The 82,095-nt window shown below is 71.0% G+C and carries 66 protein-coding genes, 1 tRNA gene and 1 pseudogene; 37 read left to right on the top strand and 31 right to left on the bottom strand.

Features of this window, described 5'->3' with window-relative positions:
* Positions 1–208: 208 nt before the first annotated feature.
* The 4 genes from IT355_20170 to ppk1 all read left to right on the top strand — a co-directional run bounded on the left by IT355_20170 (position 209) and on the right by ppk1 (position 4,971).
* Entirely contained in the window at positions 209–973 is a 765-nt protein-coding gene (locus IT355_20170) for a rhomboid family intramembrane serine protease (GenBank protein ID MCC7055598.1), read from the top strand.
* A gap of 110 nt (positions 974–1,083) precedes the next feature.
* On the top strand, positions 1,084–1,695 hold the full coding sequence (locus IT355_20165; protein ID MCC7055597.1) for a DUF47 family protein: 612 nt from the start codon (positions 1,084–1,086) through the stop codon (positions 1,693–1,695).
* 6 nt (positions 1,696–1,701) lie between these two features.
* Positions 1,702–2,760 carry an inorganic phosphate transporter gene (locus IT355_20160; GenBank protein ID MCC7055596.1) on the top strand — a complete coding sequence of 353 codons (1,059 nt, stop codon included), beginning with the start codon at positions 1,702–1,704 and terminating at the stop codon, positions 2,758–2,760.
* 114 nt (positions 2,761–2,874) lie between these two features.
* Positions 2,875–4,971 (top strand): polyphosphate kinase 1, encoded by a 2,097-nt coding sequence (gene ppk1, locus IT355_20155; GenBank protein ID MCC7055595.1) that lies wholly within the window; start codon positions 2,875–2,877, stop codon positions 4,969–4,971.
* A gap of 32 nt (positions 4,972–5,003) precedes the next feature.
* Here the strand turns inward: ppk1 and IT355_20150 are convergent, their stop codons facing one another.
* From IT355_20150 to udk, 8 genes are all read right to left on the bottom strand, one after another.
* Positions 5,004–6,701 carry a Ppx/GppA family phosphatase gene (locus IT355_20150; protein ID MCC7055594.1) on the bottom strand — a complete coding sequence of 566 codons (1,698 nt, stop codon included), beginning with the start codon at positions 6,699–6,701 and terminating at the stop codon, positions 5,004–5,006.
* An 82-nt stretch (positions 6,702–6,783) separates the two neighbouring features.
* Positions 6,784–7,854, bottom strand: a complete 1,071-nt coding sequence (pstS, locus tag IT355_20145) for a phosphate ABC transporter substrate-binding protein PstS (GenBank protein ID MCC7055593.1) — start codon at positions 7,852–7,854, stop codon at positions 6,784–6,786.
* Positions 7,854–8,528, bottom strand: a complete 675-nt coding sequence (locus tag IT355_20140; GenBank protein MCC7055592.1) for a hypothetical protein — start codon at positions 8,526–8,528, stop codon at positions 7,854–7,856. Before IT355_20140 ends, pstS begins: the two co-directional genes overlap by 1 nt.
* A 77-nt stretch (positions 8,529–8,605) precedes the next feature.
* On the bottom strand, positions 8,606–10,324 hold the full coding sequence (locus tag IT355_20135; protein MCC7055591.1) for a fibronectin type III domain-containing protein: 1,719 nt from the start codon (positions 10,322–10,324) through the stop codon (positions 8,606–8,608).
* Between the two features lie 210 nt (positions 10,325–10,534).
* Positions 10,535–13,294 carry a TonB-dependent receptor gene (locus IT355_20130; protein MCC7055590.1) on the bottom strand — a complete coding sequence of 920 codons (2,760 nt, stop codon included), beginning with the start codon at positions 13,292–13,294 and terminating at the stop codon, positions 10,535–10,537.
* Between the two features lie 155 nt (positions 13,295–13,449).
* Positions 13,450–15,183, bottom strand: coding sequence for a HAMP domain-containing protein (locus tag IT355_20125; GenBank protein MCC7055589.1), 1,734 nt, complete (start codon positions 15,181–15,183; stop codon positions 13,450–13,452).
* 33 nt (positions 15,184–15,216) lie between these two features.
* Positions 15,217–15,936 carry a response regulator transcription factor gene (locus IT355_20120; GenBank protein MCC7055588.1) on the bottom strand — a complete coding sequence of 240 codons (720 nt, stop codon included), beginning with the start codon at positions 15,934–15,936 and terminating at the stop codon, positions 15,217–15,219.
* A complete protein-coding gene (gene udk, locus IT355_20115) occupies positions 15,933–16,637 on the bottom strand; it encodes a uridine kinase (GenBank protein MCC7055587.1) in 705 nt (234 codons plus the stop codon). Before udk ends, IT355_20120 begins: the two co-directional genes overlap by 4 nt.
* Positions 16,638–16,858: 221 nt before the next feature.
* Here udk and IT355_20110 point away from each other — a divergent pair, with 221 nt between their 5' ends.
* From IT355_20110 to IT355_20070, 9 genes are all read left to right on the top strand, one after another.
* Positions 16,859–20,029: a 5'-nucleotidase C-terminal domain-containing protein gene (locus tag IT355_20110; protein MCC7055586.1), complete on the top strand. Its 3,171-nt coding sequence runs from the start codon at positions 16,859–16,861 to the stop codon at positions 20,027–20,029.
* Positions 20,030–20,031: 2 nt separating this feature from the next.
* Positions 20,032–20,265, top strand: coding sequence for a hypothetical protein (locus IT355_20105; GenBank protein ID MCC7055585.1), 234 nt, complete (start codon positions 20,032–20,034; stop codon positions 20,263–20,265).
* Entirely contained in the window at positions 20,262–21,323 is a 1,062-nt protein-coding gene (add, locus tag IT355_20100; protein MCC7055584.1) for an adenosine deaminase, read from the top strand. The genes IT355_20105 and add overlap by 4 nt, the downstream gene beginning before the upstream one ends.
* 2 nt (positions 21,324–21,325) lie before the next feature.
* On the top strand, positions 21,326–22,198 hold the full coding sequence (locus IT355_20095; GenBank protein ID MCC7055583.1) for a purine-nucleoside phosphorylase: 873 nt from the start codon (positions 21,326–21,328) through the stop codon (positions 22,196–22,198).
* Between the two features lie 22 nt (positions 22,199–22,220).
* A complete protein-coding gene (locus IT355_20090; GenBank protein MCC7055582.1) occupies positions 22,221–22,973 on the top strand; it encodes an RNA methyltransferase in 753 nt (250 codons plus the stop codon).
* 4 nt (positions 22,974–22,977) lie between these two features.
* Positions 22,978–23,817, top strand: a complete 840-nt coding sequence (locus IT355_20085) for a prepilin peptidase (GenBank protein ID MCC7055581.1) — start codon at positions 22,978–22,980, stop codon at positions 23,815–23,817.
* 27 nt (positions 23,818–23,844) lie between these two features.
* Positions 23,845–25,074 (top strand): hypothetical protein, encoded by a 1,230-nt coding sequence (locus IT355_20080; protein ID MCC7055580.1) that lies wholly within the window; start codon positions 23,845–23,847, stop codon positions 25,072–25,074.
* Between the two features lie 203 nt (positions 25,075–25,277).
* Positions 25,278–26,246, top strand: a complete 969-nt coding sequence (locus IT355_20075; GenBank protein MCC7055579.1) for an acyl-ACP desaturase — start codon at positions 25,278–25,280, stop codon at positions 26,244–26,246.
* Between the two features lie 77 nt (positions 26,247–26,323).
* Positions 26,324–26,797, top strand: a complete 474-nt coding sequence (locus tag IT355_20070; GenBank protein ID MCC7055578.1) for a hypothetical protein — start codon at positions 26,324–26,326, stop codon at positions 26,795–26,797.
* A gap of 24 nt (positions 26,798–26,821) precedes the next feature.
* Here IT355_20070 and IT355_20065 read toward each other — a convergent pair whose 3' ends face one another.
* Positions 26,822–28,381, bottom strand: coding sequence for a DUF445 family protein (locus tag IT355_20065; GenBank protein MCC7055577.1), 1,560 nt, complete (start codon positions 28,379–28,381; stop codon positions 26,822–26,824).
* A 73-nt stretch (positions 28,382–28,454) separates the two neighbouring features.
* On the bottom strand, positions 28,455–30,920 hold the full coding sequence (lon, locus tag IT355_20060; protein MCC7055576.1) for an endopeptidase La: 2,466 nt from the start codon (positions 30,918–30,920) through the stop codon (positions 28,455–28,457).
* Positions 30,921–31,438: 518 nt separating this feature from the next.
* Here lon and ffh point away from each other — a divergent pair.
* The 11 genes from ffh to IT355_20005 all read left to right on the top strand — a co-directional run bounded on the left by ffh (position 31,439) and on the right by IT355_20005 (position 41,974).
* Positions 31,439–32,758: a signal recognition particle protein gene (ffh, locus tag IT355_20055; GenBank protein MCC7055575.1), complete on the top strand. Its 1,320-nt coding sequence runs from the start codon at positions 31,439–31,441 to the stop codon at positions 32,756–32,758.
* Between the two features lie 231 nt (positions 32,759–32,989).
* On the top strand, positions 32,990–33,307 hold the full coding sequence (gene rpsP, locus IT355_20050; GenBank protein MCC7055574.1) for a 30S ribosomal protein S16: 318 nt from the start codon (positions 32,990–32,992) through the stop codon (positions 33,305–33,307).
* Positions 33,308–33,309: 2 nt separating this feature from the next.
* Positions 33,310–33,891 (top strand): 16S rRNA processing protein RimM, encoded by a 582-nt coding sequence (gene rimM / locus IT355_20045; protein MCC7055573.1) that lies wholly within the window; start codon positions 33,310–33,312, stop codon positions 33,889–33,891.
* Between the two features lie 2 nt (positions 33,892–33,893).
* Positions 33,894–34,637: a tRNA (guanosine(37)-N1)-methyltransferase TrmD gene (gene trmD, locus IT355_20040; protein MCC7055572.1), complete on the top strand. Its 744-nt coding sequence runs from the start codon at positions 33,894–33,896 to the stop codon at positions 34,635–34,637.
* On the top strand, positions 34,630–35,445 hold the full coding sequence (locus IT355_20035; protein MCC7055571.1) for a hypothetical protein: 816 nt from the start codon (positions 34,630–34,632) through the stop codon (positions 35,443–35,445). The genes trmD and IT355_20035 overlap by 8 nt, the downstream gene beginning before the upstream one ends.
* A gap of 136 nt (positions 35,446–35,581) precedes the next feature.
* Entirely contained in the window at positions 35,582–35,947 is a 366-nt protein-coding gene (gene rplS / locus IT355_20030; protein MCC7055570.1) for a 50S ribosomal protein L19, read from the top strand.
* An 18-nt stretch (positions 35,948–35,965) separates the two neighbouring features.
* Positions 35,966–36,616 carry a ribonuclease HII gene (locus IT355_20025; protein ID MCC7055569.1) on the top strand — a complete coding sequence of 217 codons (651 nt, stop codon included), beginning with the start codon at positions 35,966–35,968 and terminating at the stop codon, positions 36,614–36,616.
* Complete coding sequence (locus IT355_20020) at positions 36,613–37,446, top strand: SDR family oxidoreductase (protein ID MCC7055568.1); 834 nt, start codon at positions 36,613–36,615, stop codon at positions 37,444–37,446. Before IT355_20025 ends, IT355_20020 begins: the two co-directional genes overlap by 4 nt.
* Before the next feature lie 89 nt (positions 37,447–37,535).
* The gene (locus IT355_20015) at positions 37,536–38,180 is read left to right on the top strand and encodes an OmpA family protein (protein ID MCC7055567.1); all 645 of its coding nucleotides are present in this window, start codon (positions 37,536–37,538) and stop codon (positions 38,178–38,180) included.
* Between the two features lie 359 nt (positions 38,181–38,539).
* Positions 38,540–40,738: a hypothetical protein gene (locus IT355_20010; GenBank protein MCC7055566.1), complete on the top strand. Its 2,199-nt coding sequence runs from the start codon at positions 38,540–38,542 to the stop codon at positions 40,736–40,738.
* 18 nt (positions 40,739–40,756) lie between these two features.
* Positions 40,757–41,974, top strand: a complete 1,218-nt coding sequence (locus IT355_20005; protein ID MCC7055565.1) for an MFS transporter — start codon at positions 40,757–40,759, stop codon at positions 41,972–41,974.
* 88 nt (positions 41,975–42,062) lie between these two features.
* Here the strand turns inward: IT355_20005 and IT355_20000 are convergent, their stop codons facing one another.
* The gene (locus IT355_20000; GenBank protein ID MCC7055564.1) at positions 42,063–42,395 is read right to left on the bottom strand and encodes a hypothetical protein; all 333 of its coding nucleotides are present in this window, start codon (positions 42,393–42,395) and stop codon (positions 42,063–42,065) included.
* A 254-nt stretch (positions 42,396–42,649) separates the two neighbouring features.
* Complete coding sequence (locus IT355_19995) at positions 42,650–43,063, bottom strand: hypothetical protein (GenBank protein ID MCC7055563.1); 414 nt, start codon at positions 43,061–43,063, stop codon at positions 42,650–42,652.
* 132 nt (positions 43,064–43,195) lie between these two features.
* Between IT355_19995 and IT355_19990 the strand changes: the two are divergent.
* Positions 43,196–44,074 (top strand): annotated as a pseudogene (locus tag IT355_19990) (hypothetical protein).
* A 124-nt stretch (positions 44,075–44,198) separates the two neighbouring features.
* Here IT355_19990 and IT355_19985 read toward each other — a convergent pair.
* From IT355_19985 to IT355_19970, 4 genes are all read right to left on the bottom strand, one after another.
* Positions 44,199–44,271: transfer RNA gene (locus IT355_19985), tRNA-Lys, on the bottom strand.
* Between the two features lie 73 nt (positions 44,272–44,344).
* Positions 44,345–45,157, bottom strand: coding sequence for a YdcF family protein (locus tag IT355_19980; GenBank protein ID MCC7055562.1), 813 nt, complete (start codon positions 45,155–45,157; stop codon positions 44,345–44,347).
* Between the two features lie 39 nt (positions 45,158–45,196).
* On the bottom strand, positions 45,197–46,348 hold the full coding sequence (locus IT355_19975; GenBank protein MCC7055561.1) for a hypothetical protein: 1,152 nt from the start codon (positions 46,346–46,348) through the stop codon (positions 45,197–45,199).
* 73 nt (positions 46,349–46,421) lie between these two features.
* Entirely contained in the window at positions 46,422–48,857 is a 2,436-nt protein-coding gene (locus tag IT355_19970) for an NAD(P)-binding protein (GenBank protein MCC7055560.1), read from the bottom strand.
* 127 nt (positions 48,858–48,984) lie between these two features.
* Between IT355_19970 and IT355_19965 the strand changes: the two genes are divergently transcribed.
* On the top strand, positions 48,985–49,431 hold the full coding sequence (locus tag IT355_19965; GenBank protein ID MCC7055559.1) for a pyridoxamine 5'-phosphate oxidase family protein: 447 nt from the start codon (positions 48,985–48,987) through the stop codon (positions 49,429–49,431).
* A 212-nt stretch (positions 49,432–49,643) separates the two neighbouring features.
* A complete protein-coding gene (locus tag IT355_19960) occupies positions 49,644–50,162 on the top strand; it encodes a phosphatase PAP2 family protein (GenBank protein MCC7055558.1) in 519 nt (172 codons plus the stop codon).
* Positions 50,163–50,174: 12 nt separating this feature from the next.
* Here IT355_19960 and IT355_19955 read toward each other — a convergent pair whose 3' ends face one another.
* Positions 50,175–51,113 carry a serine hydrolase gene (locus tag IT355_19955; GenBank protein ID MCC7055557.1) on the bottom strand — a complete coding sequence of 313 codons (939 nt, stop codon included), beginning with the start codon at positions 51,111–51,113 and terminating at the stop codon, positions 50,175–50,177.
* A 203-nt stretch (positions 51,114–51,316) separates the two neighbouring features.
* On the opposite strand from IT355_19955, the gene IT355_19950 reads away from it, so the two are divergent.
* Entirely contained in the window at positions 51,317–53,158 is a 1,842-nt protein-coding gene (locus IT355_19950; protein MCC7055556.1) for a transglycosylase SLT domain-containing protein, read from the top strand.
* A 243-nt stretch (positions 53,159–53,401) separates the two neighbouring features.
* On the opposite strand, the gene IT355_19945 is transcribed toward IT355_19950, so the two are convergent.
* The 5 genes from IT355_19945 to purE all read right to left on the bottom strand — a co-directional run bounded on the left by IT355_19945 (position 53,402) and on the right by purE (position 57,650).
* Entirely contained in the window at positions 53,402–54,241 is an 840-nt protein-coding gene (locus tag IT355_19945; protein ID MCC7055555.1) for a lytic transglycosylase domain-containing protein, read from the bottom strand.
* Positions 54,242–54,273: 32 nt separating this feature from the next.
* Positions 54,274–54,780, bottom strand: a complete 507-nt coding sequence (gene moaC / locus IT355_19940) for a cyclic pyranopterin monophosphate synthase MoaC (GenBank protein MCC7055554.1) — start codon at positions 54,778–54,780, stop codon at positions 54,274–54,276.
* The gene (locus tag IT355_19935) at positions 54,777–55,835 is read right to left on the bottom strand and encodes a hypothetical protein (GenBank protein MCC7055553.1); all 1,059 of its coding nucleotides are present in this window, start codon (positions 55,833–55,835) and stop codon (positions 54,777–54,779) included. Before IT355_19935 ends, moaC begins: the two co-directional genes overlap by 4 nt.
* A 112-nt stretch (positions 55,836–55,947) precedes the next feature.
* Positions 55,948–57,087: a 5-(carboxyamino)imidazole ribonucleotide synthase gene (gene purK / locus IT355_19930; protein ID MCC7055552.1), complete on the bottom strand. Its 1,140-nt coding sequence runs from the start codon at positions 57,085–57,087 to the stop codon at positions 55,948–55,950.
* A complete protein-coding gene (gene purE / locus IT355_19925) occupies positions 57,084–57,650 on the bottom strand; it encodes a 5-(carboxyamino)imidazole ribonucleotide mutase (GenBank protein MCC7055551.1) in 567 nt (188 codons plus the stop codon). Before purE ends, purK begins: the two co-directional genes overlap by 4 nt.
* Before the next feature lie 67 nt (positions 57,651–57,717).
* Here purE and IT355_19920 point away from each other — a divergent pair, with 67 nt between their 5' ends.
* Positions 57,718–58,287, top strand: a complete 570-nt coding sequence (locus IT355_19920; GenBank protein MCC7055550.1) for a DUF4126 domain-containing protein — start codon at positions 57,718–57,720, stop codon at positions 58,285–58,287.
* Positions 58,284–59,033, top strand: coding sequence for a DUF481 domain-containing protein (locus IT355_19915; protein ID MCC7055549.1), 750 nt, complete (start codon positions 58,284–58,286; stop codon positions 59,031–59,033). Before IT355_19920 ends, IT355_19915 begins: the two co-directional genes overlap by 4 nt.
* A gap of 63 nt (positions 59,034–59,096) precedes the next feature.
* Here the strand turns inward: IT355_19915 and IT355_19910 are convergent, their stop codons facing one another.
* Entirely contained in the window at positions 59,097–59,624 is a 528-nt protein-coding gene (locus tag IT355_19910) for a DUF1572 family protein (protein MCC7055548.1), read from the bottom strand.
* A gap of 36 nt (positions 59,625–59,660) precedes the next feature.
* On the bottom strand, positions 59,661–60,911 hold the full coding sequence (locus IT355_19905; GenBank protein ID MCC7055547.1) for a dicarboxylate/amino acid:cation symporter: 1,251 nt from the start codon (positions 60,909–60,911) through the stop codon (positions 59,661–59,663).
* A 70-nt stretch (positions 60,912–60,981) separates the two neighbouring features.
* Here IT355_19905 and IT355_19900 point away from each other — a divergent pair, with 70 nt between their 5' ends.
* Positions 60,982–61,776: a sulfite exporter TauE/SafE family protein gene (locus IT355_19900; protein ID MCC7055546.1), complete on the top strand. Its 795-nt coding sequence runs from the start codon at positions 60,982–60,984 to the stop codon at positions 61,774–61,776.
* Positions 61,777–62,054: 278 nt separating this feature from the next.
* Here IT355_19900 and IT355_19895 read toward each other — a convergent pair whose 3' ends face one another.
* On the bottom strand, positions 62,055–62,933 hold the full coding sequence (locus IT355_19895; GenBank protein ID MCC7055545.1) for an alpha/beta hydrolase: 879 nt from the start codon (positions 62,931–62,933) through the stop codon (positions 62,055–62,057).
* Between the two features lie 294 nt (positions 62,934–63,227).
* On the opposite strand from IT355_19895, the gene gnd reads away from it, so the two are divergent.
* From gnd to pgl, 3 genes are read left to right on the top strand one after another with little or no spacing between them, the layout of a single operon-like run.
* Complete coding sequence (gene gnd / locus IT355_19890; protein ID MCC7055544.1) at positions 63,228–64,142, top strand: decarboxylating 6-phosphogluconate dehydrogenase; 915 nt, start codon at positions 63,228–63,230, stop codon at positions 64,140–64,142.
* The gene (zwf, locus tag IT355_19885; protein ID MCC7055543.1) at positions 64,139–65,572 is read left to right on the top strand and encodes a glucose-6-phosphate dehydrogenase; all 1,434 of its coding nucleotides are present in this window, start codon (positions 64,139–64,141) and stop codon (positions 65,570–65,572) included. The genes gnd and zwf overlap by 4 nt, the downstream gene beginning before the upstream one ends.
* Complete coding sequence (gene pgl / locus IT355_19880; protein MCC7055542.1) at positions 65,569–66,279, top strand: 6-phosphogluconolactonase; 711 nt, start codon at positions 65,569–65,571, stop codon at positions 66,277–66,279. Before zwf ends, pgl begins: the two co-directional genes overlap by 4 nt.
* Positions 66,280–66,282: 3 nt before the next feature.
* Here the strand turns inward: pgl and IT355_19875 are convergent, their stop codons facing one another.
* Genes IT355_19875 through pxpB form a run of 6 tightly spaced genes read right to left on the bottom strand, consistent with a single transcriptional unit; the run spans position 66,283 to position 71,387 of the window.
* A complete protein-coding gene (locus IT355_19875; protein MCC7055541.1) occupies positions 66,283–67,293 on the bottom strand; it encodes a DUF2891 domain-containing protein in 1,011 nt (336 codons plus the stop codon).
* A 5-nt stretch (positions 67,294–67,298) separates the two neighbouring features.
* On the bottom strand, positions 67,299–68,255 hold the full coding sequence (locus tag IT355_19870) for a DUF979 domain-containing protein (protein ID MCC7055540.1): 957 nt from the start codon (positions 68,253–68,255) through the stop codon (positions 67,299–67,301).
* Entirely contained in the window at positions 68,252–68,926 is a 675-nt protein-coding gene (locus IT355_19865; GenBank protein MCC7055539.1) for a DUF969 domain-containing protein, read from the bottom strand. Before IT355_19865 ends, IT355_19870 begins: the two co-directional genes overlap by 4 nt.
* Before the next feature lie 10 nt (positions 68,927–68,936).
* The gene (locus IT355_19860; GenBank protein ID MCC7055538.1) at positions 68,937–69,710 is read right to left on the bottom strand and encodes a LamB/YcsF family protein; all 774 of its coding nucleotides are present in this window, start codon (positions 69,708–69,710) and stop codon (positions 68,937–68,939) included.
* 1 nt (position 69,711) lies between these two features.
* Positions 69,712–70,701: a biotin-dependent carboxyltransferase gene (locus tag IT355_19855; GenBank protein ID MCC7055537.1), complete on the bottom strand. Its 990-nt coding sequence runs from the start codon at positions 70,699–70,701 to the stop codon at positions 69,712–69,714.
* Positions 70,698–71,387, bottom strand: coding sequence for a 5-oxoprolinase subunit PxpB (pxpB, locus tag IT355_19850; GenBank protein MCC7055536.1), 690 nt, complete (start codon positions 71,385–71,387; stop codon positions 70,698–70,700). Before pxpB ends, IT355_19855 begins: the two co-directional genes overlap by 4 nt.
* A 304-nt stretch (positions 71,388–71,691) precedes the next feature.
* Here pxpB and IT355_19845 point away from each other — a divergent pair, with 304 nt between their 5' ends.
* The 3 genes from IT355_19845 (at position 71,692) to tesB (ending at position 81,954) form a co-directional block, all read left to right on the top strand.
* Positions 71,692–77,223, top strand: coding sequence for an AMP-binding protein (locus IT355_19845; protein ID MCC7055535.1), 5,532 nt, complete (start codon positions 71,692–71,694; stop codon positions 77,221–77,223).
* Complete coding sequence (locus IT355_19840; GenBank protein MCC7055534.1) at positions 77,220–80,924, top strand: SDR family oxidoreductase; 3,705 nt, start codon at positions 77,220–77,222, stop codon at positions 80,922–80,924. The genes IT355_19845 and IT355_19840 overlap by 4 nt, the downstream gene beginning before the upstream one ends.
* A 166-nt stretch (positions 80,925–81,090) precedes the next feature.
* Positions 81,091–81,954, top strand: coding sequence for an acyl-CoA thioesterase II (gene tesB / locus IT355_19835; protein ID MCC7055533.1), 864 nt, complete (start codon positions 81,091–81,093; stop codon positions 81,952–81,954).
* The last annotated feature ends 141 nt before the right edge of the window (positions 81,955–82,095 follow it).

Here is an 82,095-nt window from a genome sequence, read left to right as displayed (position 1 = left end):
GAGTCTTGGGTGGGGCGCCTGGTCGCGGGGGCCGGCCCCTCGCGCCGCAGCGCCCGGGACTCTGTCCCTCGCCCGCGGAAACGACTCTGAGTCGTTCGGACGCAAGATCCCCGTGAACGTGCTCCCCCCGAACGCCCCCCGGAGGGCACCGGGCCAGTGCCCGGGATCGGTTAGGTTCCACCGACCTGCGACTCCCCACCTGCGAGCCATGTTCCCGATCGGCGACGAAAATCCGACAGACAACCGCCCGGTCATGACGTGGGTGATTCTCGGCCTGATGGCGGCGACCTGGTTCCTCGTGCAGGGGGCCGGCGCCGACGGCACGGCGCTGATCCGGAGCGTCTGCGAGCTGGGACTGGTGCCCGGCGAGGTGACCCGGACGGCGCCGGTGGGACTGGCGGTGCCGATGGGCGCGGGCTGGGCCTGCCTCGTCGACCGCTCCGCGCTCAACTGGCTCACCCCGCTGACCTCGATGTTCCTCCACGGCGGCTGGGGACACCTGCTCGGCAATGCGCTCTTCCTCTGGGTGTTCGGTGACAATGTCGAGGACCTGATGGGCCCCCGGCGCTTCCTCGCCTTCTACCTCATCTGCGGCCTCGCCGCGGCGCTGCTGCACGTCGCCCTGCAGCCCGCGTCACCGATCCCGACCGTCGGGGCGTCCGGCGCGATCTCGGGCGTGATGGGTGGCTACCTCGTGCTCTTCCCGCGCGCCCGCGTCCGGATGTTCTTCCCGCCGCTCTTCTTCTTCCACTTCCCGGCGTGGCTGGTGCTGCTCTGGTGGTTCGGCCTGCAGGTCCTGGCCGGCCTGCCACAGCTCACCATGCTCCATGCGGACCCGTCCGGTGGCGTGGCCGTCTGGGCGCATGTCGGCGGCTTCGTCGCGGGCGTGCTCCTGGTGCGACACTTCGCCCTCCCGGACCGGCTCGCAGGACGCCTCGCCCGGCAGGATCCCGCGCGCCGCGCATTCTTGTAACAGTCAGATATCGATTCCGGGACACCCGGCCCCGGTCTCCTAACTTTGCCCAGCTGTCCGGACCGGCGGCGTGATGCCGGTGCCACTTTCCCCATTGGAGCTCCTCCTCCGTGCGTCTGATCCCCCGCGATGATCGATTCTTCGATCTCTTCGCTGAAATGGCCGGCATTCTCGTCCAGTCGGCCAATACGCTGCAGCAGCTCTTCGCCGAACCCGCCCGGATCGACGAATTCCAGACCAACATCAAGAACCTCGAGCACCAGGCTGACCGGCTCACGGCCGAGGCGAACCGCAAGGTCGACACGACCTTCGTGACGCCGCTCGACCGCGAGGACATCCACGCCCTGGTCACCCGCCTCGACAACGTGGTCGACCTGATCGACGGCTGCGCCCGCCGCGCCCAGATCTACCGCATCACCGAGGCCCGCGACCCGGCGATCCGCATGTGCTCCGTCCTCGGCGAGGCCTGCGTGCAGATCCGCGAGGCGGTGGCGGCGATGAAGAAGCCGCAGATGGTCTACGAGCATGGCGTGCGCATCAAGCGCCTCGAGGAACAGGCGGACGCCATCTACCACGAGACGCTCGGCAACCTCTTCGCCGGTGCGCCGGATCCCCTCACGGTGATGAAGTGGAAGGACCTGTACGACTGCCTGGAGACGGCCATCGACGAGTGTCACTACGTGTCGCTGGCACTCGAGAGCATCTCGCTCAAGAACAGCTGAGCTGCCGTGATAGCGTACGTCATCGGCATCGTCGTCGTCGCACTGATCTTCGACTTCATCAACGGCTTCCACGATTCCGCAAACTCGATCGCCACGATCGTCGGCACCCGCGTGCTGACGCCGTTCAAGGCGGTCCTCTGGGCGGCGACCTTCAACTTCGCCGCCCTGTTCACCGTCGGCACAGCGGTCGCGAAGGCCATCAGCTCCGGCTACGTGGACCAGTCCGCGATCTCGGCGAACGTGATCGCGGCGGCCCTCCTCGGCGCCATCATCTGGAACCTGATCACCTGGTGGTTCGGCATCCCGTCCAGCTCGTCGCACGCACTGATCGGCGGCTTCGCCGGTGCGGCGGTGGCCAGCAAGGGCTTCGAGGCGCTGAACTGGGGGCACAAGTGGGTCGAGACGCTGTCGGCCATTGCGCTGTCACCGGCCCTTGGCGCGATGCTCGGCATGGGGCTCATGGTGCTCGTGTTCCGCGTCTTCCAGCGTGCCTCGCCGGGCAAGGTGGACCAGCTCTTCAAGCCGGCCCAGTTGCTCAGCTCGGCACTGCTGTCGCTGGCACACGGCGGCAATGATGCCCAGAAGACGATGGGCATCATCGTCGGCCTGCTGGCCGCCCCGTCGGTGCGGAAGCTCTTCGAGCCGCACACCACCGGCTGGCTGAGCCACATGTACGTGCCGAACACGAACACGATCCCGATCTGGGTCGAGATCGCCGCCTACTTCGCGATCTCGCTCGGCACGCTGTTCGGCGGCTGGCGCATCGTGCACACGATGGGCACGCGCATCACCAAGCTGCGCCCGGTGGGCGGCTTCTGCGCCGAGACGGGCGGGGCGATCGTGATCCTCGCGGCGTCGAAGTTCGGCATCCCGGTGAGCACCACCCACACCATCACCGGCGCGATCGTCGGGGTGGGGGCGGCGAACCGGGTCCGGGCGGTACGCTGGGGGCTGGCCGGCAACATCGTGTGGGCCTGGATCGTCACGATTCCGGCGGCGGGGCTGATTGCGGCGCTCTCTGCGCTCATCTTGAATGCGATCGTGGTGGTGGGCCGTCCGGCCTGACCGGCCCGACGCGGGGGGCGTCCCGGCACCGGGGCGCCGCCGATCCTGCAGGGAGTGGGCATGGCAACGAGACGAAAACAGCCGCGGGCCGGTGGCGACGCCGATGCGGACGCGATGGGGTCGGTGGGCGCGGCCGGCGCGGCGCACCTGTTCTTCAGTCGCGAGCTGAGCTGGCTGGAGTTCAATGCCCGGGTGCTGAACGAGGCCCGCGACCCGCGCACGCCGCTGCTCGAGCGGCTGAAGTTCCTGGCCATCTTCAGCTCGAACCTGGACGAGTTCTACATGGTCCGGGTGGGCGGCCTGCGCCGGAAGGTCAAGAACGGGCAGGGGGGCTATCCGCAGGAACGGCTCTCGCCGGCGGAGCTGCTGCAGGCGATCGGCGCGCGCGTCACCGAGTTGCTGACCCTGCAGCGCGCCTGCCTCATCGACGACCTGCTCCCGGCGCTCGCGCGGCACGACGTGCGCCTGGTGACGATGAACGACCTCACCCCCGCCGAGTGGCTGGTGGTGGACTCGTTCTTCGAGGCGCAGGTCTTCCCGGTGCTCACGCCGCTGGCCGTCGACCCGGGCCACCCGTTCCCCTACATCTCGAACCTCTCGCTCTCGCTCGCGGTGCGCGTGCGCGACCCGCAGAACGGCGACGAGCACTTCGCGCGCGTGAAGGTGCCGAAGTCGCTCTCGCGCTGGGTGCCGGCGGGCCGGCCGGGACACTTCGTGCCGATCGAGGACGTGATCGGCGTGAACCTCGGCGCGCTCTTCCCGGGCATGGAGGTGCTGAGCTGGCATGCCTTCCGCATCACGCGCTTCAGCGACTTCGAGCTCACCGGCGTGGAGGAGGACGACGACCTGCTGAGCGTGGTCGAGCGCCAGGTCTTCGAGCGCAAGTTCGGCGAGGTGGTGCGCCTCGAGGTGCAGCAGGGGATGCCGCAGGAACTCCGCACGCTGCTGATGGAGGAGCTGGCGGACGAGGAGGATGCGCTGGTGGTGGCGCTGCCGCTCACCGACCATGACGTGGACGAGCCGGGGACGCTCCTCGACCTCGGCGACCTGATGTCGCTGGCGGCGGCGATCGACCTGCCCGAGCATCGCCATCCGCCATTCACGGCCGCCGTTCCCCCCGAGCTGGCGGACTCGCGCTCGATCTTCGAGGCGATCCGCGAGCGCGACATCCTGGTGCACCACCCGTTCGAGAGCTTCCGCGACACGGTGGAGCACTTCATCGAGCGCGCGGCGACGGACGAGCAGGTGCTGGCCATCAAGCTCACCCTCTACCGCACCTCGGGGGAGACGGCCATCGTGCGGTCGCTGATCGAGGCCGCCGAGCGGGGCAAGCAGGTGGTGGTGCTGATCGAGCTGCAGGCGCGCTTCGACGAGGCGAACAACATCGCGTGGGCGCGCACGCTGGAGAACTACGGCGTGCACGTGGTCTATGGCGTGCCGGGCCTGAAGACGCACACCAAGACGACGCTGGTGGTGCGGCGCGAGGCGGACGGCATCCGCCGCTACGTGCACATCGGCACCGGCAACTACCACTCGCGCACGGCGCGCCTCTACACCGACATCGGCCTGTTCACCTGCAGCCCGAGCATCGGCGCCGACGTGAGCGACCTGTTCAACGCCCTCACGGGCTTCAGCCGCCAGCAGCTCTACCGCAAGCTGCTGGTGGCGCCGGCCAACATGCGCACGCGGTTCGTGGAGCTGATCGACCGCGAGACGGCGCACGCCCGGGCGGGCCGCGGGGGCCGGATCATCGCCAAGATGAACGCCCTCGTCGACCCGGACACGATCCTCTCGCTCTACCGCGCCTCGGCCGCCGGCGTGGAGGTGGACCTGATCGTCCGCGGCGTGTGCTGCCTCCGCGAGGGGGTGCCGGGCGTGAGTGAGACCATCCGCGTGCGCAGCATCATCGGCCGCTTCCTCGAGCACTCCCGCATCTTCCACTTCGGCAACGCCGGCGCGCCGGAGTACTACCTCGGCTCGGCCGACTGGATGCCGCGCAACTTCGACCGGCGGGTCGAGACGGTGGCGCCGATCGAGGATCCGGCGCTGCACGCGCGGCTGGAGTCGCTGCTGCAGACCTGCCTCGCCGACAACCGGCAGGCGTGGATGCTGCAGCCCGACGGGACGTACGTCCAGCGGCGCCCGGAGGCCGGCGAGCCGGAGCGCGGCACGCACGCGATCCTGCTCCGCGACACCTGGGGACGGGTGTAGGCCGCATCGGGCCGGGCGCCGGCGTGCGGCGCTCAGTCCACGGAGTCGGTGCTGTCCCACTCCACGGGCTTGCCATCCGGCCCGATCACGTGCACGGGGAAGTCCAGCACCTCCTCCAGCAGGTCGCTCTTGCGGCTCGCACCCCAGAGCTCGAGGCGTGTCGAGCGGGCGCGCGGGTCGGGCACGGGGGTGATCCGCAGTGCGCGCTCGGTCCAGCGCACCTTCACCGACTGCACGGCCCCGATGTGGCCGCGGTCGAAGCCGTCGGCCACGCGCAGCAGGGCCGCGAGGCGGCGCACCTGCTGCTGCTGCTCCTTCGTGAGCTGGGCGAACATCGGGTGCTTCTGCTTCGGCGCCGCACCGCGATGGTACCGCGCGACGTTCGCCATCACCACCTGCTCCTCCGGCGGCACGCCGAGCAGCTCCGCATGCACGATGAGGTGATAGGCGTGCTTGTGGTGGTCGTTGTAGCTGATGTGGTAGCCGGTGTCGTGCAGCAGCGCGGCATCGCGCAGCGTGGCGCGCTCGCCGGGCTCACACCCCAGGCGCGGGCCGATGGCGTCGAAGAGCTGCAGCGCGAGCTTCTGCACGTGCCGGGCATGCGGCTCCTCGTAGTGCGTGCGCTCGGCGAACTGCGCCACGCTGCGCAGGCGGCCCTCGCCGGGATCGGTGACGCGCGGCGCCACCTCGGCGGCCTCGAGCAACAGCCCCTCCCGGATGCCGTACGCCGACACCATCACCTCGCGGATGTCCAGCACCGCCATCACCTCGGCGGCCACGGCCATGCCGGCGACGATGATGTCGGCCCGGGCGGGATTCAGGCCCGGCACCGAGAGGCGCTCGGTGGGTGACAGCTCCAGGAGCTGGTCCAGCAGGTGCTCGAACTCGCCGCGGGTGACGGTCTTGCCGTGCACGGTGCGCGCGGTGGCGAGGCCCTGCCGGTGCAGCAGCATGCCGGCCACGTTGGTGAACGAGCCGCCGGAGCCGATCATCCGCGCCCCGCGCCACTCCTTCACGGCAAAGCTGTCGCGCAGCTCGCGCCGGAACACCTTGCGCAGCGCACGCACGGTGCCGCGACGGATGCCCTTGTGGAGGTAGCCCTCCGTCGCGCGGATCGCGCCGAACGGGAGCGAGAGGAGGCGCTCCACCAGCCCGTCGGCCGAGAGCGCGAGTTCCACCGACCCGCCCCCGATGTCGCAGGTCACCACGCGCCCGTGGCCGACGTCGAAGTGCGCCTGTGCGCTGCGGAACGAGAGCCGGGCCTCGTCCACGCCCGAGATGACCTTCACGGTGAGCCCCGCCGACTTCTTCACCTGCCGGACGAACGCCGCGCCGTTGGCGGCGTCACGCACGGCGCTCGTCGCGACGCACTCGATGCGCTCGGCACCGAGCTGTGTCGCGAGCGTCGTCATGCGCTGCAGCGCCTCGATGGCGGCCAGCGCACTCTCGACCGAGAGGTTGCCCGTCTCGTCCACGCCGGTGCTCAGCCGCGGGGCGGCCTTCATCTCGTCCACCGTGCGGATCTGCCCCGTGCTGCTCACGTCGGCGACGATGGCGCGGATGGAGTTGGACCCGATGTCGATGGCGGCGATCCGTCGCGTGCGGATCGCGCCAGCGTCGCCGGTGACAGCGGCACCATCCGGGCGGGGCGCCACGGGCCGTCCCGGGCGCGAGGAGGGCGTGGCCGGGACGGAGGCGGGCGTGGCGCGGCGCGGGGAGCGTGCAGGCATGGGGGGCTCGGCTCGGTTCGTGGCGGGTCACCGCAACTTACCGGCAGTGCCCCCCGCGACCAGCCGAGGCCGGCGCCGGCCGTCAGCGGCGTGCGGTCACCGCGGCCGCAGGGAGCGCGCGGAGCAGCCGGGTGCGCATCGCGTCGGGCAGCGGTGCATAGCCGAGGGCCAGCGCGTCATCGTCGCCCTGTTCCAGCGCCCAGCGCACGAAGCGCTCGACGGCGGCCAGCTTCGCAGCGTCGCCGCCGCGCGAGGGCACGATCAGCCACGAGAGCGAGGCGATCGGGTAGCTGGACGCCCCCGGCGGGTCGCTGATGCTGGTCGCGAACTCCAGCGTGTCGTCGATGGAGCCGAGCATCGCCTCCGCCGCCGACCGCAGTGCGCCCGTCTGCGGCGTGACCCAGGCACCGGCGTGATTGCGCATGCGGGCCACCGGCAGGCGGTTGTGCATCGCATACACCGCCTCGACGACACCGATCGAGAACTCGGTGGCCTTGAGCTCTCCCGCCACGCCCTCGTTGCCGCGCGCCGGGCTCCCCACCGGCCACGCCGGGTACCGGCTGCGGCCCACGCGGGACGCCCAGGTGGTGCTGGTGCGCGTGAGATAGTCGGTCAGGATCCAGCTCGTGCCGCTGCTGTCTGCCCGTGTGATCACGCGCAGCGGCTGTGCGGGGAGCGCCGCGTCCGGATTCAGCGACACGATGCGCGGGTCGTCCCAGCGGCGGATCTCGCCGAGGAAGATCGCCGCGAGTGTCGGTGCATCGAGCCGGAGCTGCCGGGTGAGGGACGGGACGTTGTACGTGACCGCCGCACCGCCGACCACCAGCGGCACCTGCCGCACGCCGCGGGTGGTGAGCTGGCGGCGCTGCGTGGAGTCGAGCGGCGCGTCACTGGCCGCGAAGTCCGCACTGTCCGCCAGCAACGCAGACACGCCGGCACCGGAGCCGATCGAGCGGTAGTTGATCCGTGCGTCACCCCCCTCGGCGAAGTGCGAGAACCAGCGGGTGTACAGCGGATACGGGAACGTCGCACCGGCGCCTTCCACCGCGAGGTCGGGGCGTCGGTCCACGCGCGTCGAGTCCTCTGGCGTCCCGGTGCACCCGGCCGTGGTGAGGAGGGCGACCCCGGTGAGCCATCGTGCGGAGTGGTGCATCACATGTCGTTGGAGTAGCCCACGAACTTGAAGCGGCCGTCGATTTCGACGATGGTGCCGAAGAGCCGGCCGGTGAAGCGCCCGCCGTCGGCGAGGGAGAGCCGGAGGGTGCAGCCCTCGTGCAGTCGCATCGTCCCCACGGCACGCGCGGGGGCCGGGCAGTCCAGCGACTGGAGCGTGAGTGCCTGGCCACCGACGCGTGTGAGGGCGCGCGTGATCCCGGTCTCGCTGTTGCGGGTGACCGCATCCCATCGCAGGGTGGGCGGCATGCCGGTGTCCTGCTCCGCGTCCGGGGTGGCCGGGAAGTAGAGCCACGCGAACTCGGCGCGGGAGAGCGCGAGCTGCCCCAGTGCGGTGCGGTCACGCGCCGACAGGGCGGCGATGAAGCGGCGCACGAGGGCCTCGGGCGATCCGGCACCTCCGGTCAGCGCACGGGTTTCCGGGAGCCCGGAGCGGAAGCGCCGCAGCATCTCCGGCATCGGGAAGACCGAGTCGACGATCGTGCCCGGCGCCCGCGTGGTGTCGAGGGGGCGACGCTCGTAGGCGTACGTCACCCCGCTGGCCGGCGCGGCGCTCTCGGCGACCGTGGCCTGCCCGTCGCGACCGCGCGCGCAGGCGGCGGCGAGCAGTAGCGCCGCCATGCAGGCGGCGGGGGTGGCAGGGCGGACGGGCATTGGCAACGACGGGGCGGAAAGGCACACGGGCCGGTGCGTGCAACCGCGCGCACCGGCCCGTGAAACGTAGGGGAAGGTCAGTTCAGCACGTACGTCGTCCAGCCCTGCCACCACTTCGCACCGGCGGGATCCGCTGCGCCACGGTAGGCCGTGCCAGTCACCGCCGTGCCGGCCTTCGTCAGCAGGGTGCCGGTGAAGGTCGCCAGGCCGCCGGTCGCCGCGGCACCGGTGGTGGGCGGCGCCCAGTCGAACGTGGCACCGCTTGCCGGCTGTGCCGCCGGCACGCTCGTGAAGAGCGCCGAGGCCGTGCCGGCGACGGTGCTGAGCTTGTTCGCGGTGGTGTCGGCGGTGTACTGGCGCGTGCTGGTCGGCACGCCGCCGGAGAGGACCTGGGGATCGAACAGGTTGCCGTTCTCCGCGAACAGGATGTTCGACAGCCCGAAGTTGCCTTCCGTCTGCCGGATGAACGTGGTGGTGTCGCGGAAGGAGATGGCGGCCGACGGCCAGCGCGCGATGATGCCGTTGACGTAGAACCCGCCCGTGCCGCGTCGCAGCATGGCGCCGCGTCCGCCGGCGGCAGGCAGCGTCACGCCGTTCGTCGTGCCGGTGCCGATGAGCGTGAAGTTCGCGATCACGGGAATCGTCAGCGGCGTGGAGTTCTGGCCCTGGTCGCAGCCGGCGCCGTTGCAGCCGTCGTTCTCGATGCCCTGCGGATCGCTGGACGGCGAGCCGGCGGCCGAGCGCGGCGGGATGATGCGCGTCTGCATCGCGATGAGGTACTGCAGGCGCCCGACGTAGCCCTCCGAGATGTCGAAGTGGTCATCGCCGGCCTCGTAGCTCACGAGGTGCTTCGCGTCCACGGCGCCGCCGAAGAACTCGAAGCTGTCGTCCAGGCCCCCCATCGACTGCAGGTACTCGAGCGTGGTGCCGCTGCCGAGCGCCGCGAGGGTGAAGGTGTTCAGTTCCTGGTCGGTGGCGGTGGCGTAGCCGGCGAACTCCACCCGCACGTAGCGCAGGATGCCGCTGTTGTCGGCGTTGTTGGTGCCGCCGCTGTACGTCTGCGCCGGGTTGTTGGCGCCGTTGCCGGTGCCCTCGATGGTGATGCTGCCGGTGCGGTTGATCACGCCGTTGCCGATGATGATCAGGCCACCCCAGTCACCCGGCTGGCGTGCGCCCGGGGCGCGCGACGAGGTGAAGACGATCGGGTTCGCCGCGGTGCCCTGCGCGTCGAGCTTCGCGCCACGGGTCACGAACAGCGACGAGCCGGTGGCGGCGAAGTCGCCGAGGATCTTCGTGCCGGGCTGGATCGTGAGGGTGGCGCCATTGGCCACCTGGATGAAGCCCTGCAGCGTGTAGGTCGTGTCGGCGAACAGCGTGCGGTTCGCGGTGATGTTGGTGCTGATGGTGGCCGACGCCGTGCCAGGGGCCTTGGTCGTGACGCTGACCTCGGCCGAGTACTGCGACGGGCCCGAGGCCCGGATCGCCTGCACGCGGTAGCGGTAGGCGGCCGACGGCTCGAGGCCGGTGTCGAGGTAGGTGGTGTCAGTGAGGCCGGCCGCCGAGATGGTGGCGAACGTGCCGCCGGAGGCGCCGGTCACGCGCTGCACGACATAGCTGGTTGCGTCGGAGACCTTGCCCCAGGTGATGCGGGCGGTCGTGGCCGACGGCGCTGCAACGGATGCATTCGCCGGCGGCAGGTCGGTGGGGCCGGTGGGGTCGTCGCTGCCACAGCCGGACAGCGTGAGCACTGCACCAGCCATGATGCCGGCAGAGAGCGAACGCCAGGTGAACGCCATGAGTGTCTCGATGGAGTGATTGGGATGAGATCAGCCCGTGCGATGAGCTGTTGCAAAGATCCGCGGGTCGTGTGACCGCCAGCCGACACACCGGTCACGGTCGGGTCACGGGCGGATCAACGTGTGGTTGCGATGCACGAAGGGCCCGGGTCACCATCGCCCGGGCCCTCCACGCGCCTGCGCGGCGCCGTCACCGGCGCGCCGGCTGCCTCACGGCTGCCAGTTGAACCCGAGCGTCACGGTGCGGCCGGCGTAGTACGACTCGCGCGTCACCGGGCCCTGCGTGATGCGATACGGCGCATCGAGCAGGTTCTTCGCGTCGAAGCGGCCGTTCACGCCGCCGGCGACAGGGAAGCGGAGCGAGAAGTCGAGCACGTTGCGCGGCAGTTCCTTCACGTCCGGGAGCGGGCGCTCACCGGCATCGATGATGCGGGCACCGACGGTGTTGTAGAGGAGCGTGGCGCTGGTGGAGCCGCTGGTGGTGTTCCACGTGATGCCGGTGTTGACCATGTACGGCGCCTGGCCCACCATCGCGCGGTCGGAGCTGGTGACGCTGGCCAGGCCCTGTCGCAGCACGATCTGCGAGCGCATCAGCGTCGCGTTCGTGAACACCGACACGTTCTCGAGCGCCGTGGCGACCTTCCCGAGCCCGGTGCGGGCCTCGAGCTCCACGCCGACGTTGTTCGCACGCTTCGCGTTCTGGTACGACACGATGCGGGTGCCCGAGGTGCCGAGGTAGATGCGCTCGATCGGGTTCTCGAACTGCTTCCCGAACAGCGACACGCTGAAGACCTCGGTGCGGGTGGGGAACCACTCCCAGCGGATGTCGGCGTTGCGGATCAGCGAGCGCACGAGGTCCTTGTTGCCGAGGTAGTTGTCGCCGCCGAGCACGTCCCGGAACTGGAGCGGGGCGAGCTCGCGGTACTCGGGGCGGGCCAGCGTCTGCGAGACCGAGAGGCGCACGTTCTGGTTGTCCGACGCCCGGAGGGTGACGGCCAGCGACGGGAGGATGTCGCTGAACGAGGGCGACGTCACCACCGCCGGCCCGATCGTCGGCGACGCCACCACCTCGACCTCGGAGTGCTCATAGCGGGCGCCCGTCACCAGGCTCACCCGCGGGCGGAGCTGCCAGCTCAGCATCACGTACGCCGCGCCGAGGCGGTCCTTCGCGGTGTAGCTGCCGCCCTGCGCCAGCGGCACCAGCCGCATCGCGCTGCTGCCGGGCTGCGTGAAGCGGCCGTCGAAGATCTCCTCCGGCGACAGCTGGCGCTGGGCGTTGTCGAGGCCGAAGCCCTGCATGCTGTACACGTTGTTCGTCGCCGTGCGGTCGGTGGCGCGCACCAGGCCGCCGAACTTCACCCGCAACTCGTTCGACGGGTCGAGGAAGTTCATCCGGTAGTTCACCTGGCCCTCGTAGTTCCGCTCGTCGAGGGCACCGAACGTGCGCACCGCACCCTCGTTGCCGATCGCGAACCACTCCGGCGCCGCGCTGCCGCTCACGGTGTACACGATCTCCGAGCGATCCGGCTCGTCGCGCGTCACGCCCGACGCCGTCGCCGACCAGTCGAGCTGGTGGCGCCCGTCGAACAGGGAGTGCTCCACCGCCAGCTGCGAGCTGCGGATCATGCGCTCCACGAGCTGCAGGCGGGTGATGTTGAGCTGCTGGCCGAGGTTCTCGCTGGTGCCGGATTCCACGCGCGCATCGTTGTCGCTGGTGCGGTTGTAGGTGTTGTTCAGCGACACCTTGGTGTTGCGGCCGAGGAAGGTGCTGAAGTTCGCGAGCCCGCCCCAGAGCACGCCGGTGCCGGCCGTCGTGCCGGTGAACCGGTCGACTTCCTCGACCCCGTTGCGCGCCAGCGCGTAGGCGCGCACCTGCCGCTCCTTCACGTTCTGCGTGACGTTGTAGTTCGCGCTCACGAGGTAGCCGATCCGCTGGCCGAACACGGGATCACTGCCGCCCACCGACATCCCCATGCTGCCATTCGGCGCGCCGGTGGCCGGCAGCGCGCTCCAGCGATTGCGGAAGGTGCCGATCAGGCTGTTCAGCTCACCCTGGCCCGGCTGGGGGTCGAAGGTGCCGTAGCTGCTCACGATGCCCGGGAGCGCGCGGCGCGTGGAACCGAAGGCGACGTAGTCCCGGCCGGCCGTGCCGGCGGAGATCGTGGACTTGCCGGTGATGGCGGCGTTGTAGCCGGTGCTGGTGGACACCACCACCGTCCGCCGTGCCGGGAATTCCTTCGTCTGGATGTTCACCGCCGCACCGGCGAAGTCACCCGGCTGGTCCGGGGTGAACGTCTTCGACGTCGTGACACTCTGGATCAGGCCGGCCGGGAAGAGGTCCAGCGGCACCACCTTCCGTTCCGGCTCGGGGCTCGGCAGGCGGGCGCCGTTCAGCGAGGCGGTGGTGTAGCGGTCACCCAGCCCGCGCACGAACACGTACTTGCCATCCTGCACGTTCACGCCGCTCACCCGGCCCACGGCGGCGGCGGCATCGCTGTCCGGGCTCTTCGCGATCTGCTCGCTGGTGACGCTGTTGATCATCGCCGTGGCGTTGCGCTGGCGGTCGAGCGCGGCGCTGACGGAGCCACGTTCCTGCGTGGCGGTCACGGTCGTGGCGGCGAGCTGCATCGCGGCGGGTGCCATCGCGATGTTCTGCTCCGTCGCCTGGCCGGCCCGCACCACGATGCCGGTCACGGTCTTCGAGGCGAAGCCGATGCGCCGGGCGAGCAGGGTCGCGGTGCCGGCCGGCACGCCGCTGATCGTGAAGCGGCCATCCACGCCGCTCAGCACGCCGGTGGTGGTCCCGACGAGCTGGATGCCGACGTCCGACATCCCGTTGCCCTGCGGATCGAGCACGCGGCCGGTGATGCGCCCGCGGGCCGCGGCCGGCGCCTGCGCGGTGGCGAGACTGGAAAGGCTGGCGGCCGTGAGCAGGGCGACGGCCAGCGTGCGAACGTATGAAAGCGACATGTTGAATGCGCGAATTCGGGGAATCCGGGTGGGCCCGTGCCATCGCCCACCGCGCGCGGAGGCGCGCACCAGCACATTCACGTTTCCGTGTGACGTCGCCCTTTCGATTGCGCCACGGACAGGTAACGGACACGCCCGCACCGGCGCGCACTTCGTTACACAGGCGTGACCGCCTCCTCCGTGTCGACCGGCATCGGCCAGGTCGTGGCGATCGTCGTCCCGGTGCCTTCGAGGCTGTCGGCCGTGACCGTCCCGCCATGGGCCTCGACGAGGTGCCGCACGATCGCCAGGCCGAGGCCGGTGCCACCCTGTTCGCGCGACCGGGCCGGGTCCACCCGGTAGAACCGCTCGAAGATGCGCGGCAGGTGACCGGCGGGGATCCCGCTCCCGGTGTCGGTCACCGACAGCGTGACCGTTGCCCCGTCCCGACGCGACACCACGCGCACCGTTCCTTCCGCGGTGTGGCGCACCGCGTTCTCCACGAGGTTGCCCAGGACCTGGCGCAGGGCGGTTGGGTCGGCGTGCACCCGCTCGGCGCCGGACGCGATGTCGGCGCGCACCACGATGCCCTTCGCGTCCGCGGCCGGCTTCACCGCCAGCATCACGTCGGCCACCACGTCCGGCAGGCGCAGCAACGCGGGGTTGGGACGCCACCCGCCCGACTCGATGCGGCTGAGGTCCAGCAGGTCGTCCACGATCCGCTGCATCCGCCGCGTGTTCGACAGGATGGTGTCGAGGAAGGCATGCCGGTTCGCCACCGGCATCTCGTCGTCGTCCACCAGCGTCTCGGCGTACCCGCCCACGATCGTCAGCGGCGTGCGCAGCTCGTGGCTCACGTTGGCCACGAAATCGCGCCGTACCTGCTCGATGCGCCGCACCGGTGTCAGGTCGTAGAGGGCCAGCACGGCGCCCCCGTCGGTGAGCGGGCGCGCCACCAGCGACAGCGCGCGGTCGAAGAGCGCGATCTCGCACGGCTCGACCACCTGCCCCGAGAGGGCGCGCTCCAGCGCGTCGCGCAGCTCGGGTTGCGCCGGCAGGCGCTCGATGGGAAAGGGCACCACCCCCTCGACGTTCGCGAGCTGTCGCCCGACGTCGTTGATCCGCATCACCTGGCGGCCCGCGTCCACCGCGATCGCCCCCTCGGTGAGCGAGTCGAAGAGCTCCGTCAGCAACGACTCCTCGGCCTCCAGCGTTGCCAGCCGCGCGCCGAGTTGTTCCGCCAGGCGGTGCACGGCCCGGGCCAGGTCACCCACCTCGCCGGGCGCCGAGAGGGCCGGTCGCCGCGAGAGGTCGCCGGCGGCCAGCGACTGGGCCACGTCGCGGAGCGCGATGATCGGGCGTGTGATCGAGCGCGAGAAGAACCAGCCGAACACGGTGACCGCGAAGATCGCGCCGACGCCGACGAGCAGGATGTCCACCCGCGACCGGGTGAAGATCTGGTCCACCGCCCGGGTGCGCACCGACACGCGCGAGATGCCCAGCGGCATGCGCACCGCGACGTACAGCTCTTCGTCGCCGGCGGACGCCGACATGCGGCGCGACTGCCCGGTGCCGCGGGCGAGGGCGTCACGGACCTCGGGACGGGTGCTGTGGTTCTCGAGTGCGGCGAGCCGCGGCGGGTCGAAGTCCGAGTCGCCGAGCACCACTCCCGCCGTGTCGATCAGCGTGACCCGATGCCCGGTGGCCACGCCGGCCGCGTCGGCGATGGCATCGGCCGCGTCGCGATCGCGCCACTGGCTGGCCAGCAGCCGGGCCTCGCGCTGGAGCTGGCTGACCTGTTCCTCGCCGATGCGCGCGTACAGCCGTCGATCGAGCACGCCGATGACCGCGGCGAGCAGCAGCGACACGCCCAGCACGAGGCCGAGCAGCAGTCGGGAGGTGAGCCGCATGCCCGGTACCGTACGCGAGGGGTGCCGCCGGGGCTAGCGGGTGGTGGTGCTGCTCCGCATCCGGTAGCCGAACCCGCGCACGGTCTCGATCAGGTCGCCGGCGTCACCGAGCTTGGTGCGGAGGCGCTGGATGTGCATGTCCACGGTGCGGGTCTGGATGTCCGGTGCCGCTTCCCAGACTGTCTCGAGCAGGTGGCCACGCGCCTGCACGCGGCCACGCCGCTCGGCCAGCGTCAGCAGGAGCTTGTATTCGGTGGGCGTGAGCTCAACCTCGTCGGTGCCGATCGCCACCCGGTGTTCGGCGCGATCGATGCGGATGGAGCCGATCTGCAGCAGGTCGGAGGGGGTGTCGGCGGCGGCGGCGGTGCGGCGGAGGATCGCACCGACGCGGAGCACCAGTTCCTGCGGGCTGAACGGCTTGGTGAGGTAGTCGTCGGCGCCGAGGGAGAGGCCGCGGATGCGGTCCTGCTCCTCCTTGCGCGCGGTGAGCATCAGCACCGCGATGTGCTTCGTGGATTCGCCGGCACGGATGTGCTGGAGCACGTCGAAGCCGCTCATCCCCGGGAGCATCAGGTCCAGCACCAGCAGCGACGGGCGCTCCTGGCGCGCGATGGCGAGGGCGTCGGTGCCGTTGGAGGCGGTCGAGACGCGGTAGTTCGACTTCGCGAGGTGGTAGGCCACCAGCGCGACGATGTCCGGCTCGTCGTCGACGACGAGGATGCGCTCCTGCACGTGCGGCGCCGGGCCCGTCATGCGGACAACCCCCCGGCGATCGCGCGGTTGCCGAGCGGGGTGCCGCCCTCGACATGCCGGCGCTCGTCGGACACCATCGGAATGCTCGGCGCGCCGCTGGTCATGAGGCGCTGCCGGATCTTTGCCAGGATCATCTCGATCGCCACCGTGTTATGGCCTCCGCGCGGGACGATGACGTCCGCCCAGCGCTTGCTCGGCTCGATGAACTGCAGGTGCATCGGTCGCACCGTGTTGACGTACTGCTCGAGGATCTCGTCCAGCGGCCGGCCGCGCGACGCCATGTCCCGCTTGATACGCCGCACCAGCCGGATGTCCGCATCCGCGTCCACGAAGACCTTCACGTCCAGCCGCTGCCGCACCCGCTCGTCCGTGAACAGCAGGATGCCGTCCACCACCACCACGTCCACCTTCGCCACCCGCACCGTCTCGGCGCTCCGGGCGTGGATGGTGTAGTCATACACCGGCTTCTCGATCGGTTCACCGCGCGACATCGCGTCGAGGTGGTCCACGAAGAGGTCGAGGTCGAAGGCGTCGGGATGGTCCCAGTTGATGTGCGTGAGCTCCGTGACGGAGAGCCCGGTGTGGTTCCGGTAATACGAGTCCATCTCCACGAACGCGACCGACGAGTCGGCCAGCGCCGCTGCCACGCGCCGCGCCACGGTGGTCTTGCCGGACCCGGTGCCCCCGGCAATTCCGATCATCAGCGGGCGGTTCGGCACGGCTCCTCCATCGTCACGGCGGAAGACTGGGCCGTGACTGTGTGATTGTTCGTGATCGTCCGGTCACGATTCGGTATCGGCCCGCAGGCGGGCGCGGCGGCGGCTGGGCAGGAATCTAGACAGGGCTGCCGCCGTGCCGGCGTGGCCCCCGGCACCGGGGCGCCACCCTCTGAATTCGGCTGCGGCCCCGCTAGCTTCCCTCCATGAAACACTCGACATCGCACCGTCGGCGCGTCGTGACGCTGGCGGCGTCATTTCTCGTGGCGGGGCCGGTGACGGCCCAGGTCCGTGCCGCAGCCCGCGACCTGGTGGTGCTGGCCACCACCGACGTGCACGGCCGGCTCCGGGCCTGGGACTACTACGACAGCCGGCCCGATTCCGCCCACAGCCTCGCCGCCGCCGCGACCATCGTCGACTCGGTCCGGGCGGCGCACCCGGGGAACGTGCTCCTCCTCGACGCCGGTGACCTGCTGCAGGGCAACCCGCTGACGACGGTCGCCGCGCGGGCCGGCAGCGGTGGGCCGCACCCGGTGATCGCCGCCATGAATGCCATGGGCTACGACGCGGCCACGGTCGGGAACCACGAATTCAACTACGGCCTGCCCCTCCTGCGCCGGGCCATGGCCCAGGCGCGGTTTCCCTTCCTGTCTGCCAACGCACAGGCCACGCGCCGGCCGGATGCGTTCGCCTCGTTCACGCTCGTGCGGCGTGGTGACCTCACCGTCGGCGTCGTGGGGGCCACCACGCCGGGCGTGATGGTCTGGGACCGCGACCACGTGCGTGGCCGCCTCCAGTACCGCGACATCATCCCGAGCCTGCGCCGGGCGACCGCGGCGGCCCGCCGCGCCGGCGCCGACATCGTGGTCGCCGTGGTCCATGCCGGCCTGGATGGCGCCGCGAGCTACGACACGGTGCAGACCGGCCTCCCCTCGGAGAACGTGGTCGGGCGCATCCCGCGCGAGGTGCCGGGGGTGGACCTCGTGGTCTACGGTCACTCGCACCGCGAGATGGTCGACACGGTGGTGGCCGGTGTGCGTCTCATGCAGCCGCGCAACTACGCCGGCAGCGTGGGGGTCGCGACGCTGCACCTCGAGCGCGGCGCGCGGAACGCCTGGGTGGTGCGTTCCTCCACCGGACGCGCGATCGCCACCCGCCGGCACGCGGAATCGCCGGCCGTGCTGGCGGCCACCGACGACGCGCACCGTCGCGCGCTGGCGTATGTGGCCGAGTCCATCGGTACCACACGCGTGGCCTGGCGCGCCGACCAGGCGCGGGCCGTGGACATGCCGCTCACGGACCTCGTCGGCGAGGTGATGCGTCGCGTCTCGGGCGCGCAGCTCGCGGCCAGCCCGGTGTTCACCACCGATGCGCGGCTCGACAGCGGCACCATCACGGTGTCGTCCATCGCGAAGCTGTATCCGTTCGAGAACACGCTGCGGGCGGTGCGCATCTCCGGCGCGCAACTGCGCGCATACCTCGAGCACAGCGCGCGATACTTCCAGACGTGGTCGCCGGGCATGACCGGGCCGCTGGTGAATCCGGCCGTGCCGGGCTTCAACTTCGACCTCGTGGTCGGTGCCCAGTACGAGATGGACCTGTCGAAGCCGGTCGGCCAGCGGGTGGTGGGCCTGGCCGTGAACGGCAGGGCGGTGCAGGACGGCGACGCATACACGATCGCGCTCAGCAACTACCGCCAGACGGGTGGTGGCGGGTATGCGATGATTGCCGGTGCGCCGCTCGTGTACGAGTCGAAGGGGGACATCCGCGAGATGATCGTGGACGCCGTGCGCACGGCGGGGCGGCTGGACCCGGCCGAGTGGTCGTCGGTGAACTGGCGCATCACCCCCGCGGCCGCCGCCACCGCGGCGCAGGCGTCGTTCCGCGACGGGGGGCGTGTCGCGCGGCTGCGCGTGATCGGGCTGAACGACTTCCACGGCGCGTTCGAGTCGCGCGTCGGCGCGCGGAACCAGCCCTTCGGCGGCGCCGGTGCGCTCGTGGCGGCGATCCGGCGCGCCCAGGCCGGCTGCACGCCGCCGTCGTGTCATTCGGTGATCGTGGATGCCGGTGACGAGTTCCAGGGCACGCCGGCCTCGAACCTCGCCTACGGCCGCACCGTGGTCACGCTCTTCGACTCCCTCGGCATCACGGCCAGTGCACTCGGCAACCACGAGTTCGACTACGGACAGGACACGCTGCGTGCGCGCATCCGCCAGGCCTCGTACCCGATCCTCAGCGCCAACCTGCGCGACACGCTCGGCAACATCCCGCCGTGGATCCGGCAGGACATGCTGGTGCAGCGCGGGCCGTTCCGCGTCGGCATCATCGGCATCAGTACCATCGAGACGCCGAAGACCACGCGCGCGATCAACGTCACCGACCTGCGCTTCATCGACCCCGCGCCGGTGGTGAGCGAGCGGGCGCGCGCCCTGCGGGCGCATGGCGCGGACGTGATCGTCGTCACCGGGCACCTCGGCGGGTTCTGCAACGCGGGCACGCCGTGCCAGGGCGAGATCTTCGACCTCGTCAACCGCCTCACCGAGCGCGTGGACGTCGTCGTGTCGGGGCACTCGCACAGCTACCTGAACCAGCGCCTGCGCGGGGTGCCGATCGTGCAGGCCCGCTCGCGCGGCGAGGCGATCGACATCGTCGACATCGCCGTCGGCGACACCAGCGGGCGCGCCGCCGGCGACATCGCCGGCTCACGCGTGATCCAGGCCAGTGTGCTGGACGTGATGAGCGACACCATCCCCCCCGACCCGCAGGCGGCGCGGATCGCGCGCGCGGCCGTGGACGCCGTGGCGCCGATCATCGCCCGCCCGGTCGGCCGGATCCTCACCACCATGCGCCGCGACGGCCAGCAGTACGCCCTCGGCAACCTCATCGCCGACGCCATGCGTGCCGCCGCCGGGAGCGACATCGCCGTGATGAACAACGGCGGCATCCGCGCCAACCTGCCGGAGGGCGAGGCGAACTACGGCACCCTGTACGAGGTCCAGCCGTTCGGCAACACGCTCTACACGCTCACGGTGCGCGGCAGCGACCTGCGCGCCTACCTCGGCCGGCTGGTGGCCGGCTCGTCGGTGCGTGCACACATCAGCGGTGTGGTGCTGCGATACGATGTGTCCCGCCCCGCCGACGACCGTATCGTCGGGGTGACGGTGGGCGGCGCGCCCATCGACCCGACCCGCATCTACACGATCACGCTCAACGACTTCATGGTCACCGGTGGTGATGGCCTCGGCCTCGCCGGCGTGGCGCTGGAGACGCGGGCGAACGACATCGTGGACCTGGATGCGCTGGTGAACTATGTCCGTGCACGACCCGCCGGCGTTGCGGCGCCGGCCGTCGATCGCATTGTGCCCGTCACTCCATGACCATGTCCACCGTCCGTGTGTTCGTGAACGCCCGCGGGTACGACGTCCCCGCCGGAGCCACCGCCCTCGATGCCATCCGCGCGGCCGACGCCGCCGAGGCCGACGCCGTGGCGGCCGGCACGCGCCTCATCGCCGACAGCCGCGGCCTGCCCGTCCCGCCCGGCACCGCGGCCTACGGCGGCGTGATCTACCGCACCGTCGCCAATCGCGAGCGTGGCACGGAGGCCGCGTCGTGAGCCCGGTGCCGGTGGCCTCCGACCGGTCGCTCCTGCGTCGACTGCCCAAGGCGGAGCTGCATTGCCACCTCGACGGCTCGGTGCGTCCGGAGACGATGCTCGAGCTGGCGCGGGAGTACCGCGTGGCGATGCCGCGCGACGACGCCGAGGCGCTGCGCGACTACATGCGCGTGGACGACGCCCGGAACCTCGAGGACTACCTCATGCGCTTCGACACCACGCTCTCGGTGATGCAGACCGCCGAGGCACTGGAACGGATCGCATACGAGCTGGCGATCGACGTCGCGGCGGAGGGGGTGAAGTACATCGAGATGCGCTTCGCGCCGCCGCTCAACACGCTGGAGGGGCTGTCGCTCGCCGAGGCGATCGAGGCCCCGCTGCGCGGCATCCGGAAGGCGGAGGCGGAGGCGGACGTCACCGCGCGACTGATCGTGTGCAGCCTGCGCCACTACGACCCGGTGCTCTCACTCGACCTGGCGCGCCTGGCGGTGGGCTACCAGGCGCGCGGCGTGGTGGGGTTCGACCTCGCCGGCGGCGAGTTCGGCAACCCGGCCTCGCGTCATGCGGCGGCGTTCGAGTACTGCAAGGAGCACGGCCTCGCCTGCACCTGCCATGCCGGGGAGGGAGACGGCGCCGATTCCATCCGCCAGGCGGTGCACGACTGCCATGCCCACCGCATCGGGCACGCCACCCGCCTGCTCGAGGATCCCGCGCTGGTGGAGGAGGTGCATGAACGTGGCATCGCGCTGGAGCTCTGCCTCACCAGCAATGTCCAGACCCGCGTGACCGACCGATACGAGACGCACCCGCTGAAGCAGTTCCTCGCGCGGGGCATGAACGTGTGCCTCAACACCGACAACCGGCTGATGTCGGGCACGACGCTGGTGGACGAGTACCACCACGCGGCGACGAGCTGTGACTGCACCATCGAGGAGATCGCCGGCATGGCGCTGGACGGCTTCCGCAGCAGCTTCCTCCCCGTGGCGGAGAAGCAGGTGCTCGTGGCGCGCATGGAGTCGGAGATCGCGGCGCTGTTGCGCGGCGGGGCACCGGCATGACCATGCATCCGGCGGCGGTGCCTGTCATCACGGACGCGACGCTGCAGGCGCGATACGGCAGCGCGGCGGCCGCCGAAGCCGCGGCGGTCGTGCGTCGGCTCGTGCCGCGACCGATCCCCGACCCGGTGGCGGCGATCATCCTCGGCTCCGGCCTGGGTGGGCTCGCCGACCGCATCAGCGACGCAGTGCGCATTCCGTTCCACGACGTGCCGGGTTTTCCCCCTGCCACGGTGGAGGGGCACGCCGGCGCCCTGATCACCGGGACGCTGGCGGGACGTCCCGTCATCTGCCTGGCCGGGCGGTTTCATCTCTACGAGGCGCACCCGGCCGCCGTCGCCGTCTTCCCGGTGCGGGTGATGCACGCCCTTGGCGCGCGCACCCTCATCGTGTCGAACGCGGCGGGGGGCATCCGGCGCACCTTCGCGCCAGGCACGCTGATGCGCATCGACGATCACATCAACCTGATGAACCGGCATCCGTTGTGCGGCCCGGTGCAGCCGGGTGAGCCGCGGTTCCCGGACATGTCGGCCCCCTACGACGCGCCGCTCGCCGCACAGCTCGACGCGGCGGCGCGTGGGCTGGGCATCCGGCTCGACGTGGGCGTGTACTGCGGCCTGCTCGGGCCCACCTACGAGACGCCGGCGGAGGTGCGCATGCTGGAGAAGCTGGGCGCCGATGCCGTCGGCATGAGCACGGTGCCCGAGGTGATCACGGCGCGGTCACTTGGCATGCGCTGTGCCGGCGTGAGCCTCATCACGAATGCCGCCGCGGGCTACACCGCGCAGCCGCTCAGCCACGACGAGGTGCTGCACGAGTCGAGGGAGGCCGCGGGACGGTTCCAGGATCTCGTCACGGCCGTCGTCGCCGGACTCTGACCACCCGCACCAGGATGCCGTCGTGAGCCTGCTCACCGTTGCCCGGGACCTGCAGCGCCGCAAGGCGCGCGAACGCAGCGGCCGCTTCGTGGCCGAGGGACTGCGCACGGTCGAGGAACTGCTGCAGAGCGGCCTGGCGGTGGAGGGTGTGCTGGCTGCGGACGTCGCCGCCCAGGTGCCGCGCGCTGCGGCGCTCCTCGACCGGGCCGCGAATGCCGGGATCCCGGTGGCCTACGTCTCGGAGCGCGATTTCGACTCCGCCGCCGGCACGGACGCGCCGCAGGGGGTGCTGGCCGTCGCGTCCGTCCCGCGCTGGTCCCTCGACGCCCTCACGGCGTCCCCCCTGCACCTGCTGGTCCTCGACGGCGTCCAGGACCCCGGCAACGTCGGCACGATCCTGCGCAGCGCCGCCGCCTTCGGGGTGACCGCCACCGTCGCCCTGCCGGGAACAGTTGACCTTTGGAACGCGAAGGTCGTCAGGAGCGCGATGGGCAGTCACTTCGTGCATCCCACCCTGACCTGCACTGCGGAAGAGCTTGGTTCGTTCCTCGGGGGGCGCGGCGTCCCGTTGTGGGGCGCCGATGCTGCCGGAACTCCGCTCCAGGACGTGCCGGTGCCCGCGCAGTGGGCGCTGGCGGTGGGGAACGAGGGGGCGGGCCTGTCTCCTGCGGTGCAATCGCTCGTCGCGACGACCGTGGCGCTTCCCATCAGCGCCGCCGTCGAGTCACTGAACGTGGCCGTCGCGACCGGCATCTTCCTGTTCGCCCTTCGCTGACTCCGTGGACGCCACCTTCGTCATCCTCGCCAGCGCGGCCCTCTTCGGCGCGTGCTTCGGCTCGTTCCTGAACGTCTGCGTCTCGCGCTGGCCTGCCGGCCTCTCGGTCGTGCGGCCCGCCAGCCGTTGCCCCAAGTGCGAGCGCGAGATCCGCTGGCACGAGAACGTGCCCGTGCTCGGGTGGCTGCGGCTCCGCGGCCGCTGCGCCGGCTGCGCGCTGCCGATTTCCATCGAGTATCCGCTGGTCGAACTCGCGGTCGCCGGCATCTGGGCGGCCTCGGCGGCGCTCGGCGGCTGGAGCCTCGACGGCCTTCGCCTGGCGACCTTCGCCACGATCATGTTCGGCATCACCCTCACCGATGCCAAGCACTACGTGATTCCCGACGGCTTCACGGTGTTCGGCTTCCTGTTCGTGCTCGCCACCAGCGTCGTGGCGTTCTTCAACAGCGGCGGCGAGCAGTGGTTCGCACCGCCGGTGGAGGCGATCTACGGCGCGTGCGCCGGTGCCGGCTTCATCGCCATCATCGGCTGGCTGGGCGAGGTTGCGCTGAAGAAGGAGGCGATGGGGTTCGGCGATGCCACGCTGATGGCCGTCGTGGGCGCCGCCGTCGGCCCGACGCGCGCGATCATCACGGTGTTCGTGGCCGCGGCACTGGGTGCGGCGGCGTTCCTCTGCCTCGTCTACCCGATCGCGTGGCTGCGGGCACGCCGCGAGGGCCGCGAGTTCGAGCCGCCGCTGGTGCCGTTCGGCGTCTTCCTCGCGCCCGCTGCGGTGGTGATGCTGGTGGGCGGCAGCCGGTTGCTGGAGTGGGGCAGTACGTTCCTCGGTGTCCCGCTCCACTGACCTTCCGCCGTCCCGCTCAACCGCTCCGTGCGCCGACCACTCCGCCTGACCCTGCTCGCCCTGGCCGCGCTCGCGGCCTGTGACCGCAAGCCGATGCCGAAGGCCGGCGACCTGCAGGGTGAGGTCACCGCCTTGCTGCCGAAGGTCGAGGAAGCGGCGGGGATGACGTTCAAGCAGCCGCCGAAGGTGGCCGCGCAGACGCAGGCGCAGGTGCAGGCGTTCCTCATCGCGCAGTTCGCGCGCCCCGAGGTCCGTCGCGACCTGGACGCGAAGGTCCGCGTCTGGAAGCGCCTCGGCGTGGTGGCCGACTCGGTGGACGTGATCGGGATGCTGACGACGCTGCTCACCGAGCAGGTGGTCGGGTACTACGACCCGAAGACCAAGACCCTCTACGTCGTCGAGGGCCGTGCCGGCGTCGAGCGCGAGACCGTGATCCGCCACGAACTCACGCACGCACTGCAGGACCAGTACGTGAACCTGGACTCGATCCAGAACCTGCCGGGTGACGATGACCTGGTCGAGGCGGCGCAGGCCGTGTTCGAGGGGCACGCGACGCTCATCATGGTCGGCAATGCCGCGCGCACGATCGCGTGGGACAAGGCGCGCGAGAGCATCCGTGAGGCACGTGCGGCGAACCCCGCGTTCAGCGCGGCGCCGGCATTCATCGCCGAGGGCTTGCTCTTTCCCTACATCGGTGGCGCCGAGTTCGTGCGGACGGTCCTGAACGACGGCACGACCGGCGCCGCGCTGCTGGCCGCGCTGCCGACGAGCACCTCGCAGGTGCTGCACCGGGAACGGTGGGGCGCGCAGGGCAACCCGGCCGAGAAGGTGCGCTTCACCCTCGCCGGTGCAACGGAGGCCTACGCGAACAGCTTCGGTGAGTTCGAGACGCGGCTGGCGCTGGCCGAGCTGCTCGGTGATGTCGGGCGGGCCTCGGCGGCCGCACGCGGGCAGGACGGGGATCGCTACGCCGCCGTGACGATGCCGGGTGGTGATGGCCTGGTGTGGGTGAGCACGTGGGACACCGCGCTCGATGCGGAGGAGTTTGCCGAGGCGATGGCGGCCGCGATGGCGAAGCGCTACGGCGCCGAGGTGGTGTCGCGCGAGGGGCGTCGCGAGGTCCTGGGTGGTGGCCGGCGCGTGACGGTCCGCACCGAGAAGTCCGGCGCGCGTGACATCACGATCCTCGAGGATGTGCCTGCGTCTGTCACGAAGCTGCTGGTGGCCGCCTCGGCCGTGAGCATCACGCCGCGCTGAGTGCTGCAGGCGCGTCCGCATTGGCGGACGCTGCGCGACGGGGCTCGTGCCGCATGGCGCGGGGCATGTGGCGGGCCCGGAGTGGCGCGCGTGCGGGCAGGAGACAGATTCGGTGGACAGCTCCGTCACCACGGCGCAGGTGCTCGCGTGGCCGGGGCTGGCACCCCCGACGGCATGGCAGCCCTTCCTCCATATTCCGCCGCATGACTGCTCCCTCGAACGACCTGCTGGCGAAGGTCGAGGTTCTCTCGGATCTCGAGCCGCTCGTGGATGAACTGATGGTCGCGCACGAAGCGAAGCGTGTGCTCTGGTTCCCGAGTGAACTGCTCGCGCCGGCGCCGGACACCGATCCCGACGCGTACCTGCGGGCATTGCGCGAGCGCAGCGCCGGCATCTCCACGCCGGCGCGCGTCGCGCTCGCGCTCAACCTCCTCACCGAGGAGGGGCTGCCGCACTTCCACCGCCTGCTGGCGGTGTACCTCGGCAACGAGTCGTTCTGGCACAAGTGGACGAACCTCTGGACGGCCGAGGAGGACCGGCACGGTGCCGTGCTGCACGACTACATGCACGACAGCCGGATCCTCGACAATCCCGTGCTCGAGCGGATGCAGTTCGAGTACCTGAAGGCCGGGTTCGCACCGGCATGGGACCGTGATCCGTACCGCGTGTTCGTGTACACGTCGCTGCAGGAACGTGCGACGCAGGTGAGCCACGCCAACACCGGCAAGCTCGCCGGCAGCTTCGAGCCGCTGATCGGCGAGGTGCTGTCGAACGTCGCGAAGGAGGAGGCCCGGCACTACACCTTCTACCGTGCGATCTTCAAGGCGGTGCTCGAGCGCGACCCGAATCGCGCGATGCTCTCCGCGGCCGAGATCATGCCGTCGATCGAGATGCCGGGGGTGAGCATGCCGCACTTCCGCGACATGGCCGACGTGGTGCGGCGCGCCGGCATCTACGGCCCGCGCGACTACCTCCGGATCGTCGAGGAGCTGATCCGCTTCTGGGCGATCGGCGCCGTGACGGGGCTGGACGACCTGGGCCGGAAGGCACAGGAGAAGATCATGGCCGTTCCGGCCCGCCTGCTGCGGGTGGCCGACATGATGGAGACCCGCAGCCGCGCCAAGACGTTCTCCTTCGACGTGGCCTTCGCCCGCGAATTCGCGATGGATTAATCCCCTCGCGCGGGGTACGTTTCCGCGCGTGACGCCTGTGGCCGCTGGTCGTCGCACACCGACACACGGAGGCGCGGATGCAGCAGTCCAGGAGGCGGTTCCTTGCGCTCGCGGCGCTGCTGCTGGCGGGCGGTGCGGGATGCGGTGGCAGCACGATCACGGACCCGCCGCAGGCCGACCCCGGCGTGACGGTGGGCGGGTTGAACTTCGTGGTGTTCGGGTCGGGGTACTCCACCGGCGCCGGTGCGCTCCCCACCCCCGATCCGACCGTCGCCCCCCCGGTCGTCACGCTCACCGGATCGCTCGTCAACTTCGCGAGTGCGCAGCTCGCCGTGAGCGCCGCCGAGCCATTCCAGACGGTGCTGATCCTCCCGGTCGGCGCGCCGTCCTACGCCCGGGTCGCCATGCCGGGTGACGCCACGCTGATCGGCATCACGACCAAGCGTGAGGTGCTCAGCTCCTTCATCGCGCAGCAGGTGCTGGTGGCCATCGTCCGGGGCGGCAAGGTGTCGGCGCCGGTCACGATCAGCCTGTCCACGCCGGTCAACTGACACCGCGGCGGCCGCGCGACTCCGTCAGGGAAGCGCGCGGATCGCCTGCGAGATGAAGAAGGTGCCCACGCCGATCACGGCGCCGAGGGCGAAGCCGAACTTGATGATCAGGTTGAGCTCGCGCTGCGTGACGCCGCGCACGATCTCCTCCACGCGCTCGGTGCTGAACTCGTTCACCTTGCGCTCGATCAGCGCCGGCACGTCGAACTTCTGCACCAGCCCGGGCAGCGCCTCCACGATCCAGTCCCAGATCGCCGGCGCCAGCATGCCGGCCAGCCGTTCGTTGCTGTGCTCGGGGAGCCATCGGGCGGGGCGGCCGATCGGCGCGTCGAGAGCCTTCTGCACCACGCCGGCCGCCGTGTCCCGCACGAACTGCTGCGTGGCATCGCCGCGCATCGCCTCGAGAATCCAGCCGGCGATCGTCTCGTTGCTCACCCCGGAGAGCAGGTCGTCCAGGCGCCGGTGCGCCACGCCTTCCAGCGCCGACTCGATGCGATCGGCCACGAACGCCTGCGTGGACTCGGCCCGCAGCAGGCGGAGCGCGCCGTTCGACAGGCTGTCGGCGAGTGCGCTCACCTTCGCCGGATCGCGCGTGCCGACGATGTCGCGCAGCGGCTTGCGCAGCAGCGACTCGACGCCGTCGCGCACCGCGCGCGTGACCTGCTCCCGGATCGCCGGCTCCCGCAGCAGTGACGACAGCTCGTCCACGCCGTCGCCGCCGAGGGCGTCGAGCGCCTTCTCCAGCGCACGCTCGGTGACGAGGAAGCGCGCCAGCACGCGCTCGTGGAAGCGCAGCTCGGTCACGAACTTCGACATCACGCCCTGCAGCGTGCGCTTCACCGTCTCGCGGCTCTCGGCCTGCGACAGCCACGCGCCGAGGCGGTCCACCACCACCGGGATGTAGGCGTGCACCGCCTTATCGAGCATCACGCTCAGCTCGGGCGGCATGGTCGTGAGCATCGGCTCGTCGCGCGAGAGCAGCGCAGCCGCCTGCGCCCGCACGCTGCCAGCCACCGCCGTCGCCACCGAGTCGCTGTGCGCCAGCGTGAGGGCCAGCGCCCGCCCCTGGTCCACGAGGGCGGCGCGCCGCGCGGCCGGGAGGACATCCGAGAGCGTCTGGTCGCCGATCGCATCCCGCAGGCGCGCCACGAACGCGATCACCACCGGCCGCGCCTCGTCGCTCTCCACCCACAGCTCCACCCGTTCCGCCACCGTGGTGCCGATGCCCTGCAGCGCATGCTCGAGCTCCGCGCTCATCGACGGCGGCACGAGGCTCCGCAGCGAGCCCCGCTCGGTCTCGAGGAGGCCCTGCACCACCGTCGCCACCCGCGTGTTGAACGCATCGCGGATGCCGCCATGCGTCAGCTCCGCGAGCATGTCCTGCGGCGTCAGCAACTTCTCGCCGACCACCTTCCCGATGCTGGCCGCGAGGCGCGCCTTGTTCTTCGGGATGGCTCCCTGCACGCCCAGGAAGGGCTTGTGCGGGTTGAACAGCATCCAGACTGCCACCGTGTCGGTGAGGCCGCCGGCCAGGCTGTGCAGGACGACGTTGAGCGCGAACTCGCGCCAGAGGTGTGATGCCATGTCAGTGCATTCTACGCACGACGCGCCGCGTGTGTGTCACGCGGCGCGTCGATGGTGATGTGGCACTGCGGGGCTACGGCGCCCCGTGTGCCGCCGCGGCCCGCTCGGGGAAGGGCAGCACCACCTGCCCGCCGTCCCCCTCCTCCTCGTCGGGGTCCCGCGCGTCCACCGGGGCCTCGAGCGGGAGCATGGCACGGTCCAGCACCTCGTCCATCCCGGTGACGAAGGTGAAGGTCATGCGCTCGCGCACCTCGGCCGGGATGTCCCGGATGTCCTTCGCATTGCCGCGCGGCACGATCACCTCGCGGAGGCCGGCCCGGTAGGCGGCGAGCACCTTCTCCTTCAACCCGCCGATCTCCAGCGCCTTGCCACGCAGCGTGACCTCCCCGGTCATCGCCAGGTCGCGGCGCACGCGGCGGCCGCTCAGCACGCTCGCAATGGCCAGCGTCACCGCCAGGCCGGCGCTCGGGCCGTCCTTCGGGATCGCGCCGGCGGGGAAGTGGATGTGCAGGTCGGTGTCGCGGAACTCCTCGTCGGGTATCCGCAGCAGCCCGCTGCGCGAGCGGACGTACGAGTACGCCGCATCGACCGACTCGCGCATCACCTCGCCGAGCTGCCCCGTGACCGTGAGGCGGCCGGTGCCCGACATCTTCAGCGCCTCGATCAGCATCAGTTCACCGCCGTTCGGCGTCCAGGCCAGGCCGGTCACGACCCCCACCTCCGGTTCCTGCTCCGTCTCCTCGGCGGCGAACTGCGGAACGCCGAGCAGCTCCTCGGCCTTCTGCGGCGTGATCGTCCAGGGCTCCATCTCGCCCTCGGCCTTGCGGCGGGCGCGCTTGCGCAGCACCGCCGCCACCTGGCGCTCGAAGTTGCGCAGGCCGGCCTCACGACTGTAGCGCGCCGCGATGAACTGCAACGCCTCGTCGGTGAACACCGCGTCCTCTTCCGTCAGCCCGTGCTCGGCACAGAGCTTCGGGATCAGGTAGCGCCACGCGATCTGCACCTTCTCCTCCGACGTGTAGCCGGCGATGCGGATCACCTCGAGGCGGTCCCGCAGCGCGGCAGGGATGTCGTAGAGGTTGTTCGCGGTGCAGATGAACAACACCGAGCTGAGGTCGAACGGCTGGTTCAGGTAGTGGTCGACGAACGTCTTGTTCTGCGACGGGTCGAGCACCTCCAGCATGGCGGCGGTCGGGTCGCCGGTGGCGCCGCCGGTGCCCATCTTGTCGATCTCGTCGATCATCACGACCGGGTCGCGCACGCCGGTGCGGCGCAGCGCCTGGATCAGCAGGCCGGGCATCGCGGCCACGTAGGTGCGGCGGTGGCCGCGCACCTCCGCCTCGTCGCGCACTCCACCCACCGAGATGCGGTGGAACTCGCGCCCGATGGAGGTGGCGATGGCCTCACCCAGCGAGGTCTTGCCGGTGCCCGGCGGGCCCACGAAGCAGAGGATCGGGCCGGCCGGGTCGCCGCCGCGCAGCTTGCGCACGGCGAGGTACTCGATGATGCGCTCCTTCGCCTCGCCCAGGCCGTAGTGCCGCGTGTCGAGGGCGGAGCTGACCTTGTCGAGCGAGATGTCGCGGTCACCCGACTTCTTCGACCACGGCAGCGACAGCACCCAGTCGAGGTAGGTGCGCAGCACCTGGTACTCGCTGCTGGCCGGTGAGAGCATGCGCAGGCGCTCGCACTCGCGGCGCGCCTCGAGGCTGACCTTCTCCGGCAGGTGCGCCTCGTCGATGCGCCGGAGCAACTCGGTGCTCTCGCGCTCGCCGGGGTCGGTCTCGCCAAGCTCCGTCTGGATCGCGCGCAGCTGCTGCTTGAGGAAGAACTCGCGCTGGTGCTGCTCGATCTTCACCTCGGTGGTCTTCTTCACGTCATCCATGACGCGGGCGCGGGCCACTTCGCGCTCCAGGCGGCCGAGGATGAAGCGGAGCCGGTCACCGACGTCGAGCTTCTGGAGCACGTCGTCCTTGTCGGCGATCTTGAAGTTCAGGTTCGTCGCGGCGAGGTCGGCGAAGCGCCCCGGGTCCGAGACGTTCATGCGCAGGATCGCCGGGATCTCACCCGGGATGCGGTCGACGAGGCTGGCGAGGGTCTCGGTGGCGCTCACGATGCGCGTGACGAGTTCCTCGACCTCGAATGCCGGCGGGAGCACGTCGTAGGCCGGTGCGCAGCCGGCCACCACGAACGGTGACGACTGGTCGATGCGCTGGATGGTGATGCGCCGCAGCCCCTGCAGCGTGATCTGGACCGTGTCGCCTGGCAGGTTGATGCGCTCGTGCACCCGCGCCGCGACCCCGATCTTCCCGATGAATTCCTCGGCGTCCGGCGCATCCTCGAGCTCGCCGCCGGCGACGACCAGCGCCACGACCACACCGGGCTCATCGAAGGCGCGCAGCAGCGCGAGGTTCTCCGGACTGCCCATCTGCACCGCGATGGTGCCGAGCGGATAGACCATCGTCGAACGCAGTGCCATCAGCGGCAGCGTCGGCGGCAGTTCGGCGCGAAGGATCTCGTCCCGTCGTTGGGAGTGAGTCATCGGTTTCCGACAAAAGGTAAGCGCGGTCTCATCTGCCGTTCCCGGCAGACCCTAAGAATCGTTCGGACCTGCCTTCTACGCCAGCCGTCACAGCCCGGATGGGCACAGGCGAAGTGTCGGCGCGGCGCGGCCGGGCCTGTTGCAAGGCCAGCCGTAGCCTGCATTCCGCTTGTTTCGCGCCGTCCTTCACAGCGCTCCGAGCTCATCCATTTGGATCATGTGTTTCCTCACATCCAGACTCCCGATGACGTCGCACCTCATGCTCCGTCACCGGTCTCTGCCATATGTTCGCTTCACGTCACAACGGCGGGACGCAAGGGCGCCAGGATCCGCAAGGACGCAAGACTGCGTGGGCAATGCACTCTCCTTCTCGCTTCGACGTCGGCATGTCATGTGTCCGGGCGCGCGTTCGAAACGCATTCTTGCGTCCTTGCGGCTCCTTGCGCCCTTGCGTCCGCTGTTCGTGTACGAAGTCCGTAACTTGTTCGTGCACAACTTCTTCCGTACCTTGAAAGTCTATGTTTGACGAGCTCAGCGAAAAAATCGGTGCCGCCTTCTCCAAGCTCCGGGGCAAGGGCGTGCTCACGGAAGCCGACATCAAGGACGGCCTCCGGGAAGTCCGGCGTGTGCTGCTGGAGGCGGATGTCAGCTTCGGGCTGACCCGCGAATTCCTCGAGCGCGTCGAGAAGAAGGCCGTCGGCCTGACGGCGCTGAAGACCGTGCGCCCCGAGCAGCAGCTCGTGAAGATCGTGCACGAGGAGCTCACCGCCATGCTCGGCGAGCGGCGCGAAGGGCTCAAGCTCAGCACCGTGCCACCGACCGTCGTGCTGATGGTCGGCCTGCAGGGATCGGGCAAGACGACCACCACCGCCAAGCTCGCGCTCCGGATGCAGAAGGAGCAGCGACAGGTGCGCCTGATCGCGGCCGACGTCTACCGCCCCGCGGCGATCGACCAGCTCGAGACGCTGGGCACCCAGCTCGGGGTGCCCGTCTACGCCGAGCGCGGGCATCAGGACGTGCTGAAGATCGTGCGCAACGGGCTCGAAGTCGCTCGCCGCGAACGCGACCGCATCGTCTTCATCGACACCGCCGGTCGCCTGCAGATCGACGAGAACCTGATGGATGAGCTGCGCAAGGTGAAGGAGGCCGCGCGGCCCGACGAGATCCTGCTGGTGGCCGACGGCATGACCGGCCAGGACGCCGTGAAGATCGCCGAGGGGTTCAACAACGCCCTCGGGATCACCGGGATCATCCTGACCAAGATGGACGGCGACGCCCGCGGTGGTGCGGCCCTGTCGGTCTACGGCGCGACGAAGAAGCCGATCAAGTACATCGGCGTCGGCGAGAAGGTGGATGCCCTCGAGGAGTTCCACCCGGACCGCATGGCGGGCCGGATCCTCCAGATGGGCGACGTCCTCTCGCTGGTGGAGAAGGCGCAGGAGTCGTTCGACGCCGACGAGGCGAAGAAGCTGGAGAAGAAGGTCCGCCGTGAAGGCATGGACCTGAACGACTTCCTCGGCGCCATGAAGCAGATCGAGAAGCTGGGGCCGCTGGAGGGGGTGCTGAAGATGATCCCCGGGGTGAACACCAAGGCGCTGAAGCAGGCCAAGATGGACCCCAAGCGGATGAAGCACGTGGAGGCGATCGTGCTGTCCATGACCATGGCCGAGCGGAAGAAGCCGGACCTGATCAACGGGTCCCGCCGGCTGAGAATCGCGAAGGGGTCGGGGCGGACGGTCTCCGAGGTGAACCGGCTCCTGGACCAGTTCCGGGACATGCAGAAGATGATGAAGAAGGTCACCGCCAGTGGCGGCCGGAACCCGTTCGGCCGGGGCTGAGGGCCACCCCATCCCGTTTCGGCCACAGGCCGTGTAACTTTCGAGGCTCGGCTTCAATGGCCGGGTTTGGCACGCAGTGCAGGTCCCCCGGGTGCACCGGTCGAATGGTCGACCAGCGCGAGGAGCCCGGGCCGGCGGCGGGAAGTCCCATGACTCCCCAGCGCGCCGTGCACGACGACCACCCCGTGTGATCGGTCGTGCGACATCACGTCTCCCTCAGAGGATGCCCAGATGGTTCGTATTCGTCTCCGCCGCGTCGGCCGCAAGAAGGCGCCGGTCTACCGTATCGTCGTTGCCGACAGCAAGAGCCCGCGCGACGGCAAGTTCATCGAGATCATCGGCACCTACGCGCCGCGTCTCACCGAGGGTGCCGTGACGATCAAGGTCGATCGCGCCAACCATTGGCTCGACGTCGGCGCGCAGGCGTCGGACACGGTGCGCTCGCTGCTCCGCAAGGGTGGCGTGCTGAAGGCCCGCCATGAAGCCCGCCTCGCGAAGAAGCTCGCCTCCGCTGCCGTGCCGCTGAGCGAAGGCGCGAAGGCCGAGTAGTCATGACGCCTTCGCCCGCGCTCATGATCGTCGGGCGCGTCCGCAAGGCACACGGCATCCGCGGCGAGCTGCTCGTGGAGCCCATCACCGACGCGCCCGATGCGGTCTTCGTATCGGGCCGTCGGCTGTTCGCCGGCACGGCCACCGGTGACCCGTCGCCCGACGGGCAGGCACTGCACATCACCGCCGTGCGCCAGCACATGGACTCGGTGCGGCTCACGCTGCGCGAGGTTCCCGATCGCAGCGCTGCCGAGCTGTGGCGCGGCCGCTTCCTGCTGGTGCCGCAGGATGAACTGCCGCCGCCAGCCGACGACGAGGTGTACCTGCACGACCTGATCGGGATGCAGGTGCGACACGCGGATGGCCGCGCACTCGGCGAGATCGCCGACACCTACGACCTGCCGCAGGGCCTGATGCTCGACGTGCGCCCCGTCAACGGCGGGCCGACATACTTCATCCCCTGGCGCGAGGAGATCCTCGTGGACGTGGACGAGGTGGCGCGCGTGGTCACGGTCCGTCCGCCGGAAGGGTTGCTGCCCGACGAGCTGCCGCTCGCCGAAGGACACCCCTCGGACGAGGCCTGACCGTGCCGGGCGACGTCAGGTCGGCGCACCCCGACGATGCCACCGGCAGCATCGATGCCGGCGAGGCCACCGAGGCACCGCGCGCGCCGCTGGTGGTCAACATCGTCACCATCTTCCCCGAGTTCTTCGCCGGCCCGCTCTCGATCAGCATCCCGGCCAAGGCCGCCGCCGCCGGCAGCATCACGTACAACGTGGTGGACCTGCGCAGCTTCACGCATGACCGGCATCGCACGGTGGACGACTACCCGTATGGCGGTGGTCCCGGGATGGTGATGAAGCCGACGCCGTTCTTCGAGGCGGTCGAGCATCTCGGCGCGACCACGCCGATCGTGCTGCTGTCGCCGCGCGGCAGGGTGTTCACGCAGGCCGACGCCCATCGCCTCGCCGCGGGCACCGAACTCACGCTCCTCTGTGGCCACTACAAGGACGTGGACCAGCGGGTGGCCGACCACCTCGCGACGGAGGAGCTCTCGCTCGGGGACTTCGTGCTCAGTGGTGGCGAGCCGGCCGCACTCGCGATCGTGGACGCCGTTGCGCGGCTGCTGCCCGGCGCGATGAGTGACCACGACTCCGCCGCCACCGACTCGTTTTACGGCGGCGCCGGCGTGAGCGCGCCGAGTTACACCCGCCCGGAGGAGTATCGCGGGCACCGCGTGCCCGACGTGCTGCTGTCGGGGCACCATGCGAAGATCGCGGCGTGGCGACGCGCCGAGGGGGAGCGTCGCACGTCGTCGCGCGATGACTGACGGCGCCGCGGCCCCGCGCTGCCGCCGCGCGCTGCCGGTGGCAGGCCTCGCCCTGGCGCTCACGGCGGCGTGCAGCCGGGGCGACGCGGCCGGGACCCCGCCGGCGGCGACGGTCGCGGTGCCGGCGCGTGACTCCGTGCAGCCGGTCACGTCGCCGGCCGGACCCATGATCGTGGACACCACGCAGGATGTCGTGCTCGAGGTGTGGCCGCTGACGACGGCGCCGGGCCGGCAGGTGGAGGACACGCGCCGGATCGTGGAGCACATGCACGCCGACCTGGCCTTCCTGCCCGGCTTCGACGCGGCGACGCTGCTGGCGAGTGGTGACGGCACGACCCTGGTGCTGCTGGCGGCGTGGCGCGACAGCCTGGCGGCCGACACGGCGTCGTCGCGGCTGGCCGGGTGGCTCCGTGTGGAGGCAGACACCGCACTGCGCCGCCGCCGGCTGGGGACGGCCACCGCACGGGTGCAGCTCCGGCGCACAGCAGGCACGCCCCCGATGTTCTCCGACGTCGCGATGCTGCAGTTCACGCGTTACGCCGTGAAGCCGGGGCACTCCTTCGGGGCGCTGGCGGCGCTGGCCGACTCGAACCTCACCATGCGGGTGCTGCGCGACACCTCGGCGCAGGGCGGGGCGACCCTTTCGGCCCGGGACAGCGGCGCCGTGTACATGATCGTGCAGGCGCGCAACGCCACTGCGCTGGACGCCGCGCTCCAGTCCGCAGGCCCCCTGCCGTTCTGGGCGCCCTTCGCCACCCGGGACGAGCAGCTGCTGGCGGTGGTGGCCGGGGTGCGTGGGCGGCCCTGACTCCGCGCTGTGCCCCGGGGGGCACGCCGGCGACCCGGGCCACTACCATCCGCCACCCTGCCGGGTTAACCTTCTCGGCTCACCGAGACAACCCCAGCCGGCGCCCGAAACACGCAGGCGCCCCGCAGAGCGTGATATGCACCCGTTCATCGAGACCCAGAAAGAGTGGATGCGCGAGATTCCCCCGTTCCGCGCGGGTGACACGGTTCGTGTCAACGTGCGCGTGAAGGAAGGGGAAAAGGAGCGCCTCCAGGCATTCGAGGGCACCGTCATCGCCCGCCGCGGCAGTGGCATCAGCGCGACCTTCACGGTCCGCAAGATCTCGAACGGCGTGGGCGTCGAGCGCATCTTCCCCGACCACAGCCCGATGCTCGGCGAGATCATCGTCGTGCGCCGCGGCCGGGTGCGTCGCGCGAAGCTGTATTACCTGCGCGGCGTGACGGGCAAGGCGGCCCGCATCAAGGAGCGCAAGGTCCGCGTGGCCGACAAGGCCGCGGGCTGAGCCTGCCCCGGTCGGCCCATGCCTGCTCGCTCGCAGGGCTGGGGCCGGGTCGAACGCGCGGCACGCAGGAACGGCCACGCCCGCATCGTCGGGGTGGATGAAGTCGGACGGGGCCCCCTCGCGGGCCCCGTCGTCGCATGCGCCATCCTGCTGCCCACCCACTGCCGTGAGATCGCCGGCGTGGGGGATTCCAAGGCGCTGAAGCCGGCGGATCGCGTGCGCCTGGCGGTCGACATCCGCCGCACCGCGCTGGCCATCGGCATCGGCGCGGCCAGCGTCGCCGAGATCGACCGCGTGAACATCTACCAGGCCACGGCGATCGCGATGCGGCGCGCCATCGCGCGCATAACGCTGCCCTATGACCTGCTGCTGGTGGACGGCAGCCCGTTCGCCGCACTCGGCACCCCGCACCAGGCGGTGGTGAAGGGTGACGCGTGCTGCCTGAGCATCGCCTGCGCCTCGATCATCGCCAAGGTCACGCGCGACCGGCTGCTGGCGTCGCTCCACGGTCGCCACCCCGTCTACGGGTGGGAGCACAACGCGGGGTACGGCACCGCCGCCCACCTCGCCGCACTGACGGAACACGGTCCCACCCCCCATCATCGACGCAGCTTCCGCCCGCTCCGCGTCGAGCCGGACCTCTTCACCCAATTCGAGCAACCTGCATGAGTCCACACCCGGTGTTTCGCGATGGTCTCCTCGACGGGCAGGTCGGCATCGTGACCGGCGGTGCCACGGGGATCGGGCTTGGCATCAGCACCACGCTGGCGCAGCTCGGCATGCACGTGGTGCTGGCCAGCCGGAAGCCCGAGCACCTCGAGCCGGCGGTGGCCGCCATCCGCGAGGCCGGCGGCAAGGCGAGCGCGGTGGCGGTGGACGTGCGCGAGCAGTCGCGAGTCCAGGCAATGGCGAAGGAGGTGCACGACACGCACGGCCGCATCGACCTGCTGGTGAACAACGCGGCGGGCAACTTCTACAAGAAGTCCGAGGAACTGAGCGAGAACGCCTGGAAGAGCGTCATCGAGATCGACTTGTACGGCACCTTCTTCTGCACGCAGGCGGTGTTCCCGTACATGAAGGCGCAGGGCGGCGGTCGGGTGGTGAGCACGTCGATGACACTCCACTATCGCGGCTGGCCCCTCATGGCCCACGCCACCGCCGCGAAGGCGGGCGTGGATGCACTCACGAAGACGCTGGCGGTGGAGTGGGCCCCGCATGGCATCCGGATCAACGCCATCGCGCCGGGCCCGATCCCGACAGAAGGTGTCAGGAAGGCATTCATGCCGCCGCCCGGGGCCCCGGTGCCGGACCTGTTCAGCGTCGACAAGGCGATGGACGCGTTCGCGAAGGCGTCGATTCCATTGCAGCGGTGGGGCACGCCGGAGGACATCGGCCAGATGGTCGCGTACCTCGCGAGCCCTGCCGGAGACTGGATCACCGGGGCGATCTTCGTCGTGGACGGCGGGGAGTGGCTCGCTAAGTCCAAGATTGGCAACTAGTTGCAGATTGTGGCACGAATCTCGCTAAGTGTTTGTGTGCGAGACGAGAGCCACCCTGCTCGTCCATCACTTCTCCTGGAGTTTTAGCGATGAACACCTCTTTTCGTTCGGGTCGAGTGCTGCGTGCCTCGGCGCTGCTGCTGACCGCCCTGTCGATGACGGCCTGCGTCACGAGCAAGACGTTCAAGCGTGAGATGACCGCCACCCGCGGTGAGATCGCCACCGAGCGCACGGAGCGCCTGCGTGCCGACAGCATCCTCGGCGCCGACCTGGCCGGCCTGCGCACGGAGCTGAAGAAGGAACTGGCTGACCTGCGCACCGAGTTCGATGCCAAGATCGTGGCCGCCGGCAACGGCATGAAGGTCATGCTCCCGGTGTCGTTCGCGTTCGACGACGCGATGGTGAAGGATGCGGATCGTGCGGCGCTCGAGCGTTTCTCGCAGATCGCGAACAAGTATTACCCGGGTGCGGTCGTGACGGTGGAAGGCTTCGCCGATCCTGCCGGCAGCGCGACGTACAACCAGCGCCTGTCGCTGGCGCGGGCCGAGAACGTGAAGCGCGAGCTCGCGCAGCATGGCATGGATGCCGCGATGATCCGCACGATGGGCTTCGGCTCGATGCGTCAGGTCGTCCCGGGTGCGCAGAAGGATGATCCGGGTGCCGATCGCAACCGCCGCGTGGTGTTCGTGATCGAGAGCGCGGAGACCCGCGCCACCGAAGCCACGAACAACTGATCCGGGCTGGGGTACGCACATCCGGGACCGTTGAGAGTCTGCCGCGACGCCGCGCAACCACCGGGTTCCCATGATGTCCAGAAGGCCGACGCGATGACGCGCCGGCCTTCTGTCGTTTCCGGACGGGAAGCGGCGCGCCGGGCGAGGAGCGTGGGGCACCGCGGTCGCCCTGCCGACACTGCCCGGCACGTGCCGCCGGGCACCGCAGTTGCCGGCGCGGGTACGTTCCCCCATATCAGAGTGCGGGTCGGGACAGGGCGCCTTGGCCGGACGCCCACGGGGCGGGCCGGGATCGGATGTGCACTTCCGGCGCGTTCTGTCGTCTCCACCGCAGTCACCTCCACCCCAGGGTGCTCCCCGTGCTGAACCGCCTGTCGTCGCGCCTGACCACCCTGCACCGGGCGCTCCTGCTCGGAGCCGGGCTCGTCGCGCTGACGGTGACCGGGATCACGCTCACCGACCGCGCCGATGCCCGCCGGTCCGTGCGCGCGGCGCTGGCGGATGGCGCGCGGCTGGATGACTCGCTCAGCCGCGCGGTCCGCGATCGACCCGGCCAGCGGGTGGCGTTCCACGCGGCCATCGCGCTCGGCTACCTCGCCCGGGCCGAGCTGGGGCTGGGGAGTCCGTTCCGCCTGGTGGACCTGGCACGCAGCGAGCCGCGCCTGCCAGCGGCCTGGCGGCCGCGGGTGGCCCACGCGATCCTCGCGCGGCTGGCGTCGAACGGCGCCGCCATGCGTCCGCGCGCCGACGCGCTCGACATCGCGATGCCGAGCGACAGTGGTGCCGGTCGCGCCCTTCTGCGCGTGGTGGACAGCCTGGTCCTGCACGACGGGGCGGTGCCGATGACGCTCGATGCCATCCGCATTGCCGCGGCCCAGGCCAGTGCGCGCGGGTGGCTGCGCCCGGGCGCCGTGCCACTCATCGACGCCGCGGCGCTGCTCTCGTTCGACCGCGCGCGTGCGCGGCGCGACGTCGAGCGTGCGATCACCGCCGCCTCGCGCGGCGATGGTGACCTGCTGCAGGTGGTGGCCAACTGGCGCGGCGAGCGGCGCTTCAGCGTGGAGCGCCCGCTGCTCGCCGAAACGGCACCGAACGCGCGCCGTGTCGCGGCCCGGTTGCCGGCCGTGCTCGCCGCGATCGACGGGGCGCTGCGCACGCGCGTCGCGCTGCCGTCACTGGCGTCGAGCCCACCACTCGCCCCCTCGGCGTCGCGCGCGCTCTCGATGCTGATCAGCGTGCGCACGCGCCCGGTGCAGTCGCAGGTGCGGCTGTCGGTGCTCGATGCACGCCTGGTGGCGGTCGATCGTCGCGCCACCGAACAGCCGCGCGTCACGCGCATGCTGCTCGGTGCGACGAACGAGGAGACGGTGGTGATGACGCTGGCCGACGTGAGTGGCGACACGTCGCTGGCGCCGATCGCATCGGCGGCGGCGCTGCTCGCGTCGCAGGGGATGCGGACGCTGGCGCAGGAGCAGCCGTTCCATCCCGGCGCCGTCGCACCGCGCCCGGACCAGGTGGCGCTGCGGCTTGGCCTCGCCTCGCTCACGTTCGGGCGCGACGTGCCGGCGGCGTGGCGTCCGTATTACGCGCGCGAGTTCGCCGCGGCGGTGGATGCCCTGCGCGAGGTGTTTCCCCGCGCGAGTTTCGCCGGGCTCAACGTCCGCATCGGTGACCAGGTGCTGAGCGGCGCGCTCGCCGTGCACGACCCGCGCACGCGCACCCTGACGCTGCCGCTGGCGACCGGGTTCGGCGCGGTGGGGCATGAGCTGATGCACGACCTGGACTGGCAGTCGGCGCGCGACTACGCCAACCGGCAGGGCACCTACGCCACGGACAACGCCTGGCGCGGCGCGCGGTCGCAGCCGATTGCGGCCCCGCTGGCGCGGCTGGCCGAGTTCGTGCCAGCGGGCAGCACCACCAACGCCTACCTGCAGGAGGCGCGCCGGCCGGCCGAACTGCTGGCCCGGGGCGCCGACTGGTTCCTGGCGTCGGCGCTGGCGCGGAAGGGCCGGGTGAGCGGGGCGCTCAGCGCCGTGCAGGACAGCTGGGTGCGCGGATACGCGTCGGCGGCGGGTCCGGTGGCGTTCGCGGACCACGCGGCGGCGCTGTCGGCACTGTTCGACGTGATGCCGATGCTGGCTGCCCGCACGGCAGTCACGCCCCGCAGCGAGGCCGAGCGCGAGCCGGACCTGGGGATGATCGCGAGGGCGGCCTGGTTCACGCCGATGCCGTTCGCCGACTCGCTGCGCGCCCGGCGCTGGACCCTGCAGGGCATGGTGCCGGAGTCGAAGGCCGTGGCCTGTTCGCCGGTGGCCCGGCTCCAGCTGGCCCCGATGCGGGAGACCGCGCGCGCGGTGGCGGCCGGCTTCATCGAGCCGCGCGTGGACCGGTCACTCCGCCGCTGGGCCCGGGCCGCCGACACCACCGCGCTCACCCCGGAGGCGCGGACCCTGCGCCTGGCGCTCCTCGGCGGCCCGGTGGACGAACGCGTGATCGACTCCGCCCGCGCCGACTGGTCGGCGGCCGCCTGGCGCACGCTGCCATGCCTGGTCGAGTGATCCCTTAGTTTTCCGGCGATGCCACGGCTCCTGATCGCGCTCGCCACCATCCTGACCCTGATTCCCGTCACGCTCCTCGTGCCGGGCCTGAAGGAGCTGGTGCAGGTGACGCACGGCGGCAACGCCTCGGCGGCGCACGCCTTCATGACGGTGAACATGGTCAGCGGGATCATCGCCGTGCCGCTGGTGATGCGCTGGCAGCGCCGGGCGGGATCGGTGCGCGCGTGGGTGGCCGCGCTGCTGGGCCTCGATGCGCTGGTCTTCCTCGGCATGCGCGCGGCGCCGGACCTCACCACGCTGTTCGCGCTGCGCGTGCTGGACGGTGCGCTGCACCTGCCCGCGATCACGCTGCTGATGGTGGCGGCGAACCGCCTCGCGGGACCGCGGCGCGGCGGGTCGCTCGGGCTGCTTGGCTCGAGCCTCATGTTCGGCGTGGCGATCGGCTCGCCGCTCGGTGGACGCCTGGTGGACCGCGACCCGATGCTGGTGTACCTGGTGGGCGCCGTGATCTTCGTCCTCGCGGCGCTGATCTCGCTGGGGATCTCGCTGCCGCGGGACGAGCAGGTGCGGCAGCCGAGCCGGCGCTACGAGTGGAACACGCAGATCCAGCTGGCGTGGGTGCCGCTGGCATATGCGTTCATGGATCGCTTCGTGATCGGGGTGTTCGTGAGCACGTTCACGCTCTTCCTGGGCGACGTGCACCACGCCACCGGGTCGCAGCGTGGCCTGCTGATGGCACTGTTCATGGTGCCCTTCGCGCTGCTGTGCTGGCCGGCGGGACGGCTGGCCGACCGGGTGGGCTGGTACCGGCCGCTGGTGATCAGCAACGTGCTGTTCGGGGTGGTGTTCGCGATGTACGCGCGGGTGCCGTTCGGGATGCTGCCGCTGCTGATGGTGCTGAGCGGGGTGTTGAGCGCGCTGATGTTCGCGCCGAACCTGCTGCTCACGAGTGAGGTGGCGCGGCGGGCGGGTGACGGGATCTTCGGCGCCTTCCAGATCGCGGGCTCGGTGGGCTTCCTGCTCGGGCCGGCGCTGGGCGGGGTGCTGGTCTCGGTGCTGCGCGACGCGGGCGGCGCGGTGAACTACGACCAGATCTTCCTGCTGGTGGGTGTGCTGGAGGGCGTGCTCGCGCTGGCGAGTGCCGTGGCGCTGGGGCGGCTGCTTCGGCGCAAGGCGCTGGTGGTGCGCGCGGCAGGGCCGGACGCGGCGGTGACGGCGGTGCCGGTGTCGCGCTAGCCGGGGGGCGATCCAGCGCGGTTCCGGAGAAAGCGAAAGGCGCCCCGCGAGCTCAGCTCGCGGGGCGCCTTCTGCCACCGGGCAACGATTACGGCTTGATCTTCTTGCCGGCTTCGGCGGCAGCGGCGCCGGCCTTCTCCATCGCGGCGCCAGCGGCCTGCTTGGTGCTGTCGGCCATCGCGCCCATCGCGCCCTTGGCGCTGTCGGCCATGGCACCCATCGCGCCCTTGGCGCTGTCGGCCATCGCGCCCATGGCACCCTTGGCGCTGTCGGCCATGGCACCCATCGCGCCCTTGGCGCTGTCCATCGAGGCGGCCGCGGCCGCGGCGGTGGAATCGACAGCGGCCGTGGCGCCGCCGCTGCAGGCGGAGAGGGCGGCAACGGCGAACAGGGCGGTACAGACGGAGACGGAGCGACGCATGATTGAAATCCGGGCAGGGGTTTCGTCGTGGAACAAACGGGCGACCTGTGATGATACGCGGTCGCCTGATATCTCGCCATGCAAGGATGGTACCCCGCAGCGAACTGGGCTGACCGGATGGTCGGTGGTGATGCCGGAAGCACCGAGCTCGGCTGGAAGCCGGCGGAAGGGTTGCCTCGGGTCTCGCAGCGGCCGGCAACGCGGTGACATCCCGTGTCCTGAGATTTCAGCTCGCTAATACGGGTGCCGATACATCACGGTAGCCGCCCGACGGCCAGCAGGATCCGGACCCCATGTGAGAGTGCGCCTTGGTGCTTGCCCTTCTTCGTCGCCACGCGAACACGAAAGCCGACCTCCCGTCCGTGCCGGAGGGCGTGATTGCGCTCTCCGATGCCGACGTGCGGCGTCGTGCCGCCTTCCTGCACCTGACCCCGCGCGACCTGGGCGTGATCCGCCGCTGGCAGGCGACGTGCATGGGCGCCTGCAACACGATGATCGACGCGTTCTACGCCCACATCGCCGGTGAGGACGAGACGCAGGGCATCATCCGCCGGCACACCAGCGTCGAGCGGCAGCGCCCGCTGGTGACGCGCTACGTGCAGGCGATGTTCGAGGGGCGGCTGGATGACCGGTTCGTGGACTATCGCCGCGTGGTGGGTCGGGTGCACGAGCGCATCGACCTCGACTCGAACTGGTTCATCGCGATGTACGAGGTGATCCGGGAGCACATGTTCGCGGCGGTGGCGCGGGAGGCGGCGAGTGTCGCGGAGCTGCAGGAGTTCCAGCGCGCGTTCGAGCGCATGCTGCAGCTGGACATGGCGATCGTGATCCAGGCGTTGACCGAGGCGCGCCAGGAGCGCATCACGACGATCCTTCGCGAGGAGACGGCGTTCCTCGACGGCGTGAGTGGTGCGCTGGGTGGGCTCGCGGCGGGCGACCTGACGACGCGCATGCACGGGACGTTCCATGGGCGCAACGCCGATGTGCAGCGGTTCTTCAACGATGCGATGGACGGGTTGACGCGGGCGATCCGCTCGGTGATCGAGTCGGGGGAGGCGGTGCTGTCGACCTCTGAGGCGCTGAACCAGGCCAGTGGCGTGCTGGCAGCGGGTGCCTCGGAGCAGGCGGCCTCGATCGAGGAGGTCTCCGCCAGCCTGGCGGAGTTCACGAGCCGCGCCGCGCGCACGAGCGCGAGCGCGTCGGAGGCCTGTGCACTGGCCGCCGGTGCCGAGGGCACCGCGGCGGCCGGCGTGGCGTCGATGACGGCGCTGGCGGAGGCGATGGCACGCATCAAGGCGAACTCGGATGCGACGGCGCGGATCATCCGCACGATCGACTCGATCGCGTTCCAGACGAACATCCTGGCGTTGAACGCGGCGGTGGAGGCGGCACGCGCCGGTGATGCGGGGCGCGGGTTCGCGGTGGTGGCCGACGAGGTGCGGAGCCTCGCGATGCGCAGCGCGGAGGCGGCGCGCAGCACGGCGGAGATGATCGAGGAATCCACGCGCAGTGCGGCCGAGGGCGTGATGCTGCGCGAGGCGGTGATGACGCGGCTGGCGGAGATCGCCGCGCAGGCGGCGCGGGTGAGCGCGGTGATGGCCGAGGTGTCGGCGGCGACGGCGCAACAGCGCGACGACGTGAGCCGGATCGGCGGCTCGGTGGAGCAGATCAGCCTCGTGACGCAGTCGGTGGCGGCGTCCTCCGAGGAGGGGAGCGCGGCGGCCGCGTCGCTGCAGCACGACGCCCGGTTGCTGCACGAGGCGGTGGCCGCGTTCCGGGTGGACGGTGACGGGGCGCAGCGAATGTCCCGAGTGGGGATCGAACCCACGACCTACGGATTAAAAGTCCGCTGCTCTACCAGCTGAGCTATCGGGACGCACTGCCGGGAATCTAGCGCCCCGGGACCGGCCGTCGCTGCCGACGCCGCACCCCCAGGCCACGGAATTCCCTCACGACCAGTGCGCCCAGCCGGTGACCCGGTACTGGATCCATGCCAGCGTCTCGTAGGTGAGGCGCCGCATCACCAGCAGCCGCTCGGCCGGTGCGCGCGCGGGCCAGCCGGAGGGGCGCCACGGCGCCACCACGCAGGTCACGGCAAGGCCCAGGGTCTCCACCGTGGCGCAGGCCCGGCGCGAGTGCATCGGCGAGGTGACCACCGCCACACGCCGCCAGCGGGCCTGGAATGCGCGGCGCGTCAGGCGCACGGCCTCGTCCCGCGTCGAGGCCACTGAGTCGATCCACTCCACCGGGCCGCTGGCAGGGACGAGTGCGATCAGCGCCCGCTGATCAGCCGCCGACGCGGCAGCGGTGCTGCGCTCGTCCGCCCGCACGTTGCTGACGACCAGCGGCAGCGCCGGCCGGCGCGCCCGCAACGCGATGCCGGTGAGCAGACGGTCGAGCGCCTCGCCCATCACCAGCCCGCGTGAGTTCACGGTGCCCGAGAAGACGAAGACGGCATCCACCGAATCGAGGTTCACACGGTCACTGCGCACGAACGGTGCGGCCAGCTGCGGCACGACGGGTGTCCAGGCGGCGACGGCGACGAGCACCGCCACGATCGCCAGGACCACGTACAACCACCGCAGCGCCCAGCGCCCCAGCAGCAGGCCGAGCACCAGCACCACGGGAATCGTGGCCGGCCGTGCAACGCCGAGGGCTTCCGGTATCCCGATCAGCCACGCCGCGGCAAGGATGAGCAGCGCCACGAGTGCCCCCTGCGAGGGCAGTTCGGCGGATTGTCGGAAGCGTGCGATCGGGGCCATGGCGCAAATGTAGATGCGCGGGCCTGCAGATCACGACGGTCAGTCGGCGGGCAGCATCACCCACAGTGCCGGACGGCCCACGTTGCAGTGCACCGCCCGCGAGAGGCCGCCGATGCCGGCCCACCCGAGAAAGAGCATCATCCGCGTGGCGTGCCAGGCACCGCCGCCGCCCGGGACCGCGGCCGTTGCGGCATCACCCGCGGCCAGCGCGCGCAGTCGTGCGCCACGCGACGGCACCGGATGGAACACGGACTCCACGCGCGGGTCGCGCTCGTCCTCGTCGTCCTGCCACCGGTCGAGCTGCGTGAGGGTGGCCGCCACGGTGTCGGCACCATCCTGGGGCGCCGCCGCGCGATCGGCAGTGAACACCGCGGGCCGCGACAGCGTGGGAAGGACGAGCACACCGACGAACATCCAGAGCGTGAACCACGCCATCACGGTGACGAAGCCCGGTGCGGTCACGAGGTCGGCGCGCGGCATCGCGGTCGCGAGCGCGAAGCCGATGGTGTTCCACGCCATCGCCACCAGCACCCCACGCCGACGCAACCCGAGGGTGCGGACGGCCACCCGTCGGCGGAGTGCCGCCTGCAGGTGCGCCGGCGCAAGCTGTTCGACCCACTGCTGCGGCACCCATAGCCGCTGTGCCGCTGCCCCCGACCACGCGCCGCTGAACGCCGGGTCGTCGCAGTCGATCTCGCGCACGCCGGCGGTGCCGATACCGACGGCGTCGGCGGCGGCCGCGAGCGCCGGCGACACCGGCGCGACACGCAGCCCGCCCACCAGCCACGCCACCACCGCCTGCCGGCTGAGCAGCACGAGCTGCAGCAGCACGAACACCAGCAACGCGCCGGTCTTCCCGAACTGCTGCCCGCTGCGCAGCAGCAGCGCCGCCGCCAGCGCGTACCATGCCCACTGCACGGTCACCCCGCGCAGCCACGCCGCCACCCACCGCAACACGCCCGGTCGCCGGCGCACGACCACCAGCCCGCCGAGCAGGTCGAGCGGCAGCAGCAGTGCCGCATGCAGCATCCACACCAGCGCGATGGCGGCGAGTGCGGTGGTGAACTGCCGGTCGGCGTCGGGCGGGATCAGGCGGTGTGGCAGGTCGAGCAGCACGGCGGCGGCAGCGACCAGCACGGTGATGCCGACCCCGCTGATGCCCAGCCAGAGCCGCTGTCGTGCGTACGTCATGCGGTGAGGTGCGTGTGGGATGCCATGGGGAAACCTACCTGCGGCCGCGTCGATCGCGGGCAGCGGAGACTCGTCACGTCAGTGCGAGCGTCAACGGTGCCTGCGGCGGTGTGTCACGCACGGTGGCAAGCACGCGACCAGCGAGTGCGATCCCGCTCAGCAATGCCCCCTCGATGCGGGGACCGCCGCACCAGTCGCCGGCGGCACCCAGCGCGAGCCCGGCGTCGAAGAGGGCACCATCGGGCACCACGGGATCGGGGAGCGCGTAGCGCCAGCGGTGCGCGATGTGGTGCACCGGCACGATGGGCGCCCCGATGACGGCGGCGAACGCCTCCGTCATCACCTGCGAGACACTGTCGCCCGCGTCCTCGAGATGTGCGGCTGACCAGGCACGCGTGGCGTGCAGTACCCACGTCTCGTGTGCCTCCCGGCCAGGCTTGCCGGCGTTGCGGCTGGCCCACGACAGGACCGGGTCATCGTTCAGGAACGCCCCCTCCCACGCCACGTCGGGCCGCGACTCGAGCACGAGCATGGTGGCCCAGGTGGCATGGAGCGTCGCCTCGCGCGTGCGCGCCGCGAGTGACGGCGCGACCGGGGCCAGCAGGTCGTGCGCCTGTGGCGCGGGCACGCAGGTGAGCACGACGTCGAAGGTGCCGAGGTCCGCGCCGGTGTCGTCCACGAGACGCCACTGCCGTCCCTCGCGCTGGATATGCGCCACGCGGGTCTGGTACTGTACGATGAGGTCCGCGGCGAGATGACGGCCGAGGGCACTCATCCCTGGCACACCGACCCAGCGGCGCACGCGTGTGCCGGCGTCGCGCCAGGCGCCGGCCTCGCGCACGGCGAGCGCGCCGGTCCACGGGGCCACGATGCCGCGCTGCTGCCAGCTGTGCAGGGATGGCGCGAGACGCGCGTCACGCACGGTGAAGTATTGCGCACCGTGATCGAACTGCCACACCCCGTCACGTCGTGTGGCCGCGCGGCCGCCGGCACCCCGCGACTTCTCGAACACCGTCACGTCGAGGGTGTGGTCGGCGAGCGTGCGTGCACACATCAGCCCCGCGAGTCCGGCGCCGATGATGGCAACGGACCGGGGTGACGAGCCCACGGGCCGCCGCACCGCCTTCTCGTACCGGTCCACGCTCACGCGCTCGGCCTGCGCCGCGGTGGTCCGGCTGCGCACCGCGCCGAGGACGGCGCTCTCCGGCGTGAACGGCCGGTCGAACTGGCCAAGGCACCAGAGCAGGCCGCCGTACGACGCGGGGTCGCGGCCGTCCAGCGCGTAGCGGTGATTGAGGTCGATGGACAGCGCGAGCGCGCGCGCGGCATCGGGGGTCCAGTGCGGGAAGGCCTTGCCCCACGTCATCCGCACGTTGTTGTGGATCTCGCCATGCGCCAGCAGCGCACGCTGCATCAAGTCCCAGAACCGGTCGCCGGTGCGGCCGCGTGCCAGCCGTTCCCAGTCGAGCAGCGTGCGCGGATCACCCTCGTGGCGCTGCAGCGTCTCGCGCGCCCAGGCCGGGAGCGCGTGAACCGAGGCGTGGTCGGGGCGATGGTGGCAGAAAGTGTAGGCCAGCTCGCGCCAGGTGAGCAGCTCGTCGAGCCACTTGGCGGCGCCGTCGCCGGCGCGGCCCATCGCCTCGCGGGCGAGCGTGAAGGGCGAGACCATGCCGTAGTGCAGGTACGGCGACATGCGGCTCACGCCGTCGTCGCGGGTGGGCTCGTTGCGGGCGCGATCGTAGCGATCGAGCCGCCCCGATTCCACGAACGCCGACCAGCGCGCGTAGCCCGCGCGCGTGCCGCCGGGTGTGTGCGGCACCGGGCCGACACCGTGATCGATGCGGCAGGTGGCGACGAGCGCCGGGATGTCGGCGGTCGCGAGGTCCACCGGCTCGAACGGCAGCGCCGGCACGAACGCCGGTGCGTAGTGCGCCACGTCGATCCACGGCTGCGCGAGCCGCTCGCGGCGCAGGCGTGCCGTGGCATCCCGGTAGGCGAACGCGCGATCCCAGGCACGGTCGGTGAGCGTGACGGGCACCGTGCAGGCGGTGTCGACCTGCCACACCGGCGCCTCGATCGCCGCTTGGAGCGCGGCCGTCCACTGGCGGAGCGGCGCCACCGGCATCAGCTCCGTGACGACGACTGCAGCGCGGCGTGCGAGCGTCATGAGGTGGGGACCGCGATGTCCGTCCCGCTCGAGGTGAAACGCGGTGCCGATGCCGCGCGCAGCCAGGTCAGCCGAGAGGTCGCGCGCGCCCTCGAGGATGAAGGTGTGATGCCGGTCGCTGGCGTACGGGTAGCGTTCGGAGAGCGCGTGGTAGACGAAGAGCGGGCGATGGAGCGCAGCGGCCAGGGCGACGGCGGCATCGAGGGCCGGATTCTCGTGGGCGCGGACCGCAGTGCGCAGCCAGTAGAGCACGTACTCGCCGCCAGCGGCCACGGGACGGTCCTGCGCACAGGCAACGCGCTCGGCGAGGTGCGGGGGGAGCAGGGTGTCGGGAGCGGGCACGGCGGGTGGTGGAGGGGGACGGCACGCTGACCGATGGGGCGTGAATCGCCGGCGGGCCGACTTCGTTTCCGCCGGGCGCTAGATTACGGGGTGTAGACCGGATGCACACACCAGGCGAGCCACCGACATGCCGATCTCCATCCGACCGCTGACGCCCGAAGAGTGCCGCGCCCTGCTGGCGTCGCACCGCGTGGGGCGGCTGGCGTACGCGTACAAGCAGCGCGTGGACATCGAGCCACTGCACTACGTGGCCGACGGCGACTGGCTCTACATGCGCACCGGGCACGGCACGAAGGTGGCGATGCTCGAGCACCAGCCGTGGGTGGCGCTGGAGGTCGACGAGGTGAACGGGATGTTCGACTGGCGGAGCGTGGTGGTGCATGGCAGCGTGCAGCTCCTCGATCCCACCGACGGTGCCGAGGGGCGCGCGCGCTGGGAGCATGCCGTCGAGACGTTCCGGCGCATCGTACCGGACAGCTTCGGGCCTTCGGACCCCACACCGCTGCGCCACGTGATGCTCCGCGTGCACATGTCGCACGTCGAGGGGCGGGCCGCGACGTCGAGCGCGCGCTGAGCGCCTGAGCGCGCCGCTGTCGGGCGAACACGGACGGCCGGCCGCCGTGGTGGCGCGCCGGAGCGCGTGGAGTGCTCATCCATTCATCGCCTCAAACATTTCACGCCCCCCGGTGTAACCCGGAGGGTCGGCGCCGCGTAGGTGCAATCGATGCCACCCCGAAACGCCTTCGTTACGCCGGAATCCGCAGGTGGAGGGTTAGTCTTCTGCGCATGAATGGCTCGCTGATCACGCGGCTCCTTCGCCGCGACCTGCTCTGGTACTACCGGCTGCGCCTCAGCCCGGACATCCCCGCCTTCTGGCGGCGGTTCTGGCTGGGCATGACGCATGTCGGTGGTGCACGGGTGACGATCGCGGCCTGCGTGATCGGCATGTGCGTGCCCCGGACGCGGTATGCCGGCGCGCACACGGCGGTGGCGCTGCTGGTGGCGTTCCTGGTGTCGCAGATCATGAAGCGCAGCGTGAGCCGCGCCCGCCCCGCGGACACGGCCCGTGGCAGCACGATGATCCCGGCACCGGACCGGTTCAGCTTCCCGTCGGGCCACTCCGCGGCGGCGATGGCCGTGGCGGCGATGTATGCACTCACCTACCCGTCGCTCGGCATCTGGCTGCTGCCGATCGCCCTCATGGTGGGCTACAGCCGGGTGGCACTCGGCGTGCACTACCCGCTGGATGTGATCGCGGGCCAGGCGATCGCGCTGCTGACGGCGGGGCTGCTGCGCCTCTGGTAGCGCGCGGCGCGGTCAGCGCTGCAGTGCGCCGTGGACGATGCGCGCGATGTCGGCGATGAGCACACGCGCCTGCGCCTGGCTCTCGATGCCGCTGGTGAGCACGACCAGCACGTAGGGGGCACCGTCACCCGCCTGATAGACGATGGCGGCATCGTGCTCCACGCGCGTGATGTCGCCCGTCTTGTGGGCGATGCGCGTGCCGGCGGGCAGCCCGGTGGGGATGGCGGTGTTGTAGGCCTGCGCAAACAGCACCTCGCGCATCCAGGCGCAGGCCGCCGGCGAGGCGGCGCGATCGGTGGCGATGGCCGCGAGGATCGTGGCGAGATCGGCCGCGGTGGTGACGTTGTTCAGGCCGGCGCGGAAGGCCGGTGTGTCCTCCACGCCGCGGCGCACGAGCATCCGGGTCGCGCCCAGCGCGCGCATTGCCGCCGTGACCGAGTCGGCGGCGACGACGGTGAGCAGGGTGTTGGTGGCGAGGTTGCTGGAGTGCGTGATCATGCGCGTGGCGAGCCAGCGGAGACTCACGCGCTCCCCGACGCGGGCGTAGACGCTGTCGTCGGAGTCGTCGGTTCGGGCGAGGGTGTAGGGTGACCCGTCGACGATCGACGCGAACCGGTTGCCGAGCGGGATGGCGCCGTCGAGCTGCAGCAGGCCGCGATCGGCGCGCTGCGCGAGCGTGATCATCACGGGCACCTTCATGGTGCTGGCCGCGTGGACGAGCGAGTCGGCGCGCAGCAGGAGCCGCGGGCCGCGACCGTCCAGGCGCCAGGCGGCGAGGCGGACGACGGCACCGGGTGTGGCCGCGGCCCGCGCCTCGATGGCCGGGATCGGGTCCGCCGGCGGAGGGGCAGGGCTGGCGCCGCGGGGCGGGTTGGTCGCGCAGCCGGTGGCGAGTGTGATGGCCAGCCCGCAGGCGGCGGCGTGGAGCGAGATGGTCCGGATCGGGAGCATGGTGCGACGAGGCTATGCCCGCGCCGGGTGGCAGGCAACCGTGGGGCCGTCGCGGTGCCCAACCCGTGGGGCGGCGTGACCGAGCGACCGGACGGTCAGTCGCAGCTGGACGGAGCCGGGCGCGCTCGGTTCCGCGCCTCGCTCGGGACTGCTAGACTCGACAGCTTCGACCCGTTCCGTCCACCACTGCCACACCGTCCGTGATGCGATTCCGCCCACCGCTCGCGATCCTGCTGCTCTGCACTGCTTGTGCCTCGCGCCATCCGGCACCGGTGGTTGCCCCCGAGCCGACGGTCGCGGCGGCGGCACCGGTGCCGGTGATGCCCGGACCACCCGCAGCGGCGGACACCGCCCGGCGCGTCGACACGACGGCCACACCGGTGGTCTCCGATTCCGAGGTGGTGCAGCGGGCCGCGGCAATCTTCGAGGCGGCCCCCGTGGCCGCCGCGCCGGCTGCCGCAGCGGGCCCCATGGCGCCCGATGCACGGGCGACGTGGGACATCGACGTCCGCAGCTACGAGACGCACCAGATGGTGGCGCAGTACGTCGGCATCTTCACGGGACGCGGCCGTCCGTACATGGAGCGGAGCATGAGCCGCGGCACGCGCTACGACGCGATGCTGCGCCGGAAGTTCCGCGAGGCTGGGCTGCCCGAGGACATGACGTACCTCGCGCTGATCGAGAGCAGCTACCTGCCGCACGCCTATTCGCGCGCGGCGGCGGTGGGGATGTGGCAGTTCATGGCGCCGACGGCGCGCGGGATCGGAATGCGGGTGGACTGGTGGGTGGATGAGCGCCGCGACCCGATGCGTGCGACGGAGGGTGCGATCGACTTCCTGACCGACCTGCACGATGCGTACGGGAGCTGGTACCTGGCGGCGGCGGCGTACAACGGCGGCCCGGGGCGCGTGTCGCGCGGATTGCGGCGGTTCTCGGACGAGCTGGACGGGTCGGAGGGTGAGGACCGGTTCTTCGCGCTGGCGGAGCAGAAGTACCTGCCGTCGGAGACGAAGGCGTACGTGCCGAAGCTGATCGCGGCGGCGATGGTGGCGAAGGAGCCGGCGCGCTACGGCTTGCGGGTGGATACGATGCCGGCGTTCGCGTACGACTCGGTGATGGTGGCGGGCGGGGTGTCGCTGGCGGCGGTGGCGAAGGCGAGTGGCTCGTCGATCGACGAGATCCGCGACCTGAACCCGCACTTCCTGCGTGGTGTCACGCCGCCGGGTGAGGCCACCGAGGTGCGGGTGCCGGTGGGTCGGAGTGCCGGTTTCGCGACGGCGTTCGCCGCGCTGCCGGAATCGGAGCGGGCCGGGTGGCGCGAGGTGCGCGTGGCCAGCCTGCAGTCGGCGCAATCGATCGCCGACGAGGCGGGGGTGCCGGTGCGCGCCTTGCGCTGGGTGAACCCGAAGCTGGCGCTCGACCGGCGTGGCCGGGTGCGGGCCGGGACGCTGCTGCGTGTGCCGACGCCGCTGACGGTGGCCGGAGCGCGGGACGTGCCGGATCCGTCGATCGCCCGCTTCGGCAGCAGCCGGGCCAGTCCGGCGGTGTCGCTGGTCTCGCAGCGGGTGCGGGTGCGACGTGGGGAGAGCCTGACGAGCGTGGCCCGTCGGAGCGGCGTCTCGGTGGCGACGCTGCGCGCGATGAATGGCATCCGGGGGAACCGCCTGCGCGCCGGGCAGGTGCTGGTGGTCCGGCGGCCATCGAAGAAGGCGGTGGCTGCGGCGCGGCGTGCGGCCGTCACGCGGAGTGCGCGGGCGGGGAGCTCGGAGCGCCGGTGCACGAACCGGGTGGTGAAGGTTCGCGGGAAGCGTCGCACGGTGCGGAGCTGCACGGCGGCGCCGAGCCCGGCGAGCCCGGCGAGGTCGGCTCGGGCGGCGACCGGCGGTGCCAAGGCCCGGCGCGGTGCGGCCGCGGCGACCCGTCCGGCGCGCAAGGCGAGGTCGGCCCAGCCGTCCCGGAGCCAGCGGTCTGCCAGAAAGGCGGCACCGCGCTCCACCCGCCGGCCGGCCGCGACGCCGAAGAAGGGGCGCGCCCGGCAGCGCTGAAAGGTTGGGCGCGGCGCGCGCGGGGTCGGGGAGGGTGGTCTTGGCGCGCGGATCGACCGGGTGCTCCCGGCGGCACCGCACTCGCCCGCTTGGACGGAGTCCGGACCGTGCTGGGCGCAGACGGGATTCAACGGACATGGCGGTCCGGAATGGCGGCTGTCGTCCGGGCAGAATGCGAGAAGGGGCGCACCACGCGATGGTGCGCCCCTTCCTCGTGCTGCGGGGCAGTGGGCCCCGTTCAGGTCAGTCGTTGGCGCGGGACGCCGAGACGCTCCGGATGCGTGCGGCGCCCTTGTAGCCGCGCATGACCTTGGTGTCGTAGCCGTTGGACGGATCGAGGCCGAGTGAGAGCTCGGTCTCGACCGCAAGGCCACCGCGGTTGTAGGTGAGGAGGGCGAGCTTGACGTTGCCGCGGCGCTCGTCGATGAGGTCGCGCAGGTAGTGGAAGCCGATGCGCAGGTTGGTCTCGCGCTCGTAGAGCTTGGCCTTGGTGATGTTGCGGTCGTAGTAGCGAGCGGTGGGGAGCATGACCTGGGTCAGGCCGGCGGCGCCGACGTGGCTGGTGGCGTGCTCCTTGAACTGGCTCTCGACGTTGACGACGCGGAAGGCGAGTTCGGGATCGAGTCCGGCTTCGACGGCGGCATCGTGGATGGCGCGGGCGAGTTCGGTGTCGACCATCCAGCGATGGGCGAGGGTGTAGATCTTGTTCCAGCGCTGCAGGCGCTGGGTGGCCTTCCGGGCGGTCGTGGCGGCGTGCAGGCGGTCAGCCAGCGAGGCCACGCGGGCGGTGGAGCTGGAGGCGGCGACGGGGGTCGCCGCTTCGGCGCGGGCATCGAGCACCACGGGCCGGCGGGCGGCCATGCCGACGGAGACGAGTGCGCCTCCGGCGATGATCCAGCGGCGGAACCGGCGGCGCAGCCGCTCGTTGTCTCCGCGGTGAACGTAGGTACCTCTCAGGTCGTGCATGTCGAGCAACCTCGCGTCAGGGGCGCGCCACACCGGCTCGCCGGGTGCGTCCCCGGCCGTCCGGCGCGTCAGCGCCAGTGGCGCGAAACACTCCGCCGGCAGCCCGGCGGAACGCATCGCATATCAAGAGAAGACGCTGGCAGGCCGCCTCATGGCTCGCCGGCATCCTCCGGTGGCGAACGGCGCCAGGATCCAGAGCGCCCTCCGTCCTTCGACTCCACCCGGATATCGAGCAGGACCATGTCCCGATCGACGGCCTTGGCCATGTCGTACACCGTCAGCAGTGCGACGGACACGGCGGTCAACGCTTCCATCTCGACTCCCGTCGGTCCCGTGGTCCGCACTTGTGCGGAGACACGACAGCCGGGAAGAGCCTCATCCATCTGAAAGGCAATATCCACACCACGCAGGGCGAGTGGATGGCAGAGGGGAATCAGGTCAGCGGTCCGCTTGGCGGCCTGGATTCCGGCAACTCTTGCCACGGTCAGCACGTCCCCCTTCGGAAGCGCTTGCCGCTGGATGAGGTCAAATGTAGCGGGTGCCATCCGGATCGCTCCAGTTGCCACGGCCACCCGGTGGGTGTCGGGCTTGACCGAGACGTCAACCATCCGGGCGTTCCCCTGGCTGTCAATATGGCTGAGTTCGCCCGGGGTCATCCGCGGATCCCGGCGCGGTCGAGCTGCCGGAGCAGTTCGGCGGTGATGAGGGCGGGGTTGACGTTGTGTGCGGCGCGGTCGCGGGCGGTCTCGATGGCATCCTGCGCCCTGGCGAGACCGGCCGAACCCGGTGAACCGGACTCGACGGCTGGGCGAAGCCGGTCATGGAGGGTGGTTTCGAGGGCGTCGAGGGCGTCGGAGAATCCGCCGCGGGCGCCGGCGGCCTTTTCGGTGAGGATGGCGGCGAAGCGGTCGGCGGCGTCGCCGCGGAGCGCCTTGAGCCAGTGGCCGGCGTGTGCGGCTGCGGCCTCGTGCGACGCCCCGCCGAGCAGGGCGCCGGGGGCGCCGGCGGCGCGGGTGATCGCGGCGTCGTCGGTGCGGCCGATGGCGCCGGCGGTCTCGGGGAGGACGGACCAGGCGCGCATGTCGGCGGGGGGGAGCGGCGCGACGCGCACCGACACCACGCGGGAGCGGATGGTGGGGAGGAGGGCTCCAGCCTCGCTGGAGGTGAGGATGATGGTGGTGTCGGGGAGGGGTTCCTCGAGGAGCTTGAGGAGGGCGTTCGCGGCCTGGTCGGCGCCCTCCTGCGCGATCATGCGGTCGGCATCGCCGAGGATCATCACCTTGCGGGTGGCCATGGCGGGGGCGCTGACGGCGGTGCGCACGAGGGAGCGGATCATCTCGAGGAAGATTGCGTCGCTGCCGCTGGAGGGTCCCCAGCGGCCTCCGGCGGCGGCCCGGTCTCGCATGGCCCCGCGCATGTACGAGATCACTTCGTCGGCTGAGGAGTCGGCGATGTCGGCTCTCGGGACGGGGAAGAACCAGTACAGGTCGGGGTGGGTGAGGTCGGCGGCGTATCGGCAGGCCTGACAGGAGCAGCATGGGGGGGCTGCGCCGGCACAGAGCAGGGCCTGCGCGAGCCAGAGGGCGAGGCGCTGCTTGCCGACGCCCCTCCGTCCGTGGAGGAGGAGGGATCCGGGCATGGTGCGTCTGGCGATGGCGTCACTGAATCGCTGGCGCAGCGCATCGTGTCCCACGAGCGGTGAGAGAGGCATGCGGGAAAGGTGTGGATGGGCTGGCGCGGGGGACAGGTCGCGCCGGTCTGTTCGGGCGCATGCCGGCGCAGAACACTGCGGCGCCGGGTCACGCCGGCGCCGCGGGGGGCGCTCAGTGCGGGAGCAGGCGGGCGTATGCGTCGAGCACGGCGTCGCGGGCGGCCTCTGGCGTTGGGCCGACTGCCGAAAGGTGGCCCATCTTGCGGCCCGGCTTGGCGAGCTTCTTCCCGTAGAGGTGGAGCCGGACGCCGGCGACCTCGAGGGCGGAGGTCCAGTGTGGCTGTTCGCCGTGCGGTTCCCAGAGGTCGCCGAGGAGGTTGACGATGGCGCCTGCGGAGAGGAGGGCCGTGCTGCCGAGCGGGAGGCCGCAGACGGCGCGGACCTGCTGCTCGAACTGGCTGGTGATGCAGGCCCGCTCGGTGGCGTGGAAGGTGTTGTGCGGTCGTGGGGCGAGTTCGTTGACGAGCAGCGCGTCGTCGCCGGTGACGAAGAGTTCGACGGCGAGGAGCCCGACGATGCCCAGTTCTTCCGCGATGGCCGACGCCAGGGTGATTGCCGCGGCGGTGGTGACATCGCTGACCGGGGCGGGGGTCATGGCCCAGGTGAGGACGCCGTTGTCGTGGTGGTTCCACGAGACCGGGAAGGTGCGCACCTCGCCGGTGCTGCTGCGGGCGACCATCACCGACAGTTCGCCGGCCAGCTCGATCCACTGTTCGACGACGACGGTGGCCTGGCGGGTGAGGGCGCCGGCGGCATCGAGGTCGTGCGCGGAGCGGATGCGCGCCTGTCCGCGTCCGTCGTAGCCGCCGGCGGTGGTCTTGGCGATGCTGCGCCCGAGGGTCTCGAAGGCGTCGGCGACGTCGCCCGCGGTGTGGGCGATGCGGAACGGTGCGACGGGGAAGCCGTTGTCCAGGAGCCACTGCTTCTGGCGCCCGCGATCCTGGATGATGTGGATCGGTGCGGCGGCCGGGTGCACGGGGGCGTGCACGCTGGCGGCGGTGATGCTGGCGGTGGCGACCTGTTCGATGTCGAGGGTGAGGACGTCGCAGGTGCGCGCGAAGGCGGCGGCGGCGTCTGCGTCGTCGTAGCGGGCGGTGACGACGTGTGAGGCGACGGGGGCGGCGGGGCAGTCGGGATCGGGGTCGAGCACGTGCACGCCGTAGCCCATGGATCGAGCGGCGAGTGCCGCCATGCGTGCGAGCTGCCCGCCGCCGAGGAACCCGATCGTGGCGCCGGGCAGGATGGTGGTCATGCGGTGGTGCGCGGGTCGGGATGGTCGAGCACGTCCTGGGTGCGGGCGGCGCGCCAGGTGGCGAGTGCGTCGTGCAGGCCGGGGTCGGTGGTGGCGAGGATCTGCATGGCGAGCAGGGCGGCGTTGGCGGCGCCGGGCTTGCCGATGGCGACGGTGGCCACGGGGATGCCCCTGGGCATCTGCACGATGGAGAGGAGGGCGTCGATGCCGGCGAGCGCGGTGGCGGCGACGGGCACTCCGATGATGGGCACGAGGGTCTTGGCGGCGAGCATCCCGGGGAGGTGCGCGGCGCCGCCGGCGGCGGCGATGATCACGCGCAGTCCGCGGCCATGCGCGGACTCGGCGTAGCCGAACATCTGGTCGGGCGTGCGGTGCGCCGAGACGACGCGGACCTCATGCGGGACGCCGAACTGTTCGAGGAGTTCGACGGCGGGCGCGAGCACGGGGAAGTCGCTGGCGCTGCCCATCACGACGCCGACGAGCGGCGCAGGTCTGTCGGTAGGAGTCGTCACGAGGCAAATATGGCGTGGCCGGTGCCGGTCTGCGCCGTCCGGGCACCGCATGCTGTCGATGGTGTATCCGCGATGATAAGTTAGTTCTAATCAATGACGCCTCAACTGGAGTGTCGTGGTGGAGACGTTTCTGAGTGTGCTGACGGGGATCGGGGTGGCGGCGGCGTGCGGGTTCCGGGTGTTCGTGCCGCTGCTGGCGCTGGGCCTGGCTGGGCGTGCCGGGGTGATTCCGCTGAACGACAGCTTCGTGATGCTCTCCACGCTGCCGGCGCTGGTGGCGCTGGGGACGGCGGCGGTGCTGGAGGTGGTGGCGTACTACGTGCCGTGGCTGGACAACGCGCTGGATGTGGCGGCGGCGCCGGCCGCGGTGGTGGCCGGTGTGCTGGCGAGCGCGGCCGCGATCACGGATCTTCCACCGGTGCTGGCGTGGGGCATCGCGCTGATCGGCGGCGGCGGTGCGGCGGGGCTGCTGCATGGGGCCACGTCGTTGCTGCGGCTGAAGAGCACGGCGGTGACGGGTGGGGCGGCGAACCCGGTGGTGTCGACGGGTGAGCTGGTGGGATCGATCGTGACGGCCGCGCTGGCGTTGCTGGTGCCGGTGGTGTGTGCGATCGGGCTGGTGCTGGTGCTGGGCTGGATGGTACGTCAACGGATGTCCAAACCACACACACGAAAGGCGGTGACATGACTCGTACAGTTCTTCGTTCGATGGCGCTGGTGACGGTGGCTGCCGGGACGGTGATGGCGCAGGAGCCGGCGAAGAAGCCACCCTATGAGTTCGTGGCGGATTTCTCGCTGGCGGCGAGCCAGGGGAACCAGGAAGTGAACACGGTGTCGCTGGGCCAGCGGTACAGCTATGCGTTCCCGACGTGGAAGTTCTCGCAGACGGCGTCGGCGGTGCGTGGCACGGCCAACGGTGTGCGGAACGCGGAGCTCTACCAGGCCGGCGCGCGTGGCGACTACAACCTGACCAAGAAGTTGACGGCGTACGTGGCGACGACCGGCCTGCGGAACACGCCGGCGGGCCTGAACAGCCAGTTCAACGAGAGCTTCGGCCTCGGCTACAAGTTCGTCGACACCGACATCGACAAGCTGCAGATGTCGCTCGGCCTCGGCGGCCTGCAGCGCTCGTTCGTGGGGACGAACCCGAGCACGAGCGACTTCGTGGGCAACGTGGACGGGATGTACCGGCACATGTTCTCGAAGGTGAGCTACTTCGAGCAGGTGGCGGGCTTCACGCCGAACTTCTCGACCACCGATGCCTGGCAGCTGACCACCAAGTCGTCGCTGGTGGCGCCGCTGTCGGCGCGGATCGGCATCAAGGTGGGCTACCTGGTGAACTACAACAACGCGCCGCCGCTGAAGCCGGCGTCGACGCAGCGGTTCAAGAAGTTCGACGGGTTGCTGACGACGGGCGTGCAGTTCACGTACTGACGTCGCGCGCGTGGGTGGTGGACGGAGGCCGGCCGCGGACATGCGGCCGGCCTTCGTCGTTGCTCAGGGCAGCGGCGGGCGCGGGGTGGGCTGCCAGAGCGGCGTGAACGACGTGGAGGATGCCTCGTAGTGGCGCACCACGCCGGGCGCGCGCCACTTCGCGAGCTGGATGATCTGGCCGGTGTGCACGGCGACGTGCGTAGTGAGGCGGAACATCGCGCCGAAGATGGTGGTGTCCGACCCCTGGATCCGGCGCGGCTCGTCGAACCGGTCGGCGGGAATGCCGGCCAGCACGCGCTCGATCTCGATCAATGTGTCGCGGAACCGCGCCACCAGCGCCTCCTTGCCGGGCCCCGCGCGGGCCGCGAACTCGGCGTCACGGTCGCGCACGTCCGGGTCGCCGCGCACGCCGGACAGGATCCACTGCCGCGCATTGCCCTCGAGGTGCAGCAGCAGGTTCGCGATGCTGTTCGACGACTCGGCCGGGCGCCACCACGTGTCGGCGTCGCTGAGCGGGGCGAGGGAGAGGGTGATCTTCGGCAGGAACTCGTCGAGCAGGATGGTGCAGGCGGCGTCGGTGAAGCGGTCCATGGCGTGGAGTCCCGGGTGCGGCGGCGGTGGCGGCGGTCAGTGTCCGAGGCCGGCGACGGCCTCGCGGCGTCGGTCCTCGTCGAACGCGTTCTCGCTGCGGGAGATGACGAGTGTCGCGACGCCGTTGCCGATCAGGTTCGTGATGGCACGCGCCTCGGACATGAAGCGGTCGACGCCGAGCAGCAGGGCGATGCTCTCGACGGGGATGACCTTCATCGCGCTGAGGGTGCTGGCGAGGACGATGAACCCCGACCCGGTGACTCCTGCGGCGCCCTTGGACGTCACCATCAGCACGAGCAGGATGCTGAGCTGCTCGGCGATCCCGAGCTCGATGCGGTTCACCTGGGCGAGGAAGATGGTGGCCATCGCAAGGTAGATCGACGTGCCGTCGAGGTTGAACGAGTAGCCGGCCGGGATCACGAGGCCCACCACCGTCCGGTCGCAGCCGAACCGTTCCATCTTCACCAGCATCCGCGGCAGCGCGGCCTCGCTGGAGCTGGTGCCGAGGACGAGCAGGATCTCCTCACGGATGTAGCGGAGGAACTCGAGGAGGCGGAAGCCGTAGAGCCGGCAGATCGCGCCGAGCACGACGAAGATGAACACCGCCATGGTGAGGTAGACGTCGAGCATGAGGCGGCCGAGCGGGAGCAGCGTGCCGATGCCGAAGGAGCCGACGGTGAAGGCCATGGCCCCGAAGGCGCCGATGGGGGCCACCGTCATGACCAGCGCGACGATCTTGAAGAACACGTGCGAGAGCCGGTCGAGCACGTCCACCAGCGGCTTGGCGGTGCTGCCGAGCGAGGTGAGCGCGACGCCGAAGATCACGGCGAAGAAGACGATCTGCAGGATCTCGCCCTTGGCGAAGGCGTCGACCACGCTGCCGGGGACGATGTTGGCGACGAAGTCGGCGAACTTCATGCTCTCACCGGCCTTCGCGTACTGCGAGATGTCGCCCTTCGCGAGGCGGGAGACATCGACGCCGTCGCCGGGGCGGGTGACGTTGACGATGACGAGCCCGATGGCGAGCGCGAAGGTGCTGACGATCTCGAAGTAGAGGAAGGCCTTGCCGCCGACCTTCCCGACCTTCTTCAGGTCCACCATGTTGGCGATGCCGAGCACGATGGTGAGGAAGATGATCGGGCCGATGACCATCTTGACTAGCTTCACGAACGTGTCGCCGACGGGCTTGAGGGCCTTGCCGAGGTCGGGGGCGAGCGCGCCGAGCAGGACGCCGAGTGCGATCGCGGTGAGCACCTGCACGGTGAGATTCGAGGCGAGGCGCTTCATGCGGCACTGGAACGGGGGACGTGCATGACCTGGGCGGATGGCACCGGCGCGAATATAAGGACGGGCGGGGATGGCTGACCTGCCGCAGCTGGCCGGCGTGATGGTGGCGTCGCTCCTTGGCGGTGCCGCGAACTCGGTGGCGGGCGGCGGCACGCTGCTGACCTTCCCGGCGCTGGTGGGCCTCGGCGTGCCGATGGTGGCGGCGAATGCGACGTCGACGGTGGCGCTGTGGCCCGGGAGCCTGAGCTCCATGCTGGGCTACCGGGACGCGCTGCGCGGTGTGGGCACCTGGGCGCGCGTGCTGGTGGTCCCGAGCCTGCTGGGCGGCGCGCTGGGTGCATGGCTGCTGACCCGCACCAGCGATGCGCAATTCAAGGCGCTGGTGCCGTGGCTGGTGCTCGGGGCGACACTGCTCTTCCTGTCGCAGAAGCGCGTGGGACACTGGCTGCGCGCGCGGATCGGGGCCACGGCGCCGGAGCTCCTGTCGCCCGATGCTCTGCCTGCCCCGCCCGGGCGCTGGGCGATGGCGGTGCAGTTCGCGGTCGCGATCTACGGCGGCTACTTCGGGGCCGGCGCCGGCATCGTGATGCTGGCCGCGTTCGGGCTGCTCGGCCTGACGAACGTGCACCAGATGAACGGGCTGAAGAACATCATGGCGCTGCTCTTCAACTTCGTGGCGATCGTGACGTTCGCGGCCTCGGGGCTGGTGCAGTGGCCGATCGCGGCGGTGATGGCGGTGGGGAGCATCGCCGGCGGCCACGTCGCGGCACGGGTCGCGCAGCGGATGAACCAGGACGTGATGCGGCAACTGATCGGCCTGATCGGGATCGCGAGTGCCGTCTGGCTCTTCGTCTCCAGCCGCTGAATTCCACAGCCGCCAGCATCGTCAAGGGCAACCGCCTTGACGCAAAGACGCAAAGCGGCGCGAAGGACGCAAAGAACATCGGCTCGCTGCGCGGGGCCATGCCGTGCCCGCATGAGGAAGAAGAGCAGTGATGAGAACTGCGGTTGCGGTTGCAGTTCCCGGAGCCCTCTCGATGCCTCGGGCCACGCCTGCCATCGCTGGCCACGAGGATCTTCTTGCGTCCTTTGCGCCCTTGCGTCAAGGCTGTTGCCCTTGACGACGGTGGCGAAGCACGGATGTCAGGGCGGGGTGTCGTTGGACTGGGGCAGGCGGCCGGTCTGGGCGAAGGTCATCACGCCGGCCCAGTAGGCGGCGTCGGGGCGGAGGTGGCCGTCCTCGTGGGTGTAGCCGACGAGGCGCACGAAGGCCTTGGGCTCGTTGGCGGCGTTGAAGACGCGGCGAGGCATGGCGAGGGGGAAGAGCTGGTCCTTGTCGCTGTGCACCACCAGCAGCGGGGCATGGACCTCGGCGATGTTCTCGACCGAGTTCCAGAGGTCGGGCAGGATGGCCGACGCCCATCCCGGGATGCTGCCGAAGGCCACGGCCGCCTCGCGGGCGGAGGAGTACGAGGCGACCAGTGCGAGCCCCTGCGCCTCGGGCACCAGCGTCGGGAACTCCTTCACCAGGAACCCGGAACCGAGGGAGTAGCCGAGGGCGATGCGGCGCTCGGCGAAGGGGAACTGGATCGCCGCGTCGCGCCAGGCCTGGCGCACGTCCTCCTCGATCACCACGGCGTGCCGCTCACCGCCGCTGTTGCCGAAGCCCGAGTAGTCGAACACGTAGCTCGAGATGCCGGCCTTGTAGAGCAGCGCCTGCACGTCGGCCCAGTACGACACCGACTCGGCCGAGCCGTGGAAGATCACGATGACCGGGGCGCGGTCACTGAACTTGGTCATCACGCCATCGAGGTGGTACGTCCCGCGCGGCACGTTCACGCGGGTGAAGGGCACGCCGAAGGTGAGCGGCGTCTCCGGCCCGACGGGGCGCGAGACGAGGCTGTTCGACTCCACCAGGCGGAAGGCCACCGAGCGCGCGAGGAACGGCAGCGCGACGAGGATGGCCGCCGGCACCAGCAGCCAGCGCCAGCGACGCAGCTGGGCGAGCAGGTCCTGGATCACGGCCGGAAGGCCGGACGCATCGCCGGCCGCCGAATCACGGTGGCGGGACAGCGCCGGGCATGCGGGAGGCTGGCAATGAGACGGGGCATCGAGCGGGACGGGAGACACGCAGCCGCATGGCAGGGCCATCATCGGCACCGTGAATCTGTGGCATCACGTGCGACAGTGACAACTGCCAGCGGCGCTGATGCGCCACCACGTGGTCGCTTGAGTGGGTGTGGTCAGCCGGATATGCTGCCCACACCGGCGCGATGTGCGCGGTGTGGCACGGACTCTCTCGAGGTTGCTCAGACGATGCAGCTTGGCATGGTGGGACTGGGGCGCATGGGCGCGAACATGACCACGCGGTTGCTCCGCGGCGGCCACCAGCTGGCGGTCTTCGACCACAGTCCGGCGGCGGTGACTGCCGCGGCCGCGGACGGCGCAACCGGCACGGCGTCGCTGGCGGAACTCGTGGAGCGGCTGGAGGCACCCCGGGTGGTGTGGGTGATGGTCCCGTCCGGCGCGCCGACCGAGGAGACGGTGCGCGCACTCGCCGGGCTGCTGAGCGCCGGTGACACGGTCATCGACGGCGGCAACAGCAACTACAAGGACAGCCAGCGGCGGGCCGCGGAACTGGCCGCCCACGGGCTGGCCTTCGTGGATGTCGGGACGAGCGGCGGCGTGTGGGGGCTGCAGGAGGGATATGCCCTGATGATCGGTGGCGACGAGGCGGCCGTCTCGCGGCTGACACCGGTCTTCGCGACGCTGGCTCCGGCCACCGACCGCGGCTGGGCGCGTGTCGGGCCGTCCGGGGCGGGGCACTTCACGAAGATGGTGCACAACGGGATCGAGTACGGGATGATGCAGGCCTATGCCGAGGGGTTCTCGATCCTCGAGCACAAGGCGGAGATGCAGCTCGACCTGGCGCAGGTGGCGGAGCTCTGGCGCCACGGCAGCGTGGTACGCTCGTGGCTGCTCGACCTGACGGCCCGGGCGCTGGCGGCGAACCCGACGATGGCCGGCATCGCCCCCTGGGTGTCGGATTCCGGCGAGGGGCGCTGGACGGTGGCCGAGGCGATCGACCTCGACGTGCCGGCGCCGGTGATCACGCTGGCGCTGCTGCAGCGCCTGCGCTCCCGTGACACCGACTCCTACGCCGACCGCCTGCTGGCCGCGATGCGCAATCAGTTCGGTGGGCACGCGATCAAGCCGGAGTCCGGCGCGTGAGCGAATGCACCCCGGGACGCGCGCTGTTCGTGGTGTTCGGCGCGTCGGGGGACCTGTCGCGGCGCAAGATCCTCCCGGCGCTGTACCAGCTGCATGCGCAGCAGATGACGAGCGCAGGTTGCGTGATCCTCGGCCTGTCACGGAAGCCGGACTTCGGCGACGCGGCGTTCCAGGCCATCGGCGCGACGGCGATCGGCGCGGCGATCGCGCCACCCGAGGCGGTGACGGCGTGGGCCACGCAGTTCCTGCGCGGCCACTCGATCGGCGAGGGCCGCCCCGCCGACTACGCCACCCTGCGCGATCGCATCGTGGCACTCGAGGCGAGTGACGGGCCGTTCGAAGAGCGCGTGTTCTACGTGGCGCTGCCGCCGGAGAGCTTTCCCGATGCCATCACCGGACTTGGCGAGGCGGGCCTCAATGCTCCGTCGGACATCACGCGCCTCGTGATCGAGAAGCCGTTCGGGCACGACCTCGCCTCCTCGCGGGCGCTGAGCGAGACGGTGCACCGCTACTTCACCGAGGAGCAGGTCTATCGCATCGACCACTACCTCGGGAAGGAGACGGTGCAGAACATGATGGTGTTCCGGTTCGCGAATGCGATGTTCGAGAACCTCTGGAACCGGAACCACATCGAGAGCGTGCAGATCACGGTGTCGGAGGACCTGGGCGTGGAGGGACGCGCCGGCTACTACGAGACGGCTGGCGCCCTGCGCGACATGGTGCAGAGCCACCTGACACAGCTGCTGGCGCTGGTGGCGATGGAGGTCCCGGGATCGATGGAGGCAGCGGCGATCCGTGCCGAGAAGATCAAGGCGCTGCGCGCCATCGCGCCGGTGTCACCGGCCGACGCGGTGCTCGGGCAGTATCACGCCGGCCAGATCGACGGGACCGAGGTGGTGGGCTACCGCGAGGAACCGGGGGTGGCGCCCAACTCGCGCACCGAGACCTTCGCGGCGATCCGGCTGCACATCGAGAACTGGCGCTGGCAGGGGGTGCCGTTCTACCTGCGCACCGGCAAGCGGCTGGGCAAGCGGGTGACGGAGATCGAGGTGAAGTTCCGGCGGGCACCGGTGTGGATGTTCCGGTCGATGCACCAGGAGTCGCTGCACCGCAACACGCTGGTGCTGACGCTGCAGCCGAACGAGGGGTTCAGCCTGTACTTCGACGTGAAGGCGCCGGGCGAGCCGTTCCGTGTGCAGCGGCTGCCGCTGCACTTCGACTATGCCGAGGCGTTCAAGTCGATCCCGGAGGCGTACCAGACGCTGCTGCTGGACGTGCTGCGCGGCGACCAGACGCTCTTCGTGCACGCCGAGGAGGTGGAGGTGGCGTGGACGCTGTTCACGCCGCTGCTCGATGGGGCCGTGGGCGTGCTGCCGTATCCTGCCGGCAGTGACGGCCCGACGGAAGCAGCGAGGTTCTCGTCGCGATGACGGGCCTCGGCGCACGGCGGGAGGTGCTGGTGCTGCCGCCGGAGGACTTCGCGCGTGACACGGCAACGCTCCTCGCCGGGATCATCGCCGGTGTGACGGGAGAGTCCGGGCGGCGCTGCCGGATCGTCCTGGCGGGCGGCCGCACGCCGGCGGTGGTCTACCGGGAGCTGGCGACGCGTGCGGCCGTGCGGTGGGACCTGGTCGAGGCATACATCGGGGATGAACGGTGTGTGCCGCCGGATCATGCCGACAGCAACTTCCGCATGATCGACGAGATGCTGCTGTCGCAGGTGCCGATCCCGCCATGGCAGATCCATCGTCTTCGCGGTGAACGCGGCAGTGCCGCGGCCGCCGCGGAGTACGACGCGCTGCTGGCACCGCTGCCGGAACCGAAGTTCGACCTCGTGTTGTCGGGGGTGGGCGCCGACGGGCACACCAACAGCCTGTTCCCCGGTGACGCGCGCATCACCACCGAGCCGCACTGGGCGATGCCGGCCGTGGCGCCGCCGGCATTCGCGGTGGCCGAGCGCGTGGGTCTGTCGCTGCGGGCGCTCAACTCGACGCGGGCGCAGGTGGTGCTGTGCACCGGCGCGGACAAGCGGGACGTGCGTGCGCGGATCCTGCGTGGCGATCCCGATGCCGCCGAACTGCCGGCGGCGATGCTGTCGGGGACGGCCCGCACGCTCTGGATCGTCGATCCGGGTTGAGCGCTACTCGTCCAGCGCGAGCAGGGCAAAGGTGGCCAGCCAGTGCTCACCCATGTAGTCGCCGGCGACGTGCTCCAGGCTCGCGGCGATGTGCCGTCGCGCGGCATCGAGCACGACGGGCCGGCGCGGATCGTCGGCCGCCATGGTGGCGGCGAGGTGGCGCCAGCACCATGCGCGACTGAGGTTCAGGCCATCGAGGTGCGCGATCTTGCCGTCGGTGCGGTCGCTCACCAGCGCCGGCGTGAACAGCGTGGCGGGCTGCCCGGTGGCGATGCGCGGCAGGAAGCGCACCAGCCACGCCGCGAACGCGCGCGCCGGCAGCACGCGTCGCATGCACTCGGCCTCCATCAGTGCCGGCGAGAGGAACTCGTCTCCCCCCGGCTCCCACGCCTGGCAGCCTTCGTCGGTGCCGTACCAGCGGATCGCCGCATCCCGGAGTGCCGTGGCCAGCACGTCATCGCCGGCCCGCTCGGCATGCGCGAGGCTGAGCGCGATGGCGAAGGCGGTGTTGTAGTGTGTGCCGACGCGGATCGGGTAGGTGGAGCGCGGCAGGAACGCGAGCCAGCGGTCCGTCACGGCGTCCGCCAGTGGGCGCAGGACTGCGGCCCAGCGTTGGCCCTCGCCGGACTCGTGGAGGGAGAGCTCGGCTGCGAGCATGTGCAGCCACGCCCAGCCATACGGTCGCTCGAACGTGGCGCGCTGCGGCGGTGCGAGGTACGCCACCTCACCGGCGATGTGCTCCGGCGTGAGCTGGGTGTCGAAGAGCGCGCGCACCTGCGGCGCAGCGTCGAGGTCCGGCACCGTGCGGAGCAGGCGGGCCAGCAGCCAGTAGGCGTGCACGCAGGAGTGCCAGTCGTAGCTGCCGTAGAACACGGGATGCAGCGCCTGCGGCGAGCGCAGATCATGCGCGCCCGTGAGCACGTGCTCGAGCCGGTTCGGGTACTCGCGCGTGACGTGCGACAGCGCGAGGGCCGCGAACTTCGAGGCGAAGGCCGGAGTCAGCGTGGGCAGCATGGACGTCAGTGCGGAAAGGCCAGGAAGTACAGCAGCAGGGTGTTGACGGTGAGCAGCAGCAGGGCGGTGGGGACCTGGACGCGGATCACGGCGTAGCGGTCAGGCAGCTCCAGCAGGGCCACCGGCACGAGGTTGAAGTTCGCCGCCATGGGCGTCATGAGCGTGCCGCAGAAGCCGGAGAGCATGCCGATGGCGGCGATGATGGTGGGATCACCATGAAGCTGCGTCACGAGCAGCGGAAGCGCGATGCCGAGTGTCATGACGGGGAAGGCGGCGAACGCGTTACCCATGAGCATCGTGAGGAGGGCCATCCCCACGGTATAGGCCACCACCGGGAGCAGCGGGGCGCCGCCGGGGATGGCGCTGGCGGCGAGGGTCGAGACGACCTTCCCGACACCGGCGGCGGCGAAGACGGCGCCGAGGGCGGCCAGGAGCTGCGGCAGCATCGCCGCCCAGCCCACCGCGTCGAGCAGCCGCCGGGCCTCGGAGAGTGGAGCGGCGAGCGGCGGCCGGAGCATCACCAGGCCGAAGGCAAGCGAGAGGATGGTGGCCACGCCGAGCGACACGAGCGTGACCTGCTTCGCGTCCACCAGCGGTGCGCCACCGATGGTGATGTGGCCGATGGTGGCATTGGCGAGCAGGGTGAGTGCCGGCACGGCGAGTGCGGGCAGGAACAGCCGGTTGCCCCACGTCCGCGCGCTGGCCGTGCGCTCCGCCAGCGTCGAGCCCTCGGCACCGCCCGACTTCACGCCGCGCAGGCTCGCGACGGCCACCATCGCGAGGATGAGCACCCCGTTCGCCAGGTCCGGCAGCCAGGTGCCGAACAGGAACGAGAGGCTCCACAGCCCCCAGAAGGCGGCGTTCGCGCGCCGATTGGGGTTGGTGCGGTCGCGGAAGTTGATGACGGCGGTGGCGCCCGTGAGGAGGCCCATCAGCCGGTAGAGGAACTCGAGGGTGATCACGTGCGGCGACCGCGGCGCGCGGCGAGGCGGCGGTCGAGCAGCAGGAGTCGCGCACCGTGGATCACGAAGGCCGCGATCGCGGTGGGAATTGCCCAGACGGCCAGCTCGGTGGGCAGCACCCGGATGCCCGCCTGCTCCATCACGCCCTTGATGAGCAGGATGGAGCCGATGGCGATGAAGATGTCCTCGCCGAAGAAGACGCCGACATTGTCGACGGCGGCAGCGTGGGCGCGGATCTCCTGACGGGTGGCCAGGTCGAGATCGGGGACGTCGCGCTCGGCGGCACCTTCCGCCATCGGCGCGATGAGGGGCCGGACCATCTGCGGATGACCACCGAGGGAGACGAGGCCGAGGGCGGCGGTGGCCTGGCGCAGGGCCAGGTAGGCCAGCAGCACGCGGCCGGCGGTGGCACCCTGCATGCGCATGACGACGTCGCGGGCGCGCTCCTTGAGTCCCGCGCGCTCCAGCAGGCCGATGATGGGGAGCACCAGCCAGACGATGGCGACGTAGCGGCTTTCGGTGAAGGCATGTCCGAGCGTGCCGAGGGTGCGCAGCGCGCCGAGGCCGCCGGCGATGCCGGTGACCAGGCCGGCGACCGTCACCACCAGCAGCGGGTTGACGCGCAGGGCGAAGCCGAGGACGACGACGAGCAGTCCGCTGAGGACGAGCATGGTCCGGTGGTCAGGCGTGGCGTGCGGCGTGCGGTGCGCGCACGTCGATGCCCGCCGCGTGCAGGGCGGCGCGGATGCGGAGGGCGAACTGCTGGGCGCTGCGTCCGTCGCCGTGGATGCAGATCGTGTCGGGGGTGACGGGCACGTGGCTGCCGTCGATGGCCACGATCGAGCGGTGCTGCACCATGCGCAGGGCGCGCTCGGTGGCCAGGTCGACGTCGGTCACGAGCGCCTGCGGGTGCGAGCGCGGCACGAGCGTGCCGTCGGGCTGGTAGTGGCGGTCGGCGAACACCTCGCTCACCACTCGCAGGCTGCAGTGCGTGCCGGCATCGATGAGCGCACTGCCCGAGAGGCCGAAGAGCGCGAGCGACGGATCCACGTCGCGCACCGCGCGGGCGATGGCATCGGCGAGGTCCTCGCGCACCGCCGCCATGTTGTAGAGCGCCCCATGCGGCTTGACGTGGCGCACCTGCGTGCCGGCGGTGGTGCAGATCGCCTGGAGCGCCCCGAGCTGGTAGGCCGTGTGGTCGTACGCCTCCTGCAGGCTGATGGCCATGTCGCGGCGCCCGAAGCCGGCGAGGTCGGGGAGCCCGGGGTGGGCACCGATCGCCACGCCGTGGGCGGCGGCGGCGGTCACGGTGGCGCGCATCACCGAGGGGTCACCGGCGTGGAAGCCGCAGGCCACGCTGATGGATGTCACGCAGGGCAGCACGGCGGCATCGTTGCCCATCGGCCAGGGGCCGATGCTCTCGCCCATGTCGCAGTTCAGGTCCACGTGTGTCATGTCAGGCCTCGAGGAACCTGTGCCGCATGGCGGCACGGGCACCGGAGATGTTGTGCTCGCGGGACCGGTAGAGCGACTGCGCGGCGTCGAGGGACACCGGTGCGAAGCGCAGGTCATCACCGGGCCGCAACTGCGCGAGGAGGGGCAGGTCGACGGTGATCACGTCGCCGATGCGCGGATAGCCCCCGGTGGTCTGCCGGTCGGCCATGAGCACGATCGGTGCCCCACCGGGGGGCAGCTGGATCGTGCCGGCGGTGACGCCGGAGGAGAGCATCTCGCTTGCGGAGGTGAGGGCGAGCGGCTGCCCGGTGAGCCGGAATCCCATGCGGTCGGAGTCGGGGGAGACCCGAAAGGTGTCGCCGAGCAGCAGGTCGCGCGACGCGTCGGTGAGCAGGCCGTGCTCCGGACCGGGAATGATCCGCAGCGTGGGCGTGTCAGTGTATGCAGGGCGGATGCTCATGCCGGCGCTCCAGTTGGCGACCACGCGGCTGCGGGCATCGAGTTGCGCGGCGATGCGGGCGCCGAGTGCCGTCGGTGGGCTCAGGGCGAGGCGGTCGTCGCGGCGGAGGGGGCGTCCCGCCAGCCCGCCGAACGCGGCGCGCAGCGACGTGCCGCGGCCGTCGAGCACCTGCGGCACATCCACGCCGCCGGCGAATGCGATCGTCGTCCGGCATCCATCGTGCAGCACCAGCAGCGCGCCGCGGGGAGCGAGGAAGGGGCGCCAGCCGGGAATCGGGGTCGCATCGAGCGAGGCGGTGATGTCGCGGCCGGCGAGCGCCACCAGCGTGGGTGCGGTGAACTGCAGCGCGATCCCACCGAGCGTGCACTCGAGTGCCGCCGCATCGTCGTCATTGCCGACGAGCAGGTTCGCGACGCGGTGCGCGACGGGATCCATCGCCCCTCCCACCGGCACGCCGATGTGCTGCCACCCCATGCGCCCGAGATCCTGGACGGTGGTGAGCAGGCCGGGCTGCCGCACATGCACCGTCACGCGGGACGCTCGCGCTGCTCGCGGAAGGCTGTCGGCGTGATGGCGGTGAAGCGCACGTGATCACCGGCCAGCAGCAGCGACGGCGCGTCGCGGGTGGCCGCGAACAGCGTGCGCGGCGTGCGCCCGATGAGGTGCCAGCCGCCAGGGGAGCTGAAGGGATAGATCCCGGTGTTGCTGCCGCCGATGCCGACGCTGCCGGCCGGCACCGCAGTCCGCGGCTCGGCGCGGCGCGGCGTGTGCAGCGAGGGGTCGAGTCCCTCGAGGTACGGGAAGCCCGGGAGGAAGCCGACCATGGCGACGATGTACGCGCCCGCCGTGTGCGTGGCCACGATCCCGTCGGCGCTGGTGCCGTGCAGACTGGCGAGCTGGTCGAGGTCGGGGCCGAATTCGCCGCCGTAGCAGACGGGGATGATCACCGGCTGGCGCGGCGGCTCGGCGGTGACGACGAGTGCATCGACCGTGGCCGCGAGGTAGTCGCGGAGCGCACCGAACGTGATGCGCATGGGATCGTAGTGCACGGTGAGCGTGCGGATGGCGGGCACGAGGGCCGTCACCGCGGCGGGCGCGTCACACCGGAGCTGTGCCTGGAGGCACCGGATGAGGTCACGCGACGCTGCGCCATCCGCCTCGGGCACCTCGAGGGTCAGCGCGCGGTCACCAAGCGGAATCACGGAGGTCTGGGGCACTGTCCGGACAACATGTACGGGGTACGGGGGCGCCGCCATCGGGCGGGCACGCCGTGCACTGGCGGTGCTGGTGCGGTTGCAACGACATCATGCCGTCGCGCGGATGCGCCGCGCCGCGTGTGGGTCGATGCCGGACACCTGTGTCGGGGTAACCGGTTACGCCGCTCACGGAGAAACGGCTGGCGCGTATCATCGTCCTTGCCAGCACGTCGGCCCCCCGGCTTCATTTCGGCGTGCCTGCCGGGGTAGCCGGCCTGCACGTTCGTGTGCCAGACACCTTTTGCCAACGCCCGGAGTAGCCGGCATGGCCGTAACGACCGACCCGTTCCTCGTCGATGCGACGGGGCCTCGTCCCGTGTCACCTCCGGTGGCGCGCTGCAATCCCATCCGCACACGCGCCGACTGGGACCGCATGCGGGCGGAGTGCCTGGCAGACCCGGGAGGGTTCCACGGCGCGATCGCGCAGCGAGAGCTGCACTGGTTCAATCCGTCGCTGGGGGCTCGCGGCGGCTGGATCACGTGGGACGACGCCGCGACCGCCTGGACGGGCTTCGATGCGGAATCCGGCGCACCGATCACGCCGGCCCTGCCCGCGGGGTACGCACCCTGGTCGCGCGCATTCAACGCCGACGCCGCACCGTACTTCACCTGGTTCGACGGCGGCCTGACCAACGCCGGCTTCAACGAGGTGGACCGGCACGTCCTCGCGGGCCACGGCGACGAGGCCGCGCTGATCTTCGAGGGCGACCGCTGGGACATGTCGCTCGATGGCGGGCGCGGCGGGCCGCTGGAGTGCTACCCCGTCTCGCGCCGCAGCCTGCTGCTGGAGTCCGCGAAGTGCTCGATCGCGCTGCTGGCCCTCGGCCTCCGGCGCGGTGACCGCATCGCGCTGAACATGCCGAACATCCCGGCGCAGCTCTACTGGACCGAGGGGGCGAAGCGCATCGGCGTGGTGTACACGCCGGTGTTCGGCGGCTTCAGCGACAAGACGCTGAGTGACCGCATCCACGATGCCGGCGCGCGGGTGGTGATCACCGCCGACGGCGGCTATCGCAATGCGCAGATCGTGCCGTTCAAGACGGCGTACACCGACCCGGCGCTGGACGACTACGTGCCGATGGCGTCGGCGCGGGCGGTGGTGTCGGCGACGCTGGCGACGCTGGCACTGCCGGCGGCGCAGGTGGCCACGGTGCTGGCCACGATCGACGAGACGCTGGCCGGCGAGATCACGGTGCAGCGCAGCGACGTGATGCGCGGCGTGGGCCGCGCGCTGCAGTCGCTGTCGGATGCGCACGAGCTGAATGCGAGCGACGCGAGCCGGGTGCGCACCGCGATCGCGGCGGCCCTGGTCTCGACACCGCCGCGGGTGGACACGGTGGTGGTGGTGCGCCACAGCGGCATCGAGGACATCGTGTGGCGCGGGGAACGCGACCGCTGGAGCCACGAGCTGACCGACGCGGCGCTGGGCGTGATCCTGGCGGCGGCGCGGGAGGCCGGCATCGACGTGGCCGACGAGACGGCACTGCTCGCGCTGCCGGATCGCGACTTCGTGCGGGCGATCTGGGCCGCCAGTGCGCCCGCCCCGCTCGACGCCGAGTTCCCGCTCTTCTTCATCTACACCTCGGGCTCCACCGGCAAGCCGAAGGGCGTGGTGCACGTGCACGGCGGGTACACCGCCGGCATCGCGCACAGCATGCGGGTGGCGTTCGATGCGACGGCCGGCGACGTGATGTACGTGGTGGCCGACCCGGGGTGGATCACCGGCCAGAGCTACATGATCTCGGCCGCCCTCACCACGCGCGTGACGAGCGTGTTCACCGAGGGGGCGCCGGTGTTCCCGCACGCGGGGCGGTTCGCCTCGATCATCGAACGGCACAAGGTCAGCATCTTCAAGGCCGGTGCGACGTTCCTGAAGGGGATCATGCAGGACCACCAGAACGCGGCCGACGTGCGCCGGTACGACACGTCCACGCTCCGCGTCTGCACCTTCTGCGCCGAGCCGGTGTCGCCGGTGGTGCAGCAGTTCGGGATGGAGCTGCTGGCGCCGTGGTACATCAACTCGTACTGGGCCACGGAACACGGCGGCATCGCCTGGACACATTTCTACGGCAATGGCGACTTCCCGCTGCGGGCCGACGCGCACACCTACGCGCTGCCCTGGATCCTGGGCGACGTCTGGACCGAGTCGGCGCCGGGTGATGCCGAGCCGACGGCCCCGCTGACGCCACACCTTCGCGCGGCGCCGGGTGGCGTGCCGTTCCGGCGCGCGGCGCGCGGGGAGAAGGGTGAGATCGTCATCGCCGCACCGTATCCGTACCTCGCCCGCACCGTCTGGGGTGACAGCGAGCACTTCACGGTGGACGGCCACCGCGTGGCGGCCGGCTGGCAGGGAGACGTGGCCCGCTGGACGAGCACCTACTGGACGCGCTGGCAGGGCGTGTGGGCCTACACCCAGGGGGACTTCGCCGTCCGCCACGACGACGACTCGTTCTCGCTGCACGGCCGCAGCGACGACGTGATCAACGTCTCGGGGCACCGCATGGGCACCGAGGAGATCGAGGGGGCCATCCTGCGCCACCGGCAGCTCGATCCCGACTCTCCGGTCGGCAACGTGATCGTCGTCGGGGCGCCGCACCGGGAGAAGGGGCTCACGCCGCTCGCCTTCGTGAAGCCCACCGCAGGGCGCGCGCTGACGCAGGACGACAAGCGCCGCCTCTCGGAGCTGGTGCGCTTCGAGAAGGGGGCCGTGGCCGTGCCCAGCGACTTCATCGAGGTGCGCCAGTTCCCCGAGACGCGCAGCGGCAAGTACGTGCGGCGCATGGTGCGCGCCCTGGTGGAAGGGGCGGACGTGGGCGACGTGAGCACGCTGCGGAACCCGGAGTCGATCGAGGAGCTGCGCGCGGCGATCGGCACCTGGCAGCGCCGCCAGCAGCTCTCCGACGAGCAGCAGCTGTTCGAGCGCTACCGGTACTTCCGCGTGCAGTACAACACGCTCGCCGCCGGTGCCAAGGTGGCGACGGTGTACGTGACCAACCCGCCGGTGAATGCGCTCAACGAGCGGGCCCTGGACGAGCTGAACATCGTCGTCGACCACCTCGCGCACCGCGACGACGTGAAGGCGGTGGTGTTCACCGGTGACGGGACCTCGTCGTTCGTGGCCGGCGCCGACATCCGCCAGTTCCTCGACGAGATCCACACGCTGGAGCAGGCCCGCGTGCTGCCGAACAACGCGCAGCTCGCCTTCCGCCGCATCGAGCGCATGGGCAAGCCATGCATCGCGGCGATCCAGGGCGTGGCGCTGGGCGGCGGGATGGAGTTCGCCCTCGCCTGCCACTACCGCATCGCGGAGCCCTACTCGCAGTTCGGGCAGCCGGAGATCCGGCTCCGGCTGCTGCCGGGGTACGGCGGCACGCAGCGGCTGCCGCGACTGCTGGCGGCGCGCCGGGGCAGTGATGGCGTGCGCGACGCGCTCGAGCTGCTGCTCGGTGGGCGCAACGCCGACGGTGAGGCGGCGCACGCGATGGGGCTCGTGGACGAGCTGAGTGACGCCTCGGGTGACGTGCTCTCGGCGGCGCACGCGCGGGTGCGCGAGTGGTATCGCAGCGGGCGCGCGAGTGCGCTGGGCCAGGCGCACACGGAACGCCTGCGCCAGGTGACGGAGTGGAACGGGCCGGGCGTGGAGGACCTCGACGTCGTGATGCTCGACGGGCACCTGCAGCGCATCCTGCAGCAGCTGGCGTGGGCCGGCCGGCAAGCGGCAGGCGCGCGCGTGATGGATGCCGTGCGCACCGGCTGGCAGCGCGGGCTGGATGCAGGCCTGGCGCGTGAGGCGGAGCTGTTCGCCGAGGGGGTGGTGGATCCCGAAGGCGGCAAGACCGGCATCCGCCAGTTCCTCGACAAGCAGAGCCAGCCCCTGCCGATCAAGCGCGACGGCGTGCGGCTGGTGGCCGAGCAGGGCGACTTCATCGCGGCGCAGCGGGAGGCGGGCGCGCTGCTCCCCGTCGGCGCGCCGTTCTATCCCGGCGTGACGCCGATTCCCGCCTGGCAGTTCGCCTTCGGCGTGCCGAAGGACCAGGCCACGGGCGCGCCGCGGTTCGGCGCACCGGCCGTGGCGGAGCAGGAACTGATCGTGCCCGTGGGCACGCCGGGGGCGATGGAGGCACTCGTCTACGTGCTCGCGTCGGAAGTGAACTTCAACGACATCTGGGCGATCACCGGGATCCCGGTGTCGAGCTTCGACAACCACGACCTGGACGTGCAGGTCACCGGCTCCGGTGGCCTCGGCCTGGTGGCGGCGCTTGGCAGTGATGCCAAGGCGGAGGGGCGGCTCAAGGTCGGTGACCTGGTGGCGATCTACAGCGGGCAGAGCGACCTGCTCTCGCCCCTGGCGGCGCGCGACCCGATGTACGCCGACTTCTCGATCCAGGGATACGAGACCGATTTCGGCAGCCACTCGCAGTTCATCGTGACGCAGGCGCCGCAGCTGCACCCCGTGCCCGGCGACCTGACGCTGGAGCAGGCGGGATCGTACATCCTGAACCTCGGCACGATCGTCCGCGCGCTCTTCACCACGCTGAAGATCGAGCCGGGGCGCACGATGTTCGTGGAAGGGTCGGCGACCGGCACCGGTCTCGAGGCGCTCAAGACGGCGCTGCGCAGCGGGGTGCAGGTGACCGGGCTGGTGTCGAGCCCGGAGCGGGCGGCGGCGGTCCGGGCGCTGGGGGCCCATGGCACGCTGGACCGGCGCGACCCGCGCTTCTCGTCGCTCTTCACCGTGGTGCCGGAGGACGAGGCGGCGCGGCAGGAGTGGGTGGCGGCCGGCGCGGCACTGTGCGACGAGTTCCGTGCGCAGAACGGCGGGCGCCTCGCCGACTACGTCGTCTCGCACGCGGGAGAAACGGCGTTCCCGCGCAGCTTCCAGCTGCTCGAGCAGGGCGGCGCACTGACGTTCTACGGCGCGTCGAGCGGATACCACTTCACCTTCGTGGGCAAGCCCGGCATCGCGTCGCCGGAGATGATGCTGCGCCGTGCCGGCCTCCGCGCGGGTGAGGCGGTGCTGGTGTACTACGGCCCGCGCACCACCGAGCTGGTGGATGCGACGGGGCTCGAGATGATCGAGGCCGTGCGTGCGCTGCGCGGCCGGTGTGTGGTGGCCGCGACGACCGATGGCCAGCGGGAGTTCCTCCAGTCGCTCGGCTTCGAGGACGCGATCGCGGGTGTCGTCTCGCTGGAGGAGGTGTCACGCCGGACCTCCGACTTCGAGTGGCCGGAGAGCATGCCGCGCCTGCCGGATGCCAAGGTGCAGACGGAGGTGTTCCGCCAGGCGGTGCGGGACTTCCAGGACAACACGCTGAAGCCCTTCGGTGCCGCGGTGGGCAAGGTGCTGCGCTCGCCGGACAACCCGCGCGGGGCGCCGGACCTGATCATGGAACGCGCCGGCCACGACGCGCTCGGCGTGTCGACCTCGCTGGTGAAGCCGTTCACCGGCCGCGTGGTCTATTGCGAGCAGATGGAGGGCCGGCGCTACGCGTTCTACGCCCCGCAGGTGTGGACGCGGCAGCGGAAGATCCTCATGCCAACCGCCACGATCCTCGGCACGCACCTCACGAACGCCTACGAAGTGACGCGCATGAACGACATGATCGCGGCCGGCTTCCTGGAGATCACGCCGCCGACGGTGGTGCCCTGGCACGAGCTGCCGGTGGCGCACCAGGCGATGTGGGAGAATCGCCACGCCGGCGCGAACTACCTGGTGAACCACGCGCTGCCGGCGCTCGGATTGCGCGGCAAGGATGCCCTGCTCGAGGCCTGGGCGGCCACGGAGCACGACTCATGACTGCACTACACGGGGGAACGTTGACACAGGTGGCGACGGGAGCGGAGACAGCCGCGACGGGACGTGCCGGCCGGCTGGCGGGGAAGGTGGCGCTGGTGACCGGCGCCGCCGGGAACCTCGGTGGGCACATCGTCCGCCACTACCTCTCCGAAGGGGCCACGGTGGTGCTCACGGGGCGCGACCTCGATCGCGTGGAGGCGGCGCGGGCGGCGTGCGTGGAGGCGACCGGCGTGCCGGACGCGCAGGCCTCGGTGGTCACGCTCGACGGCGCTGATCCCGCGTCGGTGCGCACGGCGATGGCTGCCGCCATCGCGCGGCATGGGCGCCTCGACATCGTCGTCAACAACGCCGGGTCCGCCGGCCCGCGCCAGCCGCTCCGCCGCGTGCCGATCACGCGCGAGGAACTCGCAGCACTGCAGGCCGAGGGGGCCACCGACAGCGAGACGGTCGGTGATGCCATGCGCAGCATCCTCGGGGTGGCGTGGCACGTCGCCAACGCGGCCGCGAAGGTGATGCAGCCGGGCGGGTCGATCATCAACATCTCGACGATCTTCTCGCGCACCGAGTACTACGCCCGCTCGCCGTACGTGGTGCCCAAGTCGGCGCTGAACGCCCTCTCGAAGCAGCTCTCGTTCGAGCTCGGTGACCGCGGCATCCGCGTCAACACCGTCTACCCCGGCCCGATCCGCTCGGAGCGCATCCAGTCGGTGTTCGCGACCATGGACACGATGCGCGGCGACGACCCGGGCACCACGGCGACGACCTTCACGGGACTGATGTCGCTGAAGCGCGCCGGCGAGGACCCGGCAGCCGGCCGCACCTTCCCGATGCCGAAGGACGTCGCCAACACCTGCGTCTTCCTTGGCAGCGACGAGTCGGCGGCGTTCAACGGGCACGACTTCGAGGTCACGCACGGCATGTGGGTGCGGAAGGAGAGCCGCAGCGAGTTCGTGTCGCGGCCGACGATGCGCACCGTGGACGGGAGCGGGCTGGCCGTGCTGGTGGCCTGCGGCGACCAGCTCGAGGATGGCCTCGCGGTGGCGCGCCTGCAGGCGGAGGTAGGCGCGGCGGTGCTGCTGGGCGTGCCGACCGACGATGACGTGGGGGCCCTCCGCTCGCTGCTCAATGGCAATGGACTCGACTCGCGCATCCGCGTCGCCCGCTTCGACCGTTCGGTGCCGGAGACGATGGAGCGCGCGCTGGCCGAGGGACCGGCCGGCGGCGGCGCCGTGCACGGGGCGATCATCATGCCCGCGTACGGGCCGGAGCGCTTCACGGGACTGGTCTGCGAGGCGGGCGACGACGACATCCAGGAGTTCATCGACCACGAGCTGACCGGGGCCGTCGCCCTCGCCCGCACCCTGAGCCGGTACTGGAGCGGCCGCACCGACCTGCCGCGCAACCCGCGCTTCGTGATGATGTCGAACGGCAGCGACGGGGCGTGGAACTCGTACGCCGACATGCTGCGCGCCGCGCTCGAGGCGCTCACCCGCGTGTGGCGTGACGAGACGAAGGTGGACGTGAAGCACGGCCGCCGGCAGTGGATCGAGTGGGGGAACCAGATCATCCGCTACGGCAACAACGAGCCCGAGAACCGGCGCTTCGCCGCCGGCCAGGCGGCGCGCCTGATCTGCACCGACCGGCGCATCCCGCAGGTCAACCTGTACATGCCGAAGTCGATCGTGAAGGCGACCGGCGCCAAGCGCGCGATGCTCGGCTTCATGGAGAACCTGACCGGGCTGCACCTCGGCAAGGTGGCGCTGATCACCGGCGGCTCGGCCGGCATCGGCGGCCAGGTGGCGCGCCTGCTGGCGATGGCGGGCGCCCGGGTGATGCTGGTGGCGCGCCGCGAGAGCGAGCTCGAGGTGATGCGCGCGCAGATCGTGGGCGAGCTGGAGGACGTGGGGTACAGCGGGGCCGAGCGGCGCGTGCGCACCATGGCCGGCGTGGACGTGGGGGACGTGGCCACGCTGCGCCTCGCGGTGGATGGCACGCTCGCCGCGTTCGGGCGGATCGACTACCTCATCAACAACGCCGGCGTCGCCGGCGCCGAGGAGATGGTGGTGGACATGTCGCTCGACGCGTGGCGCTACACACTGGATGCGAACCTGGTGTCGAACTACGCGCTGCTCAAGGAAGTGGTGCCGGTGATGCGGAAGCAGGGCAGCGGCTACATCCTGAACGTGTCGAGTTACTTCGGCGGCGAGAAGCACCTCGCGGTGGCGTACCCGAACCGGGCCGACTACGCGGTGAGCAAGGCCGGCCAGCGCGCGCTGGTGGAGTCGCTGGCGCGCCACCTGGGCCCGGAGATCCAGATCAACGCGATCGCACCGGGCCCGGTGGATGGTGACCGACTCCGCGGCCTGGGCGGCAAGCCGGGGCTGTTCATGCGCCGCGGTCGCCTGATCCTCGAGAACAAGCGCCTCAACGCCGCACACTCGGCGGTGATCCGCGCGGTGCGGCGCGGGATGCGCGTGGAATCGACGCTCGAGCACCTCGCGGCAAACGACGTGGTGCAGCTCACCACGGACCTCGACGTGCCACACGAGCTGCGCGAGCTCGCCAACCAGTGCCGTGCCGAGGCGGCCGACGGTGCGACGTGGGGCGACTACCTGATGACGCCGTCCATCGCCGAGCGGCTGCTGGCCCGACTCACGCTCGGCGGGCTGTTCCTGGATTCCGGCGACTGGACGCCGCCGACGGCCGCGCAGTGGCTGCGTCGCCTGCCGCCCGAGGACCTGCCGTTCCTGCCGCCGTCCTCGATCGAGCGCGAGGCGGAGAAGGTCAACAAGGGCGTGATGTCGCTGCTGCACCTGCGCCGCATGCCGACCGAGGTGGAGGTGGCGCTGGCGACGGTGTTCTTCCTGGCCGATCGCGCCGTGAGCGGCGAGACCTTCATGCCGTCGGGTGGCCTCAACCTCGAGCGGTCGATCACCGAGCGCGAGCTCTTCGGCAGCGCGAAGCGGGAGCGGCTCGACCAGCTCCGCGGCCGCACGGTGTGGCTGATCGGCGAGCACCTCGTGCCGCACCTGGCGGAGGCCGCACGGCAGCTGGCGGAGATCTGCAGCGTGGGGAAGATCGTGCTGCTGACGCGCACGCTGCCCGGTGCCGATGCGATCGAGGCCGCCATCCCGCGCGAGCTGCGCCGGGTGCTGGTGAAGATCCCGTGCGGCGACGACATCGAGGCGGGGATGAACGCGGCGCTGAAGCAGGCCGGTCGCCCCACCACCGTGATCTCGACGCCCTTCGCGCCGCTGCCCGACCTGCTGTTCGGGCGCGACGGCGAGGTGCTGGATGCGGCGGCGTTCAAGGAGCTGGTGGACGTGAACCTGACGCACCACTTCCGCGTGGCCCGCAAGGCCTCGATGCTGGACGACGCGCAGCTGGTGCTGGTGTCGCCCGACGTGCCCGCCGGCGGCGGCGGCGAGGTGTTCTCGCTGGCGAACTTCGTCAAGAGCACGCTGCACGCCCTCACGGCCACGCTGGCGGTCGAGAACGAGCGGCTGGTGAACGACGTGCCGGTGAACCAGATCAACCTCACGCGGCGCGTGCGGAGCGAGGAGCCGCGCAACGAGGAGGAGACGCTGGAGGAGGTGCGGCGCTTCGCGCGGGCCGTGCTGCTGGCCGGCGCACCGCTCCCGGATGCGGAGGACTCGCGCTACCGGTCGCGGATCTATCGCGGCATGGCCATCACGGTCTGAGCCGCGCGACGGTGTGATCCGGTGGCCCGGCGCCCCGGTCCCTGCAGGGGCCGGGGCGCCGTGTCATCGGCCCTGCGGCCGGTCGCCGCGGCCGGGTCGGACTAGATTTCCGCATGGCGCCGCCGCAACCGCAGGCGCGCCCGGTTCACCATTCACCAGTCCTGCAATGTCCGGCCACGTGGACGACCTGCTCGAGTTGCTCGACCTCGAGCCGCTCGAAGTCAACATCTATCGCGGGCAGAATCGCGACATCGGCACCGGGCGCGCGTTCGGCGGGCAGGTCTTCGCGCAGGCACTGGTGGCGGCGCGACGCACGGTGGAGGGCGCGCGCGAGGCGCACTCGGTGCATGGCTACTTCATCCTGCCCGGCGACCTCGAGGCGCCGATCGTCTACTTCGTGGACCGGCTGCGCGACGGCAACAGCTTCACCACGCGCCGGGTGACGGCCATCCAGCACGGCCAGGCGATCTTCAACCTGTCGGCATCGTTCCAGGTGGCGGAGACCGGGATCGAGCACCAGGAGCCGATGCCGGCCGTGCCGCCGCCGGACAAGCTCATCACGGAGCTGGACCTGATCCGCGAGATCGCGTCGCGCATCCCGGAGGCGCTGCGCCCGGTGCTCACGCAGGAACGGCCGATCGACTTCCGCCCGGTGGATCCGGTGGACCCGTTCGATCCGCGGCCGCGGCCACCGGTGCGGCACGTCTGGTTCCGCTCCCTGGGCGCCGTGCCCGACGAGCCAATCATGCACCAGGCCGTGCTGGCCTACGCCTCGGACCACGGATTGCTCGGCACCGCGCTGCAGCCGCACGGCCTGTCGTTCCGCTCGCCGGGCATGCAGCTCGCCTCGCTGGACCACTCGGTGTGGATGCACCGCCCGTTCCGGGTGGACGAGTGGCTCCTGTACTCGATGGACAGTCCGGTGACCGCCGGTGCGCGCGGCTTCGTGCGCGGCAGCATCTACACCCAGGACGGGACCCTCGTTGCGTCCGTCGCGCAGGAAGGGCTCATGCGGCTTCGCTCCAGCTGACCGGCGGAACAGCCTCAACGCAAAGTAGCTGTGTTGAAAGTCAAGCCACTGGCGGCGCTGGCGCGAGCCAGCGCTGTTGTGTTTTCGCCATGGCGTTCAGGATGATGAGCAGGTGCCGCATGCACGCCGTCAGCGCGAGCT

The sequence above is a fragment of the Gemmatimonadaceae bacterium genome (genome assembly GCA_020851035.1).
GTDB lineage: Bacteria > Gemmatimonadota > Gemmatimonadetes > Gemmatimonadales > Gemmatimonadaceae > JACMLX01.
Note: the sequence above shows the minus strand (reverse complement) of the source record. Positions and strands in the feature narration are given on the sequence as shown.

Excerpts from the sequence above, each read along its gene's own strand:
- IT355_20170 (MCC7055598.1), top strand. The coding sequence starts at position 209 with ATGTTCCCGATCGGCGACGAAAATCCGACAGACAACCGCCCGGTCATG.
- ppk1 (MCC7055595.1), top strand. The coding sequence starts at position 2,875 with ATGGGGTCGGTGGGCGCGGCCGGCGCGGCGCACCTGTTCTTCAGTCGC.
- IT355_20150 (MCC7055594.1), bottom strand. The coding sequence starts at position 6,701 with ATGCCTGCACGCTCCCCGCGCCGCGCCACGCCCGCCTCCGTCCCGGCC.
- pstS (MCC7055593.1), bottom strand. The coding sequence starts at position 7,854 with ATGCACCACTCCGCACGATGGCTCACCGGGGTCGCCCTCCTCACCACG.
- IT355_20140 (MCC7055592.1), bottom strand. The coding sequence starts at position 8,528 with ATGCCCGTCCGCCCTGCCACCCCCGCCGCCTGCATGGCGGCGCTACTG.
- IT355_20135 (MCC7055591.1), bottom strand. The coding sequence starts at position 10,324 with ATGGCGTTCACCTGGCGTTCGCTCTCTGCCGGCATCATGGCTGGTGCA.
- IT355_20130 (MCC7055590.1), bottom strand. The coding sequence starts at position 13,294 with ATGTCGCTTTCATACGTTCGCACGCTGGCCGTCGCCCTGCTCACGGCC.
- IT355_20125 (MCC7055589.1), bottom strand. The coding sequence starts at position 15,183 with ATGCGGCTCACCTCCCGACTGCTGCTCGGCCTCGTGCTGGGCGTGTCG.
- IT355_20120 (MCC7055588.1), bottom strand. The coding sequence starts at position 15,936 with ATGACGGGCCCGGCGCCGCACGTGCAGGAGCGCATCCTCGTCGTCGAC.
- udk (MCC7055587.1), bottom strand. The coding sequence starts at position 16,637 with ATGATCGGAATTGCCGGGGGCACCGGGTCCGGCAAGACCACCGTGGCG.
- IT355_20110 (MCC7055586.1), top strand. The coding sequence starts at position 16,859 with ATGAAACACTCGACATCGCACCGTCGGCGCGTCGTGACGCTGGCGGCG.
- IT355_20105 (MCC7055585.1), top strand. The coding sequence starts at position 20,032 with ATGTCCACCGTCCGTGTGTTCGTGAACGCCCGCGGGTACGACGTCCCC.
- IT355_20095 (MCC7055583.1), top strand. The coding sequence starts at position 21,326 with ATGCATCCGGCGGCGGTGCCTGTCATCACGGACGCGACGCTGCAGGCG.
- IT355_20075 (MCC7055579.1), top strand. The coding sequence starts at position 25,278 with ATGACTGCTCCCTCGAACGACCTGCTGGCGAAGGTCGAGGTTCTCTCG.
- IT355_20070 (MCC7055578.1), top strand. The coding sequence starts at position 26,324 with ATGCAGCAGTCCAGGAGGCGGTTCCTTGCGCTCGCGGCGCTGCTGCTG.
- IT355_20065 (MCC7055577.1), bottom strand. The coding sequence starts at position 28,381 with ATGGCATCACACCTCTGGCGCGAGTTCGCGCTCAACGTCGTCCTGCAC.
- lon (MCC7055576.1), bottom strand. The coding sequence starts at position 30,920 with ATGACTCACTCCCAACGACGGGACGAGATCCTTCGCGCCGAACTGCCG.
- ffh (MCC7055575.1), top strand. The coding sequence starts at position 31,439 with ATGTTTGACGAGCTCAGCGAAAAAATCGGTGCCGCCTTCTCCAAGCTC.
- rpsP (MCC7055574.1), top strand. The coding sequence starts at position 32,990 with ATGGTTCGTATTCGTCTCCGCCGCGTCGGCCGCAAGAAGGCGCCGGTC.
- rimM (MCC7055573.1), top strand. The coding sequence starts at position 33,310 with ATGACGCCTTCGCCCGCGCTCATGATCGTCGGGCGCGTCCGCAAGGCA.
- IT355_20035 (MCC7055571.1), top strand. The coding sequence starts at position 34,630 with ATGACTGACGGCGCCGCGGCCCCGCGCTGCCGCCGCGCGCTGCCGGTG.
- rplS (MCC7055570.1), top strand. The coding sequence starts at position 35,582 with ATGCACCCGTTCATCGAGACCCAGAAAGAGTGGATGCGCGAGATTCCC.
- IT355_20025 (MCC7055569.1), top strand. The coding sequence starts at position 35,966 with ATGCCTGCTCGCTCGCAGGGCTGGGGCCGGGTCGAACGCGCGGCACGC.
- IT355_20020 (MCC7055568.1), top strand. The coding sequence starts at position 36,613 with ATGAGTCCACACCCGGTGTTTCGCGATGGTCTCCTCGACGGGCAGGTC.
- IT355_20015 (MCC7055567.1), top strand. The coding sequence starts at position 37,536 with ATGAACACCTCTTTTCGTTCGGGTCGAGTGCTGCGTGCCTCGGCGCTG.
- IT355_20005 (MCC7055565.1), top strand. The coding sequence starts at position 40,757 with ATGCCACGGCTCCTGATCGCGCTCGCCACCATCCTGACCCTGATTCCC.
- IT355_20000 (MCC7055564.1), bottom strand. The coding sequence starts at position 42,395 with ATGCGTCGCTCCGTCTCCGTCTGTACCGCCCTGTTCGCCGTTGCCGCC.
- IT355_19980 (MCC7055562.1), bottom strand. The coding sequence starts at position 45,157 with ATGGCCCCGATCGCACGCTTCCGACAATCCGCCGAACTGCCCTCGCAG.
- IT355_19975 (MCC7055561.1), bottom strand. The coding sequence starts at position 46,348 with ATGACGTACGCACGACAGCGGCTCTGGCTGGGCATCAGCGGGGTCGGC.
- IT355_19965 (MCC7055559.1), top strand. The coding sequence starts at position 48,985 with ATGCCGATCTCCATCCGACCGCTGACGCCCGAAGAGTGCCGCGCCCTG.
- IT355_19960 (MCC7055558.1), top strand. The coding sequence starts at position 49,644 with ATGAATGGCTCGCTGATCACGCGGCTCCTTCGCCGCGACCTGCTCTGG.
- IT355_19955 (MCC7055557.1), bottom strand. The coding sequence starts at position 51,113 with ATGCTCCCGATCCGGACCATCTCGCTCCACGCCGCCGCCTGCGGGCTG.
- IT355_19950 (MCC7055556.1), top strand. The coding sequence starts at position 51,317 with ATGCGATTCCGCCCACCGCTCGCGATCCTGCTGCTCTGCACTGCTTGT.
- IT355_19945 (MCC7055555.1), bottom strand. The coding sequence starts at position 54,241 with ATGCGTTCCGCCGGGCTGCCGGCGGAGTGTTTCGCGCCACTGGCGCTG.
- moaC (MCC7055554.1), bottom strand. The coding sequence starts at position 54,780 with ATGACCCCGGGCGAACTCAGCCATATTGACAGCCAGGGGAACGCCCGG.
- IT355_19935 (MCC7055553.1), bottom strand. The coding sequence starts at position 55,835 with ATGCCTCTCTCACCGCTCGTGGGACACGATGCGCTGCGCCAGCGATTC.
- purK (MCC7055552.1), bottom strand. The coding sequence starts at position 57,087 with ATGACCACCATCCTGCCCGGCGCCACGATCGGGTTCCTCGGCGGCGGG.
- purE (MCC7055551.1), bottom strand. The coding sequence starts at position 57,650 with ATGCGGTGCCCGGACGGCGCAGACCGGCACCGGCCACGCCATATTTGC.
- IT355_19915 (MCC7055549.1), top strand. The coding sequence starts at position 58,284 with ATGACTCGTACAGTTCTTCGTTCGATGGCGCTGGTGACGGTGGCTGCC.
- IT355_19910 (MCC7055548.1), bottom strand. The coding sequence starts at position 59,624 with ATGGACCGCTTCACCGACGCCGCCTGCACCATCCTGCTCGACGAGTTC.
- IT355_19905 (MCC7055547.1), bottom strand. The coding sequence starts at position 60,911 with ATGAAGCGCCTCGCCTCGAATCTCACCGTGCAGGTGCTCACCGCGATC.
- IT355_19900 (MCC7055546.1), top strand. The coding sequence starts at position 60,982 with ATGGCTGACCTGCCGCAGCTGGCCGGCGTGATGGTGGCGTCGCTCCTT.
- gnd (MCC7055544.1), top strand. The coding sequence starts at position 63,228 with ATGCAGCTTGGCATGGTGGGACTGGGGCGCATGGGCGCGAACATGACC.
- pgl (MCC7055542.1), top strand. The coding sequence starts at position 65,569 with ATGACGGGCCTCGGCGCACGGCGGGAGGTGCTGGTGCTGCCGCCGGAG.
- IT355_19875 (MCC7055541.1), bottom strand. The coding sequence starts at position 67,293 with ATGCTGCCCACGCTGACTCCGGCCTTCGCCTCGAAGTTCGCGGCCCTC.
- IT355_19865 (MCC7055539.1), bottom strand. The coding sequence starts at position 68,926 with ATGCTCGTCCTCAGCGGACTGCTCGTCGTCGTCCTCGGCTTCGCCCTG.
- IT355_19860 (MCC7055538.1), bottom strand. The coding sequence starts at position 69,710 with ATGACACACGTGGACCTGAACTGCGACATGGGCGAGAGCATCGGCCCC.
- IT355_19845 (MCC7055535.1), top strand. The coding sequence starts at position 71,692 with ATGGCCGTAACGACCGACCCGTTCCTCGTCGATGCGACGGGGCCTCGT.
- IT355_19840 (MCC7055534.1), top strand. The coding sequence starts at position 77,220 with ATGACTGCACTACACGGGGGAACGTTGACACAGGTGGCGACGGGAGCG.
- tesB (MCC7055533.1), top strand. The coding sequence starts at position 81,091 with ATGTCCGGCCACGTGGACGACCTGCTCGAGTTGCTCGACCTCGAGCCG.